This window comes from Actinokineospora sp. UV203 (assembly GCF_056323665.1).
In genome coordinates this window covers 4,803,441-4,916,993 of record NZ_CM150484.1, presented here as the reverse complement: position 1 = coordinate 4,916,993, position 113,553 = coordinate 4,803,441, and the positions used below count along the sequence as shown (strand labels likewise).

Annotated in this window: 111 protein-coding genes and 1 pseudogene (2 of these 112 running past the window's edge); 31 read left to right on the top strand and 81 right to left on the bottom strand. The window is 69.7% G+C overall.

Going from position 1 to position 113,553, the window contains the following annotated elements:
- The 11 genes from ACUZ2Y_RS23655 to ACUZ2Y_RS23605 form a co-directional block, all read right to left on the bottom strand.
- Positions 1-1,509: the beginning of an error-prone DNA polymerase gene (locus tag ACUZ2Y_RS23655; protein WP_476322450.1), read on the bottom strand. 1,806 nt of this gene lie to the left of the window's left edge; the window shows 1,509 of its 3,315 coding nt (coding positions 1-1,509); it begins with the start codon at positions 1,507-1,509; its stop codon lies off the left edge, out of view.
- 120 nt (positions 1,510-1,629) lie between these two features.
- Positions 1,630-3,186: a DNA polymerase Y family protein gene (locus ACUZ2Y_RS23650; protein ID WP_476322447.1), complete on the bottom strand. Its 1,557-nt coding sequence runs from the start codon at positions 3,184-3,186 to the stop codon at positions 1,630-1,632.
- Positions 3,187-3,269: 83 nt separating this feature from the next.
- Positions 3,270-4,046, bottom strand: coding sequence for a hypothetical protein (locus ACUZ2Y_RS23645; RefSeq protein ID WP_476322445.1), 777 nt, complete (start codon positions 4,044-4,046; stop codon positions 3,270-3,272).
- A gap of 382 nt (positions 4,047-4,428) precedes the next feature.
- Positions 4,429-6,009 (bottom strand): bifunctional phosphoribosylaminoimidazolecarboxamide formyltransferase/IMP cyclohydrolase, encoded by a 1,581-nt coding sequence (gene purH / locus ACUZ2Y_RS23640; protein WP_476322442.1) that lies wholly within the window; start codon positions 6,007-6,009, stop codon positions 4,429-4,431.
- Positions 6,006-6,602, bottom strand: a complete 597-nt coding sequence (purN, locus tag ACUZ2Y_RS23635; RefSeq protein WP_476322439.1) for a phosphoribosylglycinamide formyltransferase — start codon at positions 6,600-6,602, stop codon at positions 6,006-6,008. The genes purH and purN overlap by 4 nt, the downstream gene beginning before the upstream one ends.
- Before the next feature lie 87 nt (positions 6,603-6,689).
- A complete protein-coding gene (locus ACUZ2Y_RS23630) occupies positions 6,690-7,997 on the bottom strand; it encodes a cell division protein PerM (protein ID WP_476322436.1) in 1,308 nt (435 codons plus the stop codon).
- Positions 7,998-8,127: 130 nt separating this feature from the next.
- The gene (locus ACUZ2Y_RS23625) at positions 8,128-8,790 is read right to left on the bottom strand and encodes a DUF5336 domain-containing protein (RefSeq protein WP_476322433.1); all 663 of its coding nucleotides are present in this window, start codon (positions 8,788-8,790) and stop codon (positions 8,128-8,130) included.
- A gap of 185 nt (positions 8,791-8,975) precedes the next feature.
- On the bottom strand, positions 8,976-9,866 hold the full coding sequence (sucD, locus tag ACUZ2Y_RS23620; protein ID WP_476322430.1) for a succinate--CoA ligase subunit alpha: 891 nt from the start codon (positions 9,864-9,866) through the stop codon (positions 8,976-8,978).
- 2 nt (positions 9,867-9,868) lie between these two features.
- Positions 9,869-11,038: an ADP-forming succinate--CoA ligase subunit beta gene (sucC, locus tag ACUZ2Y_RS23615; RefSeq protein WP_476322427.1), complete on the bottom strand. Its 1,170-nt coding sequence runs from the start codon at positions 11,036-11,038 to the stop codon at positions 9,869-9,871.
- A gap of 134 nt (positions 11,039-11,172) precedes the next feature.
- Positions 11,173-11,445, bottom strand: a complete 273-nt coding sequence (locus ACUZ2Y_RS23610; protein WP_476322424.1) for a hypothetical protein — start codon at positions 11,443-11,445, stop codon at positions 11,173-11,175.
- Positions 11,442-13,220 (bottom strand): hypothetical protein, encoded by a 1,779-nt coding sequence (locus ACUZ2Y_RS23605; protein WP_476322421.1) that lies wholly within the window; start codon positions 13,218-13,220, stop codon positions 11,442-11,444. Before ACUZ2Y_RS23605 ends, ACUZ2Y_RS23610 begins: the two co-directional genes overlap by 4 nt.
- A gap of 819 nt (positions 13,221-14,039) precedes the next feature.
- On the opposite strand from ACUZ2Y_RS23605, the gene ACUZ2Y_RS23600 reads away from it, so the two are divergent.
- A complete protein-coding gene (locus ACUZ2Y_RS23600; protein ID WP_476322418.1) occupies positions 14,040-14,738 on the top strand; it encodes a M23 family metallopeptidase in 699 nt (232 codons plus the stop codon).
- A 6-nt stretch (positions 14,739-14,744) separates the two neighbouring features.
- On the opposite strand, the gene ACUZ2Y_RS23595 is transcribed toward ACUZ2Y_RS23600, so the two are convergent.
- Both ACUZ2Y_RS23595 and pcrA read right to left on the bottom strand, forming a co-directional pair.
- Complete coding sequence (locus ACUZ2Y_RS23595) at positions 14,745-15,044, bottom strand: hypothetical protein (protein WP_476322415.1); 300 nt, start codon at positions 15,042-15,044, stop codon at positions 14,745-14,747.
- A 100-nt stretch (positions 15,045-15,144) separates the two neighbouring features.
- Positions 15,145-17,499, bottom strand: coding sequence for a DNA helicase PcrA (pcrA, locus tag ACUZ2Y_RS23590; protein WP_476322412.1), 2,355 nt, complete (start codon positions 17,497-17,499; stop codon positions 15,145-15,147).
- Between the two features lie 259 nt (positions 17,500-17,758).
- Between pcrA and ACUZ2Y_RS23585 the strand changes: the two genes are divergently transcribed.
- The 6 genes from ACUZ2Y_RS23585 to ACUZ2Y_RS23560 all read left to right on the top strand — a co-directional run bounded on the left by ACUZ2Y_RS23585 (position 17,759) and on the right by ACUZ2Y_RS23560 (position 23,793).
- Complete coding sequence (locus tag ACUZ2Y_RS23585) at positions 17,759-18,043, top strand: chorismate mutase (RefSeq protein ID WP_476322409.1); 285 nt, start codon at positions 17,759-17,761, stop codon at positions 18,041-18,043.
- Positions 18,044-18,109: 66 nt separating this feature from the next.
- Positions 18,110-18,418, top strand: a complete 309-nt coding sequence (locus tag ACUZ2Y_RS23580; RefSeq protein ID WP_431425635.1) for a hypothetical protein — start codon at positions 18,110-18,112, stop codon at positions 18,416-18,418.
- Between the two features lie 324 nt (positions 18,419-18,742).
- Positions 18,743-19,594: a hypothetical protein gene (locus ACUZ2Y_RS23575; protein ID WP_476322406.1), complete on the top strand. Its 852-nt coding sequence runs from the start codon at positions 18,743-18,745 to the stop codon at positions 19,592-19,594.
- 137 nt (positions 19,595-19,731) lie between these two features.
- Complete coding sequence (locus ACUZ2Y_RS23570; protein ID WP_476322403.1) at positions 19,732-20,559, top strand: hypothetical protein; 828 nt, start codon at positions 19,732-19,734, stop codon at positions 20,557-20,559.
- Positions 20,560-20,801: 242 nt separating this feature from the next.
- A complete protein-coding gene (locus ACUZ2Y_RS23565; RefSeq protein ID WP_476322400.1) occupies positions 20,802-22,109 on the top strand; it encodes a serine/threonine-protein kinase in 1,308 nt (435 codons plus the stop codon).
- Positions 22,110-22,122: 13 nt separating this feature from the next.
- Positions 22,123-23,793, top strand: coding sequence for a serine/threonine-protein kinase (locus ACUZ2Y_RS23560; RefSeq protein ID WP_476322397.1), 1,671 nt, complete (start codon positions 22,123-22,125; stop codon positions 23,791-23,793).
- Here ACUZ2Y_RS23560 and ACUZ2Y_RS23555 read toward each other — a convergent pair whose 3' ends face one another.
- Positions 23,794-24,693, bottom strand: coding sequence for a LysR family transcriptional regulator (locus ACUZ2Y_RS23555; RefSeq protein WP_476322394.1), 900 nt, complete (start codon positions 24,691-24,693; stop codon positions 23,794-23,796). It lies immediately after the preceding gene.
- Positions 24,694-24,822: 129 nt separating this feature from the next.
- Here ACUZ2Y_RS23555 and ACUZ2Y_RS23550 point away from each other — a divergent pair, with 129 nt between their 5' ends.
- The gene (locus ACUZ2Y_RS23550; protein ID WP_476332032.1) at positions 24,823-25,719 is read left to right on the top strand and encodes a DMT family transporter; all 897 of its coding nucleotides are present in this window, start codon (positions 24,823-24,825) and stop codon (positions 25,717-25,719) included.
- On the opposite strand, the gene ACUZ2Y_RS23545 is transcribed toward ACUZ2Y_RS23550, so the two are convergent.
- From ACUZ2Y_RS23545 to ACUZ2Y_RS23535, 3 genes are read right to left on the bottom strand one after another with little or no spacing between them, the layout of a single operon-like run.
- Entirely contained in the window at positions 25,716-26,591 is an 876-nt protein-coding gene (locus tag ACUZ2Y_RS23545) for an XRE family transcriptional regulator (protein ID WP_476322392.1), read from the bottom strand. The two genes, ACUZ2Y_RS23550 and ACUZ2Y_RS23545, sit on opposite strands and share 4 nt — an antisense overlap.
- A 39-nt stretch (positions 26,592-26,630) precedes the next feature.
- Entirely contained in the window at positions 26,631-27,305 is a 675-nt protein-coding gene (locus ACUZ2Y_RS23540; protein ID WP_091384129.1) for a response regulator, read from the bottom strand.
- Positions 27,302-28,582: a PspC domain-containing protein gene (locus ACUZ2Y_RS23535; RefSeq protein WP_476322389.1), complete on the bottom strand. Its 1,281-nt coding sequence runs from the start codon at positions 28,580-28,582 to the stop codon at positions 27,302-27,304. Before ACUZ2Y_RS23535 ends, ACUZ2Y_RS23540 begins: the two co-directional genes overlap by 4 nt.
- A gap of 98 nt (positions 28,583-28,680) precedes the next feature.
- Here ACUZ2Y_RS23535 and ACUZ2Y_RS23530 point away from each other — a divergent pair, with 98 nt between their 5' ends.
- Together ACUZ2Y_RS23530 and ACUZ2Y_RS23525 are read left to right on the top strand one after the other, a co-directional pair.
- The gene (locus tag ACUZ2Y_RS23530; RefSeq protein ID WP_476322386.1) at positions 28,681-29,922 is read left to right on the top strand and encodes a PspC domain-containing protein; all 1,242 of its coding nucleotides are present in this window, start codon (positions 28,681-28,683) and stop codon (positions 29,920-29,922) included.
- Positions 29,915-30,118: a hypothetical protein gene (locus ACUZ2Y_RS23525; RefSeq protein ID WP_476322383.1), complete on the top strand. Its 204-nt coding sequence runs from the start codon at positions 29,915-29,917 to the stop codon at positions 30,116-30,118. Before ACUZ2Y_RS23530 ends, ACUZ2Y_RS23525 begins: the two co-directional genes overlap by 8 nt.
- A gap of 74 nt (positions 30,119-30,192) precedes the next feature.
- On the opposite strand, the gene guaA is transcribed toward ACUZ2Y_RS23525, so the two are convergent.
- Positions 30,193-31,749 carry a glutamine-hydrolyzing GMP synthase gene (guaA, locus tag ACUZ2Y_RS23520; RefSeq protein ID WP_476322380.1) on the bottom strand — a complete coding sequence of 519 codons (1,557 nt, stop codon included), beginning with the start codon at positions 31,747-31,749 and terminating at the stop codon, positions 30,193-30,195.
- Between the two features lie 269 nt (positions 31,750-32,018).
- On the opposite strand from guaA, the gene ACUZ2Y_RS23515 reads away from it, so the two are divergent.
- Positions 32,019-33,497 carry an aldehyde dehydrogenase family protein gene (locus ACUZ2Y_RS23515; RefSeq protein WP_476322377.1) on the top strand — a complete coding sequence of 493 codons (1,479 nt, stop codon included), beginning with the start codon at positions 32,019-32,021 and terminating at the stop codon, positions 33,495-33,497.
- Here the strand turns inward: ACUZ2Y_RS23515 and ACUZ2Y_RS23510 are convergent.
- The 4 genes from ACUZ2Y_RS23510 to ACUZ2Y_RS23495 all read right to left on the bottom strand — a co-directional run bounded on the left by ACUZ2Y_RS23510 (position 33,494) and on the right by ACUZ2Y_RS23495 (position 39,106).
- Positions 33,494-34,978 carry an FAD-binding oxidoreductase gene (locus ACUZ2Y_RS23510; protein WP_476322374.1) on the bottom strand — a complete coding sequence of 495 codons (1,485 nt, stop codon included), beginning with the start codon at positions 34,976-34,978 and terminating at the stop codon, positions 33,494-33,496. The genes ACUZ2Y_RS23515 and ACUZ2Y_RS23510 overlap by 4 nt on opposite strands.
- Positions 34,979-35,023: 45 nt before the next feature.
- A complete protein-coding gene (locus tag ACUZ2Y_RS23505; protein WP_476322371.1) occupies positions 35,024-36,604 on the bottom strand; it encodes an FAD-dependent monooxygenase in 1,581 nt (526 codons plus the stop codon).
- On the bottom strand, positions 36,601-37,566 hold the full coding sequence (locus tag ACUZ2Y_RS23500) for an MBL fold metallo-hydrolase (RefSeq protein WP_476322368.1): 966 nt from the start codon (positions 37,564-37,566) through the stop codon (positions 36,601-36,603). The genes ACUZ2Y_RS23505 and ACUZ2Y_RS23500 overlap by 4 nt, the downstream gene beginning before the upstream one ends.
- Positions 37,567-37,633: 67 nt before the next feature.
- Positions 37,634-39,106, bottom strand: coding sequence for a plasmid pRiA4b ORF-3 family protein (locus ACUZ2Y_RS23495; protein ID WP_476322365.1), 1,473 nt, complete (start codon positions 39,104-39,106; stop codon positions 37,634-37,636).
- A 155-nt stretch (positions 39,107-39,261) separates the two neighbouring features.
- Here ACUZ2Y_RS23495 and ACUZ2Y_RS23490 point away from each other — a divergent pair, with 155 nt between their 5' ends.
- Positions 39,262-40,518: an HNH endonuclease signature motif containing protein gene (locus tag ACUZ2Y_RS23490; protein WP_476322362.1), complete on the top strand. Its 1,257-nt coding sequence runs from the start codon at positions 39,262-39,264 to the stop codon at positions 40,516-40,518.
- 110 nt (positions 40,519-40,628) lie between these two features.
- Here ACUZ2Y_RS23490 and ACUZ2Y_RS23485 read toward each other — a convergent pair whose 3' ends face one another.
- From ACUZ2Y_RS23485 to guaB, 4 genes are all read right to left on the bottom strand, one after another.
- A complete protein-coding gene (locus ACUZ2Y_RS23485) occupies positions 40,629-42,347 on the bottom strand; it encodes an FAD-dependent oxidoreductase (RefSeq protein WP_476322359.1) in 1,719 nt (572 codons plus the stop codon).
- A gap of 73 nt (positions 42,348-42,420) precedes the next feature.
- Positions 42,421-42,927, bottom strand: a complete 507-nt coding sequence (locus ACUZ2Y_RS23480; RefSeq protein ID WP_476322356.1) for a GNAT family N-acetyltransferase — start codon at positions 42,925-42,927, stop codon at positions 42,421-42,423.
- Complete coding sequence (locus tag ACUZ2Y_RS23475) at positions 42,924-44,069, bottom strand: GuaB3 family IMP dehydrogenase-related protein (protein WP_476322353.1); 1,146 nt, start codon at positions 44,067-44,069, stop codon at positions 42,924-42,926. The genes ACUZ2Y_RS23480 and ACUZ2Y_RS23475 overlap by 4 nt, the downstream gene beginning before the upstream one ends.
- Positions 44,070-44,094: 25 nt before the next feature.
- Positions 44,095-45,606 (bottom strand): IMP dehydrogenase, encoded by a 1,512-nt coding sequence (gene guaB, locus ACUZ2Y_RS23470; protein WP_476322350.1) that lies wholly within the window; start codon positions 45,604-45,606, stop codon positions 44,095-44,097.
- A 158-nt stretch (positions 45,607-45,764) separates the two neighbouring features.
- Here guaB and ACUZ2Y_RS23465 point away from each other — a divergent pair, with 158 nt between their 5' ends.
- Entirely contained in the window at positions 45,765-46,178 is a 414-nt protein-coding gene (locus ACUZ2Y_RS23465) for a DUF5319 domain-containing protein (RefSeq protein WP_476322347.1), read from the top strand.
- 18 nt (positions 46,179-46,196) lie between these two features.
- Here the strand turns inward: ACUZ2Y_RS23465 and ACUZ2Y_RS23460 are convergent, their stop codons facing one another.
- The 5 genes from ACUZ2Y_RS23460 to ACUZ2Y_RS23440 form a co-directional block, all read right to left on the bottom strand.
- Positions 46,197-47,231: an anti-sigma-D factor RsdA gene (locus ACUZ2Y_RS23460; protein WP_476322344.1), complete on the bottom strand. Its 1,035-nt coding sequence runs from the start codon at positions 47,229-47,231 to the stop codon at positions 46,197-46,199.
- Entirely contained in the window at positions 47,232-47,804 is a 573-nt protein-coding gene (locus ACUZ2Y_RS23455; RefSeq protein ID WP_187218371.1) for a sigma-70 family RNA polymerase sigma factor, read from the bottom strand.
- Positions 47,805-48,002: 198 nt separating this feature from the next.
- A complete protein-coding gene (locus ACUZ2Y_RS23450; RefSeq protein ID WP_018682728.1) occupies positions 48,003-48,599 on the bottom strand; it encodes a response regulator transcription factor in 597 nt (198 codons plus the stop codon).
- 126 nt (positions 48,600-48,725) lie between these two features.
- A complete protein-coding gene (locus ACUZ2Y_RS23445; protein ID WP_476322339.1) occupies positions 48,726-49,628 on the bottom strand; it encodes a hypothetical protein in 903 nt (300 codons plus the stop codon).
- Positions 49,625-50,713: a MerR family transcriptional regulator gene (locus tag ACUZ2Y_RS23440; protein ID WP_476322336.1), complete on the bottom strand. Its 1,089-nt coding sequence runs from the start codon at positions 50,711-50,713 to the stop codon at positions 49,625-49,627. Before ACUZ2Y_RS23440 ends, ACUZ2Y_RS23445 begins: the two co-directional genes overlap by 4 nt.
- 202 nt (positions 50,714-50,915) lie before the next feature.
- On the opposite strand from ACUZ2Y_RS23440, the gene ACUZ2Y_RS23435 reads away from it, so the two are divergent.
- On the top strand, positions 50,916-51,215 hold the full coding sequence (locus ACUZ2Y_RS23435; RefSeq protein WP_091384209.1) for a WhiB family transcriptional regulator: 300 nt from the start codon (positions 50,916-50,918) through the stop codon (positions 51,213-51,215).
- 57 nt (positions 51,216-51,272) lie between these two features.
- Here the strand turns inward: ACUZ2Y_RS23435 and groL are convergent, their stop codons facing one another.
- Both groL and groES read right to left on the bottom strand, forming a co-directional pair.
- Positions 51,273-52,895, bottom strand: a complete 1,623-nt coding sequence (gene groL, locus ACUZ2Y_RS23430) for a chaperonin GroEL (protein ID WP_476322332.1) — start codon at positions 52,893-52,895, stop codon at positions 51,273-51,275.
- A 94-nt stretch (positions 52,896-52,989) separates the two neighbouring features.
- Complete coding sequence (gene groES / locus ACUZ2Y_RS23425; RefSeq protein WP_091384212.1) at positions 52,990-53,283, bottom strand: co-chaperone GroES; 294 nt, start codon at positions 53,281-53,283, stop codon at positions 52,990-52,992.
- Positions 53,284-53,496: 213 nt separating this feature from the next.
- Between groES and ACUZ2Y_RS23420 the strand changes: the two genes are divergently transcribed.
- Positions 53,497-53,982, top strand: coding sequence for a GNAT family N-acetyltransferase (locus ACUZ2Y_RS23420; RefSeq protein ID WP_476322327.1), 486 nt, complete (start codon positions 53,497-53,499; stop codon positions 53,980-53,982).
- Positions 53,983-54,292: 310 nt separating this feature from the next.
- On the opposite strand, the gene tsaD is transcribed toward ACUZ2Y_RS23420, so the two are convergent.
- Genes tsaD through tsaB form a run of 3 tightly spaced genes read right to left on the bottom strand, consistent with a single transcriptional unit; the run spans position 54,293 to position 56,468 of the window.
- Complete coding sequence (gene tsaD / locus ACUZ2Y_RS23415) at positions 54,293-55,336, bottom strand: tRNA (adenosine(37)-N6)-threonylcarbamoyltransferase complex transferase subunit TsaD (protein WP_476322324.1); 1,044 nt, start codon at positions 55,334-55,336, stop codon at positions 54,293-54,295.
- Positions 55,333-55,809, bottom strand: a complete 477-nt coding sequence (rimI, locus tag ACUZ2Y_RS23410; RefSeq protein ID WP_476332030.1) for a ribosomal protein S18-alanine N-acetyltransferase — start codon at positions 55,807-55,809, stop codon at positions 55,333-55,335. Before rimI ends, tsaD begins: the two co-directional genes overlap by 4 nt.
- Positions 55,810-55,811: 2 nt before the next feature.
- Positions 55,812-56,468, bottom strand: a complete 657-nt coding sequence (tsaB, locus tag ACUZ2Y_RS23405; protein WP_476322321.1) for a tRNA (adenosine(37)-N6)-threonylcarbamoyltransferase complex dimerization subunit type 1 TsaB — start codon at positions 56,466-56,468, stop codon at positions 55,812-55,814.
- Between the two features lie 116 nt (positions 56,469-56,584).
- On the opposite strand from tsaB, the gene ACUZ2Y_RS23400 reads away from it, so the two are divergent.
- A complete protein-coding gene (locus tag ACUZ2Y_RS23400) occupies positions 56,585-57,964 on the top strand; it encodes an acyl-CoA synthetase (RefSeq protein ID WP_476332028.1) in 1,380 nt (459 codons plus the stop codon).
- Entirely contained in the window at positions 57,957-59,273 is a 1,317-nt protein-coding gene (locus tag ACUZ2Y_RS23395; protein ID WP_476322318.1) for a carboxyl transferase domain-containing protein, read from the top strand. Before ACUZ2Y_RS23400 ends, ACUZ2Y_RS23395 begins: the two co-directional genes overlap by 8 nt.
- Here ACUZ2Y_RS23395 and ACUZ2Y_RS23390 read toward each other — a convergent pair.
- The 8 genes from ACUZ2Y_RS23390 to glmS all read right to left on the bottom strand — a co-directional run bounded on the left by ACUZ2Y_RS23390 (position 59,270) and on the right by glmS (position 66,430).
- Positions 59,270-59,533 carry a type II toxin-antitoxin system RelE family toxin gene (locus ACUZ2Y_RS23390; RefSeq protein WP_476322315.1) on the bottom strand — a complete coding sequence of 88 codons (264 nt, stop codon included), beginning with the start codon at positions 59,531-59,533 and terminating at the stop codon, positions 59,270-59,272. The two genes, ACUZ2Y_RS23395 and ACUZ2Y_RS23390, sit on opposite strands and share 4 nt — an antisense overlap.
- Positions 59,530-59,778, bottom strand: a complete 249-nt coding sequence (locus ACUZ2Y_RS23385) for a type II toxin-antitoxin system prevent-host-death family antitoxin (RefSeq protein ID WP_476322312.1) — start codon at positions 59,776-59,778, stop codon at positions 59,530-59,532. The genes ACUZ2Y_RS23390 and ACUZ2Y_RS23385 overlap by 4 nt, the downstream gene beginning before the upstream one ends.
- Before the next feature lie 62 nt (positions 59,779-59,840).
- On the bottom strand, positions 59,841-60,539 hold the full coding sequence (locus ACUZ2Y_RS23380; RefSeq protein ID WP_476322309.1) for an HAD family hydrolase: 699 nt from the start codon (positions 60,537-60,539) through the stop codon (positions 59,841-59,843).
- Between the two features lie 5 nt (positions 60,540-60,544).
- On the bottom strand, positions 60,545-61,000 hold the full coding sequence (gene tsaE, locus ACUZ2Y_RS23375) for a tRNA (adenosine(37)-N6)-threonylcarbamoyltransferase complex ATPase subunit type 1 TsaE (protein ID WP_091382552.1): 456 nt from the start codon (positions 60,998-61,000) through the stop codon (positions 60,545-60,547).
- A complete protein-coding gene (locus ACUZ2Y_RS23370) occupies positions 60,993-62,066 on the bottom strand; it encodes an alpha/beta fold hydrolase (RefSeq protein ID WP_476322306.1) in 1,074 nt (357 codons plus the stop codon). The genes tsaE and ACUZ2Y_RS23370 overlap by 8 nt, the downstream gene beginning before the upstream one ends.
- A complete protein-coding gene (gene alr, locus ACUZ2Y_RS23365) occupies positions 62,063-63,139 on the bottom strand; it encodes an alanine racemase (RefSeq protein ID WP_476322303.1) in 1,077 nt (358 codons plus the stop codon). The genes ACUZ2Y_RS23370 and alr overlap by 4 nt, the downstream gene beginning before the upstream one ends.
- A complete protein-coding gene (locus tag ACUZ2Y_RS23360; protein WP_476322300.1) occupies positions 63,132-64,568 on the bottom strand; it encodes an NAD(P)H-hydrate dehydratase in 1,437 nt (478 codons plus the stop codon). The genes alr and ACUZ2Y_RS23360 overlap by 8 nt, the downstream gene beginning before the upstream one ends.
- Positions 64,569-64,570: 2 nt before the next feature.
- A complete protein-coding gene (gene glmS / locus ACUZ2Y_RS23355) occupies positions 64,571-66,430 on the bottom strand; it encodes a glutamine--fructose-6-phosphate transaminase (isomerizing) (RefSeq protein WP_476322297.1) in 1,860 nt (619 codons plus the stop codon).
- Positions 66,431-66,490: 60 nt separating this feature from the next.
- Here glmS and ACUZ2Y_RS23350 point away from each other — a divergent pair, with 60 nt between their 5' ends.
- Both ACUZ2Y_RS23350 and ACUZ2Y_RS23345 read left to right on the top strand, forming a co-directional pair.
- Positions 66,491-67,309 carry a dienelactone hydrolase family protein gene (locus ACUZ2Y_RS23350; RefSeq protein WP_476322294.1) on the top strand — a complete coding sequence of 273 codons (819 nt, stop codon included), beginning with the start codon at positions 66,491-66,493 and terminating at the stop codon, positions 67,307-67,309.
- A gap of 208 nt (positions 67,310-67,517) precedes the next feature.
- Positions 67,518-68,006, top strand: coding sequence for a hypothetical protein (locus ACUZ2Y_RS23345; RefSeq protein WP_476322291.1), 489 nt, complete (start codon positions 67,518-67,520; stop codon positions 68,004-68,006).
- Here ACUZ2Y_RS23345 and ACUZ2Y_RS23340 read toward each other — a convergent pair.
- The 10 genes from ACUZ2Y_RS23340 to rplM form a co-directional block, all read right to left on the bottom strand.
- Positions 68,003-68,299 (bottom strand): hypothetical protein, encoded by a 297-nt coding sequence (locus tag ACUZ2Y_RS23340; RefSeq protein WP_476322288.1) that lies wholly within the window; start codon positions 68,297-68,299, stop codon positions 68,003-68,005. The two genes, ACUZ2Y_RS23345 and ACUZ2Y_RS23340, sit on opposite strands and share 4 nt — an antisense overlap.
- A gap of 10 nt (positions 68,300-68,309) precedes the next feature.
- Positions 68,310-69,695 carry a hypothetical protein gene (locus tag ACUZ2Y_RS23335; RefSeq protein WP_476322286.1) on the bottom strand — a complete coding sequence of 462 codons (1,386 nt, stop codon included), beginning with the start codon at positions 69,693-69,695 and terminating at the stop codon, positions 68,310-68,312.
- A complete protein-coding gene (locus ACUZ2Y_RS23330) occupies positions 69,692-70,018 on the bottom strand; it encodes a hypothetical protein (RefSeq protein WP_476322283.1) in 327 nt (108 codons plus the stop codon). The genes ACUZ2Y_RS23335 and ACUZ2Y_RS23330 overlap by 4 nt, the downstream gene beginning before the upstream one ends.
- A 26-nt stretch (positions 70,019-70,044) precedes the next feature.
- The gene (locus tag ACUZ2Y_RS23325; protein ID WP_476322280.1) at positions 70,045-70,599 is read right to left on the bottom strand and encodes a hypothetical protein; all 555 of its coding nucleotides are present in this window, start codon (positions 70,597-70,599) and stop codon (positions 70,045-70,047) included.
- An 11-nt stretch (positions 70,600-70,610) separates the two neighbouring features.
- Positions 70,611-72,944 (bottom strand): hypothetical protein, encoded by a 2,334-nt coding sequence (locus tag ACUZ2Y_RS23320; RefSeq protein WP_476322277.1) that lies wholly within the window; start codon positions 72,942-72,944, stop codon positions 70,611-70,613.
- 2 nt (positions 72,945-72,946) lie between these two features.
- Positions 72,947-73,270, bottom strand: a complete 324-nt coding sequence (locus ACUZ2Y_RS23315; protein WP_476322274.1) for a hypothetical protein — start codon at positions 73,268-73,270, stop codon at positions 72,947-72,949.
- 146 nt (positions 73,271-73,416) lie between these two features.
- A complete protein-coding gene (locus ACUZ2Y_RS23310) occupies positions 73,417-73,671 on the bottom strand; it encodes a hypothetical protein (RefSeq protein ID WP_476322271.1) in 255 nt (84 codons plus the stop codon).
- 120 nt (positions 73,672-73,791) lie between these two features.
- Complete coding sequence (gene glmM, locus ACUZ2Y_RS23305; RefSeq protein ID WP_476322268.1) at positions 73,792-75,126, bottom strand: phosphoglucosamine mutase; 1,335 nt, start codon at positions 75,124-75,126, stop codon at positions 73,792-73,794.
- Positions 75,127-75,238: 112 nt separating this feature from the next.
- Positions 75,239-75,868 (bottom strand): 30S ribosomal protein S9, encoded by a 630-nt coding sequence (gene rpsI / locus ACUZ2Y_RS23300; protein ID WP_476332026.1) that lies wholly within the window; start codon positions 75,866-75,868, stop codon positions 75,239-75,241.
- Between the two features lie 11 nt (positions 75,869-75,879).
- Positions 75,880-76,323, bottom strand: coding sequence for a 50S ribosomal protein L13 (gene rplM, locus ACUZ2Y_RS23295; protein WP_091382579.1), 444 nt, complete (start codon positions 76,321-76,323; stop codon positions 75,880-75,882).
- Between rplM and ACUZ2Y_RS23290 the strand changes: the two are divergent.
- Positions 76,231-76,614 (top strand): annotated as a pseudogene (locus ACUZ2Y_RS23290) (hypothetical protein); the annotation flags it as partial. The gene rplM and the pseudogene ACUZ2Y_RS23290 overlap by 93 nt on opposite strands.
- Before the next feature lie 497 nt (positions 76,615-77,111).
- Positions 77,112-77,525, top strand: coding sequence for a hypothetical protein (locus ACUZ2Y_RS23285; RefSeq protein WP_476332152.1), 414 nt, complete (start codon positions 77,112-77,114; stop codon positions 77,523-77,525).
- A 204-nt stretch (positions 77,526-77,729) separates the two neighbouring features.
- On the opposite strand, the gene ACUZ2Y_RS23280 is transcribed toward ACUZ2Y_RS23285, so the two are convergent.
- The 5 genes from ACUZ2Y_RS23280 to eccCa all read right to left on the bottom strand — a co-directional run bounded on the left by ACUZ2Y_RS23280 (position 77,730) and on the right by eccCa (position 84,907).
- The gene (locus ACUZ2Y_RS23280) at positions 77,730-78,023 is read right to left on the bottom strand and encodes a WXG100 family type VII secretion target (RefSeq protein ID WP_476322264.1); all 294 of its coding nucleotides are present in this window, start codon (positions 78,021-78,023) and stop codon (positions 77,730-77,732) included.
- 68 nt (positions 78,024-78,091) lie between these two features.
- Complete coding sequence (locus ACUZ2Y_RS23275) at positions 78,092-78,403, bottom strand: WXG100 family type VII secretion target (protein WP_476322261.1); 312 nt, start codon at positions 78,401-78,403, stop codon at positions 78,092-78,094.
- A 259-nt stretch (positions 78,404-78,662) separates the two neighbouring features.
- Positions 78,663-79,034, bottom strand: coding sequence for a hypothetical protein (locus ACUZ2Y_RS23270; RefSeq protein ID WP_476322258.1), 372 nt, complete (start codon positions 79,032-79,034; stop codon positions 78,663-78,665).
- A 7-nt stretch (positions 79,035-79,041) separates the two neighbouring features.
- On the bottom strand, positions 79,042-80,844 hold the full coding sequence (locus ACUZ2Y_RS23265; protein ID WP_476322255.1) for a type VII secretion-associated protein: 1,803 nt from the start codon (positions 80,842-80,844) through the stop codon (positions 79,042-79,044).
- A 70-nt stretch (positions 80,845-80,914) separates the two neighbouring features.
- Positions 80,915-84,907: a type VII secretion protein EccCa gene (gene eccCa / locus ACUZ2Y_RS23260; protein ID WP_476322252.1), complete on the bottom strand. Its 3,993-nt coding sequence runs from the start codon at positions 84,905-84,907 to the stop codon at positions 80,915-80,917.
- Between the two features lie 232 nt (positions 84,908-85,139).
- On the opposite strand from eccCa, the gene eccD reads away from it, so the two are divergent.
- A complete protein-coding gene (gene eccD, locus ACUZ2Y_RS23255) occupies positions 85,140-86,531 on the top strand; it encodes a type VII secretion integral membrane protein EccD (protein WP_476322249.1) in 1,392 nt (463 codons plus the stop codon).
- A gap of 8 nt (positions 86,532-86,539) precedes the next feature.
- A complete protein-coding gene (gene mycP / locus ACUZ2Y_RS23250; RefSeq protein WP_476322246.1) occupies positions 86,540-87,964 on the top strand; it encodes a type VII secretion-associated serine protease mycosin in 1,425 nt (474 codons plus the stop codon).
- A gap of 126 nt (positions 87,965-88,090) precedes the next feature.
- Here the strand turns inward: mycP and ACUZ2Y_RS23245 are convergent, their stop codons facing one another.
- The 3 genes from ACUZ2Y_RS23245 to eccB all read right to left on the bottom strand — a co-directional run bounded on the left by ACUZ2Y_RS23245 (position 88,091) and on the right by eccB (position 91,210).
- Complete coding sequence (locus tag ACUZ2Y_RS23245; RefSeq protein ID WP_476322243.1) at positions 88,091-89,248, bottom strand: WXG100 family type VII secretion target; 1,158 nt, start codon at positions 89,246-89,248, stop codon at positions 88,091-88,093.
- 10 nt (positions 89,249-89,258) lie between these two features.
- Positions 89,259-89,573 carry a hypothetical protein gene (locus ACUZ2Y_RS23240; protein ID WP_476322240.1) on the bottom strand — a complete coding sequence of 105 codons (315 nt, stop codon included), beginning with the start codon at positions 89,571-89,573 and terminating at the stop codon, positions 89,259-89,261.
- A 71-nt stretch (positions 89,574-89,644) separates the two neighbouring features.
- A complete protein-coding gene (eccB, locus tag ACUZ2Y_RS23235) occupies positions 89,645-91,210 on the bottom strand; it encodes a type VII secretion protein EccB (RefSeq protein ID WP_476322237.1) in 1,566 nt (521 codons plus the stop codon).
- A 405-nt stretch (positions 91,211-91,615) separates the two neighbouring features.
- Between eccB and eccE the strand changes: the two genes are divergently transcribed.
- From eccE to ACUZ2Y_RS23215, 4 genes are all read left to right on the top strand, one after another.
- On the top strand, positions 91,616-92,800 hold the full coding sequence (gene eccE, locus ACUZ2Y_RS23230; RefSeq protein ID WP_476332024.1) for a type VII secretion protein EccE: 1,185 nt from the start codon (positions 91,616-91,618) through the stop codon (positions 92,798-92,800).
- Positions 92,801-92,859: 59 nt separating this feature from the next.
- The gene (locus tag ACUZ2Y_RS23225) at positions 92,860-93,528 is read left to right on the top strand and encodes a hypothetical protein (RefSeq protein WP_476332022.1); all 669 of its coding nucleotides are present in this window, start codon (positions 92,860-92,862) and stop codon (positions 93,526-93,528) included.
- Between the two features lie 666 nt (positions 93,529-94,194).
- Entirely contained in the window at positions 94,195-95,766 is a 1,572-nt protein-coding gene (locus ACUZ2Y_RS23220) for a S8 family peptidase (protein ID WP_476322234.1), read from the top strand.
- Between the two features lie 264 nt (positions 95,767-96,030).
- A complete protein-coding gene (locus ACUZ2Y_RS23215; protein WP_476322231.1) occupies positions 96,031-97,551 on the top strand; it encodes a S8 family peptidase in 1,521 nt (506 codons plus the stop codon).
- A gap of 1 nt (position 97,552) precedes the next feature.
- Here ACUZ2Y_RS23215 and truA read toward each other — a convergent pair whose 3' ends face one another.
- The 13 genes from truA to ACUZ2Y_RS23150 form a co-directional block, all read right to left on the bottom strand.
- A complete protein-coding gene (gene truA, locus ACUZ2Y_RS23210) occupies positions 97,553-98,338 on the bottom strand; it encodes a tRNA pseudouridine(38-40) synthase TruA (protein ID WP_476332021.1) in 786 nt (261 codons plus the stop codon).
- Positions 98,339-98,397: 59 nt separating this feature from the next.
- Positions 98,398-99,096 (bottom strand): 50S ribosomal protein L17, sunset domain variant, encoded by a 699-nt coding sequence (gene rplQ, locus ACUZ2Y_RS23205; protein WP_476322228.1) that lies wholly within the window; start codon positions 99,094-99,096, stop codon positions 98,398-98,400.
- A 50-nt stretch (positions 99,097-99,146) separates the two neighbouring features.
- A complete protein-coding gene (locus ACUZ2Y_RS23200; RefSeq protein ID WP_091382607.1) occupies positions 99,147-100,196 on the bottom strand; it encodes a DNA-directed RNA polymerase subunit alpha in 1,050 nt (349 codons plus the stop codon).
- A 92-nt stretch (positions 100,197-100,288) separates the two neighbouring features.
- Positions 100,289-100,894, bottom strand: a complete 606-nt coding sequence (gene rpsD / locus ACUZ2Y_RS23195; protein WP_476322224.1) for a 30S ribosomal protein S4 — start codon at positions 100,892-100,894, stop codon at positions 100,289-100,291.
- A 23-nt stretch (positions 100,895-100,917) separates the two neighbouring features.
- On the bottom strand, positions 100,918-101,325 hold the full coding sequence (gene rpsK, locus ACUZ2Y_RS23190; RefSeq protein WP_476322221.1) for a 30S ribosomal protein S11: 408 nt from the start codon (positions 101,323-101,325) through the stop codon (positions 100,918-100,920).
- 194 nt (positions 101,326-101,519) lie between these two features.
- Entirely contained in the window at positions 101,520-101,900 is a 381-nt protein-coding gene (gene rpsM, locus ACUZ2Y_RS23185) for a 30S ribosomal protein S13 (RefSeq protein WP_091382611.1), read from the bottom strand.
- A 176-nt stretch (positions 101,901-102,076) separates the two neighbouring features.
- A complete protein-coding gene (rpmJ, locus tag ACUZ2Y_RS23180) occupies positions 102,077-102,190 on the bottom strand; it encodes a 50S ribosomal protein L36 (protein ID WP_018682809.1) in 114 nt (37 codons plus the stop codon).
- Positions 102,191-102,273: 83 nt separating this feature from the next.
- Complete coding sequence (gene infA, locus ACUZ2Y_RS23175; RefSeq protein WP_005166804.1) at positions 102,274-102,495, bottom strand: translation initiation factor IF-1; 222 nt, start codon at positions 102,493-102,495, stop codon at positions 102,274-102,276.
- A gap of 169 nt (positions 102,496-102,664) precedes the next feature.
- Positions 102,665-103,435: a type I methionyl aminopeptidase gene (gene map / locus ACUZ2Y_RS23170; protein ID WP_476332019.1), complete on the bottom strand. Its 771-nt coding sequence runs from the start codon at positions 103,433-103,435 to the stop codon at positions 102,665-102,667.
- Positions 103,436-103,491: 56 nt separating this feature from the next.
- Positions 103,492-104,046: an adenylate kinase gene (locus ACUZ2Y_RS23165; protein ID WP_476322209.1), complete on the bottom strand. Its 555-nt coding sequence runs from the start codon at positions 104,044-104,046 to the stop codon at positions 103,492-103,494.
- On the bottom strand, positions 104,043-105,347 hold the full coding sequence (gene secY / locus ACUZ2Y_RS23160) for a preprotein translocase subunit SecY (RefSeq protein WP_476322206.1): 1,305 nt from the start codon (positions 105,345-105,347) through the stop codon (positions 104,043-104,045). Before secY ends, ACUZ2Y_RS23165 begins: the two co-directional genes overlap by 4 nt.
- Positions 105,348-105,555: 208 nt before the next feature.
- Positions 105,556-106,179: a LysE family translocator gene (locus ACUZ2Y_RS23155; RefSeq protein WP_476322203.1), complete on the bottom strand. Its 624-nt coding sequence runs from the start codon at positions 106,177-106,179 to the stop codon at positions 105,556-105,558.
- A 52-nt stretch (positions 106,180-106,231) separates the two neighbouring features.
- The gene (locus ACUZ2Y_RS23150) at positions 106,232-106,720 is read right to left on the bottom strand and encodes a GNAT family N-acetyltransferase (protein WP_476322200.1); all 489 of its coding nucleotides are present in this window, start codon (positions 106,718-106,720) and stop codon (positions 106,232-106,234) included.
- Between the two features lie 275 nt (positions 106,721-106,995).
- On the opposite strand from ACUZ2Y_RS23150, the gene ACUZ2Y_RS23145 reads away from it, so the two are divergent.
- Together ACUZ2Y_RS23145 and ACUZ2Y_RS23140 are read left to right on the top strand one after the other, a co-directional pair.
- Positions 106,996-109,053 (top strand): RICIN domain-containing protein, encoded by a 2,058-nt coding sequence (locus ACUZ2Y_RS23145; RefSeq protein ID WP_476322197.1) that lies wholly within the window; start codon positions 106,996-106,998, stop codon positions 109,051-109,053.
- The gene (locus ACUZ2Y_RS23140; RefSeq protein WP_476322194.1) at positions 109,053-109,598 is read left to right on the top strand and encodes a hypothetical protein; all 546 of its coding nucleotides are present in this window, start codon (positions 109,053-109,055) and stop codon (positions 109,596-109,598) included. Before ACUZ2Y_RS23145 ends, ACUZ2Y_RS23140 begins: the two co-directional genes overlap by 1 nt.
- A 297-nt stretch (positions 109,599-109,895) precedes the next feature.
- Here the strand turns inward: ACUZ2Y_RS23140 and ACUZ2Y_RS23135 are convergent, their stop codons facing one another.
- From ACUZ2Y_RS23135 to ACUZ2Y_RS23125, 3 genes are read right to left on the bottom strand one after another with little or no spacing between them, the layout of a single operon-like run.
- The gene (locus ACUZ2Y_RS23135; RefSeq protein WP_476322191.1) at positions 109,896-110,441 is read right to left on the bottom strand and encodes a flavoprotein; all 546 of its coding nucleotides are present in this window, start codon (positions 110,439-110,441) and stop codon (positions 109,896-109,898) included.
- On the bottom strand, positions 110,438-111,220 hold the full coding sequence (locus ACUZ2Y_RS23130; RefSeq protein WP_476322188.1) for a hypothetical protein: 783 nt from the start codon (positions 111,218-111,220) through the stop codon (positions 110,438-110,440). Before ACUZ2Y_RS23130 ends, ACUZ2Y_RS23135 begins: the two co-directional genes overlap by 4 nt.
- Before the next feature lie 20 nt (positions 111,221-111,240).
- Positions 111,241-111,651 (bottom strand): helix-turn-helix domain-containing protein, encoded by a 411-nt coding sequence (locus tag ACUZ2Y_RS23125; protein WP_476322185.1) that lies wholly within the window; start codon positions 111,649-111,651, stop codon positions 111,241-111,243.
- A 158-nt stretch (positions 111,652-111,809) separates the two neighbouring features.
- Here ACUZ2Y_RS23125 and ACUZ2Y_RS23120 point away from each other — a divergent pair, with 158 nt between their 5' ends.
- Entirely contained in the window at positions 111,810-112,424 is a 615-nt protein-coding gene (locus ACUZ2Y_RS23120) for a hypothetical protein (protein ID WP_476322183.1), read from the top strand.
- The gene (locus tag ACUZ2Y_RS23115) at positions 112,421-112,651 is read left to right on the top strand and encodes a hypothetical protein (protein WP_476322180.1); all 231 of its coding nucleotides are present in this window, start codon (positions 112,421-112,423) and stop codon (positions 112,649-112,651) included. The genes ACUZ2Y_RS23120 and ACUZ2Y_RS23115 overlap by 4 nt, the downstream gene beginning before the upstream one ends.
- A gap of 58 nt (positions 112,652-112,709) precedes the next feature.
- On the opposite strand, the gene rplO is transcribed toward ACUZ2Y_RS23115, so the two are convergent.
- The 3 genes in view from rplO to rpsE are tightly spaced (at most 1 nt apart) and all read right to left on the bottom strand, a layout consistent with a single transcriptional unit that may run on beyond the window.
- Complete coding sequence (rplO, locus tag ACUZ2Y_RS23110) at positions 112,710-113,159, bottom strand: 50S ribosomal protein L15 (protein ID WP_091382624.1); 450 nt, start codon at positions 113,157-113,159, stop codon at positions 112,710-112,712.
- Entirely contained in the window at positions 113,156-113,341 is a 186-nt protein-coding gene (rpmD, locus tag ACUZ2Y_RS23105; protein WP_091382626.1) for a 50S ribosomal protein L30, read from the bottom strand. Before rpmD ends, rplO begins: the two co-directional genes overlap by 4 nt.
- 1 nt (position 113,342) lies before the next feature.
- Positions 113,343-113,553: the final stretch of a 30S ribosomal protein S5 gene (rpsE, locus tag ACUZ2Y_RS23100; RefSeq protein WP_431419679.1), read on the bottom strand. The gene runs 461 nt beyond the window's last position; 211 of the gene's 672 nt are visible here — the last part of the coding sequence; its start codon lies beyond the right edge, outside the window; the stop codon is at positions 113,343-113,345.

Genomic DNA, 113,553 nt, shown 5'->3' with positions numbered 1-113,553 from the left:
CTTGGCCATGTCGCGCACCGTCGACTTCGCGCGGTAGGTGATCACGTTCGCCACCTGCGCGGCGTGGCGCCGGTCGTACTTGTCGTAGACGAACTGGATGACCTCCTCGCGGCGGTCGGACTCGATGTCGAGGTCGATGTCGGGCGGGCCGTCGCGGGCCGGGGCCAGGAACCGCTCGAAGAGCAGCTCCCAGCGCACGGCGTCGACATTGGTGATCCCGAGCGCGTAGCAGACCGCCGAGTTCGCCGCCGAGCCGCGACCCTGGCAGTAGATGTCGTTGTCGCGGCAGAACTTCACGATGTCCCAGACGACGAGGAAGTAGCCCGGGAAGCCGAGTTCCTCGATGACCTGGAGTTCGTGGGCGAGCTGCGCGTAGGCCCGGGGACGTTCGGCCGACGAGCCGTATTTGACCGCGGCGCCCTCGTAGGTCAGCTTCCGCAGGAAGGTGACCTCGGTGTGGCCGTCGAGCACGTCGAACGGCGGCAGCTTCGGCGCGACCAGGTGCAGGTCGAACGCGAGCTGCACGCCGAGCAGGGCGGCGCGCTGCACGGCGCCCGGGTAGCGGGCGAACCGGTCGGCCATCTCCTGCCCGGTCCGCAGGTGGGCGGTGGGCGATGGCGGCAGCCAGCCCGCCAGCTCGTCGAGGCTGCGCCGCGCCCGCACCGCGGCCATCGCCGCCGCGAGGTGCCCCCGCGACGGGTGCGCGTAGTGCACGGCGTTCGTCGCGACGGTCGGCAGGCCGAGCTCGGCCGCCATGTCCGCGAGCAGGTCGTTGCGGTCGGTGTCGTCGGGCATGCCGTGGTCGACGAGCTCGACGTAGACGCGGTCGGGACCGTACGCCGCGGACAGGAGCCTGAGCTGCTCGTACGCGGCCCGTGGCCCACCGCTGGCGAGCGCCAGCCGGACACCGCCCTTGCGGCAGCCGGTGAGCACGACACAGTCGTCGCGGGTCTCCTCGACGACCTCGAGCAGGTCGTAGACCGGTTTGCCCTTCTCCTCACCGCGCAGGTGCGCGGCGGTGAGGACGCGGCACAGGCTGTGGTAGCCGGCCTGTTTGTCGGCGAGCAACAGCAGATGCTCGCCTTCGGGGTCGGCGACACCGTTCTGCGGGCCGGTGAGGCCGAGGCTCAGCTCCGTGCCGAAGACCGTGCGCATACCCAGCTCTTTGGCGGCCTCGGCGAACCGGACCACGCCGTACATCCCGTCGTGGTCGGTCAGCGCGATGGCGTCGAGACCGAGGAGCGAGGCCGCCTCCACCAGTTCCTCCGGGTGGCTCGCGCCGTCGAGGAAGCTGAAGTTGGAATGGCAGTGCAGCTCCGCGTACGGCACCCGCGAATCCCCGTCGGCCTGGTCGGTGACGCCGGGCGGCCCGACCCCCATCGGCGGCACGTAGCGGTCGCGGCGGCGGGTCCAGCCCGGGCTGTCACCACCGTCGCCGACCTCCGGCGGCCTGCCGGAGAGGATGCGCTCGAGCTCCGACCACCGAACCGGCGGGTTGTTCCATCCCATTCGCCGCGGCCGGTCAGGGAGACAGGGATTCGGGCGAACGGCGCGGCAGCGGGATCAGGTCGGTCAAGTCGATCCAGTCGGCCCTGTCGACGGCGGTGAGCGGGTCTTCGTCGTATCGCATCAGGCGTATATCCCTTCTACGGACCATCTTTTGTTCTCACGCACCAGAAGGAGCGCCTCCTGGCTGTCCTCTTCGGACTGTTCGGCCAACAGCACTTGCAGGCGGGCGCGCCTGCGGGCGGAATCCGGGTCCCACCAGCGTTCGTCGGCGGGCCATGGCCCGGCCCAACCGGCGACCGCGCGGGGGCATCCGCCGCCGTAGGCCACGCGGGCGGGCTCGCCGGTGAGGCGGAACCGGCCGGTCACCCCGATTTCGGCGCCTGCCTCGTCGAGCACCGACGCGGGCAGCGGGCGCACGGGGATGGCGGCGGGCGAGGGCGCGGGTAATCGGCCGGGCCATGGGCGGTCGGGAGGTGTGGGCGGGACACGTTCGTCGCCCCACGGGACGAGGTGGACCTGATCGGCGGGGCCCCGGCCGCCGCTGAGGACCGGGGTGAGGACAGCGTCCGGGCCGAGCAGGCCTTGGACATGGACCATGGCGCGGGCGGCGCGTTCGGCTTGTTCGTCGTGGCCGCCCTGCCAGAGGCCGAGTTGGAGGGTTCGGCCGTCGACCGTCTCCTCCGGTTCGAGGCGCAGGACCGTGATGCCCGCAGAGGGACGGCCCGCGCCACCGCGCAGCCAGCCGTCGAGCTGCCAGCGGACACGGTCGGCGATGCCGGACGCGGTGAGCGGGTCGGCGCAGCGCCACACGCGGTCGCGAGTCTCGCCGTTGGCTGTGCTCGCGTGGATGCCCAGGCGGGTGCAGGCGAGACCGTGCGCGGCCAGGCCCGTGTGGAGGCGCTCGCCGAGCGTGCGGGCGACGAACGCGGCGGCGTCGACCCGGTCGATGGGCGGGTCGGGGTTGTGGGTGACGGACAGGTCGACCGGGGGGCGTCTGCGGGAGGGCGGCCGTTCTTGCAGGCCGCTCGCCAGGCGGTGGGCGAGCTTGGCGTCGGCGCCGAACCGGGTGGAGACATCGCCGGGGTCCAGGGCGGCGAACGCGCCGAGGGTGCGGATGCCGAGTCTGCGCAGCAGGTCGACCAGGTCCGGCCTGCCTGATTCGAGTTCGCGGATGGTCAGCGGGGCAAGGAATTCGGGGCTGCCGCCAGGCGGGACGAGTCGGTTTCGGTGGGCGGCGAGGGTGGCGGCGAAGAGGCCGTCGGCGATGCCGATCTGGCACTCGGCGCCGGTCCGGGCGGCGACCTGATCGATGAGGCGTTCGGCGGCGGCCTCCTCGGAACCGAAGTAGCCGACCGGCCCGCGCGCGGGGACGGCGACGACGCCGGGCCGGATCACCTCGACGCCGACGGCCAACTCCTCGACGGCCATGGCCACCGGCTCGAACATCCGGGCGTCGCGGTCGACGTCGTCCAGGAAGACGACCAGGTCCGGGCAGCGGCTCTGCGCCTCCCGGCGGCGCATCGCCCGCTGGACACCGTCGGCGCGGGCGCGGGCGTTGGCGGCGACGACGCGGTTGGCGGCGAAGACGGCGGCGGGGGTGTCGAGCGGCAGACCGGCAACCGTGCTCGCGGCGACGACTGGCCAGTCGGGGCACCAGACGACGAGCAGGCGGGACATGGCTCTCCCCAGGGTTGATCGGATGTGCTCATCGTGGGGAGACGATTCGCTTGACTCGAACATACGTTCGAACAAGTGGGGTGTCAACCGGTCTTGCTCAGCTGTGGACAAGGGCCGCGAGGCGGCGTGAACGGGGTGCCCTGGAGGGCGAGGCGGGCGCGGACCGGCCGGGCGGCGGACCCTCGGCCTTGGGCGTGGACCTCGACCAGGCGGGCGCGGAGGTGGCCGTGCCCGTCACCGAGGCCGGACCAGCGGGCGCGGGTGCAGCGCAGTTCCAGATCGGCGCCCGGCCACGGCCCGAACGCGACGAGCGCGGCGCCACGGCTGCGCGCCCGCGCGGAGAGTCTGCGGGCCTGCGCGTCGGTGATCTTGGAGGTGGCCAGGGCGACCATGTCGAAGCCGTCGAGGAGGGCGGCGGCGATGGTGACGATGTCGTTGCCGGGGTCGGGCACCAGGGCGAGCCGGTCCACCGCGACGCCGAGTTCGGCGGCGGCGAGGACACCGAGGTCGGGGATGCCGATGACCGCGGCCCAGGAACCGTTCGCGGTGGGCTCGGCGAGCAGAGTGAGCAGTAAGGCGGCGGAGTCGCGGACGGCCACGGTGCCGCCGCGGCGGAGACCGCCCCAGGGGAAGAGGGGCGCCAGGTCTTCGCGGATGGGGAGGATGCGCGCGGGGTGGACGGCGGGCGCGTGATCGGACCACGCGAGACGAACGGAGGAGTCGAGGGCGACGGCGCCTTCGCCGGAGAAGGTGCGCAGACCGGTGGCCGACCGAAGGTCGCCGAAGTCGAGGGTGCCCTCTGTTGGATCGACCAGAGAGGAGTCGAAGGTGACGCCCTCGACGCGGACAGTCCGCCGCACGGATCGAGGATCCAAGGCGGCCAAGGCGGCACGAAGGTCATCGGGGGTGAAGAGACCGGGATGGCCGCCTGGATCAAGGACAGAGTGATCAAGGTGTTCAAGAGCAGGGTCGCCGGCTGCTTCCGGGTTCTTCCCCGCGCCGAAAGCAGCCAGCGACCGCACCGCTCACACCTCCCCGCGCCTGCTGCGCGTACCGCTCAGTTACGCGAGCGCCGTGGGGAGACGGCGGCGGGGCGAGTGGCCTCGACTCCGCCCACCCCGTTCGAACACATGTTCGACACGGCAAACCATACGAGCCCCTCGCCACCTTGTCAACCGCTCCGCACACATGCGTGTGGCCTGGCCAAAAGGCCAGGCCACACGGTCAGTTGCGGTGAACTACTCAGTGCGCGAAGTGGCGCGTCCCGGTCAGGTACACCGGCACCCCGGCCGCCTCCGCGACCGCGATGACCTCGGGGTCGCGGACCGAACCGCCGGGCTGCACGATCGCGCGGGCGCCTGCTTCGAGCAGGACCTCCAGGCCATCGGGGAACGGGAAGAACGCGTCCGACGCGGCCACCGAACCCGCCGCTCGCTCGCCCGCGCGGGCCACCGCGAGCCGGGCCGCGTCCACTCGGTTGACCTGGCCCATGCCCACTCCCACCGTGGCGCCGTCGTTCGCCAGCAGGATGGCGTTGGACTTCACCGCGCGGCAGGCTCGCCAGGCGAAGGCGAGATCGGCCAACGTGGCGTCGTCGACCGCGGTGCCGGTGGCGAGGGTCCACTTGGCCGGGTCGTCGCCGTCGGCCTCGATGGTGTCGACAGTCTGCAAAAGCAACCCACCAGACACCGGGCGCATCTCGGCACCCCGGCGAACCGGCTGGGCGATCAGGATGCGGACGTTCTTCTTCCTGGTGAGCACCTCGACGGCACCGTCGGCGTAGGCCGGGGCCACCACGACCTCGGTGAAGACCTCGGCGATCTGCTCGGCCATGTCCACGCTGACCTCACGATTGGCCGCGATGACACCGCCGAACGCGCTCGACGGGTCGCAGGCGTGGGCCTTGCGGTGCGCCTCGGCGATGTCGATCTCGGCGACCGCGATGCCGCACGGGTTGGCGTGCTTGATGATCGCCACGCACGGGGCCTCATGGTCGTAGGCCGCACGCCACGCCGCGTCGGCGTCGACGTAGTTGTTGTACGACATCTCTTTGCCGTGCAGCTGCGTGGCCGTCGCGAGGCCGCTCGAACCGTCGCCCTGGGTGTAGAGCGCGGCCCGCTGGTGCGGGTTCTCGCCGTAGCGCAGGACGTTGGAGCGCTGCCAGGTGGCGCCGACCCAGCCGGGGAAACCCGAGCCCTCGTCGTCCGGCGACAGGACGCCGCCCATCCAGGACGCGACCGCGACGTCGTAGGACGCCGTGTGCCGGAAGGCCTCCAGCGCGAGCTTCTGCCGGTCGGCCAGGGTGAAGCCGCCCGCGTTGACCTCCGCGAGCACCCACTCGTACCGCGACGGGTCGACCACGACGGCCACGCTGCCGTGGTTCTTCGCCGACGCGCGGACCATGGCCGGGCCGCCGATGTCGATCTGCTCGACGCACTCGTCGACCGACGCGCCCGAGGCGACCGTCTTGGCGAACGGGTAGAGGTTGACCACCAGCAGGTCGAACGCGGCGATGCCGAGCTCGGCGAGCTGCGCGACGTGCGCCGGGTTGCGGGTGTCGGCGAGCAGGCCCGCGTGCACGCGCGGGTGCAGTGTCTTGACCCGGCCGTCGAGCGACTCGGGGAAGCCGGTGACCTCCTCGACCCGGGTGACCGGCACGCCCGCGTCGGCGAGGGTCTTCGCGGTGCCGCCGGTCGAGACGATCTCCACGCCCGCCGCGTGCAGACCGGTGGCCAGCTCCAGCAGGCCCGCCTTGTCCGACACGCCGATCAGCGCCCGGCGAACCGGCTTCCGCTGCTGCCCAGTCTCGGGATGCCCAGTCACGGGATGCTCACCTTTCGTCCGTCCACGGTGTATCCGTCGCGCGCCATCCTGGTGACCACGTCGACCAGGAGCCGTCGCTCCACCGTCTTGATCCGTTCATGCAGGGTGGCCGCGTCGTCGCCGGGCGCCACGGGGACGGGCTCCTGGGCGATGATCGGGCCGGTGTCCACGCCGCCGTCGACCAGGTGGACCGTGCTTCCGGTTACCTGGACGCCGTAGGCGAGCGCGTCGTCGACCGCGTGCGCGCCGGGGAACGACGGCAGCAGCGCGGGATGGGTGTTGATGACCCGGTGGGCGAAGCGGGTGAGGAACTCGGGCCCGAGGATCTTCATGAACCCGGCGGAGACGACCAGATCCGGCGCATAAGCGGCTACGGCCTCGGTCAGGGCGAGGTCCCAGGCCGCGCGGTCGGCGTGGTCGGCGACGCGGACGGTGAAGGTGGGGACGTTCGCGCGGTCGGCGCGGGCCAGTCCCTCGATGCGTTTGCGGTCGGCGCCGACGGCGACGATGCGGGCGGGTATCCCGGCGTCATCGAGCAGGGCCTGCAACAGGGTGCCCGAACCCGACACCAGGACGACGATCCTGGCAGGCACTGCCGGCTGGAACTGGGAACTCAGCGTGGTCTCCTGCGGCGCCGGAACGGGATAGGCCCAGCGTAGGCGGTCCGCGGTCGATCTTGTTCAGCGGCCCGCGTCCGGTTCGGCGTCGGTCGACTCGGTTGTGTCGGCGGTCTCCTCCGCCGCGTCGTCGTCGGTGTCGGTGTCCTCGTCGACGTCTTCAGAGTCCTCGGGGTCTTCTTCGTCCTCCGGGTCCTCCGGGTCCTCAGGATTGATGAGACCCACCGGACCTTCGACGACCGGCCGCTCCCCCGCGAACCAGGCCACCAAGCCGCCGGGCACCGCGACCCAGCAGGCCAGGGCGAACGACACCAGGGCCGCCCGCAGGTCGAGCGGGTGGAACGGGCCGCCGCCGAGCGCGCCGCCCGCGCTGCCCGCGAGCACCGCGAAGCTCAGCGCCACCACGACCGAGGCGACAGCGACCGAACGCAGCCGGTCTTTAGGCGACTCCGCGACCGACCGCAGCACCCAGCCGACCAGCGCACCGACGGCGGCGGGCAGCAGGAACAGTGCGATCCACCACGCCGCCGCCTGCTCGGGCAGCGCGCTGAGCAACGGCAGCGCGGGCACCGGGCCGCCGTCGAAGTCGAGCGGGGCGATCGACACCGAGCCCATCGAGAACCCCGGGCCCGCGATGAACGCGGTCCCCGCGATCACAGCGTTGGGCAGGTATCCGGCGGAGAGCAACAGCATGCCGAGCGCACTGCCGGGACCGTCCAAGGCGAACATCGTGTTCGCCGCGCCATAGGACGTGACCAGCCCGAACGTCACCACCAGCGAGCCCGCGGCGAGCAGCGCGGCCACCGCCGACAGCCCGGCCCGCAGCCCGGCCCAGGCGAAGTCGTCGACGCGCTCGGCGCACCAGTCCAGGGTCCCGGACCGGCGCAGGAGGCCGACGTACGCGGCGAGCCCGGCGAGCAGCGCCGGGTAGTAGAACCCGGCCAGTGGGTCGACGACGACCGGGCCGTCGCCCAGAACCAGGGCGATGGTGAGGCCGAACGCGGCGTGGGCCGCGACGATGACGAAGACGACGTGACCGGTCTCGCGCGGCCCGACGGCGTCGACGCGCTCGGCGGCACCCGCGGCGGTGCGGGACACCAGCAGCATCAGCAGCAGCGTCGGCAGCAGGGGCAGCACACCCAGCTCATGGCCTCGCACGATCAGCGGGACCTGGTGGGCGGCGAGCCACCCGGGCAGCGCGGCGATGAGCACGCCGACCGTGGAGAAGTGGGATCTGGAGGCGATCGCCGTGACCAGCGCCATCACCGCGGCGACGGCGGCGTACCCGGTGAGCAGCGGACCCAGCGCGGCGACGACCAACACCCGGGCGCGCGCCACCGGTGCGATCCGGTCGGTCTCCAGCAGCGCCATGGCCTCACTCTGGCATTCGGGTGATGACACCCTCGGGTGCCACGCCGCCATCAGCCGATCCGGTGAATACCTTGACACACGAACGGGGCGGCACCGTCGATGACGGTGCCGCCCCGTGAAGAACCTGTGCTCAGCCCTGCTGCGGGTATCCGCCCGGCGGGGTGCCCGGTGCCTGGCCGAACTGTCCCGGCGGCGGCGCGAAGGTCTGCTGCGGCTGCTGGGCCTGCGGCTGCTGCGGCTGGCCGAACGGCGCCTGCTGCTGGTGCTGCTGCTGCTGGAACGGCGCGGACGGCGGGTTGTAGCCACCGGGCTGGCCGTACGGGTTGGCCGGAGCGGGCTGCGGCGGCTTGATGATGCCGTTGTCGAAGAGGAACGCGGCCACGGCGGCACCGGCCTGCAGGATGCCGAAGATCAGCACCATGACGCCACCCGCCTTGAGCGAGCCGTCGATCGAGAAGATCATGAACAGGTAGGCCAGCACGACCGACAGGATGATCGCGGGCGGGGTGAGACCGACCTTCTTGTCCCCCGGCAGGATCACCGGCAGCGACAGCAGACCGCCGAGCAGGAGCAGACCCGGGACCCAGCCGGTGAACACCTCGTAGAAGTTCACACCCGTGCTGAGCGGAGCGAACCCGAGGAACAGGTTGAGCACACCGAGACCCGCGACCGCGAGGTGCAGGATCTGTGCCAGCTCGAGCTTCGGGCCGGCAGGCGTGGGCGCGTAGCCCATCGTGGGCTGCTGCGGACCTTGACCCGGGTAACCACCCGGTGCCCCGCCTGGATAGGTCATCGCGTGCTCTCCTCAGCTAGCTCGACGCACAGAAACAATCTTTCAGCCAGCGAAACGCTAGCCCATTGCGGTGATCCGACGGACACCGGCAGGCCTCGGTTCCCCATCCTGGAAACAAGTGGAAACAACTTGAAAACAACAAAGGCCGGACGCGCGAACGCGTCCGGCCTTTCGCTGTGTCTGGATCAGACCTTCGCCTGGAACAGCTCGCGAGCCAGGGCGGCGGTCTCGGACGGCGTCTTGCCGACCTTGACCCCGGCGGCCTCGAGGGCCTCCTTCTTCGCCTGCGCGGTGCCTGCCGAACCGGATACGATCGCGCCCGCGTGACCCATGGTCTTGCCCTCGGGCGCGGTGAAGCCCGCCACGTAGCCGACGACCGGCTTGGTGACGTTCTCCTTGATGTAGGCCGCGGCCCGCTCTTCGGCGTCGCCACCGATCTCGCCGATCATGACGATCAGCTCGGTCTCCGGGTCCTGCTCGAACGCCTCGAGGGCGTCGATGTGGGTGGTGCCGATGATCGGGTCGCCACCGATGCCGACCGCGGACGAGAAACCGATGTCGCGCAGCTCGTACATCATCTGGTAGGTCAGGGTGCCGGACTTCGACACCAGACCGATCTTGCCCGGGCCGGTGATGTCGGCTGGGATGATGCCCGCGTTCGACTTTCCGGGGCTGATGAGGCCGGGGCAGTTCGGACCGATGATCCGGGTCTTGTTGCCCTTGGCCACCGCGTGCGCCCAGAAGTAGGCGCTGTCGTGCACCGGGATGCCCTCGGTGATGACGACGGCGAGGTCGATGCCCGCGTCGATCGCCTCGATGACGGCGTCCTTGGCGAACTTCGGCGGAACGAAGATCACCGACACGTCGGCGCCGGTGGCCTCCATCGCCTCGGCGACGGTGGCGAAGACCGGCAGGGACACGCCCTCGATCTCGACCTTGGTGCCCGCCTTGCGCGGGTTCACCCCGCCGACGATGTTGGTGCCGGACTTGAGCATGCGGCCCGTGTGCTTGGTGCCCTCGGAGCCGGTCATGCCCTGGACGATGACCTTGCTCTGGTCAGTCAGGAAGATTGCCATTGTCAGACCCCCGCAGCCGCGAGTTCGGCGGCCTTGTCGGCAGCGTTGTCCATAGTGTCCACCACGGTCACGAGCGGGTGGTTGGCCTCGGCCAGAATGCGGCGGCCCTCTTCGACGTTGTTGCCGTCGAGGCGCACGACCAGCGGCTTGGTGGCCTCGTCACCGAGGATCTCCAGCGCCGCGACGATGCCGTTGGCGACCGCGTCACAGGCGGTGATGCCGCCGAAGACGTTGACGAACACCGACTTGACCGCCGGGTCGTTCAGGATGATGTGCAGACCGTTGGCCATCACCTCGGCCGACGCGCCGCCACCGATGTCGAGGAAGTTCGCCGGCTTCACGCCATTGTGCTTCTCGCCCGCGTAGGCCACGACGTCCAGAGTGGACATGACCAGGCCCGCGCCGTTGCCGATGATGCCGACCTCGCCGTCGAGCTTGACGTAGTTGAGGTCCTTGGCCTTGGCCGCTGCCTCCAGCGGGTCCTCGGCCTCCTGGTCCACCAGGTCGGCGTGCGCCGGGTGGCGGAAGCCCGCGTTCTCGTCGAGGGTGACCTTGCCGTCGAGGGCGATGATCTTGTCCTGCGGGTCGCGGACCAGCGGGTTGACCTCGACCAGCGTGGCGTCCTCGCCGACGAAGGCTTCCCACAGCTTCACGATGACGTCCGCGGCCTGGTCGGCCACGACGGCCGGGATCTTGGCGGCGGCGACGATTTCCTGCGCCTTGGCCAGGTCGACGCCGTCGATGGCGTTGACCGGGATCTTGGCGAGGGCGTCGGGACGCTCGACGGCGAGCTGCTCGATGTCCATGCCGCCCTCGGCCGACGCCATCGCGAGGAAGGTGCGGTTGGCGCGGTCGAGCAGGAACGAGAAGTAGTACTCCTCGGCGATGTCGGACGCGACCGTCACCAGCACCTTGCGGGTGATGTGGCCCTTGATGTCCAGACCGAGGATGCCCTCGGCCTTGGCCTGGGCGTCGTCGGCGTTGTCGGCGAGCTTGACGCCGCCCGCCTTGCCCCGGCCGCCGGTCTTGACCTGGGCCTTGATGACCACGGTCGAACCAAGCTCTTCCGCGATGGCGCGGGCCTTCTCGGCTGTGTCAGCCACGTCGCCCGGCAGCACCGGGACCCCGTGGGCGGCGAAAAGATCCTTCGCCTGGTACTCGTACAGGTCCACTCGACAGTCTCCTGACTACGGTGTCTTCGACGCGATGCTGTCAGACGTGAAGACCCTAGCGACCTGCGGATTGACCCGAAACTTCACACCCGGTGAAGTCTGTCACCAGAGGGTCACTATCACGGTGAGGTCTGTCACCACTTCGCCTTCGCGGCCCAGGTGAGCACGTCGATGTAGTCGTAAACCTCGATGTCGGCGGCGTCTTGTTCCCTGAGCCGCGCGGTGACCATGCCCACGTGCTCATCGACCGCGATCGCATCGGCGTCCTCCTGGATCGCGATGGTCACCACCTGATCGGGGCTGCCGTGTCCGGCGAAGACGACCTCGATCCCGCTGTCGCGCAGCAGCCTCGCCACGGCGTGCATGTCGGCTTCGCCGAACTCGGCCAGGACCACGCGGGCGGTCATCGGCGCGGCTTCGCGGCGGGTCGCGCGATGGCGGCGACGAGGGCGCCGACGAGCAGCGCGGCCACGCAGGCCAGTGACAGCCAGGTGCCGGGGCCCGCGGTCGCTCCTTCGGCGCGGTCGGACGTCAGGACGAACTCCAGCGCGTGGACCGCCACCAGCGCCGCGGCACCCGCGAGGAGCGCGCCGCCGCGGGGTGGGCGCGAGAACGCGGCAATGGCGATGACCGCGAGAACCGCCACCACGCCTAGGAGCAAACCCCAGGACGCGGGGCGGAAGTGGGACCAGATGCCGGGGGCGACGAATCCGGGGGCCTTGAGGACTGGCAGGCCGAAGGCGCCGATGGCGAACAGGGCGGCCGCGGCGAGGGGCGCGGCGAGGGTGAGGTTGGCCTGGCGCTGGGTGAGGTCGACGTCGTCGCGCTCGGCCACCCCGGCGAGCGCGGCGACGCAGCCCGCGGCGACGGCGAGCACGGCCGCGATCCCACCGAACCAGGCGCCGGGGCCCGCGCTGACGGCGTCGCTGGCGCTGACGGCGGTGAAGACGGCATCACTCGAACTGGCCGCGACCAGCGGGATCGCGATCACGGCGACGGCGAACGCGGGGCGGGTCGCGGCGGCGGCGCGCGCGAACAGGAGGGAAACGGCCAGGGCGAGCACGATGATCGCGGCGGGGACGAACAGCCTGCTGGAGTAGGCGACGGGACGGTCGAGGCCGCCGGTGACCACGAGCTGCACGGAGGTCGCGGCGGCCAACGCGGCGGCGGCGGCTGCCAGGCCGAGGATTCCGGCGGTCAGGTGCAGGCGGCCGGTGTCGAGTTCGGTCGCGCGGTCCTCGGCGGGGTTCTCCTGGCGGTTGAGCAGCCAGACCGCGACGGTCAGGGCGATCAGCGCGGACAGGGCGATGACCGGGCCGGGGGCGGGGTGCAGGCGGTCGACCGCGGTGGCGGCCGCGAGCTGCGGGACGGTGACGCCCGCGACGGCGGCCGTCACCCCGAGGACCACACCCCGGGCGACGGGCGGGCGGGCCGACCCGGCGCCGAAGACCGCGCCTGCCGCGGCGGCACCGGCGAGGAGAAGGACACCGAAGCAGGCCAGCGGCGGGGCGTCGATCACGCTGCTGGCCAGGACGAAGGCGTTGTCCGAGCGGAACGGGGCGAGCAGCAGGCCGACGGCGGCGAGCAGGGCGGCGATGAGGGCCAGCACCAGGGAGGTGCCTTGGGCCTTGGTCGAGCGGTCGGCGGAGTGGTCGTCGAACTCGGCGGCGTAGAGCGTGCCGGAGATGGCGCCTGCCCGGCCGACCGCCAGGAGGCCCGCCAGCGCGACCGCGCCGTGTCCGGCGAGCAGCAGCCACAGGCCGGTGGCGGCGTCGAGGGGCGCGAGGACCGTCGGAACCAGGATCTCGGGGCGCGAGGTGAGCAGCGGGTCGACGGCGAACTGCGCGTCGACCAGGGCGCGGCCGGGGGCCAGCACGGCGGACCCGACCAGCACGGCGGCGCCGGTGGCGGGGGCTTTGGCGATCACGAAGCCGATCGCGAGCAGCGGCGGGACGGCGGCGAGGAACGCCAGGAGCGGCAGCGCGCCAAAACCGGCGTCGGGGCCGTTTGCCACAAGGCCGCTCGCAGGCCCGGCGACCAGGAGAACAGCGCCCGCGACCCCGAGGAACAGTGCGACCCGGAGCCTGCCCGGCACATCGGCCCAGTCGATGCGAACAACGGGAAGTGCGCCGTCGGCCTGGTCCGCGTGGCGGAGGAGCGACGTTCGAATCCGCGAGGTCATCGCGGGCAACGCTAGCAAGACCGGCGGGGTCGGACCGCTTCCGCGATGTGGGATGCACCTGATGGGCGGGGTGCGGTGGATCGGAATGTCTGAGGGCGGCGTGGACGGAGGGGGTTTCGAGGCCGGGCAGGCGGGGCACAACTGTGGTGGAGCTTGAGGGGCGGCCGGCTCGATGGGCGGACTGGGCCGGGTCGGCAGGCAGCGGGATTCGGGGACGGATTGAGAGATGGGTGACGGTCGGCCGGAGCCTGATGTTGGGGCGCGTGATGGCTGGGTTGGGGCACGTCGGTTGAGGTGAGCCCCAAGTCGCTGGGGCCGGTGGGGCTTGTGGGGTTGGCGCGGTTTGTGTCGGTTTGTCGCGGTTGGCGTGAGCGATCAACTCAGGCTGGACCACCTAAATGGCCTATTGAAACGAGACCCAGGTCACACTAAAGGGTGTGAGGTGGGGTTAACTTTGGGTAGTAACCGCTGTACAGGAACTTCCACCCTTCGCCACGGTTGGCAGATAACACGTGTAGATGTTGCCCATCCCGGTATCTCCCCGTTACTGTCGCCCAGTCCGTTGTCACAGTCCGATCACGAATGGACTGGGGCTGGCAACCTGCTCCACCGCCGCCCCATCCGGGTCCCCCGCCCGGCGTCCTCACCGAGAGCTCGTCCCCGCGAGCCGGTGTCCGGATCTGACTCCCCGAAGGCGGAAGGCTAGCTTTGTCTCGACATCGCTCCACCGGCGGTGAACGCGAGTTCACCGTGCTCGACGAAGCGCTCGATCGCGCCCCTCAAGTTCGCGGTGCGCACCGAATCGCTCCACCCTCGTCCGTGCTGCGTGGCCGGGTGGTCGTGGCCGCTGTGGCCGTCGGCGCCTTCGCCGCGGCCGCCGCGGGGCAGACCCTCCAATCCGCCGCCGGCTCGTCGAGCGACGACATCGTTCCGCTGGCAGGCACCCGCGACGCCTCCTCCCACATGGGCGGCATGGGTGGTGACGGGCCGATCGCGCCCGAGCTGCTCACGCTCGCCAAGACCTCCGACGGCACGCTCGAGGCCCAGAAGATGGCCTCCTCCGAGCGCGTCGCGCAGGCCCGCAACGCCCGTGCCGCCGAGGTACAGAAGCAGCAGGAAGAAGCGGCACGACCGAAGGCCTTCAAGCCCGCCAGCGGCAGCCTGACCTCCGGCTTCGGTGCCCGCTGGGGCACCACCCACTACGGCATCGACATCGCCAACCGCATCGGCACGCCGATCGTCTCGGTCGCCGACGGCACCGTGATCGAGGCGGGCAGCGCCAGCGGCTTCGGCCTCTGGGTCCGCGTCCAGCACGCGGACGGCACCGTCACGGTCTACGGCCACGTCAACGACTACGTCGTACGCGAAGGCCAGCGGGTCAAGGCCGGTCAGCTGATCGCCCACATGGGCAACCGCGGCCAGTCCACCGGTCCGCACCTGCACTTCGAGGTGTGGGACGCCAGCGGCCGCAAGATGAACCCGCTGCCCTGGCTGATCGCCCGCGGCATCAGCCTCTGAGTCGCGTCACCGCTTGAGCATCACCCCGCCCTCCGGGTCGGCCCGCACGAAATAGGCGCTCGCGACACGCCATACCGTGCACAGGGAGCCACGCCGCCCAGGCGCCGGAAGGTGGGCCCGCCCGCACCCCGCACAGCGGGTGCGGGCCCCCGAGGGCCGATGGAGCCCCAGCACACTGCGCCACGCCGCCGTGAGCCTGCGCATCTCGCCGCCGACGACCGCCTGCTGCCCGGCCGCGAGCCGGTCGACCGCGTCGAGGTAGCGGCCCACCGCCTCGGCGAGGAGCCGGTGCAGCAACTCGTCCATTCCCTGTTCCCCCCTGCTTGCGCCATGGGGTCAGTCAACCGCAGGGGACCGACAATTTTCGAACATCAGTTCGAATGTGACTCGATCGTGTGATGCGCGGCTAGAGCTTCACCATGGGGACGCTGCCGATCAGCATGAGGCGGATCGTGCCCGCGGTGCCGAAGTCGATCGTCGCCGTCGCACGCGGGCCGGTGCCGTCGGTGGCGACGACAGTGCCCAGCCCGTACTTGTCGTGGTTGACCCGGTCGCCCACTTCCAGCGTCAGGGCCGCGGTGTCCTGCCAGCCCTTGGACGGCGCCGGACGCAGCCCGGCGCGGCCCGTTCCGGTGGCCCGAGAGCCCCACGTGGTGGCCCGGCTGGGGCTGGAGCGGTCGGGGCCCATCCGCCGCCAGTCGATCAAGTCGGCGGGGATCTCGTCGAAGAACCGCGACGCCGGGTTGGTCATCGGCTGACCCCATGCCGACCGGACGATCGCGCGGGACAGGTAGAGGCGCTCGCGGGCGCGGGTGATGCCCACGTACGCGAGGCGGCGCTCTTCGGCGAGTTCCGTGGGATCACTCAACGCGCGCATGTGCGGGAAGATCCCGTCCTCCCACCCCGTGGAGAAAACCACCGGGTATTCCAAGCCCTTGGCCGTATGCAGGGTCATCAGCGTGACCATGCCGCCGGACTCATCGTCGGGGTCCGGCACCTGGTCGGCGTCGGCCACGAGGGACACGCGCTCCAGGAAGGCGGCCAGCGAGCCCGCCTCCGGGCCGACCGTGGCGGAGTCGACCGCGTCCGGCGGCGGCTCGTCGGCGGGGGCCTCCGTGAACTCGCGGGCGACCGTCACCAACTCGGTGAGGTTCTCCAGCCGCGAGGCGTCCTGCGGGTCGTCGCTGGCTTCGAGTTCGGCGCGGTAGCCGGTCTGGTCGAGGACCGCGTCGAGGATCTCGGCGACGTCCTGGCCGTCGTCGACGAAGCGGCGAAGGCCGTCGATCAGCTCGACGAAGCCCGCGATCGCGCGCTGGGAGCGCGGGTTCAGCAGTGCCACCTTGCCCACGGCGGCGTCGTTCAGCGCGGCGGCGAAGGAGATCCGCTCGCGGTCGGCGTGAGTGGAGACGCAGGCTTCCGCGCGGTCGCCGATGCCCCGGCGGGGGACGTTGAGGATGCGGCGGAGGCTGACCGTGTCCTCCGGGTTCGCGAGAACCCTCAAGTACGCCAAGGCATCCCGGACTTCGCGCCGCTCGTAGAAGCGGACACCGCCGACGACCTTGTACGGCAGTCCCATCCGGATGAAGATCTCCTCGAACACCCGGGACTGGTTGTTCGTCCGGTAGAACACCGCCACATCGCAGTTGTTCGCGATGCCCGCGTCGACCAGCTGGTCGATCTCACGCGCGACGAACGACGCCTCGTCGTGCTCGTTGTCGCCGACGTAGGCGACGATCTTCTCGCCGTCGCCGAGCGCGGTCCACAGGCGCTTGTCGCGCCGGTCCGGGTTGCGCGAGATGACCGCGTTGGCGGCGTTGAGGATGGTCTGCGTTGAGCGGTAGTTCTGCTCCAGCATGACCGTCGTCGCGTTCGGGTAGTCGCGCTCGAACTCGACGATGTTGCGGATGGTGGCGCCGCGGAAGGCGTAGATCGACTGGTCGGCGTCGCCGACGACGCAGAGTTCGGCGGGCGCCAAGCCCTCGGTGCCGCGGCCGACCAGCTCACGCACCAGCGTGTACTGGGCGTGGTTGGTGTCCTGGTACTCGTCGACAAGGACGTGCCGGAAGCGCCGGTGGTAGTACTCGGCGACGTCCGGGAACCCCTGCAGCAGCTCGACCGTGCGCATGATCAGGTCGTCGAAGTCCATCGCGTTGGCCTGGCGCAGCCTGCTTTGGTACTCCACGTAGACCTCGGCGACGCGGCGCTCCAGGTCGTTGGCGGCGGCCGACGACGCCTGCTCGGGGCCGATCAGCTCGTTCTTGAGGTTCGAGATGTGGATCGACAGCGTGCGCGCCGGGTAGCGCTTGGGGTCGAGGTCGATGTCGCGTGCGACCAGCGTGATGAGGCGACGCGAGTCGTCGGCGTCGTAGATGGAGAAGCTCGACGTCATCCCCAGCGTCTTGGCCTCGCGGCGCAGCACCCGCACGCACATCGAGTGGAACGTCGACACCCACATCGCGTTGGCCCGCCTGCCGACGAGGTCGGCGACGCGCTCCTTCATCTCGGCCGCGGCCTTGTTCGTGAAGGTGATCGCCATGACCTGGCCGGGATGGACGTCGCGCTCCGCGAGCAAGTACGCGATACGCCGGGTCAGCACCCTGGTCTTGCCGGAGCCCGCGCCCGCGACCACGAGCAGCGGGCTGCCGATGTGCTCGACGGCACGCCGCTGCTGGTCGTTGAGGTCGTCGAGGAGCGCTGCGGAGCCGGACTGGCGGCGGGGCGCGGCGGGCTCGGTGGTGGGGAGGTCGAAGAGTGCTTCCATCGTGCGGGCAACGGTACCGGGGGCCACCGACGAAGACGAAAAGTGCCGATCCCACAGGCCGGACTCCCGGTCGACCTCGCGGCCACGGTGTGTCACACTCGATCCGTGCAGCGCCACTACGAGTTTTTTTACGGGATCCGGACTCCGGCTCCCGTTGTGGCATAGCACCAAAAACCACCACGAAGCCCCGGAGTCCTCGGACCCCGGGGCTTTGTGCGCTCGGGAGCTGAGAATCTCCGCCCAACCGCTGAGGATCACGATGTCCGAGAACACGGTCAAACCCAGCATCGAGCTTCCCGCCCCCGAGGAAGTCGCCGAGCTGCGCAAAGAAATCGACGAGTTGGACCGCGAGATCCTGCGCCTGGTGAAACGCCGGGCCGAGGTCTCGCAGACGATCGGCGCCGCGCGCATGGCCGCGGGCGGACCGCGCATCGTGGTCAACCGCGAGATGGACGTCGTGGCGCGCTACCGCGAACTCGGTCCCGCGGGCCGCACGCTGGCGATGGTGCTGCTCGACCTCGGCCGCGGCCGACTCGGAAGGTAGAAGATCAGGGGGTGCCTCCGGGCGATCCCCGAGTCGATCCGGCGCGCGCTCGGGCAGACTGGGCACATGCTCGATCTCATCGCTGTCATCGTGGCCATCGTCGCCTTCGTCGCGGCACTCGGTTTCGCGGGTTACCTGGCGCTGCTCAATTCCGCGGCGCGCAAACGCGGGGTGAGCGGCGCGCCGGTCGCCCAGTACGTGCGGGGCCGGTGGCCGATCGCGGGCGTCACCACCGCGGGCGCGCTGCTCGGCTGGCTGCTCACCAGCGGCGGCGGCTTCGCCGACGTGCTGGCCATCCTCGTGGCGGGCGGGTCCGGCGCGGTCGCGGGCAGTTCGCTGTCGACGACGATGGCGAAGTACCGCAGCGGCGAGTGACTCGAACGGGTCGATTCCCACGCACGGCAGAGAAATAAGCCCGCGTTCACCCGAATGTGTGAGGTTGCGACGAGTGGCGCGCCCTGACTCACGAACGCTGTGCAACGGCTTACTCTTTGCTGAGTGAGTACGGCTACGCCATCCACTGAGGTGCGCACCGGACACTTGGCCGAGGAGTTCCAGGTCGTCGACACGAGCTGACCGGCAATCGGTCGGCGACTCCGCGTCACGACCGGCTAGGACAGGAGTCTCCACCACATGGCGAGCGGGCGGGTCACCGCGCAGGACGGACCAGGCCGAGGGCGACACCGGCGGGGCGCGAGTGTGACCTCGTGGACGCCGCGGACGCCACCCGTCCACCCAGCCGGTCCCGAGGAGGAGACCGACGTCCTGCCGGTGATCGCCGGACTGTTCCCGGACGCGCCCGCGACCGGCCTGGCCAAGTTCGACCTGGGCAGCATCCCGGCCTCGGTGACACCGCCACGCAGCTGGCGGCACGCGGCGTGGTTCGCCGTCGCCGCCACGCTCCTGGTGATGGTCGGCTTGACCTACGCCGCGGTCACGCTGGTCACCAACCCCCGCAAGCCCGAAATGGTGGACGCGCTGCCGGGTCTGCCCAGCTACCCGGGGCTGCCCCTGGAGCTGCCGGGTGACGCCGTGATGTCGGAGCGCCCGTCCGCGCCCGCCCCGAGCAGCGCGCCGCCCACGACAGCGTCGGCCAAGCCGTCGGACCGCCAGCAGCTCACCGCGCCGCCTCCCGGCCGGAACACGCAGCCCGCACCGGCTCCGACCACGGCGGCCCCGACGACAACGGCCGCTCCCTCCCCGACCCGCACGACGGTGCAGACACCCGTGCTGGTCGGTCCGGTGGCCGACCCGGAGAAGATCGGCGACCGGACGGAGACCTACTTCGCGCAGGTCACGCAGGACCCGGACGCGGCGTACTTGATGACCACCGGCCAGGCCCGCTACGACGGCCAGGAGGAGCTGGAGCGGCGCTACGCCGATGTCGCCCGGATCGAGGTGCAGCGGATGACCATCGACGCCAACCGGTCGAAGACGCTCTCGACGCTGCGGCTGATCCGCAAGGACGGCAGTGTCATCACGGAAGAACGTGAGCTTGTTTTCACCTATAGCAGTGAACCGAAGATCACCAGTGACACTCGCATGGGGTGACCGGTTACTCCTATTGAGTGAATCTCGGCGCCGCCTATCGCCTCGATCGGGTGATCAGCCGAGAAAGAGTGGTGTAGGGCAGCAGCGGCACGGTACGAGTTGCCCCGAACAGCGAAACTCAGGCGGAGGAAGCGTCAGTGGATCGTCCGACGACCGGCAAGCGGCACGTCCGCTCCGGTTCCGTTCACGTCACCGAGTTGATCGGCAAGCGGATCGAGCTGCCCGCCGACATCGATGACCTCGTGCCGCACGAGCCGACCTCGCATCGGCCACCCCAGTCGCGCGCCGCGACGATGGCGAAGATCGCCGTGCTGAGCGTGGCCACGGCGACGCTGTGCGGGGCCGTGGCCGCCGCCACCGTGATCACCCGTGACCGCGAGGCGGCCGACGCGGGCGCCCGGCCCAGCAATCAGATCACCGGCGAGCGAGCCCTCCTGCCCGACGAGCTCAACCGCGCGGTCGCCGGAGCTCGCCTGCCCGACCCGAAGACCGGCAGCGCGTCCGCGACCCTGAACAAAGGTCAGGACACGGGCCCCGCGATTCCGCCCGCGGGCACGGGCGGGACCCAGAGCGGCGCTCACAGTGGCGCTCAGGGCGCGGACCGGGCCGCGACCGGCGACACGCCACAGCAGGTGCCGACACCGGAGCAGGTGCGGCCCAAGACGTCGAACCGCGAACTGGTCATCGAGTACTACCGGCTCATCGAAAGCGACCCGAGCCGGGCCTACTCCCTGCTGTCGGGCGACGTCTTCTCCACGACACTCGGCCAGTTCCTCGGCTCGTGGTCCAGGGTGAGGAAGGTGGAGGTGCTCGAGGTCGTCGAGCAGGCCGACGGCGTCGTCGCGGTCGTCCGGATGCACCTGATCGGCGGCTCCCAGCTGCGGATCAAGCAGCTGCTGACGGTGGCCGACGCCGTGCCGCAGCGGATCATCGGAGCCGAGCTGCTGTCGGCTCAACTCAACTAGTTCGCCACGAACGGCCCAATTCGACGCCCTCCTGTGACAATATGTAGCCGCTGCATCGGGGCTCCGGGGGGACAGGGCTGTGCTTGTGCGCGCAGCGTGAACGCCTAGCCTTGAATGGTCGGGCGCTTGGGACCCCCACCGCGTTGTCCGCGCTGGTTCCCTGGTCAGGCCGATGGCGCGCACCTGCGCGCGCGACGTGAACCCCACGAGGCGCTTCGTGGGCGAGGGAGGTTCCGGTCGGGATGAGCGACGAGGGCCGGCTGGTCGCCGGGCGCTACCGGCTGGTCGAACGCATCGGCAGCGGCGCCATGGGCGTGGTCTGGCGGGCCGTCGACGAACGGCTGAGCCGCTCGGTCGCGGTCAAGAAGCTGCTGCTGCCGCCCGGCCTGCCACCCGAAGAAGCCGATGAGGCCGTCGCGCGCTGTCTGCGTGAGGGACGCATCGCCGCGCGCCTGCACCACCCGAACGCCATCGCGGTGTTCGACGTGGTCGACGAGGACGGCGTGCCCTGTCTGATCATGGAGTACCTGCCGTCGGTCAGCCTGGCCATCGCGCTGTCCGACGACGGGCCGATGGACCCGGTCGAGGTCGCCCGGATCGGCAGCCAGGTCGCGGCCGCGCTCGCCGCCGCGCACGCCGCGGGCATCGTGCACCGCGACATCAAGCCTGGAAACATCCTGCTCGGCGACGACGGCTCGGTGAAGATCACCGACTTCGGCATCTCCCGGGCCACCGACGACGTCACCGTCACCAAGACCGGCCTGATCGCGGGCACGCCCGCGTACCTGGCCCCCGAGGTGGCGATCGGCCGCGAGCCGTCGGCCGCCTCCGATGTCTTCTCCCTCGGCTCGACGCTCTACGCCGCCACCGAGGGCGAGCCCCCGTTCGGGCTCTCCGAGAACACGCTGGGGCTGTTGCACTCCGTCGCGTCCGGCAAGGTGAACGCGCCGAAGCAGTCCGGCGCGCTTACCGGCGTGCTGATGGCGCTGCTGGCCACCGAGGTCGACGACCGGCCCAGCGCGGGTCGCGCGCGGGACCTGCTGGCGACGGTGGCGCGGGGCGCGGAGCCCAACCTGCCCAAGATCGTCGCGGCTGAGCCCGACGTGGCCACCCGGCTGGTGGTCGCCACCGGCCCCACCGGTGTGCGCGAGCGGCCCGAGCCGACCGGCAAGTCGGCCAAGCCGCTGGTGTTCGCCAGCGCCGCGGTCACGGTCGCGCTGGCCCTGGGCGCGTGGATGGTGTTCAACAACCGCGGCGCCGCCGACCAGATCAACGACGGCCCGACCCGGCTCAGCAACGTCCCGACTTCGACGGTCACGGTGACGTCGGTCGCGGAACCGGAGCTGACCTCGGTTAAGCCGCCGGTGAAGGTGAATCCGACGTCGGCTTCCGCACCCGCCAAGAACTCCAGCTCGGTGACGCCGACCACAACGACCACGACTGCGCCGAGCAGCCCGACGCCGACCTCGGATACGGTCAGTCCGTCCTCGACCCCGACGACGCCGCCGACGACGTCCTCGGAACCCGTCGCGGTCCCGACGACCCGCTGATTCAGGAGCCCCGATGACCGACGAGCAGGTCATGGTCGCCGGGCGCTACCGGCTTGGTTCCCGCATCGGCAGCGGGGCCATGGGAGTGGTCTGGCAGGCGCACGACGACCGGCTGCACCGCACCGTCGCGGTGAAGCAGCTGCTCTCCCAGCCCGGCCTGACGGCCGAGCAGGCTGAAGAGGCGCGGCAGCGGGCGATGCGGGAGGGCCGGATCGCGGCCCGGCTCGCCCATCCGAACGCGATCACCGTCTACGACGTCGCCGAACACGACGGCGAGCCGTGGCTGATCATGGAGTACCTGCCGTCGAAGAGCCTGGCGACGGTGCTCAACGAGCGCGAGTACCTCGCGCCGACGGAGGCGGCACGGATCGGTTCGCAGGTCGCCGCGGCCCTCGTGGCCGCGCACGCGGCCGGGATCGTGCACCGCGACGTCAAGCCCGCCAACGTCCTGCTCGGCGAGGACGGCACGGTCAAGATCACCGACTTCGGCATCTCCCGGGCGACCGGCGACATCACCGTCACCGCGACCGGGATGCTCGCGGGCACCCCCGCTTACCTCGCGCCGGAAGTGGCCAAGGGCGAGAACCCGACGTCCGCCGCCGACGTGTTCTCCCTGGGTTCGACGCTGTACACGGCGGTCGAGGGGCACTCGCCGTTCGGGCTGAGCGAGAACACTCTGGCGCTGCTGTACGCCGTCGCGGCGGGCAAGGTGCAGCCGCCGCGGCAGGCCGGTGTGCTTACCGCGCTGCTGATGCAACTGCTGCGCGCCGACCCGAACGAGCGGCCGACTATGACGGTGGCCCGGGACGCGCTGGCGGCGGTCGCCGCGGGCAAGCCGCTGCCGTCGATCGCCTTGGCGAACCAGCGGACGGACCCGTACCCCAAGCCCCAGCAGCAACAGCAGCCCCCGCCGCAGCGCCCGATGGGCCCGCCGCCGACGCCCGCGGGCGGGTTCCCGCCCGGCACCCGGCTCGACGTCCACCCGTTCGCCGAGCCGCACCCGTCGGGACCGATGAACCGGGCCGACCCGCAGCGGATGTCCGCGATGTCGTCGGGTCCGCGCACGCCTCCCGGCGGTTCCGCGCCCCGCCCGCAAAGTCCGCGCACGCCCCCCGGTGGGGCGCGGCCCCGGCGGCCGGAGCCTGCGCGCAAGACCGACGCCCGGTCGATCATCCTGACCGTCCTGGCGATCATCGGCGCAGCGCTGATCGGGATCCTGGTGGCCAGCCTGCTGACCAACAAAAATGCCCCCAAGGCGTCTCCCACGTCGACGCTCGCGCCGGTGACGACGACCAAGGCCACCACCACGAAGCCGACCACCACGACGGCTGAGCCGACCACCACCACGACCACGACGCCTGCCAAGCCGACCGCGGCCCAGTACGAGCAGGCCTTGCGGGCCTACTACGCGCTGCTGCCCGACAACCCGGAGGCGGCGTGGGCGCTGCTCACCGAGCGCGCTCGGTCCGCGTCCAGGGGGTACGAGAGCTTCAAGAAGTTCTACGACGAGGTCGACAAGGTGGAGCTGTTATCGGCGAAGGCCGAGGACAACAAGATCGAGGGCGACATCCGGTTCGGCAAGGACGGCAAGGGGGCGACCGAGCGGTACACGTGGGTCATGACCGAGGTCAACGGCACCATCATGATCGACAACTTCGCCCGCCGCGGCCGCTCCGACGGCTGATCAGCGCGACTCGGCGGCTTCCCGCAGCGCCTCGATCAGGTCGCGCAGGGCAGGCTGGTTCATCGAGGACTCGCGCACGGCGGCGTGGATCGCCCGGACCGGCTCCGGTCGGCGCAGCTTGCGCACCACCACCCCGGGGTGCCTGCTGCCCAGTCCCATCTGCGGGATCACGCTGATGCCCAGACCGGCGGCGACGAAGCCTTGGGCGGTCGCGTAGTCCTCGCTCTCGACCACGAGGTTCGGGCTGAACCCCGCCGCGGCGCAGGCGTCGATCATCACCTGCAGGCACGGGCCCGCGGGCCACTCGTTGCCGATCCACGGTTCGTCGGCGAGGTCGACGAGGTCCAGGACGCGTTTGCTCGCGAGCCGGTGCCCACGTGGGAGGACGGCCCGGTATGGGTCGTCGAGCAGGTGGATGAGCCGAACGCCGCCGCGCAGCGGGCCTTGGCGCGGATGCACGACGATCGCCAGGTCCGCGCGTCCGGTCTCGACCTCGGGCAGCGGGCTCTCCGGGTCGATCAGCTTGAGGTCGACCTGCACGCCGGGATGGTCTCGGCGCAGCTTGGCCAGGGCGGGCGGCACGAGCGCGGCACCCGCGGTGGCGAAGTAGCGGATCGCCAGCCGCCCGGTGCGGCCGTCGCGCAGGTCGGCCAGGGCCGTCTCGGCTTCGGCCAGGTTCTGGCTGATGGTCGCCGCGTGCTCGGTGAGCAGCCTGCCCGCGGCGGTGGGCTGCACGCCGCGGCCGACCCGTTCGAGCAGGGCCAGCCCGGCCTGCTTCTCCAGCGCGGCGATCTGCTGGCTGATCGCCGAGGGTGTGTAGCCGAGGTTCGTGGCGGCCGCGGTGACCGAGCCGCTGGTGACCACCGCGCGCAGGACCTGCATCCGTCGGACATCAAGCATGTAGCTCAGCTTAACGGTCGATGCATAACATTTCACTTGTTCTGCCAAGTTGTCTCAGGCAACGTAATCGCTGTCGAGCAAGGGGAAGGAAGCCAAGTGATCAGCGGTGGCCGGGCGACGTTGGTGCGGATGGGCCTGTTGGCCCTGCTCTGGGGATCGAGCTTCCTGTGGATCAAGCTCGCGCTGACCGGCCTGTCACCCATGCAGATCGCGGTGACGCGGTGCGCCTTGGGCGCCATCGTGGTGCTGGTCCTCTGCTACTCGCAGCGGCACCGGCTGCCCACCGACCGCACGGTGTGGGCGCACCTGGTGTTCGCGGCGTTCTTCGGCAACGCGCTGCCGTTCGTGCTGTTCGCGGTGGGTGAGCGGACCGTCGACACCGGTATCGCGGGGGTGCTGAACGCGACGACCCCGCTGTGGGCGCTGCTGATCGGCATCGTCATCGGCTCCGAACGCGGCAACCTGGGCCCGGTGCGCCTCGGCGGCCTGCTGCTCGGCTTCCTCGGGACGCTGCTGATCTTCGCGCCGTGGGAGAAGGCGGGCGTGGCGAGCTGGGACGCCCTGGCGATCCTGGGCGCCGCCCTGAGCTATGCGGTCAGCTACGCCTACATCGGCCGCAAGATCTCCGGGCGGGGCACGGCTCCGATCGCGCTGTCGGCGGCTCAACTGCTCACCGCGACCGGTCTGACCGCCGTCGCCGTGCCGGTCGGCGGACTGCAGCCGGTCCACCTCAACACCACGGCCTTGATCGCGGTGGCCATTCTCGGGGTCTTCGGCACCGGCTTCGCGTTCGCGCTCAACTACCGGCTGATCGCCGACGAGGGCGCGACCAACGCCACCACGGTCGGCTATCTGCTGCCGGTCGTCTCGGTGCTGCTGGGCGCGGTCGCGCTCGGCGAGGAAATCACGCTGCGGGTGATCGCGGGGATGGTCGTGGTGCTGATCGGCGTCGGGATGACCCGCTGGCAGAAGAAGCCGGTGCTGGTGGCGGTCGAACCTGTGCCCGCGCTCGCGGCCAAGATCTAGTCCCACTCCCAGCGGATGCCGAAGCGGCCCGGGCCGAAGTCGTTGGCCAGGGCATGCACGGAACCCTCGGCATCCAGGGTCAGCACCCGAGGCCGTTCGTGGCCGTCGATCACCGTGTAGTGCACGCACTTGCTGGGCAGCGCCGACGGATCGAAGCGGATCTCCAACAGCAGTTCCTTCACCGGCAGCCTGCACCGGCGCTCGTACATGACCGACTGCGGCTGCGGCGGCGGATTGTCGAGCGCGTGTTCGGTGAGGATCGTCTCCCCGCGCGCGAGCGGTTTGGGGAAGACCAGTTCGGTGACGCTCAGGCCTGCTTCAAGATCGACGCTGACCGTGCCGATCCGGCAGTTCCACACCGCGCGCGTCACCGGCAGCGGGGTGCCAGGCTCGTCGACCTCGAAGATCCCCACCCACCGGTCGACGCCGTCCTCCTCGGCGCGCAGCACCTGGCGGATCGACTGGGAGCGTTCGGCGCGGTCCGGGCCGATCACGATGCGGTCGTGCAGGCTGATCCGGCTCAGCCGGGTGTCCCAGCTCGTGTCGACATCGGTGAGCACGTTGTTCAGCGGCTCGGGCCACAGATCGCCGAAGCCGATCGCCTCGCGGGTGACCCCGCGGCCGCGAGGCCGGGGCGCCCCCAACAGGCCGATAAGCGCGCCGGCGTCCAGCTCCAAGACCTGCTCAAGGTGCCCGACAGCGGCGAGGGACGACTGGCGTTCGGGCTGGCTGCGGCCGGACTGCCAGTAGCTCAGGGTGGCGACGCTGACCGGCGTGCCCCGCTCACGCAGCCGGTCGCGGATCCGCTCCATGCTGATTCCGCGTGCCCGGATCGCCGCACGGAGGGCGGTGGCGAAGGCGGAGTCACTCACGGGCACACGTTAACCGTCGCGTCCATGCCGGGAAAGCGGTCAGACGAGCCTGCGGTCGGACGCCCAGCGGGACAGCTCGTAGCGGTTCGACAGCTGGGTCTTGCGCAGGACGCTGGACACGTGGGTCTCCACCGTCTTCACCGAGATGAACAGCTCCGCGGCGATCTCCTTGTAGGCGTAGCCGCGGGCCAGAAGGCGCAGCACGTCGCGTTCGCGTGGGGTCAGCAGGTCGAGTTCCGGGTCGCTGATCGGCGCCGCGCCCGGGCGGTCGGCGAAGGCGTCGAGGACGAAACCGGCCAGTCGCGGGGAGAACACGGCGTCTCCGTCGGCGACGCGCACGACCGCCTTGGCGAGTTCCTGGCTGGAGATCGTCTTGGTGACGTAGCCGCGGGCGCCCGCGCGGATCACCGCGATGACGTCCTCGGCCGCGTCGGACACCGACAGCGCGAGGAACACCACGTCGGGGGTGGCCTTGCGGGACTGGCGCAGCACCTCGGCGCCGCCGCCGTCGGGCATGTGCACGTCGAGCAGAACCACGTCGGGCTTGAGGTGGCCGATCCCGGCGACGGCCTCGCCGACCGTGCCCGCCTCGCCGACCACCTCGATGTCGTCGGTGATCGTGTCGAGTTCGGCGCGCACACCGGCGCGGAACATGCTGTGGTCGTCCACCAGGAACACGCGCACGGGCTGGCGGGACTGGGTCTCTTCGGTCATGTGGTCACCTTCGCGCGCGGCATGTTGAGCTGGACCTCGGTGCCGTCCCCGGGCGCGGTTCGCAGCCGGATCTCACCACCGTTGCGCTCCATCCTGCCCCTGATCGAGTCGGCGAGCCCATGCCGGTCGTCCGGAACGGTGCCCGGGTCGAATCCGTTGCCCCGGTCGCGGACGAACACGGTGACCGTCTCGGGTTCGACCTCGGCGTAGACCGACACCTCGGCCACCCCGGCGTGCTTGGCCGCGTTGACCATCGCCTCCCGGGCCGCCATGACCACGGCCACCAGGCGCTCGTCGAGTTCGCAGTCGCCGACGACGACGTGGCTGACCTTGATCGCGAAGGTGTCCTCGACCTCGCCCGCCGCGCGCGCGACGGCGTCGGAGAGCGTGCCGTGGGCCAGGCCGTCGACCGCGCGGCCGTACCCGGACGGGCCGTAGAGCCAGCTGCGCAGTTGCCGCTCCTGGCCGCGGGCCAGCCGCAGGACCTCGCGCGGGGCCTCCGCCTGCTTCTGGATCAGGGCGAGGGTCTGCAGCACGGAGTCGTGCAGGTGCGCGGCGATCTCGGCGCGCTCCTCGGTGCGGATGCGGGCCCGCCGCTCCTCGCCGAGGTCGCGGACCAGCTTGAGCCACCACGGGACGGTCAGCACACCGACGCCGATCAGGGCGGCGAGCACCGCGAGCAGGGTGAACTGCACCTGGTTGAGGCCGATGCTGCTGATCAGGAACAAGACGATGCCGGTGATCACCAGGGTCGCGCCGGTCAGCACCCGGAACAGTGCGGGCCTGCCACCAGCGCCGAGCAGCGCGCCCTTGGCCCGGCGGCGCTGCGACTGGTCGGCTTCCCGCCAGACGACGGCGGCGCCGACGAGGGCGACCCCGAGGCCGCCCGCGACCCAGCCGCTGACGACACCGGACAGCGTGCCCGCGCCGACAGTGAGGCCCGCGCCGAGCGCGATCAGGCCGTAGGCCTGCTGGCGTTCCCTGGTCGAGATGGACCGCGCGTCGTCAGGCTGCTGCGGCGCGAAGATCCACAGCAGGCCGTACGCGAGCACGCCCGCGCCGCCGAGCGAGGCAAGCAGGGCGAAGGCGATTCGCACCCACAGCACGTCGACGCCGAGGTGGTCGGCGACGCCGCCCGCCACGCCCGCGACCGCGCGACCGGACCGGCGGCGATGCAGCCGGACCGGGTCCGGCACCGCCACCGTGTTCGACTGAGCCCGCTGCTGGTCCGCGTCGACCTCCTCGAGGATCTGTGCTTCCACACCAAGAATGCTCACACGCGCAAGCCAGGGCCACATCGGGGATCCACCCTGAAGCCGATGTCAGGGTCGTTCCCGGATGTGCGGGCCCCCGCCCGGCGGCCATGCTTTCCCTCGTGAGTGGCGAATCAACTAAAGCGCACAGCGCACCCAGCGTGGAGGACACGCTCAAAGACTTCTGGGCGACCCGCCCGAGACGGCCCCGCCAGGGCCGCAAGGTCGCGGGCGTCGCCGCGGGCATAGGCGCCCGATACGGCATCGATCCGGTCATCGTCCGCGTGGCCTTCGTGGTCGCGACCTTCTATGGCGGCGCCGGCGTGCTCGCCTACCTGCTCGGCTGGCTGTTCCTGGCCGAGGAGGACGACGAGGCCTCCCCAATGGAGGCGCTCGCGGGGCACGGCCGCAGCTCCAGTTCGACGGCGTTCACCGTGGCGCTCTGCGTGGCGATGTTCCCGGCGTTCTGGTGGTTCTTCGACCGCGACTTCGGCGGGTTCATCGCCGTCGCGCTCATCGGCGGCTCGCTGTTCCTGCTGCACCGGCACCGGTCGCACCTGGGCGTCACCCAGCCCGCGACCGCCGCGCAGACCTCGGAGATGGAGACGGGACCGACCGTGGTCTGGGACCCGATTGACCCCGGCTACGAAGCGCAGCGGCCGCCGGCCTGGGACCCGCTGGGTGCCGCGCCGTTCGCCTGGGACCTGCCGGAGCCGAGCCCGCGCGAGCCCGACCCGGAGCCGCCGACGCCGCGCAGGCGGTCCAAGGTCGGCTTGGTGACCATGGCGTTCGTGTTCCTCGCGGTCGGCGTCGGCGTGCTGGTCGGACCGAACACCGGTGGCTGGCTGACGCTCCAACACGGGATCGGCGTGGTGCTCGGGATCATCGGCCTCGGCTTGGTGGCGGGCGCCTTCAGCGGCGGCGGACGGGGTCTGATCGGGCTGGCGATCCCGCTGGCCGCGGTGGGCATCGCGATGACCGTGGTGTGGCCCACCGGGATCACGGCGGACGGGGTCGGCGAGGTGGACGAGAAGCCGCTGACCGTCGAGCAGGTGCAGAACAGCTACCAGCGCAACCTGGGCTCGGTGACCCTGGACCTGACGGCGCTGCCGACCACGGGGGATGTCTCGACGAAGGTGAAGGTCGACGTCGGGGACATCACGGTGATCGTGCCGGAGACAGCGGACGTCACGCTGCGGTGCTCCGCCGGGGCGGGCTCGGTGACCTGCCTGGGCTCCGAGGAGAACGGGCCGGACCCGAAGGTCTCGAAGATTGATTTGGGATCCGACGGCACGGGCGGCTTGGTCATAGACCTCGACGCCAAGGTGAGCGCGGCGGGAAGCGTGGAGGTGCGTCGTGGCTGAGCAGACGAGCAAGAAGCGGTTCGACCCGCTCGCGCTGATCGCCGGGATCGCGACGCTGCTGGTGTCGGCGTTCGTACTGACCGACGGCGCGATCTGGAACGCGCTGCCCGACGCGCGGTGGCTCATCGCAGGCGTCGCGGTCTTCGGCGGGCTGATGCTGCTGCTCGGATCCACCATGCGGGGCAAGAACAAGTAAGCGGACAGCCACTCACCACGCGAACGGCCCGGTCATGACGACCGGGCCGTTCGGCGTTCAGGTCTTGTCTGGCCTTACTCCCACTCGATGGTGCCCGGCGGCTTGCTCGTCACGTCGAGCACGACCCGGTTGACCTCGGCGACCTCGTTGGTGATGCGGGTCGACACGCGTTCCAGGACGTCGTAGGGCAGGCGCGTCCAGTCGGCGGTCATCGCGTCCTCGCTCGACACCGGGCGCAGCACGACCGGGTGGCCGTAGGTGCGGCCGTCGCCCTGGACGCCGACGCTGCGAACGTCGGCGAGCAGCACGACCGGGCACTGCCAGATGTCGCGGTCGAGACCGGCGGCGGTGAGTTCCTCGCGGGCGATCGCGTCGGCCGACCGCAGGATTTCCAGGTTCGTCGCGGTGACCTCGCCGATGATCCGGATGCCCAGACCCGGCCCGGGGAACGGCTGGCGGTGCACGATCGTCTCCGGCAGGCCCAGCTCCAGACCGACCCGGCGGACCTCGTCCTTGAACAGTGCGCGCAGCGGCTCGACCAGCTCGAAGTCGAGGTCGTCGGGCAGGCCGCCCACGTTGTGGTGGCTCTTGATGTTGGCCGCGCCCGCGCCGCCGCCGGACTCGACGACGTCGGGGTAGAGGGTGCCCTGGACCAGGAAGCGGTACTTGTCGCCGCCCGCCTCGGCCTGCAGGTCCAGCTCGGCCTGCTCGAAGACCCGGATGAACTCGCGGCCGATGATCTTGCGCTTCTCCTCGGGGTCGGTGACCCCGGCCAGCGCGTCGAGGAAGCGCTCGCGGGCGTCGACCGTGACCAGCCGGACGCCGGTCGCGGTGACGTAGTCGCGCTCGACCTGGGCGCGCTCTCCCGCGCGAAGCAGGCCGTGGTCGACGAAGACGCAGGTCAGGCGGTCACCGATGGCGCGGTGAACCAGGGCCGCGGCGACCGCGGAGTCCACGCCACCGGACAGGCCGCAGATCGCCTTGCCGTCGCCGACCTGCCCGCGGATGCGCGCGACCTGCTCCTCGACGATCGACGACGTCGTCCACTGTGGACGGACACCGGCGATGTCGTGCAGGAAGCGGCGCAGGACCTCCTGGCCGTGCGGGGAGTGCGCGACCTCGGGGTGGTACTGCACGCCGGCGAAGCGGCGCTCGACGTTCTCGAACGCGGCCACGGGTGCGCCCTCGGAGGACGCGGTGACGGTGAAGCCCTCGGGCGCCTTGGTCACGCAGTCGCCGTGGCTCATCCAGACCGGGTGCCGCGCGGGCAGGTCGTCATGCAGCTCGCCGCCGGTGGCGTGCAGGTCGGTGCGGCCGAACTCGCGGGTGCCGGTGTGCTCGACGGTGCCGCCGAGTGCGCCCGCCATGGCCTGGAAGCCGTAGCAGATGCCGAAGACGGGGACGCCCGCCTCGAACAGGGCGGGGTCGACCTTCGGTGCGCCCTCGGCGTAGACGCTCGACGGGCCGCCGGACAGGACGATGGCGGCGGGGTTCTTGGCGAGCATCTCGTCGACGGTCGCGGTGTGCGGGACGACCTCGGAGTACACCTGGGCCTCGCGGACCCGGCGGGCGATCAGCTGCGCGTACTGCGCGCCGAAGTCGACCACCAGAACGGGTCGGGTGTCAGTCATTGGCTACCTTCCGTCAGTTGCCGGAAGCCGGGAAGGGGTGGGAGAACCTTCTCGGCACACAGCAAGCAGCACTGTGTGCCGACCGGTCCCTCCCTGGGTTTCTCTCCCGGAGATGCCTGCCTGCGCACCGTGCCGCACAGGTTTTCCGTGGCGCTCGAACCAGACCCGCCCCTGGTGGGAGCGGCGGAACCCTAGCCACCATCGTCGGTCAGCCACCGCCATCGTAGCTTGGCGAGCCTCGGGCAGGGCCCGGGCCTACGGTTAGTGACATGACCACGCGCGACAACACAGACGACGATGACGGGGATGTCATCGCGGCCAAGCCGCGCCCGTTCTGGGTGGCGGGCAGGCCGGAGGGCAGCGGACAGACCCTCGATGTGCACCACCCGTACGACGGCACTGACGTGGCGACGGTGTCCGTGCCGGAAGCCGATCACGTCGAGCGCGCGATCGCGGCGGCGGCGGCCGTGGCGAAGGAATTTCGGTCCACACCGGCACATGTGCGTGCCGCCGCGCTGGACCACGTGTCGCGGACACTGGCCGAGCGGTCGGAGGAGATCGCGGAGACGATCACCGCGGAGAACGGCAAACCGCTGAAGTGGGCGGAGATCGAGGTCGCGCGGGCGGTGTCGACGTTCCGCTTCGCCGCCGAGGAAGCGCGCCGTTTCATCGGCGACTTGCAGCGACTCGACACCGACGCGAACGGCGAGGGCAGGCTGGGCCTGATCCGGCGACGGCCGCGCGGACCGGTGCTGGCGGTGGCGCCGTTCAACTTCCCGCTGAACCTGGTCGCGCACAAGGTCGCTCCCGCGTTGGCCGTCGGCGCCCCGGTGATCATCAAGCCGGCTTCGGCGACGCCGCTGTCGGCCCTGCTGCTCGGGGAGATCCTGGCGGAGACGAACCTGCCCGCCGGAGCGTTCTCCGTGCTTCCGGTTCGCGGGTCGGAGATGTCGGCACTGGTGGAGGACCCGCGGCTGCCGGTGATCTCGTTCACCGGATCGACGAAGGTCGGCTGGGGGATCATGCGGTCGGCGCCGCGCAAGCACGTGGTGATGGAGTTGGGGAGCAACAGCGCGGCGATCATCTGCCCGGACTGGACCGACCTCGACCACGCGGCGAAGCGAATCGCGCTGTTCGGCAACTACCAGGGCGGGCAGTCGTGCATCGCGGTGCAGCGGGTGATCGTGCACCGGGACCTGGCCGACGCCTTCGTTCCCGCGCTCGTCGCCGCCGTGTCCGGGCTGCGCACCGGGGACCCGCACGACCCTGAGGTCGAGGTAGGGCCGGTCATCGACGAGGACAACGCGGCGCGGGTCACCGACTGGATCGCCGAGGCCGTCTCGGCGGGCGGCCGGGTGCTGACCGGCGGCAACCGCAAGGGGACGACGATCGAGCCGACGGTGCTGATCGATGTGCCCGCCACAGCCAAGGTGAGCTGCGAAGAGGTGTTCGGGCCGGTGCTGGTGGTGTCGGTCGTGGACTCGGTGGACGAGGCGTTCGAGCTGGCCAACGGCACGGAGTACGGGCTGCAGGCCGGGGTGTTCACGACCGACCTGCGGGTGGCGTTCCGGGCGGCGGCGGAGCTGGAGGTGGGCGGCGTGGTCATCGGCGACGTGCCGTCGTACCGGGCCGACCAGATGCCGTACGGCGGGGTAAAGGGCTCCGGCACCGGGCGCGAAGGGGTGCGGTCGGCGATGGACGACTACACCGAGGACCAGACGATGGTGCTGTCCGGGATTGATCTTTAGGCCCGGTGGATCGACTGGGCGAAGGTGAAGATCCGGTCAGGGTCGTAGCGGCGGGCGACGGCACGCAGGCGGCTGAGGTTGGCGCCGTAGTAGAGAACGCCCCAGTCGGGCATGGCCGCCTCGATGTAGTTGACGTACCCGCCGCGCGCGCCGAGCTTGCCCACGCCGTCGCGCACCTCGGCGACGGCGCGGGCGGCCGCTTCCTGTCCGTCGGGGGTGGCTTTCTGGTAGATCTGCACGGTCGCCAGGGCGTCGCGGTGCGGGAAGGCGGTGTCGGCGGGTTTGACCGCGTTCACGGCGCCGCCGAGCGAGTCGAGCAGGATGTCCAGGTCGACGCGGCCGTCCAGCAGGTTGGTCAGCCCGGCGGGGTCGCTGACGGGCTTGGTGAGGATGCGGGAGGACGCGACGAACGCCTCGCGCGGCTGGGCTTCGGGGGCGCAAGAGCGGTTGGCGCAGCCACCGAAGTAGCGCATCGCGTCGAGGTAGCGGCGCTGGCCGACCATGCGGTTCGTCTGCCGGGTTCCGACCGCCTTGACCAGGGTGTCGAGCAGTCGGTTGAGGGTCGCCTGGGAGCCAACGAAAGCCCCGCCGACCCGAGCGTGCGGCGGGGAGCCCGCGGCGATGACGCAGTTGGACCACAGGTCGACCGGTGCCCGCGCCACCCAGTTCTGCCACGCCCCGACGACCGCGGGGGCGGCCCCGGCGGGGAAGGTGAGCTCGAAGACGACCAGGTCGGGGGCCGGGTCGGTGGCGAAGGTGAACGACGTGACGATGCCGAAGTTGCCGCCACCGCCGCCGCGCAGGGCCCAGAACAGGTCCGGGTCGGCGTCCGCGGTGACGTCGCGGAGCATGCCGTCGGCCGTGACGATCTGGATCGCGGTCAGCTTGTCGCAGGTCAGACCGTATTTGCGGGACAACACCCCGATGCCGCCGCCGAGGGTGAGACCGGCGATGCCGACGGAGGGACACGACCCGGCCGGGATGCAACGGCCCACCTGGGCGAGGGCGGTGTAGACGTCGAACAGGCGGGCACCGGCACCGATCGTGGCCGTCGTGCCTTGGATGTCGACCTTGTTCATGCCTTTGAGGTCGACGACGAGACCGGAATCGGGGACGGAGTAGCCGGCGTAGCTGTGGCCGCCGCCGCGGGCGGCGATGGGGAGGTAGGACTGGCGGGCCGACTCCACGCAGGCCTGGACTTGCTCGGGGGTCTGCACGGTGGCGACCGCGGCGGGCTGCCTGCGGTCGAAGAAGGTGTTGTAGGAGCGGCGGGCCGTGTCGTAGTCGGGGGAACCGGGTTGGGTGAGGGCCGCGACTTTTGCTCTCAGCGCTTCCCAATCGGGCGCGACCGCGGTGGGACGGGGTGGGGAGGCGGTTGTCGTGGGTGTAATGGAGGGCTGTTGTGCGGTGGGCTTGGAGCAGGCGGCCGTCGCCGCCCCGACTCCGGCAGCCCAGAGCAACGTGCGCCTGTTGATCCCCAAACCGGCACCTCCCGGTGCGATTGCACCATTCGGCGGGGGGTGGTGCTAGTCGGTCGCGTTCCCAGTGGACTGTTGGGCAGCCCTCTGGCTGACCCATCCACAGGCGCGGCGGAGGGCGCTGGGTAACTCGGCGGCGGTGGTTTCGGTGAGGGTGGCGGCCAGGTAGCCGTCGGGGCGGACCACCGCCAGGTCGGTCGGGGCGAGGTCGAGCGCCTCCGCTGCTTCCCGGGATAGACGGACCACCTTGGTCTCCGGGACCGAGTCGGGGATGTTCGGGGTGGCGGCTTCCGGGCCGAGGAGCACCGTGAAGGTGGTGCCGAAGGTGTCGCGCAGGCGGATTCCACCGAGTTGGAAGTCGGGGCAGAGGACGCCCGGGATGGATGGGCGGGGAGTGCTTGGTTCCGTGGGGAAGGTCGTGGTGTCGGCACCGGGGGTGGTCAGTGGGGAATCCAGGTACCAGAAGGGTTCCGAGAGTTTGCCGGAGTTGATCTCGGCTCGGGCCGCCGGGTCGTGGATGCTTCGTTCCAGGACGTCTCGGCGGCGGGCCCGCTCGGTGTCGTCGGCGGGGACCAGGAAGCGCATGGTGGTGGCGGTGACTTTGAGGTTCTCGTCGGCCGCGGCACCGCGTTCGGTGTCGTAGGTGGCCAGCAGGTCGGGGCCCGCCCAGCCGGACCGGACGGCGGCGATCTTCCATGCCGCGTTCTCGGCGTCGGCGAGGCCGGAGTTCATGCCGCGGGCCCCGAACGGGCTCATGACATGGGCCGCGTCGCCTGCCATGAACACCCGGTCGACCCGCATCCGGGGGACGCGGCGCTGGTGGAAGCGGTAGACGGACGCCCAGAGCAGGTCGTAGGCCGTGGTCTCACCGATGATCTGGCGGACCCGAGCGTGCAGGCCGCCGTTCTCTTGTTCGGTCTCGAGATCGAAGTCTTCGGGGACCTGCCAGTCGATCCGCCATACCGAGTCGGGCTGCGGGTGCAGCAGCACCTGCCTGCCCGGGTTCCACTCCGGGTCGAAGTAGAAGCGGCGCTCAGGGACCGGGAAATCGAGCTTGGCGCGGATATCGGTGATCAGGAACTTGTCGTTGAACGAGCGGCCTTCGAAGGGGAGTCCCAGCATGGTGCGCACCGTGGAGCGGGAGCCGTCGGCGGCGATGCAGTGGGTGCCGCGGACGTCGTGGCCGCCGGTCGCGGTGTCGACTGAGAGGCTCACACCGTCGTCATCCTGGGTGAGCGCGACGACGGTGTTGCCGTAGCGCACGTCGATCAGGGGGTCCTGCGCGGCTCGGTCTTCGAGGAGTTGCTCGACGATGTTCTGCGGGGTGTTCACGAACGGCGGGAACAGGCCGGGCGGCGTCTCGGGGAACGCCATGGCGACGACCTCGTGCTCGCGGTAGAACATCCGGCCCGAGTACCAAGTGACCCCGGCGTCGATGACCTTCCTGCCGACGCCGGCGCGCTCCAGGATGTCGAGGATGTCGCGCTGGACGCAGATGGCTCGGCTGCCGATGAGGGTCCGGGTGGGCCTGGACTCCAGGACGATGCTTGGAACCCCTTGGCGGGCAAGGAGAATCGCGCCCGTCAGGCCGACCGGTCCGGCGCCGACGATGACGACCGGGTCGCTCACTTCTCCCCCTGCAGGCTCGCCCAGACCTCACGGTCGCGCTCGGCGGTCCACACGATCGGCCAGTCGACGCCGTCGAGTTCGTCCCAGTAGCGCTGGACGTCGAAGGGCAGGCAGTGCTCGAAGATCGGCCACCGGCCGTACTCGGGTTCGAGCGCGGCGTGGGTGGCGGTGAACGCCTCGGCGACGGTTCCCTTGCGGCGGTGGACTTCGCCGACGATGCGGCGCAGTTCGTCGAGGAAGTGCCTGCTCTGCGCGATGGCGGCATCGACAGCGGCCCGCCCTTGCGCGACCTCGCCGCGACCACCGACCACGGTCTCGGCACCGAAGGCGGCCACATTGTCCAAAGTGGACGTCGCCCAGTCGTCGTGGAAGGCGTCGCCGGTGTAGAGGGCGGCGTGGGACTCGACCAGGTCGCCGGCGAACAGGATCTTGTGCTTCGGCAGCCAGGCGACGATGTCGCCCGCGGTGTGGCCGCGGCCGCAGTAGGCGAGGACGAGATCACCCCGATCGCCGCCGAGCGGGATGGTCAGCCGGTCGGTGAAGGTGATCGTCGGCCAGGTGAGCCCCGGGATGCTCTCGGGCTCCTCGAACAGCCGCGGCATCCGGCCGAACTCACTGGCCCAGTCGGCTTCCCCACGCTCGGCGATCAACTGCCGCGTGACCTCGTGCGCGACGATCTCCTGCGCGCCGAACGCGCCGGCACCGAGCGTGCGGACCGCGTGGTAGTGGCTCAGGATCAGGTACCGCACCGGTTTGTCGGTGCGTTCCCGCAGCTGGTCGAGCCACCGACGGGCCGCCACGGGGGTCGCCCTGGCCTCGAAGCACACCAGGAAGTCTTCGCCCTCGACGGCGCAGACGTTCGGGTCTCCCTCGGCCGTGAGCGCGTAGACGCCGTCGGCGAGATCGGTGAACGTCTCGACTTTACGTTGCAGGTCCGCACTGGACGCGAATGCCTTTGTCACTCCTCCACAGTGCCACTCGCAGGCGTCCAGCAAAAGATCCTCTGCCGCGCCTGTGGACAACTCCGCGTCAGCGCAGGTCGGACAGGTCCTCGGTTATCTCGGAGGCGCTGAACGCCACCGGATCGAAGTCGGCGGCATTATCGAGCCCGAGCCATTCGAGCAGCTCCGCGTGGTCCTCATGGGCCGGATCGGCGAGGACTTCGACCAAGTCGGCGTATCCGTCGATCCCGCCACAGTCCTCGGGCGGCGCGGCTCGGCGGCCTCCCGTGCACCGAGGCAAGGTGCCTGCCTTGCCGGGTTCGAGCACCTTCTCGACCACGATCTCGTGGTCCCAGGCGTCGCCGAAGTCGTACATGTAGTCGAGCTTGCTGCCCACTCCGGGTGCTACCTGTTCCAGCGTCACCGAACGCGGCGACTGGTGGCCGATCTCGGGGCCGGCGTTCCCGAAGTCGCCGAACGGCGTCTCAAAGACGTGCAGATGGGAGTCGGCCCAGTCGAACGCGACCTGGATCACCTGGTGCAGTCGAGGCAGACGGATGTCCGCGGGCACTTCGAGCCGTCGCCAAATGGGCGGCTTGGCCCCGCGCAACCCGACCTTGATCTGGTACACCGGCGCGGGGCCTGCCGCCTTGGTCCGCTTCTTCGGCAGCTTCGGCGGCTTCGGCCGCGGCAACACCGGCCCGACCGCACCCTCGCGGTGCGGCGGTTTCGGCTTGTCCGGCGCGGGCATGGCACTCATCCGCGCCCGAACGATGGCGGCCAGCACCGCGTACGGCGGGCCGTCCTCGTCGATCTCCACGGGGTCGTTGCCCGCGGCGGCGTCTTCGTCGTCGTGGACGGCACGCGCGTCCAAGGCCGCCTCCACCCGCCACCGGAACTCGGCCGCGTCCACCCGCTCGCGCGAGCCCTCGGACTCGATCATGGCCCGCATCTGGGGAATGTTTTCGTCGTCTACCAGGAAGACCTCGGACGCCTCGCCGCAATCGAACTCGTCCACGGCGATGACAACCCCGTGCGAACGGCCCGCGCGCTGGAACGACGCGGCGAGCACGGTGCCGCCTTCCTCAGGCTTGGACACCACCCAGCACTCCGTCGCGGTAACCGGCGTCCGTAGTTCGTCGGCCCAGCCCGGTCTCGGCGAACCCGATTCGACCAATCGGTCTGCGGCCGTCCACGCGGCCCGCGCGACCCGCTCATCGGCGACCGATCCGAGCGCGACGAGCAACGCGACCGTGCCGTCACCCGGCTGGCTCTCGAGGTCCGGGATCAGACCTTCCACCAACGCTTCGCCGAACGCGACGGGGTCCTCGACTCCGACGGTCATCATCCCCGCGCCGAACAGCTCGGCCTCGATCGGATCTTCGGCGCCGAACAGGTCGGCGCCGCCCGCGATCAAGCTGTCCAGCACAGCCTGCTGATCGATGTCCGGGTTCGTACACGCGGGACAGTCACAGGGTTCAGGCTCACCGGACCAGAGCACGGCGGGTCGGGTGCCCTTGCTCTTGTTCCTGCGCTTGCGTCCACGGCTGACGGGGCTCATGGCCCTTGATTGTTCCCCATGGCTCAAGTCCCGCCCGAGCCACCCGAACTCTCTTGCCGCAAGCAATTCCGCCAGATCCACACCATCGGATGACTCCGGCCCGCGAGACACTCTCGCGGGCCGGAATTGTCGGTGGTCGTCGGGATGATCGTGGTGTGTCCGAATTGGAGATCCACCACAACGACCCCGGTCGGTTCTGGGCCTCGCGCGGCCCGGAACTCGCCGAGGCGATGGTCGCCGTGGTGGCGCGCATTCGGGCCGAATACGCGACTTTGCTGGAGTTGGTCGGCGAGGTGGATCGCGGCGATATCCACCGACTCGCCGGGTACGGTTCGCCCGCGATGCTGATCTCCGCGTTGACGAGGGTCAGCCCCAAACAGGCGAAGCGGCTCTTGGCGCAGGCCGAACTGGTGTGCCCGACGCTGACGCCGACGGGCCACGAAGCCCCGCCGCCCCTTCCCGCCACCCATGCCGCCCTGTCCGACGCGGCGATCGACGGCGAGCACATCGAAGTGATCGCCCACGCGATGCGGGATATGCCGGGCTGGGTCGACGAACCGGCACGGGTGGAGTTCGAGCGGGCGCTTGCCGAGCAGGCCCGCACAGCCGACCCCGCGCAGCTGCGGGCGAGCGCGGACCGGATGCTCGCGGTGCTCGACCAGGACGGCCCGGAACCCGCCGCCGCGCCCGCACCGCAGCCGTGCAACCACCTGTCCTGGCGCAAGCGCCGCGACGGTCGGGTACGAGGTGCGTTCGAGTTGTGCCCGGCCGACGCCGCGACGTTCACGGCGCTGATCGAACCGCTCAGCAAGCCCGACCCGACTTCGGCACTAGCGGACACCCGTACCCAGGCCGAACGCAACGGCGACGCCTTCGCCCAGATCTGCGACCTCGCCATCGCCGACCCGAACCTGCCGACCGAGGCAGGCGAACGTCCGCACGTGAACGTCACGATTCCGCTGGCCGCCCTGGAATCCCGCGTCGGGCACGCGCTGCTCGACGGCGCGGGCCTGCTCAGCGCGGGCGCGGCCCGAGTGATCGCGTGCGACGCCAAGCTCCTGCCGCACGTGCTCGGCGGTTCGAGCCAGCCGCTCGACGTCGGCCGGGCCCGCTACACCGTCCCGGCACACCTCCGGCGCGCGCTGATCCTGCGGGATCGCGGCTGCTCGTTCCCGCGCTGCGACCGCAGACCTCGTGCCTGCGCCCCCCACCACGTCGTCCACTGGGCTGACGGCGGGTCCACCGCCCTGAACAACCTGGCCCTGCTGTGCGTCCGCCATCACCGCCTGGTCCACAACAGCGATTGGGCGATCCGCATCGGCACGGACGGGATGCCGGAATTCACCCCGCCCGCATACCTCGACCCGTTACGAAGTCCGCTCCGCAACACCCTGCACCTGAGGGCCGCGTAGCGGCGGCGTTCTGGGAGTCCCGGACACCGGTGACCTGCGCGACGGAAGGGGGTCCGCGGTTCGCGTGCCGGTGGACGATCAAGGCCGAAATCCAGCAAGCCCTCGCCTGATCAGCGAACGTCGACGATCTTCAGCCGCAGCGCGCCCGGGGCCTCGGCGGGGACGGCCGGGTTGACGGGGGCCACGGGCTTGATCCGCTGGTAGCCCTCCGCCTGCACCGGACGCGGGTCGGGTTCGCCCTTGTTGGGCCAGAAGGAGAACGCGCGCTCGGACTGGGCGGCGATCGTCAACGACGGGTTCACACCCAGGTTGGCCGTGATGGCGGCCCCATCGACAACCGAGATTCCGGGGTAGTTGAAAACCCGGTGGTACGGGTCGATGACGCCGCGGGACTCGTCGTCGGCGATGGCGCAGCCGCCGATGAAGTGGGCGGTCAGCGGGATGTTGAAGACCTCGCCCCAGGTTCCGCCCGCGGTGCCGCCGATGTGCTTGGCGGTCAGCTCGTTGGCGACCTGGCCTGCCGGGATGTAGGTCGGGTTGGGCTCGCCGTGGCCCTGCTTCGACGTGTACTTGCGCCTGCCGAACAAGCCGGGCTTGGTATAGGTGGTGATCGAGTTGTCGAGGCTCTGCATCACCAGCAGGATCACCGTCCGCTCGCTCCAGCGGTACCCCTGCAGCAGGCCCATCGACTTGATCGGGTGCCGCACGAGGAAGCGGGCGGCCTGGCGCCAGCGGGGCACGGTCGAGCCGCCGTCGGTGGCGATGGTCTGCATCAGGCTCATCGCGTTGCTGCCCTTGCCGTACCGCACGGGCTCGATGTGGGTGATCTCGTCCGGGTGGATCGACGACGTGATCGCGACGCCGGAGCTGTAGTTGTTCGCCGGGTCGACCTTGTTCCGGGCGGCGCCGATGATGGACTCGGAGTTGGTCCTGGTCAGCTCGCCCAGCTTGGTCGAGAGCTTCGGCAGGACGCCCTTGTCGCGCATGGTGTGGAGCAGGTTCTGGGTGCCCCAGGTGCCCGCGGCGAGCACGACCCGGCCCGCCGTGATGGTCCGGCGACCCTTCCTGACGCGTTTGCCGGTCGCGCGCACGTCGACCTCGTAGGTGCCGTCCTCGCGCTCACGCAAAGCGGTGACAGTGGTCAGCGGCAGGACCTCGGCGCCGCCCTGCTCCGCCAGGTACAGGTAGTTCTTGACCAGCGTGTTCTTCGCGCCGACGCGGCAGCCGGTCATGCAGGAGCCGCACTCGGTGCAGCCGGTGCGCTCGGGGCCCACTCCGCCGAAGTACGGGTCGGCGGCCTTCTCCCCCGCCTCGCCGAAGTACACGCCGACCGGTGTCGGGTGGTAGCTGTCGGCAACGCCCATGTCGGCGGCGACCTTCTGCATGACCTCGTCCGACGGCGTCACCGTCGGGTTGGTGACCACGCCGAGCATCCGCGACGCCTGGTCATAGTGCGGCGCCAGCTCCGACTCCCAGTCGGTGATGTCAGCCCACTGGCGGTCCTTGTAGAACGGCTTGAGCGGCTTGTACAGCGTGTTCGCGTACACCAGCGACCCACCGCCGACACCCGACCCGGCCAGCACGACGACGTCCTTGAGCAGGTGGATCCGCTGGATGCCGTAGCACCCGACCGCGGGCGCCCAGAGGTATTTGCGCACGTCCCACGAGGTCTTGGCGAACTCGTCGTCGGCGAAGCGGCGGCCCGCCTCGATCACCGCGACCCGATAGCCCTTCTCAGTGAGCCGCAGCGCGGCCACGCTGCCGCCGAAGCCCGAACCGACGACAACGACATCGAAGTCCGGGTTGTTACCGGTGAGTTGCGTAGCCATAGGCAGAGATTAAGGGGCTGAACTGCAAGTGACCAGAGTCTGACCCAAGATTTCCTGTGACTATGAGTAACAGTCAGCTTTCCTTGAGGTCAGAGCGCAAAATTCCGTACAGGACCACGTCCCTGCGGACTCCCCCGCGAAGCTGCGCGCCGCGCACGACGCCCTCGCGGAGGAACCCCGCCCGCTCCAGCACCGCACAGGCGGCCACGTTCTCGACATCGGTCGCCGCCTCGACCCGGTCGAGGTCGGTCGTGGCGAACAGGTGCCGGACCAGCAGCCGCGCCGAGGCCGCGCCCACCCCTCGACCTCGGGCGGCGGGCAGCAACATGATGCCCAGATTCCAGGCGCCGCACGCGCGGGTGCGGCCCCAACCGGTCTCGTGCCAGCTCAACACCCCGAGGAGCTCGCCGGTCTCGGCGTCGAGCACCGAGACCCGCGACAGCCCCACGGGCGGCGCCTTCGGCCGGTCGTCCGGGTCGACGTCGAAAGCGCCGTCGCTCGCCGCGACCATCGCGGCCATGTCGGACTCGAGCTGGTCGGCTAGGACGACCCGGCCGACCGCCGCGACGACCTTCCTCACGATCGGACCGTCAAACCGACCTTCTGGAATTCCTTGAGGTCGGAGTACCCGGTCTTCGCCATCGCGCGACGCAGCGCGCCGAACAGGTTGACCACGCCCTCCGGGTCCGACGACGGCCCGAACAGCAGGGTCTTCAGGTCCACCGGCTCGCGGTAATTGACCTGCTCCACGCTGCTGCGTGGCAGTGACGGGTGGGCGGCAGCCGGGGTCCAGTACAGGCCCTTGGCGGGCGCCTCGCTCGCCATGGCCAGCGGCGCGCCCAGCATGACCGCGTCCGCGCCGCAGCCGATCGCCTTGGCGATGTCGCCGCTGGTGTAGATCCCGCCGTCGGCGATGACGTGCACGTAGCGGCCGCCGGTCTCGTCGAGGTAGTCGCGGCGCGCGGCCGCGGCGTCGACGATCGCGGTCGCCATCGGCACCCCGATGCCCAGCGCCCGGTCGGTCGTGGTGACACCGCCGGAGTCGCCGTAGCCGACGATCACACCGGCCGCGCCGGTTCGCATCAGGTGCATCGCGGTGCGGTAGTCGTGCACACCGCCCGCGATGACCGGGATGTCGAGATCGGCGATGAAGTCCTTGAGGTTGAGCGGCTTCTCGGTCTCCTCACGGGCCACGTGCTCGGCCGAGATGATCGTGCCCTGCACGATGAGGATCTCGACACCGGCCGCGACCAGGTGCGGGGTCAGCTCCGCGGCGTGCTGCGGGCTGACCCGCGCCGCGACCGTCACACCCGAGTCGCGGACCTGCTTGATCGCCTCGGTGATCAGGTCGATCCGCAGCGGGGCCGCGTGCAGCTCCTGGAGCATGCCGACCAGGCCCGGGTCGCCGTCGTCGTCGGAGTCGGCGGCCTCGACCAGGTTCGCCAGCACCTTCTCCGCGCCCGCGTGCCGGGCCCACAGACCCTCGGCGTTGATCACGCCGAGCCCGCCCTGCTGACCGACCGCCACCGCCATGGCGGGCGAGACGACCGCGTCCGTCGGGTGGGTCATCAGCGGGATGTCGAACCGGTAGGCATCGATCTGCCACGCGGTGGAGACGTCCTTGGACGACCGTGTGCGCCGCGACGGCACGATCTCGACCTCATCGAGCCCGTAGGCCCGCCGGGCGGTCCGACCCATGCCGATGTCGACAAGATCCCGCACTTGGGTGTTCCTCTCAGTGCACTGACTAGCGAGTGGTGTAGTTCGGCGCTTCGACGGTCATGGTGACGTCGTGCGGGTGGCTCTCCTTGAGGCCCGCGGCGGTGATCCGGATGAGCTGCGCCTGCTGCAGTTCGGTGATGGTGCGCGAGCCGGTGTAGCCCATGCCCGCGCGCAGCCCGCCGATCAGCTGGTGCACGACGCTCGACAGCGGCCCGCGGAACGGGATGCGGCCCTCGATGCCCTCGGGGACCAGCTTGTCCTCGGCGAGCACGTCGTCCTGCGCGTAGCGGTCCTTGGAGTAGGACCGGGCCTCGCCACGGGACTGCATGGCGGCCAGCGAGCCCATGCCTCGGTAGCTCTTGAACTGCTTGCCGTTGACGAGGATCAGCTCGCCCGGCGACTCGGCGGTGCCCGCGAGCAGGCTGCCGAGCATGACGGCGCTGGCGCCCGCGGCGATCGCCTTGGCGATGTCGCCGGAGTGCTGGATGCCGCCGTCGCCGATCACCGGGACCTTGACCGGAGCACACGCCAGCGCGGCCTCGTAGATGGCCGTGATCTGCGGGACGCCGACACCGGCGACCACGCGGGTGGTGCAGATGGAGCCGGGGCCGACGCCGACCTTGACGCCGTCGGCGCCCGCGTCGATGAGCGCCTGCGCGCCCGCGCGGGTCGCCACGTTGCCGCCGACCACGTCGACCGCGTCGCCGAGTTCCTTCTTCAGCCGGGTCACGATGTCGAGGACCGCGCGGGAGTGGCCGTGCGCGGTGTCGACCATCAGGACGTCGACACCGGCGTCGAACAGGGTCATCGCGCGCTTGTAGCCGTCGTCGCCGACGCCCACGGCCGCGCCGCAGATGAGCCTGCCGTCCGGGTCCTTCGTGGCGTTGGGGTACTGCTCGGTCTTGACGAAGTCCTTGACGGTGATCAGGCCGCGGAGCTTGCCCTCGCCGTCGATGATCGGCAGCTTCTCCACCTTGTGCCTGCGCAGCAGGCCCAGCGCGGCCTCCGCCGACACCCCTACCTGGGCACTGACCAGCGGGCCCTTGGTCATGACCTCGCTCACCAGGCGGGTGTGGTCGACCTCGAAGCGCATGTCGCGGTTGGTGATGATGCCGACGAGGGTGCCCTCCGCGTCGGTCACCGGCAGGCCGGAGATCCGGTAGCGCGCGCACATCGAGTCGACCTCGGCGAGCGTGTCGTTCGGGGAGCAGGTGACCGGGTCGGTGACCATGCCCGCCTCGGACCGCTTGACCGTTTCCGCCGCGCGCGCCTGCTCCTCGATCGACAGGTTGCGCTGCAGGATGCCGATGCCGCCCTGCCGGGCCATCGCGATCGCCATGCGGGCCTCGGTGACGGTGTCCATCGCGGCCGAGGCGAGCGGGATGCGCAGCGTGACATTGCGCGAAATCCGGGTCCCCGTGTCGACCGTGCTCGGGATCACATCCGACTGTGCGGGCTGGAGCAGGACATCGTCGAAGGTGAGGCCCAGGGTGGCGAACTTGTGGGGGACTCCGTCAGCGTTGAGCTCGCTGGTCATGATGGGTGGCGGACCTTCCTGCATGGCTGGCGGACCCGGTGGCCGGACCGGGGGTTCGGGGGTGGCCTGCGGCCGCGCGGCGGGGTCGCTCGGGGTCGCGAAGTGCACGGTTCCACCATGGTATCCGGGCGCGTTCGCGGGTCGGCCCGGTACCGTGCGTGGTCGTGCCGCATGACTCAGTCCCCCCGGGCTCCGGGGCGCTCCCGCCGGACCCGTTCGCGGGCGACCCCGACGACCCCGCCCGCGCGCTGGACGAGCCGCAGGAGGAGTCGGGGGCGCCGATGTCCGGTGAAGAGCGGGTCGAGCTACTCGACGACCTGGCCGACCTCGCGGTCTACCAGGCGCTCCTGCAGCCGCGTGGCGTGCGCGGGATCGTCGTGGACTGCGGCGAGTGCCAGGAGCCGCACTTCCACGACTGGGCGCTGCTCGCGGCCAGCCTCGAACAGCTGCTCAACGACGGCCAGATGCGGCCGCACGAGCCCGCGTTCGACCCGGACCCCGACGCGTACGTGAGCTGGGAGTACTGCCGCGGCTACGCCGACGGCGTCACCGCTTCGGAGACCGCGCACTGAGCTGACCCGCGCAGCTGCTTACGAGGTGGTCACCGCACCCGGGCTTGCCTCGGTGAGGCCGCCCTGACCGGTGTTCGGCGCGGCTCCGCCGTCCGAGGTCGCGGGATCCGAGCGGGGCTCGGTCTGCGGCTCGGTGGGCGATGTCGTCGGCACCTCGGTGGTGCTCGACGGCGCGCTCGGGGTCGTGGACGGCGGCGAACTCGGTGAGGAGGGCTCAGGCGTGGTCGGCTCGGTGGTCGGCATGGCACTCGACGGCGCGACGGTGGTCGGGTTGGCCGACGGCGGCGGCGCGGCCTCGTTGGCCGGGCTGCCGGGCAGCTGGGAGACCAGGTCGCTGTGCAGCGCCGCGAGGACGGCCTGGCCGTCCTCCGACGACACCGACGGCAGGCCCTTCTGGGCCTCGTCGAGCTTGTCCTTGGCTTCGGCCAGCTTGCCCTCGGCCAGCGCGGTCTGGGCGATGCTCAGGTCCTGGCGAACCGACGCGGCGGCTTCGACCGAGCGGGCGTGGTCGGCATAGAGGACGCGGGTCAGACCCCAGAGGGTGTCGCCCGGCTGGGCGTCCTTGGCGGCGAGACCGGCGCCGGTGAAGGCGATGGCGAGGACCGCGGCGGCCGCGGCGAACGGCACGAGCAGGCGCGGCCTGCGGCGGTTGCGGGCCTTGGCGGCGATGACGGTGGCGACGGCGTACTTGGTGTCGACGAGCTCCTTGATCGGCTCGGCGTCGACGTCGTCGCGCCAAGACGACAGCAGCGCGGCGAGTTCGTCGTCGCGCACGCCTGCCTCGTCCGGGATCTCGCCGCGGATCGCGGCGCCGAGTGCGTCAAGGAACGCGTCGTCGGCGTGCACGAGCGAGAAGTCGACGGCGTCATCGAGTTCGGACGCGTCGAGCCTGCCGAACGGGTCGCGATCCGGCCCGTTCAGGTCGAAGTCGTCGCCGAACCGCAGGCCGAAGTCGACCGGAACGACGGTGCCGTGCTCTGGGTTCTCGGAGCGGGGCAGGGTGAGTTCTGCCTCGTCGTCACGACGTCTGTCGTGTTTGCCCTGGTCGGACACTCAGACCACCTCCTCCGCTGACAATGTCTTGCGCAGCCGGGCCAGCGCCCGGTGTTGGGCCACCCGGACCGCGCCCGGGGTGGAGCCCACGGCCTCGGCGGTCTCTTCCGCCGAGAGGCCGACCACGACGCGCAGCACTACGATCTCACGCTGCTTGTCGGGCAGGACACGCAGTAGATCACTCATCCGCCTGCTGAGTTCTCCCTGCATGGCTCGCTGTTCGGGGCCCGCGTCCAGCTCTGGCTCGTCGGGCACGTCGGCGACGGGCTCGGCACGGTTTCGTGCGGAGGCCCGATGGGCGTCGGCCACCTTGTGCGCCGCGATCCCGTAGACGAACGCCAGGAATGGTCGACCTTGATCGCGGTAGCCAGGCAGTGCCGTCAACACCGCGAGACACACCTCCTGGGCCACGTCGTCCGCCGAGGCGAACGAGCGTTCCTGCCTTCCGACACGGGCACGGCAATAGCGCACTACGAGGGGCCGAACGGACGCGAGGACTCGTCCGATCGCCTGAGGGTCGCCCTCGACGGCAGCGCTTACCGAAGCGTCCAGTCCGTCCCCCAATGTGGTCATCGCAGGTTGCAGCCTTGGCGTTACTAGTGCGGTCGATTGATGGACACGGTCCAAGGCGCTCACCTCAGTGCGTCGGCACCCACGGTACCGCCCGTCGCCGGGGGTCCCCGGAGTGGGCAGAGTCACGGTCGCGGAAACACGGCGAGCCGTGCGTGCCCGTATTGCCACGGGCACGCACGGCTCGCCGCCGACTCTGGCTTACGACACCAGGCCGCGCCTGAATCCGTGGGCGACCGCCTGAGCACGGTCACGGACACCCAGCTTGCGGAACAACCGCCTGGCATGGGTCTTCACGGTGTCTTCGGACAGGTACAGCTCACGGCCGATCTGTCCGTTGCTCTTGCCCTGGCTCATGCCGCGAAGAACCTGCAGTTCGCGGTCGGTGAGCTGGACGCCCGGGTCGGAAGGCTGCCGCGGGGCGGGCACCGACGTGCTGGCGAGCGTGTGGGCAAGGGCGGCCACAAGCTCCGGACGCGAGGCGTCCCAGCGGAGGTATCCGCGGGCGCCACCCGCGATGGCGGCGGCGATGCTTCCCGCGTCGTCAGGCGCGCCGAAGACGATGACGTTGGCCTGCGGGTTCGCGGAGACGAGGCGTCGCGTTGCTTCCACACCGGTGGGCACGGCGCGCTGGGTACCGACGAGGACAACGTCCACCGGTTGCCTAGAGAAGCGGGCGAGCAACTCGTCACCGTGCGCTACGCAGTCGATGCGACTGACCCCTGGTACAGCGGACATGACACGGGTCAAACCCTCCCGCACGCTGCGTCGGTCATCGCAGATCAAGACCGTCGTCACGGGGACTCCTTCCTGCAGCCGAGTGACGTTCCAATTCCCCTATCGGACGCTGCGCGCCGAACCTTGACACGATCCGGTGGTAAATCTGTCAATAAATCCGCCGGATGCCCGCCTCGGCGCGTTCACCTAATCGGACCAACTCGAGAACAGCCAGGTCGGAACCCATGGCGACGCCATCGCGAGGCTCCGCGCGGTCGGGTCGCAGTTTCGTAACACACAGTGCAGGACGTGCGCTGCCGTGCGCCGGTGCGCCCGCGCCTCCTCCGGGTCGATGTCGGCGAGCACCATGGCGCAGGGCCAGACGAGCGGCAGCAGCCCGTGCCGGGTGGCGTCCGCGAGCGCGTCGAAGATCAGGACGCGAGCCCGTTCGCGATCTCCGACGGCGGCCAGGGCGGCCCCCAGGACGAGCGCTGACTTGACCTGGTGGCGGACCGATCCGGAGTTCGCCGCGGCGGCCGCGGCTGCCTCGGCGGGCGCCACAGCGGCCCCCGCGAACCCGGCGCCGAGCTCCGTTTCCGCCGCCACCCAGCCCCGCCGGATCTCCGTGCGCCAGCCCCCGTCCCCCAAGGTGGACTCGATTCCGAACAGGCGCCGAGCCTGCGCCGTGCGGCCCAGGCCGATGGCGTCCGCGGCGAGGCCGAGGAGGACGTCGGAGCGCGCCGCGCGAACGTCCGCGCCGGGCGGTCCGGGCAGGTGGGGATGATCACCGTCGATGCCTCGGGGCCCGATCAGGTTCGCCTGGGCGAGCCGGTTCAGACCCGCCGCGTCGAACGACCGGGCGAGGGCGTGTCCACCTACCTGGCGAAGATGCGACGCGCGGGTCGCGGCGGCCAGCGCGGCGATCACCGGATCCGGGCTGGAGATCAACCTCCGCAGCAGGTCAGCGGCTCGGGCGTACTGACCTCGGCCACCGAGAGCGACCGCCGTCAGCCAGCCGTCGAACGGCTCGCGCGGCGGTTCCGGCGTTGACGCGATCGGGTTTTCACCGAATGCGGCGGTCCACCGGGCCGCCCGATCGGGGTCACTCACCTGGACGAGTCTGCCTCGCCGAGCACCACGGATTCGATCCGGTCCACCGCGCCCGCGAGATCGTCGAGGTGCTCGACCCGGCCCGCCATGTCGGTGTCGAACCATCCAGGCCCGCACGCGAAGATCCGCATGTGCTGCCTCGTGCGCGGAATCTGCTCGATCACGTCCGCGCCGCCGTTCGCCGCGACCTGAGCCCAGAGCGCCACGGCGGCCGGGGCGGTGCGCCGGACGGCGGCGGCGAGGGACGCGGCGGGCAGCGCGGCGCCCAGCATGCGGGTGCCGAGGCCCCGGCGGGCCAGCGCGGCGCGCAGGACGTAGAGGGGCAGCGAGTGCCGTTCGCCGGGCGCGCAGCAGAGCAGGATCGGCCGGGTGTTGCGCGGCGCGGGCACCAGTGGGGTGGCCCGGATCATGGCGGCCAGCACGCATTCGTCGACGAGGTGTTCGAGCTCCACGCAGTCCCCCGCGTGCACCCAGCGGTTGGACACGGCGGACAGGACGGGACGGATCATCGAGTCCCAGGTGGCGGCCACGCCGTAGTCGACGATCGCCTCGGCGATCATCACCTGCATCGACTCGTCGTCCATCGCCAGCGCCGCCCGGCCCAGCCCACGCGGGTCCGGCGACCCCTGTGACCTGCTCTGAGTGGCGATGTCCGAGAGCCAGTCGCCGTCCTGGTCGGCCGGGGCGGCGGGCTCGACCGTGCGCTCCGGCTGGGTGCGGCCCGCGACTGTCTCCGCGGAGACCCGGCGGGCGTAGTCGGCGGCCTCGGAGGGTGCCGCCCCCTTGAGCAGGGCCCGCTGCATCAGCTCCAGGCGGGCTATGTCGGACGGGGCGTAACGGCGGTGGCTGCCCGTCGTGTGCCCGCTCGGACCGACCCCGTAGCGGCGGTCCCAGGTGCGCAGGGTCGACGGCGCGATGCCGAGCCTGCGGGCCACGGCGGCGACGGAGAGGGTCGGTTCGCCGGATTCGTCGGCCTCGTCGGCCTCGTCGGCCTCGTCGGTCTCGTCGGTCTCGTCGGCCTCGCTGTCAGCCGGCGGCCCACTGTCCGTGGAACCGCTCGGTGTCGCCTGCTCGGATTTGGTCACCACAGCACCATCGTCGGGTGACGCCGAGTGTCCGGCAACTGGATACATGACCACGCTGCGTCGACTGGGTGATGCCGATCGGCTGAATCGCGGTACGAATGAGTCGATCACCCTTGAACAAGTATTGACGCGGTTCTAGCGTGTAAGCCGCTGCACCGAATGGAGTATTGACTCCCTTCCCACAGACATGGAGGCGGCCATCATGGCGGACACTCGCAGGCTCCCCGGTCCGAACGCCGATGTGTGGGACTGGCAGCTCGACGGCTCGTGCAGAGGCATGGACAGCGCGTTCTTCTTCCATCCGGATGGGGAGCGCGGACCCGCCCGCGCGCGTCGCGAGTCCAAGGCCAAGGCGATCTGCCAGGCATGCCCGGTCCTGTCCCTCTGCCGGACCCACGCGCTCGCCGTGCACGAGCCCTACGGGATCTGGGGCGGGCTTTCGGAGTCCGAGCGGGAGGCGATCATCAAAACCGAGAAACGCACCCTGGCCGTCGCCAACTAGCGCACACGCGTAAGGCCCGTTCGCCGAGGCGAACGGGCCTTACGTGTGCGGGAAAACTCAGTGGCCGTGACCATGGCCGTGGCCATGTCCCTGACCGGCGGGCTCTTCCGCCTTCTTCTCCACGACGGAGACCTCGGTGGTCAGCACCATCCGGGCGATCGACGCCGCGTTGGCCACCGCGGAGCGGGTGACCTTCACCGGGTCGACAACGCCGTCGGCGAGCAGGTCGCCGTAGGTCAGCTTGGCCGCGTTGAAGCCCTGGCCCCACGGCAGCTCGGCGACCTTGTTGACGACGACCGCGCCTTCCTGGCCGCCGTTCGTGGCGATCCAGAACAGCGGCGCGGCGAGCGCCTCGCGGACGATCGCGACACCGGTCGCCTCGTCGCCGGTGAGGCCGAGGTTGCCCTCGAGCTCCTTGGCGACGTGCACCAGCGCGGAACCGCCGCCGGGGACGATGCCCTCTTCGACAGCCGCCTTGGTGGCCGCGACCGCGTCCTCGATGCGGTGCTTGCGCTCCGACAGCTCGGTCTCGGTCGGTGCGCCGACCTTGATGACCGCGACGCCGCCGGAGAGCTTCGCGAGCCGCTCCTGCAGCTTCTCGCGGTCCCAGTCGGAGTCGGAGGCCTCGATCTCCTTGCGGAGCTGCTCGGCCCGACCGGCGATGTCGGCCTTGGAGCCGCCACCCTCGACCAGCGTGGTCTCGTCCTTGGTGATCACGACGCGGCGGGCGGTGCCCAGCGAGTCGAGGGTCGCCTCGGACAGCTTGAGGCCGACCTCGGCGGCGATGACCTGGCCGCCGGTGACGACGGCGAGGTCGTCGAGGAACGCCTTGCGGCGGTCGCCGAAGAACGGCGCCTTGACCGCGACGGCCTTGATCGTCTTGCGCAGGGCGTTGACGACCAGCGTCGACAGTGCCTCACCCTCGACGTCCTCGGCGACGATCAGGACGGACTTGCCGGACTCGGCGACCTTCTCCAGGATCGGGAGCAGGTCGGCGAGCGCCGAGATCTTGTCGCGGTGCAGCAGGACGTAGCAGTCCTCCAGCACGGCTTCCTGCGACTCCAAGTCCGTGGCGAAGTGCGCCGACACGTACCCCTTGTCGAACTGGACGCCCTCGGTGATGACGAGCTCGGTGGCCAGCGTGGAGGACTCCTCCACGGTGATCACACCGTCCTCGCCGACCTTCTCGATGGCCTCGCCGAGCAGCGCGCCAATCGACGCGTCGCGCGAGGCGACGGTGCCGACCTGGGCGATGTTGTCGCGGCCCTTGACCGGCGTGGCCTTCGCGAGCAGCGAGGCGACAACGGCGTCCGAGGCGGCCTGGATGCCCCGGCCGATGCTGGTCGGGTTGGCGCCCGCGGCCACGTTGCGCAGGCCGACGCGCACGAGCGCCTGGGCCAGCACGGTGGCGGTGGTGGTGCCGTCGCCTGCGACATCGTTGGTCTTGGTGGCGACGTTCTTGGCGAGCTGCGCGCCCAGGTTCTCGAACGAGTCTTCCAACTCGATCTCGCGGGCGATGGTGACACCGTCGTTGGTGACCGTCGGCCCACCGAACTTCTTGGCGAGCACGACGTGCCGCCCACGCGGGCCGAGGGTGACCTTGACCGCGTCGGCGAGCTTGTTCACCCCGCGCTCAAGGGCCCGACGAGCGTCCTCGTCGAAACTGATCTGCTTGGGCATTGATTACCTCTCGATATACGCGGGCACTCGAATGAAGAACGCCCCGGTGCCCCGAACGGGGCCGCCGGGGCGTTCGACTAGGTCAGCCGGGTGTCTAGTTGACGACAGCCAGCACGTCGCGAGCGGAGAGGATGAGGTACTCCTCGCCGTTGTACTTGACCTCGGTGCCGCCGTACTTGGAGTAGATGACGACGTCGCCGACAGCCACGTCCACGGGGACGCGGTTGCCCTTGTCGTCGATCCGGCCCGGACCCACAGCCAGGACCTTGCCCTCCTGGGGCTTCTCCTTGGCGGTGTCCGGGATGACCAGACCAGACGCGGTCGTGGCCTCGGCTTCGCTCGCCTGGACAACAATCTTGTCCTCGAGCGGCTTGATGTTGACGCTCACCGCTGTGACCTCCACGGGTCGTCGAAAGCGTTGGCAGGTTCCTATGACTGACGGCTCCTGCCACCCCGCCGTCGCGGGAGCCGGGGCGTCTGGTGCCGTACATTTGGCACTCTACCCACGCGACTGCTAACCGTGCAACGCACCCCTCGTGTGGTGTGGGTCAACGGCCTAAACCCGTGGCGGGCGACCGCCGTGTTGTGGGTCAATCCGCGGATGATTCGGGAAGCGGACGAGGGCGACTTCGAGCGGCTGCGGGAGATCGAGGTCCTCGCGGGCGAGGTGTTCCGGACGGTCGGGATGGGCTTCATCGCCGACATGCCGCCGCCACCCGTGGAGGTGCTCGCGGAGTTCGCCGAGGCCGGGCGGTGCTGGGTGGTCGTCGAGGACGGGGTCGTCGGTGGGTATCTGCTCGCCGAGGTGGTCGACGGGTGTGCGCACGTCGCGCAGGTGAGTGTTGATCCGCGGTTTCGGGGGCGGCGGCTTGGGGCGCGGCTGATCGACCACCTGGACCAGTGGGCGCGCGAGCGAGGGCTGGCGGGGCTGACCCTGACGACCTACCGGGACCTGCCGTGGAACGGGGTCTACTACGCGAAGATCGGGTTTGAGGTCGTGGAGCCGACGCCGGGGTTGGCCGTGTTGGTGGCGCGTGAGGCCGGGCTCGGGCTCGATCCGGCGCTTCGGGTGTGTATGCGGCGGTGAGCGGTTCGGGCGGAAGTGCTCGCACGGAAGCACTTCCGCCCGGTGCACCGGACCGAATGGTTGATGGGATGGGACCGCCCGTGCGCGGGACGCCCCCGACTCCCCCAGGAAGCCGGGCGCTGACAACAAAAAAACCGCCATTCCAGACTGCGGACGGCGGCTCCTCACGATCAGGTGATCATGGGGAACCCCGGCGGCGGGCGCACTCCAGCGGCCTGTCGGCTTCGGACTTGCTGTGCACGGTCACCTCCGGGTTTCGTTGCTGTCGAACGGAACTATGTCCGACAGCAGCCTCCGGAAGCAACGCGATTTAGACCGAGATCGTCGAGACCGGCAGGGCCGGGTTCGCTGAGAGGTCCAAAGAGGACGGCTGGACGCCCGCCGCCACGAGGTGGGCGCCGAGGGCGGCCATCATCGCGCCGTTGTCGGTGCACAGGCGGGGGCGGGGGACGCGCAGCTCGATGCCCGCGGCGGCGCAGCGTTCGGCGGCCAGGACCTTGAGCCGGGAGTTCGCGGCGACGCCACCGGAGATGACCATGGTGCCGATACCGAGATCCGTGGCGGCGCGCACGGCCTTCGCGGTCAGGACGTCGGCGACGGCTTCCTGGAAGGACGCGCAGACGTCGTCGACCGGGATTTCCTCGCCGTCGCGCTCACGGGCCTCGACCCAGCGAGCGACGGAGGTCTTCAACCCCGAGAAGGAGAAGTCGTACTTCGCGTCGCGGGGGCCGGTGAGGCCGCGGGGGAAGGCGATCGCCTTGGGGTTGCCGCGTTGGGCGGCCTTGTCGATGGGCGGGCCGCCGGGGTACGGCAGGCCGATGACCCTGGCGACCTTGTCGTAGGCCTCGCCCGCGGCGTCGTCGATGGTCGAGCCGATCTCGGTGATCTTGCCGGACAGGTCGTCCACCCGCAGGAGCTGGCTGTGGCCGCCGGAGACCAGCAGGGCCAGGCACGGCGAGGGCAGCGGACCGTGGTCGAGCGTGTCGGCGGCGACGTGGCCTGCGAGGTGGTTGGCGCCGTAGAGGGGCACGCCCAGCGACATCGCGTACGCCTTGGCGGCCGAGACGCCCACCAGCAGGGCGCCGGAGAGCCCGGGGCCGCAGGTGACCGTGATCGCGTCCACATCGGACAGACCAAGACCCGCGACCTCGAACGCGCGGCGCATGGTCGGGACCATCGCCTCCAGGTGCGCGCGGCTGGCGATCTCCGGCACCACGCCACCGAACCGGACGTGCTGGTCGACGCTGGACGCGACCTCGTCGGCGAGCAGCTCGATGCCGCCGTCGCGGTCGAGGCGGACGATGCCGACGCCCGTCTCGTCGCAGGAGCTCTCGATGCCCAGGATGATCGTCACGTGGTCTCCTCCACGGGGACTCCGGCGTTCTCGGGCCGCGCCATGGTGAAGGCGTCGGCGCCCGAGGGCTGGTAGTAGCGGCGGCGCAGGCCGATGGTGGCGAAGCCGTGCTTCTCGTAGAGCGCGATGGCGGACTTGTTGTCCGTGCGCACTTCGAGGAACACGGCGGCGGACTCCTCGTCGGCCCGGTCGAGCAGGGCACGCAGCAGCAGCTCGCCGATACCCTGGCGCTGGAAGGCCGGGTCGACGCCGAGGGTGTGCACGCTGGCTTCCATGTCGCCGGGCGCGCCCGCCAGGGACAGTCCGGCGTAGCCGACGAATTTGTCGTCGATGTAGGCGCCGAGGTAGTAGTGGCCCCAATCCAGCTCCGAGGCGAACGCGGACTCGCTCCACGGGTCTTCGCCGGAGAACAGGATCTTCTCCAGTTCGGCGCAGCGGCGCAGGTCCTCGCGCCGCAGCGGTTCGAGGCGCACGGTCACCTCGGGCTCACCCGCTTGCGCGCGCCGGGCTCGACCGCGTCGGGCCTGCGCAGGTAGAGCGGGGTGAGCGGGCCAGGGTCGGCGGCGAAGTCGGCGGCGGCGACCAGGCCGAGCGGGCTCGGGTGGTCCGGGTCGACGACGGGCAGGCCCAGGATCTCGGCGTAGAGCTTGGCGCCGTAGCCGGCGGCGCGGACCACGCCGAGTTCGGCGATTCGCTCGGCGAGTTCGGCGGGCGGGGTGACGGCGGGCTCGGTGATCCGGGCACCGTCGTAGGCGGCCCAGTAGACCTCGCGGCGGCGCGCGTCGGTGACCACCAGCAGCGGCTCCCCGGGGGCGTCCGCGGCGATTGCGTCGAGCGAGCAGACCGGGTAGACGGGGCGGTCGAGGCTGTGGCCGAGGGCGGCGGCGGTGACCATGCCCGCGCGCAGACCGGTGAACGGGCCCGGGCCGATGCCACAGACGATCGCGTCGAGGTCGGCGAGTGTTCGTCCGGCCGCGGCGAGGGCGTCGCGCACGTGCGGGGTGAGCAGTTCCCCGTGGGCCTTGGCGTCGACCGTGACGCACTCGGACAGCACGCGGGGGCGTCCGTCGGTCAGTTCGACGACACCGGCGGTGACCGCGGGCGTGGCGGTGTCCACAGCGAGTACCAGCACGGTTGTCAAGGGTACGAGGCGTGCCTTCGGGCACGTGGGGCGCGGTCGCAAACGCTTGCGGGGGTGATCGCCATAACTCCCTGTGAGCACTCGGCGGCACTAGAGTTGGCCTCGTGCTGCTGCCCACCCTGGCTGTTCCGGACGAGCGTGAAGCGCTCCGATTCGGGTCCGACGTCCTCACCCACGCCGAACTCGCCGCGGCGGCCAAGGCGGTCGCGGCCCAGGTGGGCGAGGCCCGCCGGGTCGCCGTGTGGGCCACCCCGACCTTGGAGACCTGCGTCGCAGTCGTCGGCGTCCTGCTCGCGGGGGCGGCGGTGGTGCCGATCAACCCGAGGATCGGCGAGCGGGAGCTGGCCCACATCCTGGGCGACAGCTCACCCGACCTGGTGATCGGCGGCCCCGATGGGGTGACGGTCGACGTGTCGGCCCGCCTCGACGGGCCGCTGCCTGCCGAGGCCGACCCGGAGTCGCCGGCGTTCGTCGTCTACACGTCGGGCACCACCGGGCCGCCGAAGGGCGTGCTGCTGCCCCGCCGGGCCATCGCGTCGAATCTGGACGCGCTCGCCGAGGCGTGGGAGTGGACGGCGGCGGACACGGTGGTGCACGCGCTGCCGCTGTTCCATGTGCACGGCTTGATCCTCGGGGTGCTCGGCCCCCTGCGGCTTGGCGGCGCGGTGCACCACATCGGCAAGTTCGACACGCACGCGATCGCGGCGGCCCTGTCCGGCTCGGCGACGGTCATGTTCGGCGTCCCGACGATGTATCACCGGCTCGCCGCGGACTGCGAGGCCGACGCCGACCTGGCCGCGGCCGTCGGGCGGGCGCGGCTGCTGGTATCCGGTTCGGCGGCGCTGCCCGCGACGGACCACGCGCGGATCACGAAGGCCACGGGTCAGGAGGTCGTCGAGCGCTATGGGATGACCGAGACCCTGATGAACTGCGCCGTGCGCGCGTCCGGGGACCGGCGGCCCGGTTTCGTGGGCCCAGCGGTCGACGGGGTGGACGTGCGGCTGGTCGACTCCGGCGCCTTGGTGCCCGACGGCGAGATCGGCGAGATCGAGGTGCGCGGGCCGAACCTGTTCCTGGGCTACCTGAACCGCCCGGACGCGACGGCGGAAGCGTTGCGGGACGGGTGGTTCCGGACCGGGGACATGGCGGTGCGGTCGGCGGACGGGTATGTGCGGATCGTCGGGCGGCGGGCCACGGACCTGATCAAGAGCGGCGGCTACAAGATCGGCGCGGGCGAGATCGAGAACGCGCTTCTGGAACACCCGGGAGTCGCGGAGGTCGCGGTGACGGGTGAGCCGGACGAGGACTTGGGCGAGCGGATCGTGGCCTGGGTGGTGCCTTCGGGTGAGCCGCCGTCAGTCCAGGAACTGGCCGACCACGTGGCCGCGCTGCTGTCACCGCACAAGCGCCCACGGGTCGTGCACTATCTGGACGCGTTGCCGCGCAACGAAATGGGCAAGGTCACCAAGCGAGCCCTGCATGCCTGACGAGGGATCGCGGCACCTGATCGCCGCCATCACCACCGACTTCACCGAGTTCCCCACGAAAGCACTGGCGCCTGGAGACGGACCGCTGGGATGGGCTGGGTACGGGGAAGCACGGGAACGGGCTTCGCGGGCATCAGGTGAGACCGAGTCCGTGGTGTGCGGCGAAGGGCGCGTGGGCGGCATCGCGGCCGTGCTTATCGTGTTCGACTTTCGGTTTCTTGGTGGATCGGTCGGGAGTGAGACCGGGGATCGGATCGAGTACGCGTTCACTCGGGCCCGGGAGATTCGTGCGCCGCTGGTCTCGCTGATCGCCACCGGTGGCAGTCGGATGCATGAGGGAATGCTTTCCCTGCACCAACTTCAGCGAGTGGCGCGGCAGTCGGCGCTGTTGCGTCAGGCCGGGGTTCCGCAGATCTCGGTGCTCCGCGACCCGACGACGGGCGGGCTCTGGGCTTCGCTCGGGGCGGGTGCGGATGTGGTGATCGGGGTCGAGGCGGCACAGGTCGGGTTCGCCGGACGGCGGGTGCGGCCGGTCGCTGATGACCCTGCCTACACCGCTGAGGGACAGCTTGCCAACGGGCATGTCGACGAGGTCTGCGCCCTTGACGACGTCGGTTCTGTTTTGGCCGACTGGTTGCTGCTGCTGAGTTCTGGGACGCCTGAGCCTGCCGAGGTGCCGAGGGCGCTTGGGTCGACTGAGCCTGCTTCCGATGCTTGGTCGGCGGTTCAGCGCACTCGGTCGGCGGCCCGGCCGCACGCCGAGACCTATTTGGACGAGTACTTCGATCTGCGGCGCTCGATTTCCGGGGATCGGGCGGGCGGTGTGGATTCTGGGATGTTGTGCGGGATCGGGATGCGGGGGCGGCATTCCGTCGCCTATGCCGCACAGACTGGGACCGCTACCACGCCTGCCGGGTTTCGGACAGCGGCTCGGCTGGTTCGGTTGGCCGAGCGGTTGGGCATCTCGGTGCTGACCTTGGTCGACACACCCGGGGCGGCGAATGACGCCGCTGCTGAGCGGGCGGGAGTCGGGCCTGCTATCGCGGAGTTGTTCGCGACGGTGGCGGCGGCTCGGGTGCCGGTGACGACGTTGGTCATCGGGGAAGGTGGGTCTGGTGGGGCATTGGCGCTGGCTGCGCCGGATCGGACTTGGATTACGCCCGATGCCTACTTCTCCGTGATCGCCCCGGAGCTGTGTGCTGCGATTTTGAAGCGGTCGCCTGAGGAGGTTCCGGCTACCGCTGAGCAGTTGCGGTTGCGGCCGGTGGATCTTGTTGAGCTTGGGGTGGTTCGGGGGATCGCGGACTAGAGGTTTCGGTAGATCTCACGGCGGTGACCGAGATCGACGACCAAGACCACGAGTCGACCATCGTCGACGGTGTACACCACACGGTAGTCGCCGACACGGACGCGATACGCGCCGCTCAAGCCCTGAAGGGCGATTGCGCCATGTGGGCGAGGATCGTCGCCCAGTTTGACGATCGCGGTCTGCAGCCGACGGCGAATCGGCTTGTCGAGCTTTGCGAGCGCTCGGATCGCCTCTCGGGCGATCTCGATCCGATACGTCACCGGTCGAGGTCCCCGGCTTCCAGCAGCGCCACAGCCTCATCCCACGGAACGGTCGTCTCACCCTTGGCCAGCACATCCGCGGCACGCTGCGACCAGTACGCGTCCTCAAGCTCTTCGAGTCGTTCCGCGACATCGGCGGGCACGACCGCGCCGACCCGCCTGCCGTACCTGGTCAGATAGACGACATCGCCATCGCGGACATACGTCTCCAGCAGCTCAGGAAGCTGAGCGCGTGCGTCGGTCACGCTTACTTCATGATCCCGGGCAGCCGTCATGTATCAAATGTACATGTTGTACGTCTTGCTGACTAGCTCCAGCTGTCGAGGATCTTCGGGAGGTCCGACAGGCGGTGCAGGATGGCGTCCGGTTCGACGTCCACCGGGACCTGCTGGTCCGCCGGAATGTCGCTGTGCGGGATCAAGATCGCCTTCATCCCCGCCGATTTCGCGCCGTTGATGTCGTCGTGGGGGCGATCGCCTACGTAGACGCAGTCCGCCGGGTCGTCGATGCCGATGGCGTGCATGGCGGCCTCGAAGGACTTCGGGTGCGGCTTGGTGTATTCGAGGTCGCTGCTCCACACGCACGCGTCGAAGAGGTGGCGGACGTTGTCGCGGATCAGGATCTCTTCGTGCCAGGTGCCGGGCCAGGACGTGGACGACAGGACGCCGGTGCGCAGGCCGCGCGCGCGGAGTTCAGTCATCAAAGGAGTGACCTCGGGGTCGGTGTACGTGGCCTGGTCCCAGAAAGCCCGGTACGCCGCCCAGGCCGCCTCATGCTCCGGCACGCCCACCTCGGTCAGCACGTGGCTCAGCGAGAACGCCGTGGCCTCCGCGCGGCAGCGCGTCCAGGCCGCGTTGTCGGCGGTGAGGAGGGCCTCGGCGATGGCCTTGGCCTGTTCCGGGTCGTCGGCGTGGACGATGTCGGCGTAGATCTGCCAGCCTGCGCGCATGTCCATGGTCACCCAAGGGGTGAGGGTGCCGCCCCAGTCGAAGATCACCGCTCGCATGCGAGTCAGCCTATCCGGCGGTCGGTCCAGTTTCCATGAGGTTCAAGGGTGGCCACCCGGCTGTCGTCAGGGCGGCGATCCAGGCGGATGAGGAGGTGGTCCTCCGACAGGCGCTCGGCGGCGCCTTCGCCCCATTCGATGACGACGACGGCGTCGACCAGCTCGGTGTCCAGGTCCAGATCGTCCAACTCGGTGAGGTCGCCGCCGAGGCGGTAGGCGTCGACGTGGACCAGCGGAATGCCTCGGTCGCCTGCCTGGTGTTCGCGGGCGATGATGAAGGTCGGGCTGCTGACCCGGCCGTGCACGCCGAGCCCGGCGGCTATCCCTTTGGCGACAACGGTTTTGCCCGCGCCCAACGGACCGGCGAGCAGGATCAGGTCGCCCGGGCGCACCATCTCGCCAAGTTTGCGGCCGAAGTCGAGGGTGTCCTCGACCTGGGGCAGTTCAATCGTCTCAGCCACGACGCCACCACTTCTTCCGCCCGCACGCACCACGCGCGCAGTCGCGCAACAGGTCGGCCAGGTGTTCGTTCACGAAATCGGGTTGTTCCAACATGACCATGTGCCCAGCGCCGCGGGCTCGGACCAGCACGGCGTCGGGCAGTTCTAACGCGATGCGTTCGGTGTGCTCGAACGGCGTCATCCGGTCCTCGTCGGCGCCGATCACCAACACCCGAGTGTGCTTCAACCCCGCCAAAGCCGCATACCTGTTGTGGCTGCCCAAAGTCTCGATGAAGTCGGCCAGCACCCGCACCGGCGTCACATTGAGCATGTCCATCAGGAAGTCGACCAGGCTGGGACTCACGCTGCGCGACCCGAAGGCGAGTCGGCGCACCGCCTGCCGGGTGAGCTGACCACCGCTCGCGCGCACGAGTTCGACCAGACCTGGCTGCCAGTCGGCGAAGCGGCCGACGTAGCGGGCCACCGGGTTGTGCTTCGACAGCAGCGGACGGGAGAGACCACTCTTGCCGACCTCGCCCGCGGACGTGCCGATGAGCGCGACGCCTTCGACCCGGTCGGCGAACAACTCCGGGTTCTGCTCGGCCAGCTCCATGATGGCCATGCCGCCCATCGAATGCCCCACGAGCACCAGCGGGCCGTCCGGCGCCATGGAACGGATGACGTCGTCGAGGTCGCGGCCGAGCCTCTCGATGGTGCTCGACGCCTCATCGGTCAGCGCGGAGCGGCCGTGGCTTCGGTGGTCGTAGAGCACTTGCCGCACACGGGGTTCGGTCATGGCGGCCAAGCCCTGGCGCTGGAAGTGCCAGCAGCGGCGGGAAAGGGCGAACCCGTGCACGAGGATGACTGTCAGTTCAGGCTTCCCGCCGTCGTCCGGGTCGACCTCTTCGACGGACAGCGCGCCGCCATCAGCGGCGGCGACGGTGCTGATCCGGTTGGGCGGCAGCGCCCCCAGCGCTTCACCCGCGTGCAGTTCCTCCGGCCTGCGGGCCCGGATGACGCCCGCCACGACGGCGCCGCCCGCGATGGCCATGCCGACCCCCGCGAGAACCCGATTTGTAACGCTCACGAGGACTCGCCCAGGTACGTGCGGGCCACGCGCGAGCGGTACATGCCGGTCACGATCTCGTAGTCGATCGTCCCGATGATGTCGGCCCACTCGCGGGCGGTGGGCTCGCCGCGGTCGCCGGTGCCGAACAGCACGACTTCGTCCCCCACAAGGACTTCGTCGTCGCCGCAGTCGACGATGATCTGGTCCATGCAGACCCGGCCGCGCACCGGACGACGCCTGCCGCCGAGGAACACGTCGAACCGGCCGGACAAGGACCGGGAGACGCCGTCGGCGTAGCCCACCGGAACCAGGGCCAGATTCGTTGCCCGGTCAGCGGTCCACGTGTGTCCATAGGAGACGGACTCGCCCGCGTCGATCCGTTTGGCGAGCACGACCGACGAGCGGAACGACATCGCCGGACGCAGGTCTTCGTGGTACGGCAACGGGTTGAGCCCGTACATGGCGATGCCCACGCGCACCATGTCGAAGTGCAGGTCCTTGCGGTCGAGGGTGGCCGCGGAGTTCGCCAGGTGCCTGCGCGGCGTCAGCCCGGCGTCGAGCGCGACCTGGTACGCCTCGGCGAACCGCTCCGCCTGGCGGTCGACCGAAGGGTGACCGGGTTCGTCGGCACACGCGAGGTGCGACCACACGGCGTACACCTCGTTGTCCGACGCGGCCGCGGCGGCGACCAGCTCGGGCCACGCCGAGCGCGGGCATCCGTTGCGGCTCAAGCCAGTGTCGATCTTGAGGTGGATCCGCCTGCCGGACAGACCGGACAACTGGTCCACAGAGGACACCGACAGGTCGACGTCGGGTGGAGCCTCGGCGCTCGGAACGTCGAGCCAGGCCAAGATCGGCTCGGTGATCCCGGCCGCGCGCAGCACCGCGGCCTCGTGCACGGACGCCACACCCAGCCAGGTCGCACCCGCCGAAAGGGCGGCGCGGGCGACCGGCACGGCGCCGTGGCCATAGCCGTCGGCCTTCACCACGGCCATGGTCTCCGCGCCCGCGGCGCGCGCGGAGAGCAGCGCGACGTTGTGCCGGATGTGGTCGAGATCGACCGTCACCTCGGCGCGCGGCTGGTCAGGCATGACGGAATCGTGACACACCGCGGATCGCGTCGGGCAGCGCGTCCACGATGGCCGACGCGGACGTGGGCGCCCCGGACGCGGCCAGCTCCCCCGCGCGCACGTGCACGAAGGCCGCGCACGCACCGGCGAGCCACGGTTGCAGGCCCGCCGCGAGCAAGGCGCCGCTGATTCCGGAAAGGACATCACCGGATCCGGCGGTGGCCAGCCAGTGCGACCGGGCGGCGTTCACCGCGACCCGCCCGTCGGGCGCGGCGATGACGGTGGCGTGCCCCTTGAGCAGCACAGTGGCGTTCAGCTTCGCCGCCAGCGCGCGGGCGGCGGCGGCCCGGTCGGCGCCGAGGTCGACACCGAGCGGTTCGGCGATGCGCGCGAACTCGCGGTCGTGCGGGGTGAGCAGCACCGGGACGTCCGGATCGCGGGCGTCCCAGAGCGAGGAGTGTTCGGCGAGCAAGGTGATGCCGTCGGCGTCCACGACGGTCGGCACCCCAGCGCCCAGGACCGTGGCCACGACATCACGCGAGGCTTTGCCGGTGCCCAGGCCCGGTCCGACGACCCACGCCTGCACCCGGCCCGCGTCCTCGACCGAGCCTGTCGCGACGACCTCGGGCCAGCGCTGCCGGACTTCGTCGGCGGCGGACCCGGCGTAGCGGGTCATGCCCGAGGTGGCCCGCACCGCGGCGCCGACCGACAGCACAGCCGCGCCCGGATAGGTCGCCGACCCAGCGGCGATCCCGACCACGCCCTGGGTGAACTTGTCGTCCGCCGGACCCGGCAGCGGCCACGCCCGGCCCACGTCCTGCGCGTCGAACACCTCGAAATCCGGGTCGGCCAGGTCGAGCCCGAGGTCGACGAAGTGCACCTCGCCGCAGCGCGGGCTCAGGAAGTGGACCGGCTTGAGCGCACCGAAAGTGACCGTGACCTGGGCGTCGACCGCAGGGCCGTCGACCGCGCCGGTGTCCGGGTCGACCCCGCTCGGGAGGTCCACCGCGAGGATCGGCGCCCGCACCCGCGACACCAGGGCGGCGGCGTCCGGCCGCAGCGAGCCGCGCGCGGACAGCCCGACGATCCCGTCGACCACCACGTGGGCGGAGTCGAGGTCCTCGGCGGTGCCGATCCGACCACCTGCCCACAGCAGCGCTTCCAGACCTTCGGCGTGCGCCCGCTCTGGCGCGAGGAGCACCGCCGTGACGCCCACGGAACGCTTGCGCAGGAACGCGCCCGCCCACAGCGCGTCGCCACCGTTGTTGCCCGCGCCGACCAGCAGCACGACCCGCCGACCGGCCACCCCGCCGGTCGTCGAGCGCAGCAGCCGAGTCGTGTGGAGCGCCACGCCATGGGCGGCGCGGCGCATGAGGGCGCCCTCCAGCGTCCGGGCGAGGACCTTGTCCTCAGCCTCCCGGACGCGCGCGGTGGTCCAGACGCCCCGCACGGCTATTCGACCGTCACGGACTTCGCCAGGTTGCGCGGCTTGTCGACGTCGTACCCGCGCGAGCGGGCGATCTCGGCGGCCAGCACCTGCAGCGGGACGGTCGACACCAGCGGCTGCAGCAGCGTCGGCACCGCGGGGATCTCGATCAGCTCGTCGGCGAACGGGCGGACCGTCTCGTCGCCCTCCTCGGCGATGACGATCGTGCGCGCGCCGCGGGCCTGGATCTCGCTGATGTTGGACACCAGCTTCGAGTGCAGCACCGCGCGGCCCTTGGGCGACGGCATGACCACGACGACCGGCAGGCCCTCCTCGATCAGCGCGATCGGGCCGTGCTTGAGCTCACCGGCGGCGAAGCCCTCGGCGTGCATGTACGCGAGTTCCTTGAGCTTGAGCGCGCCTTCGAGGGCCACCGGGTAGCCGACGTGGCGGCCGAGGAACAGCACCGCCTTGGCGTCCGACAGGTCCCGGCCGAGGGCACGGACCTGGTCGATCGTGCCGAGGACCCGGCGGACGGCCTCGGGCATCGCCTCCAGCTCGTGGAACTCGCGGGCGATCTCGTCGGGGTACTTGGTGCCGCGGGCCTGCGCCAAGGCCAAGCCGACCAGGTAGTTCGCCGCGATCTGGGCGAGGAACGCCTTGGTCGACGCGACCCCGATCTCTGGGCCCGCGTGGGTGTAGAGGACCGCGTCGGACTCGCGCGGGATCTGCGCGCCGTTGGTGTTGCACACCGCGAGCACGCGAGCCTTCTGCTCGCGCGCGTGGCGCACGGCCTCAAGGGTGTCGGCCGTCTCACCGGACTGGGAGACCGCCACGACCAGCGTGTCGCGGTCGAGCACCGGGTCGCGGTAGCGGAACTCCGAGGCCAGCTCGACCTCGACGGGCAGCCGGGTCCAGTGCTCGATGGCGTACTTGGCGACCAGGCCGGAGTGGTACGCCGAGCCGCAGGCCACGACGAAGACCTTGTCGACGTCGCGGAGGTCCTGCTCGGCGAGGCGCTGCTCGTCGAGCACGATCCGGCCGTCGACGAAGTGCCCGCGCAGCGTGTTCGCCAGCGCCTCGGGCTGCTCTTCGATCTCCTTGAGCATGAAGTACTCGTGGCCGCCCTTCTCGGCGGCGGAGAGGTCCCAGTCGACGGTGAACGGCTTGGCCGGGGCGGGCTCGCCGTGGAAGTCGAGGACCTCGTAGCCGTCGCGGGTGATCACCACGAGCTGGTCCTGGCCCAGCTCGACGGCCTCGCGGGTGTACTCGATGAACGCGGCGACGTCGGATGCGACAAACGTCTCACCGTCGCCGATGCCGACCACGAGCGGCGAGGACCGGCGCGCGGCGACGATCAGGTCCGGCTCGTCGACGTGGGTCACGACCAGCGTGAACGCACCCTCCAGGCGGGCGCAGACGGCCCGGACGCTGGCGGGCAGGTCACCGGCGGTCTCGCCCTCGGCGTACGCGCGGGCGACCAGGTGCGCGGCGGTCTCGGAGTCGGTGTCGCTGCTGAGCTCGACGCCTGCCGATTCCAGCTCACCGCGCAGGGCGACGAAGTTCTCGATGATGCCGTTGTGCACGACCGCGACCCGGCCGGTGGTGTCGCGGTGCGGGTGGGAGTTGCGGTCGATCGGGGCGCCGTGGGTGGCCCAGCGGGTGTGGCCCATGCCCGCGGTGCCCGCGAAGCCATCGCGGCCGACCTCGTCGAGCCGGGCCTCCAGGTTCGCGAGCCTGCCCGCCTTGCGCTCCACGGCCAGGTCAGCGCCGGTCAGGACGGCAATCCCGGCCGAGTCGTACCCGCGGTACTCCAGCCTGCGCAGCCCGCCGATGACGACGTCGAGTGCCTGCCGATGACCCACATATCCCACGATTCCGCACACGCGCACCAGGGTAGCCGGCACCGCCACACCCCGATGCCCGGCCACCGATAGGCTGCGCACATGGCACGCAAGGCCAAGCACCTGCTCGACGAGCTGTCGCGTCCCGGTCCCAACGAGGTCCTTCGCGGCGACCTCGCGCTGATCGGGATGCCCGGGCTGGTCTTCACGCCGAAATCGGGCCTTGGGCTGCCCGCCGTCGCGTTCGGCCACGGCTGGCTGCAGCCGCCCGACCGGTACCGCGGGCTGTTCCGCCACCTGGCGTCGTGGGGCATCGTCGTGGCCGCGCCCGGCACCCACACCGGACCGCTGGGCTCGCACCGGCTGCTCGCCTCCGATCTGCGCACCGCCCTCGACGTCTGCGTCGGCGTCCGACTGGGCGAGGGCGCGATCAGCGTCGACGGCGACAAGCTCGGCCTGGCAGGGCACTCGACCGGCGGCGGCTGCGCGGTCCTCGCCGCCGCGGACGACAACCGCGTGCGCGCGGTGGCCACCATGGCCGCGTCCCAGACCAAGCCGTTCGCCTCCGAGTCGGCCCGTTCCTGCGGCATGCCCGGTCTGCACCTGGCCGCGGGCTCCGACCGGGTCGCGCCGCCGGTGGGCAACTCCGAGCTGATCGCCCGGGCGTGGTCCGGTCCGGTACAGGTGCGGACACTGCCCAAGGCGACCCACCTCGGGTTCACCGAAGGCAGGCACTGGAGCGGCCTGCTCATCGACGGCAAGGCCCAGCACGCCACCCAGCGCCTGACCCGCGCGCTGCTCACCGCGTTCTTCCTCGTCCACCTCACCGGTGAGGCCGAGTACCTGCCGCTGGTCGAGGAAGACATCAAGGGCGCCGAGATCACCTTCGACGGTGATGACGATCTGGCCACCACCGCCTAGGTCCGGCCGCGACGGTCATCGGCGTGCTCTCGATCGCGATCGGGTTCGCCTGGCTGTTCTCGGTGTACCTGCGGCTCACCGGAATCGTGACGCTGCGGCGAACGACTGACCGCCTCAGATACGGGCAGCAGGGCTGGATAGGCTTCAGGACATGTCTTTCGGGCCAGGTCACCCGTCTCATCCTCAGCAGCAATATCCACCGCAAGGGATGCCGCCGGGCGCTCCGGTCCAGCCGCACTGGCGGCCGCCGCCCGGGGGCCTGCGTCGGCCGGGTCCGCCGCCGGTCCCCGGGCACGGCCTCGTCGTCGCCGCGGGTGTTCTGCTGATCCTGCAAACGGTGACGCATCTCGCCCTGGCCGTTTTCCTTGTCACCAATTACAAATCGGGCGTTGACGACGAGCGCTTCAGGGCATTCCTAGGCCTGGACTGGCGGTACGCGCTGCCCATCGCGGTGTGGATCATCCTGGGGATCGTGACCGCTTTCGCCTCGATGGCCGTCCTGCGGTTCCGCGGCAGGGCGTTCGGCATCGTGATGGGCATGTTCGGGTTGGCCACCGCCTTCCTCGGCGTGTTCGGCGTGGCCGCGGTGGTGTTGTTGGCGATGCCGACGGCGGCCGGAGCGATGCGGGCCCGCCGCCCCAACCCGGGACCTGGCACCGGGTTCGCACCGCGGGCGCCAGGTCAGCCCTGGCACTAGTTCTTGGTCATCCAGCTCACGGAGAACACCCCGGTGTCCGAGGAGTCGACCGGCTCGGGCCGAGCCTGCTTCGGCGGAACGGCGCGAACGGGCTTCTCCTGGACCTGCGGTTTGACCTGCTCGGCCCGCTGAACCTCTTCCTTCGCCGCGCGCTCGGCGACGTACTTCTCGTGCGCCGCCAGCTTCGCCTGGTAGGCGGCGCGGGAGGCGTCGAGGCGGTCGCCCAGGTCGGCGCGGATCTGCTGGAACGCCGCGCGGGCCGCGCGGACCGCCGGGTCCGTCTCGTCGATCACGGTCGCCTCCCTACTTCGCGCGTGCTGCCGGGTCTTCGCCGACGACGCCGTCGAAGCTCGCCATCGGGTCGCGGTCGTCGAACAGGGTGCCCGCCAACCGCCACTTGCTCGCCTTGCGCTCGTTGTCGCCGCCGCCCTGGCCACCACCCCCACCCATACCGCCGCCCATCGGCGCCCCGCCTGCGGGCGGAGCCCCACCCGCGGCGACGGCGCCGGCGGGAGCGCCTGCCTGCCGAGACTTCTCGGCGTCGTCGTCCGCCGGAGCCTGCGCGCCGGCGGAGATGCCCTCAGCAGGCGGTGTCGATGCCCCACCAGCCCCGCCGCCACCTCCACCGGAACCCGCGCTCCCGGTGCCCGGCTCGCCCGCAGGCCCTCCACCTTTGACCGCATCGGGCGCAGGCTGTGCGGCGGGCTCGGGTTGCATGCCCAGCACGTACTGCTTGCCATCGACATTGAGCCCGACGCGGCCTTCGCCATCCGGCTCGGTCACCTTGATCGCATGGCCCGCCTGGCGGATCGTCACGCTCTCCCCGGTGGACCCGCTTGCCCCGCTTCCCAAGCGGGCGAACGGATCGGCGTCCACCGCCCGCGCCAGGTCCCCCAACGTCAACCACGCCCGCGCGGTGGCTTCGTGCACATCGCGAAGGTTGCGCCGGAACTTGCCGACTATCGCGTCGTAGCGTGCGCAGAAGTCGTCGAGGTAGTTGATGACCTCGTTGCTGGGCCACGCCTCACCGACCTGCCCGGGAACGAGATTCAAGTCGCACACCCCCGGCGTCCGCAGCGCGTCGACGGGAAACGTTGTGCCCCAGAGCATTCCATTGTTCATGGCGTCGTCGAGACGCGCGATCTGCAGGGTGCGCTTGGCCGGGTCGTCGACCGTGATGTCCTTGGGCGAGACCGACTTCAGCTCATCGACCCACGCCCGTAGTCCCACCGCGGCAACACGCTGAGCGCCATCGAGCGCTGTGGCCAACCGCGTCAGGCCGTCCTGCCAGACCCGTACCGCGGCCAAGAACTTGTCGAGCCTCCCGCGAGCCATCTCGGCCGGACCGCCATGCAAATCATCGGACAGGCAGACGTCGCCGATCGCCGACGCGGCAGCGACGAGCCCGATCAGCCGCTGCCTGCCCGCATCGAGCCGACCGAAGTCAGCGCCACGCAAGTCTTGCAGCGCGCGCTCGTCGACCTGCGTGCCCCATGGGTGCTCATCCCACCCACCCCGTGCGGCCGGATGCGCACGCCAGCGGCCGAAGAGCGCACCACTGTTCCGAGTGGACAGCTGCGTGCACCACTCCAGGAGGCTGTCGTCGATCAACCTGGTCGAGTGGTCATCCGGATCCGGCGATTCCGGCGGCGTCAGCGCGGCGAGAATCGCGTCGGAAGTCGCGCTCACCGCAGATCACCGCCCGCACGGTTGAGAAGTGCGGCGGCCTCTTCGTCGGCTGCGACCACGTCTTTCACCGAGTCCTCCACCGCGCGCGCGATGTGTTCCACCATCGGGATCACACGCTGGAATGACGCGCGCAGTCCATCGCGGATTTGCGCGAATGCCGAGCCGGCACCCACTTGTTCGCCCAGCACGCCGAACATCGCGGGCGTGATGTCGTCCTCGTCCGCATACTGGCGCACAGCGTCCAAGGCGGCCTTGACCTCCACCAATTCCCTGGCGGCCGCCGCCACCGCCTCATGATCGACGCGGAGTTCACCTGACGACATGGCTCCCCCTGCTTGTCAGCGCCTGGTCAGCGAACCCAACTGTGTCCGGAGAAGTCATCGTCTTCGGGTACTTCGACCGGCGCCCGCCGCGGCGGCGCTGCGCGCACCGCTCGCGGCGCGACGGCGGGTGTCGACTCGACTTCGTCGTCTTCTACCCCGAAGGACAAGTACCGCTGCGGCGCGGGCTCTGGCTGCTGAACCGCGGGCGAGACCTGCTCGGATGGGGTGAACGCGGTCGGTGCGGTGGCCACCGGAGTGGGCGTGTTGCGCTTCTCGTGCTCCTGCGGGTCTTCCTCGCCGAAAGACAACACGGTCGGCTTGGACTCCCGTGTCCAGACGCTCGCCTTCGGCTCAGCCTGCTGAGCCTGCGCGAACTCCTGCTTAGCCGCCTCAATCGCGGCTTCGATCGCGGGCAGTTGCTCGGCCGCGATCCGATCGCGCTCAGCGGCTGCCGCGTCGTACTTGGTCAGGTCCTGCGCGAATTCCTCACCGATGTTGTTGACGCGGGCCGTGTACTGCGCGGTGATGTCTTCGTACTTGGAGAGGATCTCCCGTGTCTCCATGGTCATTTCGTCACTCATGGCATGCCCCCTTACCGTCCGCCATCAATAGCGCCGTCAACCCTGCCCTCAAGGATGGCGAAGTCGTCATCGAACAGCTGACCGGCGGTACGCCACTGAGAAGCACCGCGCTCCTGGTCGCCGGATCCTCCTCCGCCGCCACCCGCGCCGCCGCCACCCATTGGCATCCCGGCGCCCATCGCGCCGCCGGCACCAGCCTGCTGACCGTGGCCCGAATCCGACTGAGCGCTGGAGAGGCCTGCCTCTCCTCTTGCCGGGACGGACGCGGCTTCCGCGGGCGTCGACCCGGAGTGTGATTCAACGGGCTGATCGGCGCCGAATGCGCTGCCCGGTGCGCCCCATGTGTGCGATTCGCTGACGCTGGCGGCATGCGTGGCCTGCACCGGTTCACTGACCGGCCCGTTCGCGGGCACCGCCTGATCGGCCGGACCACCCGCGCCGAAGCCACCAACCCCCGCAGAGGATCCCGCGGACGACTGGTTCGCGGGAGCCGGGTCCGTGGGCGACGAGTTCGACGTAGTCGGGTCCGCCGAGAATTGAGCGCCCACACCAGCGGCAGGCTGCCCGACGGCAGGTGTCCCCTGACCTGGCGGCGCAGCGGCTCCGCCACTGGCACCGGGGCTTACCGCGGCACCGGCCACCGACCCAGTGCCGTCGGCAGCAGATGCTGTCGGGTCCTGATAGTCGATCGTGTAGGTGGTGGGGTTGCCGGTCCCGTCGTCGACGGTGACAAGGACAGTGTCCGGTGATCCGGCGGGGCGTTCGGCGGTGATCGTCACTGGACCGTCTTGGATGACGGCCTTGCCGTCAGGTCCAGCCTTCACATACTCGGCATCCGGTGTGCCACCGGGAACCTGGCCGTCCGGCCCGAATGCGGGAGTCCCGTCGACGGAGCCGGTGGCGGGATCGACGGTCGTACCGTCGCTGGGAAGTCCGACGCCCGCACCGAAGTCCAAATCGTAAGTCTTCGGGGTGCCTGATCCATCGTCGACGGAGACCTTCACATGGCCCTTGCCGTCCGGGCTGTCGACGGCGATGGTTCGCTCGCCGTCCTTGATCGTCACGGTCTCCGGACTGCCCGCTTCAGGGGCGGCGACCGAGGGATCGTCAGGTATGCCGTCCCCGTTAAGATCGGTGGGAGTGGTGGCATCCGGCAGCACCGGAGGCTCGGGCAGCTTAGGCGGCTCGGGGGGCTCCGGCATGACTGCCTGAGGAGGTTGCTGCGACCCGCTGCCACCCTGGTAACCGCCACCCTGGTTCCCGGTGCCGCCGGTGTCAGTACCACCGCTGTCCGTCGATTCGGGTTTCGCGGGACCGGCCAGCGCGAGCTTCCCGAACGGGTCGACCGTCATGGGCGTGCCCTTGTCGAGGTTGAACCACGCCTCTTTGACGGTGTTGATCGTCTCCTCGATCCGGCGCCGGAGATTGCCGATCGTGAGGTAGTAGCACTCGCAGAAATCGTCGAGTTCATTGCAGATCTCGTTCGACCACCGGTTGTTGCCGTCCGTGAGTTGGACCTCACCTGCCCATCGCATTGATTCGGGGTTTTGCATCACCTTTCCGAAGGTGACAGCCTCAGCGAGGTTTCCAGCGACATTCCAGCCGTGTTGGTCACACTCTTCATGGACATAGGGGCCGCCGCGATAGGTGCCCTTTCCCTCACCACCGAACTCCGAGCCGACGATGCGTTTCATTTCGTCCATGTAGGTGCTGTAGTCGCCGCGCGTCTCAGCACCATTCCCCTCGCCGCCGCCCAGCGAAGCGTGGCGGTCGATGATCGGCTTTCCGCCTACGTCGCTCTGCTCATAGAAGTGGCTTAGCTTCTCGATCGCCGTGCGGGTCGCGTTGCGTGCGCCGTCCATGTGATCGCGTAGCTGGCCCGCGACTGTGCCGAACTCGGCCGCGGCGCTCTTGAGCTCGCCGATCTTGTCGCCGGCGGCCAATCCTGCCTTGCTGTCCCACGCGGCATGCAGCTTGGTGACGACGTCGTCCGTGGCACTGGCGATGGCTGTGGCGGCTTGGGCCAAGTGGTCCATCCGACCTCGGGCGCCCCACATCATGCCCCAGTTGATGATCTTCAACTGATACAGACCGCCGGACGCGTCGGTCTTCTCCTGCCAACCGTCGCCATAGACGGGCTGGGACCCCCACTTGCTCTTGTTCGCGGGCAGGCAGGCCGGGTGGTTGCGCCACTTGTCATACAGGAAGCCGAGGTTCTGCTTCCCCATCATGGTGGCCTGCTCGTCCAACCGACGCAGCATCGCTTCGGAATGGTCGTCCGGGTGCACGTCCGAAGGAATCCGGAGCGAACGACGGATCTCGGAGATGAACGGATTTTCGACCATGATCAGGCTCCCCCAGCCTTGTTGAGGCCCCACGTGTTCTCGACGTCGGTGTTCTTAGTGGCCTTCGCGGAGGAGGTAAGCCGCTGGGATGCCTCGCCGCAGAATTGCTGAGCTTTGGTGACCGAGGCGCCAAGCTCTTGGGCCAGGCGGTTGAACGTGGCAAATGCCTGCGCTCCATCCGGGGTCCCGCCGAAGTGTTCGGCCTTGAGCCCGTCGCCGACCGCGTAGCGCTGCACTTCCTGCAAGGCTAAGGCGAGATTCGACATATCAACGGCCAGAGCCTCCACGGCCTCGTGGTCCATCTGCATTTTCTCGTCCCGCGCCACTGCTCCCCCTTGCTTTCCCCACGATGCTTCACGATTTCGACGCACGAGCCCGGCTTGTGGTGCCGTCGCGTACGCAAAGAGAATGTACCGAGTCCGTCGGACAGGCACTGTGGACATGGTGATACCGGCCGATCAGGCCACGAAGATCACCTATGCGGTGGCGAGCCCCACTGGTCTGGAGGCGGTGGCTGATACCGCTGTCCCGGGAATTGCTGCGGGTATCCCTGCTGCTGCTGCTGCTGCTGCTGCGGATAACCCGGCTGGGGATATGGCGGCTTCGGCGGGTAGCCGGGGGTCTGCCTGGTCTTGGTCTTGCTGTTCGAGGTGATGACGATCGGCACCACGATCGGTGAGACGGTCAGGATGACGGTCAGGATGATGAGCAGGGTGATCGCGGACATGTGCCCAGTGTCGCAGTGGGTCAGCGGCGTGCGGCGCGACGGGCGGCAATTATCCCGCCCACGATGAAGATCGCGAGCACGATCAGGATCAGCGCTTCGCTCAGGCCCAGGCTCATGGGCTCAGACTACGTCGGCGACGACCTTGGACAGGCGCTCGGCCGCGGACTGGGCGGACTCGTGGGTGGGGGCTTCCACCATCACCCGGACGAGCTGCTCGGTGCCCGACGGGCGCAGGAGGACTCGGCCGGTGTCGCCGAGTTCGGCTTCCACCGCCGCGACTGCCTCGCTGACCTGTGCGGACGCGGCGACCGTTGCCCTGTCGGCGACCTTGACGTTGATCAGGACCTGGGGTAGCTGGGTCATCACGCCCGCCAGTTCGGCGAGTGACTTACCGGTGGCGGCGACCCTGGCCATGAGGCGCATGGCGGTCAGGAGGCCGTCGCCGGTGGTGGCGTAGCCGGGAAGGAGGACGTGGCCGGACTGCTCGCCGCCGAGGGAGTAGCCGCCGTTGCGGATCTCCTCTAGGACGTAGCGGTCGCCGACCGCCGTGGTGCGCAGGGCGATGCCCGCGTCGCGCATCGCCAGGTGGAGGCCGAGGTTGCTCATGACCGTGATTACAAGGGTGTCCTCGACCAGTTCGCCCGCGTCCTTCATGGCCAAGGCGAGGACGGCCATGATGTGGTCGCCGTCGATGACGTTGCCCGCGCTGTCCACGGCGAGGCAGCGGTCGGCGTCGCCGTCGTGGGCGATGCCCAGGTCGGCGCCTTCGGCTAGGACGGCCTCGCGGAGCTGGTCTAGGTGGGTGGAGCCGCAGCCGTCGTTGATGTTCTCGCCGTCGGGCAAGGCGTGGATGGCGATGACCTCGGCGCCCGCCTCACGGTAGGCCTGCGGGGCCGCGGCCCAGGCCGCGCCGTTCGCGCAGTCGACGACGACCCGCAGGCCGTCGAGGCGGTTCGGGATGGACTTGAGCAGGTGGGCGACGTAGCGGTCGTGCGCGTCGGCGATGTCGTAGACGCGGCCGACGCCCGCGCCGGTCGGGCGGGGAGCGGTGCTGTTCAGGCCCGCTTCGATCTCGTCCTCGATGGCGTCGGCGAGCTTGTGCCCGCCCGCGGCGAAGAGCTTGATGCCGTTGTCCGGCATCGGGTTGTGCGAGGCGGAGATCATCACGCCCAGGTCGGCCCCGAGTTCGGCGACCAGGTGGGCCACGCCGGGGGTGGGCAGCACGCCGACCTGCATGACGTCGGCGCCCGCCGAAGCGAGGCCCGCGCATACGGCGGCCTGCAGCATCTCACCGCTGGCGCGCGGATCGCGGCCGACGACGGCCACCGGTCGGTGGGAGCGGTCGCGCTCCGCGAGGACCCGGGCGGCGGACGCGGCGATGGCGAGCGCCAGCTCCGGGGTCAGGTCGGAGTTCGCGAGCCCACGCACCCCATCGGTACCGAACAGCCGTGCCATGTCGGAGAACCTCCGCTGCGCTGGGGAGAGGAAGAAAGCGGTGAAAAGACCGGCGGGAGCAGCATCGAACGTGCTGCTCCCGCCGGGTCGTGCGTGTGGCTGACGCGCAGGGTCAGCGCTTGCTGTACTGAGGCGCCTTGCGGGCCTTCTTCAGACCGTACTTCTTACGCTCCTTGGCCCGCGGGTCACGGGTCAGGAAGCCGGCCTTCTTCAGGGGCGGGCGGTCCTCGCTGTCCAGCTCGATCAGCGCGCGCGCGATCGCGAGGCGCAGCGCACCGGCCTGGCCGGTGATGCCGCCGCCGTGCAGGTTGGCGCGGATGTCGAAGGACTCGGGCTTCTCGACAAGCACCAGGGGCTCGCGGATGAGCTGCTGGTGGACCTTGTTCGGGAAATACTCCTCAAGGGTCTTGCCGTTGAGGAGGAACTTGCCGGTGCCCGGGGTGAACCGGACGCGGACGATGGCCTGCTTGCGGCGGCCGACCGTCTGCGCGGTCTCCGAGGTCAGGTGCGGGATCGCCGGAGCGTCCGCGGCCTCATCGGTGGCCTCTTCAGCGACAGGAGCCTCTTCGGCGACGGGGGCCTCGTCGGCGACAACGGGGGCTTCCTCGTCAGCGACGGTCTCGTCAGCAGGGGCCTCGTCAGCGGGGGCCTCGGCCTCGACGGCCTCGGTCTCCGCTGCCTCGGTCTCGACGGCCGCGGGGGCTTCGTCGGTCTCGACGGCCTCGTCGGTCTCGGGGGTCACGGCGTCCTCACTCACTTGACGACCTTCGCAATCTCAAACGGCTTGGGCAGCTGGGCGGCGTGCGGGTGATCAGGGCCTGCGTAGACCTTGAGCTTCTTACCCTGGGCGCGGCCGAGCTTGGTCTTCGGCAGCATGCCCTTGACGACCTTTTCCAGCAGCCGGTCGGGGCGAGTGTCGATCAGTTCACCGAACGACTGCTTGCGCAGACCGCCCGGGTAACCGCTGTGTCGGTAAGCGAACGCCTGGTCCCGCTTGTTGCCGGTCAGGAGGACCTTCTCGGCGTTCACGATGACGACGAAGTCGCCAGTGTCCATGTGGGGGGCGAACGTGGGCTTGTGCTTGCCTCGCAGGAGCGTGGCAACATGCGTCGCGAGACGGCCGAGCACCACGTCCTCGGCATCGATCACGTGCCAGGCGCGGTCGACCTCGCCGGGCTTAGGGCTGTACGTGGGCACGGGTCTACCTCATCGTCAACTTGCGTCATGGGTGTGCGTGCGGGCCTCACCTCTGGATGGGGTCACCCAGAGGCGCGCAACGCGGCTCGACTCGCGTTCGACCAGTCGAGCAATGCGCCCCGCGCCGCACAACAAAGTAAGAAGATACCGGGTGGCCCACCGAAGGGTCAAAACGGGTCCCCCGACCAGGCTCCGACATGGCGATTGCCACGGATTGTGACCAGACTGCGACCCGGGTTTCGCCCTGACGCGCTGACCCATTTCGACCGGCTCCGGCGTCGGCTTGCCCAAGAGTTGGGCATCGACCCGGGTAAACCGCTGCGCGACCTCCACCAGCGGATCCTTCTGGACAACGCGGCCGACTCGACGCAGGTCCGGCCGCTGCTGCCGGGACCGGGCAGCGTCGTGATCGTCACCAGCCGGGCCCGGCTGCGCGGGCTCGTGGTCCGGGAGGGCGCCCGCCAGTTGCGACTGGACCGGATGCCGGCCGGGTCGCCGAGGCGCCGACCGAGGCCAGGGAAATTCTCGAGGTCTGCGCGCGGTTGCCGCTCGCGATCCGTTCGACTTGGAGGACGACGACGACAGCGACCTTCGCTCGGTGTTCCTGCACTCGTACAAGGCACTGGGCGAGTTGGCGGCCAGGCACCTGATCGAACAACCCGATCCCGGCAGATACCAATTCCACGACCTCATGCGGGATTTCGCGCGCACTCTGGCCCGGGAAACCGATTCACCGGACGCGATCCAGGTATCCACGCGACGCCTGCTCGGGTATTATCTGCGACGCCTTGCTCGACTATGTCATGCGTTTCCCGATGGCGGTGTTCGATTACATGGTCGCCAGGGCGCACGAATCCGCGGAGTGGATCAAGCTGCATGAGCACGCGCGGCTCGCCGCCGTCAAAGTCGGTGTGGCGAAGCATGACAAAGCAATCCTCTGTCTCGAGGACATGCTGCGGACCGCACGCGCGGAAAACCCAGACGTTCCGGGAATCGCTCGCGCTGAACAACCTCGCGGTGGCACACCTTCGCGCGGGCGACACCGACCGCTGCCTCGACTACAGCACCGCACTGCTGACCAAATGGACTACGCCAACGCGCTGGAACAAGCGCGCGCCGCCTTTCCGCTCGCTGTCGAGACCGGAAGCTCAAGGCAAGCGTGGCCGCGTACGAACGCGCTCTCGCGGCTTACCGTGAACTAGACATCACGTACCTGTTAGGCGCCATGCTGCTCGAACTTGGCGATGTCCACGAACGCCTTGGGGACAGCGGGCGGGCGGGCGCATGCCGGCAGGACGCGCTGACCATCTTCGACCGACACTTCTGACAGAAGAAACCCGAGTGGGGCCCAGGAGTTGCCTCCGGGCCCCACTCGGGTGGTGTAGCACTAACTCAGCGAAGCGGGATCAGCCCCACTTGGCGGCGTTGGCCTTCTCGGTGGCCTCGTAGTTGTCACCGGACTGCTGCACGGCCGAACCGATCGAGGCGAGGACCTGACGCAGGTCGTCCTGCGCGCGGTTCCACTCCTGCTGCTTGGCGTGCCAGGCCTCCTTGGCGGCACCTTCGTAGCCTGCCTCAAGCGGCGCGAGGCGCTGCTTCAGTTCGCCGAGCAGGGTCTCGAGCTTCCCGGCGGACGAGGACAGGGCCTGGGAGGCGTTGGCCACCTCCGCGAAGTTGACCTTGATGATGTCGTTAGGCATTGCGATGCTCCCTTGGAATCAAGTCTTGGTTAAGCGGAACGAAGCTGAGAAACGAAGAGCGGAGCAGGTCAGCCGCCGAGGACGTTCGAGATGTTGGACATCGACTGCGCGGCCTCTTCTTCCTGGCGGACGTAGGCCTCGTTCGACGACTTGAGCTGCTCGGAGATGCCCTGCAGGGCGTCCGACAGCTTCGCGGCGTCGTCGTCGAAGCGCTGCATCAGCGTCTGGAACGCGGTGGCGGCGGTGCCGGACCAGTTGTCGCGCAGCGGGTCGAGGGCGCTGCGGAGGCTGGACAGCACGCCGCGCGACTCCTCGTTCACGTTGTCGACGTCGACCGCGGCCTTGGCCATCTCTTCGGGCGAAATTCCGTAACCGGCCATTGGGAAGTACCCCCTGGTTAGTAGTTGGTCGTACATGTTCTTCGTTCGTACAACCCTTACGACGGAACCCTGCCAGGTTCGGTTCCGACTCGGTGCCGGGATCAGTCAGGTAGTTGCTCTAGTGAACGCTGTTTCCAGAAACCCACAGGTCACAGCGGGTTTCACCATCGCGAACGCACCCGAACGTGGTTCACAATGGCGAATTCGGGCCTGATTCGAGACCCCACGGAGCTTTCAGCGAAGGTTTTCCGAGGCGAACTCAGCCGCGGAAAAGCACGGAGTGCTGGGAGAAGTCATCGTCATCGTCATCGTCGCCGCCCGGGCGGTCCGGGCGCTTGGCGGGCTCGGCCGGTTCCGCGACGAGGTCGGCGGTGGGCGGGAACTCCGTGACCGGGAGTCCTTGTGCGCGGCGCCATTCCTCGGCAGCCGCGCGGCGGTCCTCGTCGGTCAGTTCGGCCGGGTCCACCTTGGACTTGCCGATCCGCTTCGCCAGTTCGTCGTTCTCGGCGCGGAAGGTCGCGGACTGGTCGCGGGCCTCGGCGGCGGCGCGCCGGGAGCGGGTGACCGCGGCGGCGAGGTCGGCCCGGTAGCGGGCGACCGCCTCGGCGAATCCCTGGTTCTGACCGGTCATCTCCACCTCATCCCTCGATGGCCATCGTGCGGACCACCGATTCGCACGCCTCACGCACCTTGTCGCGGCCGCTCTCGGTGTACTGGCAGCCGACGCTCACTTGCGACTTGCCCTGGAACAGTACGTACCAGTCGACAGTCGCCTCTTTCCGGTCGAGCCGCTCGCGGTAGCTGACGACCTCCCGGCCGCCGAAAGTGACCTTCTCGGTGAAGTCCGAGAACTCGTCGCCGCCGGACTCGAAGTCGCTGCGGAGCTTGTCGACGGCTCGCGCGCGGTCGGTGTCGCTGTCGAAGACGAGCCGCTTCTCCTCGACGAGCACGAGGTCGTCGCCCTTCTCGGCGCCCACCGGTTTGATCTCGGTGCGCAGCAGGCCGGGGTTGCCGCCGGTCTGGGTCCAGCCGTCCGGCCGGGTGAAGCGGTATTCGTACTGCGCGATGACCGGGCCTGCTTCGGCGGGCGGGGTCTCGCGGCCGAGGAGCACCACCATGGTCACCGCGACGGCGGCGACCACGACGACCGCGGCACCGACGAGCAGGGCGGTGCGTCGCGGCTTCGGCGGCGGAGGCGCGGGCAGCGGCAGCGGTCCGGAGGGCGGGCCCATCGGCCGGGGCGGAAGCGGCGGGCGGTGCGCGATCGGCATCGTCGGCTCGGCGGCGAGGACGCCGCCCGCGGACACGGTTCGGCCCGGATGCGCGGCCATGGCGCCGGTGTGGTCCGGTTCGACGGCCACCGCCCGCAGCGCGCCGCGGGCGACCACGGTCTCGGGCTGGTCGAGCGTCACCGGGACCATGCCGGTCCGCTCGGCGACAAGGCGGGCGACCAGCGGGATCCGGCTGGAACCGCCGACCAGGAAGATGCCCGAGAGCTGTTGCGGCGCCAGACCCGCCTCGCGGATGGTGGTCAGCGTCAGGTCGACCGCCCGGCCGACCGGGACGCCGATCAGCCGTTCGAGGTCGTTCCTGGTGACGTGCGCGTCGGGGAACGGCGACGGCAGCGGAACGTCGGTGTACGGGTGGCGGGACAAGGTTTCCTTAGCGCCGCGGATGTCCTGGCGCAGCACGCGCCTGCGCCTGCGGTCGGCCAGGTCGCGGCCTTCCACGAGCGCCCGCCAGGCGTCCGGGTCGCCCGTGGAGACCATGTCGCCGACGTAGCCGAGGAGTAGTTCGTCGATGTCGGCGCCGCCGAAGTGCGGGTCGCCCCTGGTCGCGAGGACCGTGTACGCGGGCGGCAGCCCCGGGCGGGCGGCCCGGCTGGTGCGCACGACGCTGACGTCGACCGTGCCGCCACCGAGGTCGAGGACGGCGAGGGTGCGGCCCTGCGGACCGGTTGGCGCCGGATAGCTCGCCGAGTGGAAGACCGCGGCCGCGACCGGTTCGGGCACCAGCACGGTCCGCTCGGCTAGACCGGCGGCGGCCTGGCGGAGAACCTGGGTGCGGACGCCGCCCCAGTCGGCGGGGTGGGTGAGGACCAACTGCGCGACCTGCACGCCACCGGCGACCCGGCGGGCCTCGCTGACCGCCCGGCCGAGCACGGCCCGAAACACCGAGCCGACAGGCAGCACGGTGTCGCCGAGCAGCAGTTCCTTCTCGTCGATCCGCCGCTTGGGATGCGGCTCGTAGCGCGAGGGGTCGAGCGCGGCTTGGCGGTCGGCTTCCTGACCGACGAAAAGAGTTCCGTCCGGCGCGGCGTAGACCGACGACGACAGCAGCGGCTGCCCGTCGACCACGACGACCTGGGGCTCCCGACCGTGCACGGACACCGCGACACACGTGCTCGACGTCCCAAAGTCGACCGCGACGCGCAGTGCCACTTCTTCGCCCCTCGACCCGCCTGATGCTGCCCTGAGTCACCCTACGTGATCGGCGACAAAGACAATCCGATCACTCCGGCGGGATCCAAGCCACGTGCATCAACGCCTGGCCGACCTTGCGGCTGACCAGCGTGCCGCGGCCCGGCGGCATCGCCGACGGCTTGACCGTGCCGAGGAGCGCGCCCTCGTCCTTGCTGCCGCTCATCACGATGCCGGGGCTCGCGATCTCACGCAGCTTGCCGAGGATCGGGTCGAACATCGCCCGGCTGGCACCGCCGGAACGGCGGGCGGCGATCACGTGCAGGCCGACGTCCTTGGCCTGCGGCAGGAACTCCGCGATCGGCTGCAGCGGGTTGTTGCCCTGTGGGGCCACGAGGTCGTAGTCGTCGACGATGACGAACAGCTCGGGGCCCTTCCACCACGACCGGTTTCGGAGCTGATCCTGCGTGACATCCGGTCCCGGCAGACGCTTGAGCATCGACCCGCGGACATCCTTGACCATGTCGCCGAGCTGGTTGGACGAGACCGCGTAGCCCAGCAGGTGGTTGGTGTCGATGAACCCCAGCATCGTGCGCCGGTAGTCCACCAGCAGGATGACCGCTTCCTGCGGGGTGTAGCGGTCCATGATGCCGCGCACGATCGTGCGGATCAGGTTCGTCTTGCCCGACTCGCCTTCGGCGAAGGCCATGAAGTGCGGCTCGGCGTCGAAGTCGAGGTACACCGGGGCCAGGTCGTTCTCGTCGATGCCGATCGGCACCAGCTTCGAGTCGCGGCGGGTGTCCTGGGTGAGCAGGTCCTCGTAGCTGATGACCTCGGGCAGCAGCCGCACCTTGGGGGCGCCGCGGCCGCGCCAGGCGCCCTTGATCTTGGCGACCGCGTCCTGGACGCCGGTCGCGACGTCGTCGGCGTTGCTTGAGCCGTCGATGCGGGGCAAGCCGGTCAGGAAGTGCAGCTTGTCGCGGGAGAGGCCGCGGCCCGGTCGCCCGGCGGGGATGTTGACCGCCACCCGACGGTCCACATCGGACTCACTCGGGTCACCGAGGCGCAGTTCGAACCGGGTGCCGAGCAGGTCCTTGAGCGCGGGCCGGATCTCGGCCCACCGGTTGGCCGCCACGATGACGTGGATGCCGAAGGACAGACCCTGCGCGGCGAGGTTGACGACCTGCGACTCCAGCGACTCGAACTCCTGGCGGAAGTTGAGCCAGCCGTCGACGATCAGGAACACGTCGCCGAACAAGTCTTCCTGGATCTCCCCACGCCGCTTGCGGTTGCGGAAGTCGGTCATCGAGTCGATGCCGAGGTCGCGGAAGCGCTGCTCCCGCTCGCCGATCAGGCTGCTGACCTCGGCGACCATCCGGCGCGCCTTGTCCGGGTCGATACGGCCCGCGACACCACCGACGTGCGGCAGCCCGTCGAGCGTGCCCATCGTGCCGCCACCGAGGTCGAGCACGTAGAACTGGACTTCCTCGGCGGTGTGCGTCAGCGCCATCGACATGATGAGCGTTCGCAGCATCATCGACTTGCCGGACTGCGGGCCGCCCGCGATCGCCGCGTGGCCCGCGGCGCCGGAGAAGTCGGCCCAGAGCAGGTCGCGCCGCTGCTCGAACGGCTTGTCGATGATGCCCAGCGGAACCTGGAGCCTGCCGTTGCCGTAGAAGCCGACCGGGGACAGACCGCGGTCCTCGGTGGGCTGCAGCGGCGGGAAAAGCGTGTCGAGCGAGTTGGGCTCGTTGAGCGGGGGCAGCCACACCTCGTGCGCGGGCGGGCCCTGCCCGACGAGCCTGCCGACGATGACGTCGAGCTCGCTGGCCTCGGTGCCGCCCTCGGGCTTCTTCTCCTCGACGACCGGAACCAGCGGCTTCTCGGGCTCCTTGGGGATTTCGACGTAGTCGGGCACGAAGAGCTTCGCGCGCCGGTCGCCGGACACGGCGGCCGCGGGACCCGCGACCTGCATGCCCGCCGGGCGGTACGGCCCGGAGACATAGGCGGCCTTGAACCGGACCATCGTGCTGGTGTCGAACTTCAGGTAGCCGGAGCCCGGGATCGACGGGAGTTCGAACGCGTCCGGCACACCGATCGCGGCGCGCGACTCGGCGGCGGAGAACGTCTTGAGACCGATCCGGTAGGACAGGTGCGAGTCGAGCCCGCGCAGCTTGCCCTCTTCGAGCCGCTGCGAGGCGAGCAGCATGTGCATCTGCAGCGACCGGCCCAGGCGGCCGACGGCGACGAACAGGTCGATGAAGTCCGGCTTGGCGGCGAGGAGTTCGGAGAACTCGTCGACGACGATGAACAGCGCGGGCAGCGGGTCGAGGTCGGCGCCGTTCTCCCGGGCCTTCTCGTACTCCCACACGTTCTTGAAGTTGCCGCCGTTCTTGAGCGCCTCTTGGCGGCGGTTCATCTCGCCCGCGAGGGCGTCCTTCATGCGGTCGACCAGCGTCAGGTCACCCTGCAGGTTGGTGATCGTCGCGGCGACGTGCGGCGCGGCGTCGAGGCCGAGGAAGGTCGCGCCACCCTTGAAGTCGACGAGGATGAAGTTCAGTGTCGTCGACGAGTGCGTGGCCAGCATGCCGAGCACCAGGGTGCGGAGGAACTCGGACTTGCCGGAACCGGTGGCGCCGATGCACAGGCCGTGCGGGCCCATGCCCTCCATGGCCGATTCCTTGATGTCGAGTTCGACGAACTGGCCGAACTCGCCGATGCCGAACGGCACCCGGTAGCGGTCGCGGACCGGCCGCGGCCGCCACGCCTGCTGGACGTCGAACGTCATCGGGTCGCCTGGGATGCCGAGCAGTTCGAGCAGCGTCGGGTTGGCGTTGAGCGGCTCGTCGTCGCCGGAGTCGGACGCGCCCACACCGAGCCGGTAGGGCGAGAGCTTGCGGGCCAGAGCCTCGGCCTCGGCCGCGCTGAGCGTGTCGGGGTTGGCGAACCACTCGACGCCGCTGGCGCTGCGCGCGCCGAGCCGCTCTTCCTCCACGACCAGGCGCAGACCACGCCGCGCGGTCAGGTTGCCGAGGCTGTCGGAGAGGTCCATCAGCGTGACGCCGACCAGCCCCTCCTCGAGGATGATCTGCTCTTCGCGGGTGACCTCGCCGTCGTCGATGACGATCACGATGTGCGGCTGGTCGGGCTGCGGCGGGGCGTTGCGGGTGAACCGCTGCCGGTCGCGCAGCTCCTCGTCGAGCCACTCCTCGATCTGGGCGAGCGACCCGGCCATCATCCGCAGCTGGCCGATGCCGTCGGCCATGGTGGGGTGCTGCACGTGGGGCAGCCACTTCGCCCATTCCCACTCCTGCTTGGCCTTGCCCGCGGTGACGACCGCGACGAGCACGTCCTCAGGGGTGTGGAAGGTGACCAGCTGGGCGATCAGCGCCCGGGCCAGGCCGCGGGTGAGCTCGCGGTCGCCGGTCAGGCCGACGGCGGCGAACCCGCGGATGGCGACCTGGATGGGCAGCTCGGGGACGATCGAGTGCGCGCGCACGAACCGGCGCAGCGCGAGCGTGGCGATCGGCTCCAGTTCGTCGACCGGACCGGTCTGCGGCGGGACGAGCCGGGTGGCCAGGCGCTGCGAGCCGCGGCCCGCACGCAAGTGGCAGAAGTCGGGGTCGGCCTGGCGGCGCTCCCACATCCGCCTGCTGGTCGCGATCGACCACAGGGCCTGCGGGTCGGGGTGGGTCCACTCCAGGGAGGCGCGCTGGTCGAGCGAGGCCTCGCGGGCCCGGTCGCGCATCTGGCCGAGGTAGCGCAGGTAGTCCTTGCGGTCCTCGTTCATCTCGGCCTTCTTCTGGCCGCCGCCCTTGCCCCCCATGCCGCCTGCCATCATGCCCACGGTCGACATCAGGAACATGCCGCCGAACAGCAATGAGCTGGGATTCCTCCCGCCCATCGTGAACATGAAGACCATCATTCCGACGGACGCCACGATCATGACCGCCGGCAGCATCTTCATGACGATGCTGCCGGGAATGACCCTGGGCACCTCGGGTGGCGGCTCCAGGTGAACCTCACCGCCCGGCTGGCGGGGCGCGGCAAGGCGGGGCGAACGCTTGAACTGCAGCGTGCTCACCGGTCGGACACCTCTTTTATCTCGACAGCTGCTGGGGAGAACCTACCGAACCGCATGGTCACCGACGGCCGGATCGATCGATTGCCGTGCCTTGCCCACGGTGAGCGCCACTGCTCGACACGCTTTCTCGGAACCGCCGTACTCGCCGATCCCGGTGCGGCCATACTAGGGGCGGTCCCGGCACGGCCGGGACCCTTCGCGCATACCTGTGGATAACTCAAAGGGGGCAGGCGTGGCAACCGGGACGACCGTGTTCAGCCGGGTGACGGTGGTGGCGCCCAGAACACGCATCGACGTGGCGCTGCCGGCGGACGTGTCCGTCGCGGACCTGCTGCCCATGTTGTTGGAGATGGCCAAAGAGACCACTCCCGACGGCGGCGCGCGCCACGGCGGCTGGTGTCTGGCCAAGCTCGGCGACAACCCGCTCGACCCGAGCCGCACGCTCGGCTCGCTCGGCATCGTCGACGGCGACATGCTGCAGCTGCGCAAACGCGCCGAGAACCCGCCGCCCGCGCTCTACGACGATGTCGTCGACGCGATCGCGGAGTCCACGCCGGACAGCTACCGGCCGTGGACCAAGGAGACCGCCAACCGGATCGGGCACATCGCGGGCTCGCTCGCGCTGATCGCCGGTGCGCTGGCGGTGTTCATGGCGGGCCCGATGTGGGGCGGCGGCAACGTCGGCCCGGCGATCACCGCCGGTGTGGCCGCGGTCGTCGCGGTCGCGCTCGGCGCGACCATCGCGCGGGCATACCAGGCGCAGTCGACCGGTGTGCTGATCGCGGCGGCGGGCGGGCTGCCGATGGCGTTCGCGAGCGGCCTGTCGATCGTGCCGGGCCAGCCCGGGCGGGCCAGTCTGCTGCTCGCCTGCGCCCTGGTGCTGATCGTCGCGTCGGCCTCGATCATGCTGATCGGCGCGGGCATCACGACGTTCGTGGCCGCGGGCACCGCCGCCACCCTCGGGGTGGTCGCGTTCGGCGTCGCGACGCTCATCGCCCACCCGGCGCACGGCATCGCCGCGGGCGCCGTCGCGGTCGCGCTCGGCGCGCTGTCGGTGCTGCCCCGGCTGACGATCCAACTCGCCCGGCTGCCGCTGCCGAACGTTCCGGGCAGTGCCGAGGACCTCAAGGAAGACACCGGGTTCCCCGACTACCGCTCGATCGAGCGGCGCGCGGGCCTGGCGCACGAGTACATGACCGGCATGATCATCGGCTGCGGTCTCACCGCGGCCATCGGCGCCGTGGTGGCGGCCGCTTCCCCGGGCATCTGGGGTGTGATCCTCGGCGTCGTGGCGACCGTGGTGCTGCTGCTGCGTGCCCGCACGTACGCCAACGGCAGCCAGGCGGTGGCGCTGCTGGCGTCGGGCCTGATCAGCGCGTCGGGCATCCTGCTGGGCTGGATGCTCACCGCGGACCCGTTCTCCCGGCTGCTGTGGGTCTTCGGCGTCCTGGCGATCCTCGGCGCCGCGGCGCTGGTGCTCGGCGTGGTCTTCCCGAACCAGCGCTTCTCGCCGCCGCTGCGGCGCACCGTCGAGATCGTCGAGGCCATCTGCATCGCGTCGGTGCTGCCCATCGCCCTGGCCGTGATGGACCTGTACAGCACGCTGCGCCAGGTCTCGTTCTAGGGGGAAACATGCGAGTGGGAAAGATGCGGGGCACAGCCGCGCTCACGGTCGCCCTGCTGGTGACCGTGGCCGCCGCCCCGGGTGCGGCGGCGCGGCAGGAGAAGCAGGAGCCGACGTCGATGGCGACCCCGCCGCCGCTGGAGCCGAACTTCCCCGTTCCCAAAGGGATCGCACCGGACACGAACTACGAGCTCAAGACTCAGTGCATCTCCTCGCTCGACAAGGGCGTCGACCTGAAGAACAAGCCGTGGGGCCAGCAGCAGCTCCGGTTCGACGAGTTGCACAAGTTCTCCACGGGCAAGGACATCCTCGTCGGCGTCATCGACACGGGGGTGAAGGCGCACCCGTACTTCCAGGACCGGATCAAGGGCGGCGGCGACCTCGTCAAAGGCGGTGACGGCCTGGAGGACTGCGACGGGCACGGCACGGAGGTCGCGGGCATCATCGCGGCCAAACCGCCCGTGGAGACCGGCATCGGGTTCAAGGGAATCGCCCCGGACTCGCGAATCCTGTCGATCCGACAGTCGAGCACCAACTATCAGGGCAGGCGCCCGGGTGCGACCCAAGACCACGGAGCCGGGTCGATCGAGTCCCTCGCCCAAGCCGTCGTCCACGCGGCCGACCAGGGTGTCCGCGTCCTGAACATGTCGGTGGACAGCTGCAGGCCGGTGTCAGCCGGGGGCATCACGCCTGCGGAGAAGAACCTTCAGGCCGCTCTGCGGTATGCCTTCAAGGACAAGGACGTCGTGCTGGTCGCGTCGGCGGGCAACTCGGGCGAGAACTTCTGCCCGGACGCGACGAACGGGCTCGACCCGAACAACCCGACGCATCTGGTGACGCCGCCGTGGTTCTCCGAGTACGTGCTTTCGGTCGCCGCGACGGACCGCCACGGCGATCCGGCCAAGTTCTCGGTGCAGGGCCCATGGGTCTCGGTCGCCGCGCCCGGCACGGAGATCATCTCGCTCGACCCCGCCGCGGGCAGCAACGGACTGGCCAACCTGCAGGTCCTCAAGGACGGCAACAAGGTCGCGATCCAGGGCACCAGCTTCGCCGCGCCCTATGTGGCCGGGCTGGCGGCGCTGATCCGCCACCGCCACAAGCACCTGACGGCCCAGCAGGTGATGGACCGGATCAAGATCACGGCGTCGCACCCGGCGGCGCCGGGCGGGCGGGACAACCTCGTCGGACACGGCGTGATCAACCCGATCGGCGCGCTGACCGCGACCATCCCCAGCGAGCACGGCATCACCGCCGACTCGCCGCTGGACATGCGGCTCGACCTGCCGCCCGCGGTGGAGACGAACTGGCTGCCGATGCGGGTGGCGCTGATCGGGTCGAGCGCGGGCCTGGTGGCGTTGCTCCTGACCCTGTTCATCGTCCGCACCGTGCGCCGCAACAACGGCGACACGGCGGAACCCCGCGGCTCGGCATAACTAGCCCGCCTCCCCGGAATTTTATGTGTGGTCCTGATCGTGGATACCTGGCGGTTCAGGGGGCACCGTGGTCGGATTCCGTCACGGTCCCCTTAGGTGCCGGTATGCGGTGCCTTCAGTTCACAGCTAATCCTCGCCGATGACGGACGGGGAGGTCTTGGTGGGCTTGCCGAAGATGTCGACCGGGTCGGCCATCACCCGGTTGCGGGTCTTGTGTTCGGAGTCGCCGCCCTGTTGGCCGCCCATTCCGCCCATTCCGCCCATCGGCATGCCGCCCATCATGCCGCCGCCCGTGCGACCGTCACCGCCGCCCGCGCTCGCCGCCGCGGCAGGCGGGGCGGCCGCCGCGGGAGAGGGAAGGGCCTCGCCCGCCATGACGTAGCCGCCTGGCTGTGGGGTTGGGGGGTTCGCGGCGCCACCGCCACCGCCACCGCCGCCGCCACTGATTGCGGCGCCACCGCCACCACCACCACCGCCGACCGAACCGCCGCCGCCCTTGATCGCGTCCACCTGATCGGGGGAGGGCTCCTCGGCCGCGCCGACCTTCGCCGGGATGGCAGGCAGTTCCTGGGTGAACGCCCAGTTGTCGGCGGGCATCGGGTGCGCCATGGTGATCTTGTCGAAGACCTGGGAGCCGTCGATCCCCTCGCACAGCCGCACGAGCGCCTCGAGGACCTGGCGGACCGACTCGAACAGCTCCTTGGTGGGCCGCTTCATGTGGTCGAGGTAGAGCCGGGTGCGGTCCTCGCCCTGCAGCGGCATCGCCATGGCCGAGGACGCGGTCTCGGCCGCGTCGGCGAGCAGGCCCGCCATGTCCGTGACGATCTCGCGCAGGCCGTCGGCCGTGTCGTCGAGGACTTCGGACATCGCGACCATCGCGTCGGACATGTCGTGGCCTGCCAGGCCGATGCCGTTCATGTAGTCGATGAAGGAATCCGCGTCGGCGCCCTCCCAGGCGGCGTCGAGCCCGCCCAGGGGTTTGGTGAGGTTGTCGGCGACCTTGTCCGCCCGGAGGCCGACCGTGCGCCAGCGCACCGCCTCGTCGTGCATGTCGCTCCAGCGGCCGACGACCGGGCCGAAGTACTCCTCGACCGGGTCGGGCACGCCGAGTTCGCCGCAGAGCCTGCTGAGGTAGTCGAGGTAGCCGCTGACGTCGGCCTCGATGTCGGCGCCGTTCGGCCCGCCCCGCTCGGGACCGGCCGGGGCCACCAGGTGGTCCGGCTCGGCCACCGGCCTGCCGGGGCGGTCCTGGTCAAACCGCTCGGCCACGCTGCGCTTGTCCATTCCGAGCCCCCTACGCCTGGCCGCTGCGGTTGATCTCGCGCACGCTGTCGTCCTCGGAGACGGTGTAGCGCTCGGCGACCTGGCCGAGGCTGTCCGCCGCCGACTCCAACGCCTCCACGGCCCGCGTGAGCTGACCGCGCAACACCTCCGCGGCACGCCCGTACGACTCGGCGATGCGCACCGTCCGGCCCAGCGACCCGAAGGCCTCCGCGGTCAGCGGCGCGGTGTTGAGCACGTCGGCTCCCGCGCCGAGCGCTTCCGCGTTCTCGGCGACCTTCTTCGCGTAACCACTGACCCAGTCGGGATCGACCTTGATGGCAGTCATCGACTACCGACCTCCTCGCACGCCCATGTCACCTTCTGACGGTAATGCGCGCGAGCCGGTTCCCGAAGTGCTCAGCCGCCTGGAGCTTTAGGGGTCGAGGACGGGAACTGCCCCGGTTCCACGGCCACCGAGTCGAAGGTCTGCCGGACGTCGCGGGTGTTGAGCGACGCGCCGTTGGGCAGCAGGCGCATGATCGCGTCCGGCGCCGGGCGCTGGTTCGCCAGGCCGAGTGCCGCCGCGGTCTTCGCGTCCGGCACGCCGAACTTCACGCCCCGGTCGGAAACCAGGTAGATCGGCCCGGTCGCGAAGTCCACTTTGGACGTCGCGCCGCGGACGACCGCGGCTTTGCCCGGCGGCATGTAGAAGTGGTCGAGGCGCTGGCCGTCGGCGCTCGGGGTGCTGATCGGCACGGTGGCGGGCTCGCCGCGCGGGGTGCGGGGCAGCGGCAGTTGCGTGCCCACGTGGACCTGCGTGTGCTCGTCGGCGTCCTGGCCTTCGCCGACCACAAACCAGCGCAGGCAGGCGACCGGGAAGTTCACCGGATCGAGTGCCTCTGGCACGACCTTCGGGAAGGTGCTCTCATCGATCTCGTTCGACGGCGACGCGCCAGGGATCTGGTCCGGGCGCACCTCCGTGATCTTGTCGCCGCCCGCGGTCGACTTGAACCGGATGAGGTCGGCCGTAGTTTTCTTGATCTTCTGCACGCCGTCGCGCAGGATCACGTAGTAGTCGTTTTCGATCGCCGAGGTACCCGCGCGCTGGATGGACACGATCGAGCCCACCGGCAGGCCCTCGATGTCGACCTGGCCCGCGCTGCCGTGGCCCGGGATCTCCGGCGACGCGAGCTTCGGCGCCTCGGGGATCGCGTTGAGCAGTCCCGTGGTGATCTGCCGGATGTTCTCGGTCCGCAGGTTCAGCGCGGTCGTCACCCGGTTGTCGCCCATGTCGACCTCGGCGCGCACCGTGTTGGCGTTCTTCTTGACCGCCGTCTCAGGCGTGCGGTAGACGAGGTAGACCTTCTTGTTCTCGGCCTGGACCAGCAGCGCCTCGTTGACCGCGAGTTCCGGTCCGAAGTCGGTGTGGCCCGCCGCGACGGTGGTCTCGATCTTGTTCTCGCTCGCCGGCTTGTTCAGGCTGCGGTCGAGCTGGTACTCGTCGCACACCGCCCAGTCGCTGCTGATCCGCTGGTCGTCCCCGGGCAGCATCTGCGGCCCGTCCGGGATACCGGTCAGCCGCTCGCGCGTGATGTTGAGGAGCTTCGAGTCCGGGATCACTTTAGGAGGTTCAAGTTTGCCCGCGGGGGCGCCGCCCGTATCGGTCTGGCTGCCCGGCTGCTCCGCCCCGCCGTTGCTGCCGCGGGCGAGAAGCAGCAGCCGCGCGGAGGCGAGATTGAACGTCGGGACGAGCACCTTGCCCCGCTCGGTGTTCGTCAACAGCACATAGATCGCCCCCGAAGGCTGGGCGATGACGATGCCGTCTTGGTCCGGGGCCTTCGGCGCGGGCTTGAGCAGCCCGAAGATCAACACGCCGATCATGCCGATGGCGGCGATGCACACACCCACGATCGTGGCTCTGGAATGTGTGCGCATCGGGTCGTGGAGCATCACCGCGTCCTTGCGGACCAACGCCGACTGCATCCTGCGCAGTACGAAGCGGTATGCCTGAACCTGAGACTTGGTAGTCGGTGTTGATGGCATTCTCGGCCTGCTGCTCTCCCCGTCGCGGTACGGTTCCGGAGGATAGCCGTACGGCCGTCGCCGTATGTGGGGTTCTCCACCAACCGAGGGGAAGAGATCTACCGGATGTCCGTGACCACTCCTCCGCGACAGGGCCGGACGCCACCTCCCGGTGGCCCGGGTCGACCTCCCGGCCCTGGCGGTCCCGGCAGACCAGGCGGACCCGGTGGACCCGGCGGACCTCCCGGACCAGGGGGTCCTCCTCCCGCGGGTCCCGGCCCCGCCGCCGCGCAGCCGCCTGCCGGACCGCGGGTCCGCGTGTCGGCGCGCAGGCGCCACCGCGGGTCGAGCCTCGGCAGCCTGCCGGTGTCGAACCTTGTCGTGCTCGAAGTCGGCCTGGCCGTCGGGCTGGTCCTGCTCGCCATCGACCTCACACTCGTCTACGTGTCGATCGGCATCGCCGTCGCCGCACTGGTTCTCGCGTTCCTGCGCTGGCGCGGCCGCTGGTTCACCCAGTGGATCGGCCTGACCGCGCGCTATTCCGTGCGGTCGCACGCTCGCGTCACCAGTCCGCCGAGCCCGGTGACCATGGAGGCCGTCGCGGCGCAGGAGGAAGCCGCGGTGACCGGGCCGGACGACCCGCGGGTCAACCTGCTGCGGCTGGCCGTGCCCGACCTGGTCGTGGCGCACGCGGTCGACCACGAGCAGCGCCCGCTGGGCCTGGCCTGGCATGAGGGCACGTGGACCGCGGTCCTGCTGGTCGACCCGGCGCCCGCGCTGGTCAGCCAGGTCGGGTCCACGCCGAGCCTGCCGCTGGGCGCGCTGGCGCCCTGCCTGGAAGACCGCGGTGTGGTGCTCGACGCCATCCAGGTCATCTGGCACTGCTACCCCGGAAGTGTCGCGCTGCCACCGAGTTCGCCCGCGCTGGCGTCCTACCTGGAGGTGCTCGGCCCGCTGCCCGCGGCCGCCCGTCGCACCACGTGGGTCGCGGTCCGGCTCGACCCGCGCCGCTGCCCGGCCGCGGTCCGCGAGCGTGGCGGCGGCGTCGTCGGCGCCCACCGCGCGCTCATCGGCGCGCTCTCGCGCGTGCGCAACGCGCTCGAGTCCCGTGGCGTCCCGACGCGGCCGCTGGACCCGGACGAGCTGCTCAAGGCAGGCATCTCCGCGGCCGAGCTCACCTCGGTCGCGGGCTCCAACACCCGGGTGTCGCTGCGCGAGCGGTGGACCGGGGTCACGGCGGCGGGCATCGGCCACGCCAGCTACGCGATCACCGGCTGGCCGCAGGGCAAGCTGGCGACAAGCCTGAACTCGCTCACCGGTGTGCGCGCGATGTCGGCGACGGTCGCGATGTCGATCTCGCCCGGCAGCGACGAGGGCAAGGTGGGCCTGCGCGGCCTGGTCCGGGTCAGCGCCCGCAACCCCGACGAGCTCAGCGACGCCGACGACCGGCTCTCGGCGATCTCCGACCGGCTCGGCATCACCCTGACCCCGCTGCGCGGGCTCCAAGTCGCCGGGCTGGCCGCCACACTGCCGCTGGGAGGACAGGCGTGAGTGGGTCCAGCAGGCTTCTCGACACGCAAGGCGGCAACGGCGGGATCGCGCCGGAGTTCATGGTCTCGCCCGAGATGCTCGACGCGATCAGCCCGTCCGGCGACCGCGGCGGCATGGTCCTGGGCTCCGGCCTGCAGGGCGAGCCGCTGACCATCTCGGCGCTGCGTCCGGCGCCGACCAGGATCGTGCTCGTCGGCGGGCTCTACCTGGCCCGCCAGGTTGCGCTGCGAGCGATGGCCGTCGGCGCGTGGGTGGTCGTGGCCACCGGTCGTCCCGGCGCGTGGCAGGTGCTGCAGAAGGCCGCGGGCAACGGTCCCGACGGGCGGCCCGCCCCGCTGGTCCAGATCCGCAGGCTCAGCCCGGTCGAGCTGCCGCGGCCGTCCGAGGACGGGCCGCTGCTCGTCGTGCACGACGGCGGCCCGACTCCGCAGGAGCTCTTCCCCCCACGCTCACCGTGGCAGACCACGGTGTACGTGCTGCCCTATATGCACCCGCAGGCCGGGGCGACGGCCAACGCCGCCGACCTCGTGCTCCTGCAGCGGCTCCCCGTGGGCCAGGCGCAGCTCGCGGCCCGGATCTGGCGGCTGCCGCCGCCGATGGTCCAGCAGCTCACCACGCTGGCCGACGACCAGGTCGTGGCGCTGGGCCGCAACCTGTGGCGGCCGCTGCGGCTGGTCACCACGCAGAAGGAACAACAGATCCTGGGTCCGGTCCGCCGAGGCGACTGACCAGGCTCGATCCGGCTCGATCTCCTCCCCGGCACCCCCGTGGTGCCGGGGAGGAGCCATCTGGGTGAGCGTTGTCCAGTTTGGGCGTTCGACCGTTCCGGCGATACTGGGCCGTTCAGCGGTCCCAAGTCGCCGCGCATCGGCGCAATGGACGCACCCGAACAGCCCATCGACGCTCCAAACGCGATATCTACTCAGAAGTCACATCGACCAGGTGTTGAACATTTCCCGGTGACGCCTCCCGGCCGCGGTCAGCCTTGCTACCAACAGGTTCGGCCGCCCGGTCGATTTCCCGCGATTCCCCGAATAATGTCACACACCATTTCCAAAGAATGGCCGAAATGGCCCTGTGAATGGAATGTGGCACTGAATGGACACCGGCGCGATCGACGAGCCGAACCGGACTAACCGGACAACTCCCGGGCAAACTGTAGCTTTGACCAGGACTGTTCGGCGGCGGTAAATCCGCCGAACGGCCCAACTCGTTACCAAGACCGGTCAACTGGCGAAAAGAAGACTCCTTAAACACGCCAATTCCCTTGCGCGTCCAAGTGTCGCTGTCTCAATGTTATCCGCGTTCGCGCGAACACCTTCAGCACCCTCTCAAGCAGCACACGGCCTGTTGTGAGGCAGGCCGGCGTGCCCCTGCCCGAAGGAGAACGTGCAATGGGTATGTCTCGCGCCAAAGCGCTGCGGCGGTTCGCCGCCGCGGGCATCACGACCGCCGCGTGCGTGGCGTCCGTGATCACGCTGGCGACCCCCGCGACAGCGGCCGAGGCCCAGATCCTGGGCGCCGACGCGGCAAACGTGGTCAAAGACAGCTACATCGTCGTGTTAAAAGATGGCGCCCATGCTCAAGGCGCCAACGCCGACAGCCTCGCCGCCAGGTACGGCGGCAAGGTCAACCACCGGTACTCCGCCACGGTGACCGGCTACGCGGCGACGATGACCGAGCAGCAGGCCAAGCGAGTCGCGGCCGACCCGCAGGTCGCCTATGTCGAGGCCGACCAGACCATGAGCATCGCGGTGGACCAGCTCAACCCGCCGTCGTGGGGCCTGGACCGGGTTGACCAGCAGTCCCTGCCGCTGAACCAGAAGTACTCGTACGCGACGACCGCGTCGAACGTGAACGCGTACATCATCGACACCGGCATCAACCTGACGCACACCGACTTCGGCGGGCGCGCGGTCAGCGGCCGCGACACGGTCGACAACGACGCGGACGCCACCGACTGCCAGGGCCACGGCACGCACGTGGCGGGCACCGTGGGCGGCAGCGCGCACGGCCTCGCCAAGGGCGTCAAGCTGATCGCCGTGCGGGTGCTGAACTGCCAGGGCTCCGGCACCAACGCCGGTGTCATCGCGGGCATCGACTGGGTGACGGCCAACCACGTCAAGCCCGCTGTCGCCAACATGAGCCTCGGCGGCGGCGCCTCCACCACCCTCGACGACGCGGTGCGCCGCTCGGTCGCCGCGGGCGTCAGCTACGCGGTCGCGTCGGGCAACTCCAACGCCGACGCGTGCAACTACTCGCCCGCCCGGGTCGCCGAGGCCCTGTCGGTCAACGCGAGCGACATCAACGACGCGCGCGCCTCGTTCTCCAACTACGGCACCTGCACGGACCTGTTCGCGCCCGGCGTGAACATCAAGTCGGCGTGGATCGGCGGCACCACGGCCACCAACACGATCAGCGGCACCTCGATGGCCTCCCCGCACGTCGCGGGCGCCATCGCGCTGTACCTGGCGGCCAACCCGTCGGCCAGCCCGGCGACCGTGCACAGCGCCATCGTGAACGCGGCGACGGCCAACAAGATCACCAACCCGGGCACCGGATCGGCGAACAAGCTGCTCTACACCGGCTCCGGCGGCACCGAGCCCCCGCCGCCCACCGGCTGCGCGGCCGTCACCAACGGCACCGACGTCAACATCCCCGACAACTCGACGGTGAGCAGCCCGATCACCATCTCCGGCTGCAGCAGCACCCCGTCGACGGCCTCCACCATCGCGGTGGACATCCGCCACACCTGGCGCGGTGACCTGGTCATCGACCTCGTCGCCCCGGACGGCACCGCGTACCGGCTGAAGAACTCGAGCTCGAGCGACTCCGCCGACAACGTGATCACGACCTACACCGCCAACCTGTCGTCGGAGGTGGCGAACGGCACCTGGAAGCTGCAGGTCCGGGACGCCTACACCTACGACACCGGCTACATCAACAGCTGGACGCTCGACCTGTAGGCCATGAGCTTCGGTCGGCCCCTCCCTGCTGGGGGCCGACCGGGGAGGTCGCAGAGCCCATTCCAGCCCATTCCACACGCCGGGCGCGGCAATCAGCCGCGCCCGGTTTTTACCCTTTCCCAGCTCGACGTCATCCGTCCAGGTCACGCCGGTGTACCCGGATGGCCCAGGACGATTGTCGGTTACCCCCCGCTCAGCGCGGCTCTAGCGTCCGCGCTCGACGCCTGTCCCCTGCAAAGCAGGCGCACCAGCGAGGGAGCTTTCATGAACGTGCTTGTGAAGATGGGCGCGGTGGCGGCCTGCGCCGCCATCGCCGCCTCGGCGGCCGCGATAACCGCGCAAGCCGAACCGGCCGTCGACGGCCACTACATCGTCGTCCTCAAGTCCGAGGGCGCCCGCCAGTCGTCCGCCGACGCCGCCGCGGCGCTGACCGCGCGGCACGGCGGAAAGGTCGAACGCACCTACTCCGCGGCCCTGCGCGGGTTCGCCGCGGCGATGACCGACCAGCAGGCCCGGCGGCTCGCCGCCGATCCGGCGGTCGCCTACGTCGAGGCTGACCAGATCGTGCGCACGACGACCGACCAGCTCAACCCGCCATCGTGGGGCACCGACCGGGTCGACCAGCGGGCCCTGCCGCTGGACTCGAAGTACACCTACTCGGCCACCGCGTCGAACGTGACCGCGTATGTGATCGACACCGGCATCACCATCACCCACGAGGACTTCGGCGGCCGGGCGGTGCACGGCCGCGACACCGTGGACAACGACAACGACTCCAGCGACTGCAACGGCCACGGCACGCATGTCGCGGGAACCGTCGGCGGCGCCAAGTACGGCATCGCCAAGGGCGTGAAGCTGGTCGGGGTGAAGGTGTTCGGCTGCGACTCGGGGAGTTCGAACTCCATCATCCTCGCGGGCGTCGACTGGGTGACGGCGAACGCGGTCAAGCCCGCGGTGGCGAACCTGAGCCTGGGCGGCGCCAAGTCGCAGGCCATGAACGACGCGGTGCAGCGGCTGATCGACTCCGGAGTGACGGCGGTCGTGTCCGCGGGCAACTCGAACCAGGACGCCTGCGGAAACTCCCCCGCGAGCCTGCCCACGGCCATCACCGTCGGCGCGTCGAACATCAACGACGCCCGGTGGCAGTACTCGAACTGGGGGACGTGCCTGGACTTGTTCGCTCCTGGGCAGGACATCTTGTCGGCGAAGTGGGGCACGACCAGCGGCTCGTTCTCGACCAGCGGCACATCGATGGCCGCCCCGCAGGTCGCGGGCGCGGCTGCGCTGCACCTGAGCGCGAATCCTTCGGCGACGAATCAGCAGGTTCGGGATGCTCTTGTCGGGGCCACGACGCCGAACGCGCTGACCTCGATCGGGACCGGGTCGCCGAACAAGCTGCTCTACATCGGGTCCGGCGGGACCACCCCGCCGCCGACCGGGTGTGCGACCGTCACCAACTCTGACGATCTCGCCATCCCGGACGCCGGTGCTGCCGTGACCAGCCCGATCACTGTGTCTGGGTGCTCGGGGACGGCGTCGTCGACCAGCAAGGTCGCCGTGGACATCACTCACCCGTACCGGGGTGACTTGGTCGTCGACCTCGTGGCGCCGGATGGCAGCAGCTACCGGCTCAAGGCCGCGAGCAACGACGCCGGGGGCAACGTGGTGGAGACGTTCACCGCGAACCTCTCGTCTGAAGCCCGCAACGGCACCTGGAAGCTCAAGGTGCAGGACATCTACCGCGCCGACACCGGCACGTTGAACAGTTGGAGCCTCACGCTGTAGGTCAGAGGGTGCGGACGTTGCGGGTGACGTTCGCGCGCGTGGCCAGGTCCTCGTCGGCGGGGTAGTCCACGCCGATGAGGGCCAGGCCGTGTGCGGGGGCCACCGTGATCGCGCTGGGGCGTTCGGTGGCGCTGAGCATGGAGGCGGGCCAGTCCGCGGACTTTCGGCCCTCACCGACGGCCAGGAGCGCGCCGACCAGGCTGCGGACCATCGAGTGGCAGAAGGCGTCCGCCGAGACCCAGGCCGCCAGCAGGCCGTCGGATTCCCGTGTCCATTCCAACCGCTGCAACTCGCGGATCGTTGTGGCGCCCTCGCGGCGTTTGCAGAAGGCGACGAAGTTGTGTTCGCCCACGAGTCCGCGGGAGGCCTCGTTCAGGGCGTCCAGATCCAGCTTGCGCGGCCACGCCACGACATGACCGCGGCGCAGGGGGTCGGCTGACCAGGCCGTGTCGCAGATTCGGTAGACGTAGTGCCTGCGGAGGGCGCCGAAGCGGGCGTCGAACTCCGGTGGGACACGGCGCATCGCGGTGACTCGGACGTCGGCGGGCAAGGCGCGGGCCAGTCTCAGGACCAACGCGTCCGGGTCGGTTTCCGCCGGTAGGTCCGCGTGGGCGACCTGGCGGGTGGCGTGGACCCCGGCGTCAGTGCGGCCCGCGACCGTGAGACGGACGTCGTGGCGGAGCACCAGGGACAGGGTGTCCTCCAGGACACCGCACACCGTGCGCCGCTCGGGCTGGCGGGCCCAGCCAGAGAAATCAGTGCCGTCGTAGGCGATGTCCAGGCGAATGCGGACGAGCCCGCCGCCCCCAGCGGGGGTGACGGGCTCGTCCGAGGTGTTCTGCGGTGTCAGGACTCGTCCTTGGCGGACTCGTCCGACTCCTCTTCCCGCTGCGACGGGGGCAGCTGGAACCCAGCGGCCTCCGCGGCCTCGGCGGTGGCGAACCACACCTCGGCGACCGTGCGGTCGTAGAAGGCGCTGTCCGGCACGTGGTACAGCATCGAGTCGGCGTTGCCCTTGATCGGGAAACCCTCCGGCTGCGAGCCATCCTCCAGCGGGAGGTGGCTGCCTTCGCCGTAGGACTTCTCGTCAGCGGTCTCGGTCGCCTCGACGTCAGCAGCCTTGTCGGCCTTCTTCGGCTTCTCGGCGAACTTGGTCTTGCGGGCGGCCTCGGCCTCCGCGGTGACCGTCTTCTCGCTGATCAGCTCGATGACCGCCATGCTGGCGTTGTCGCCCTTGCGCGGCATGGTCTTCGTGATGCGCAGGTAGCCACCCGCGCGGTCGCTGAAGAACGGGCCGATCTCGACGCAGAGACGCTGCACGACGTCCTTGTCGCGGATCACCTTCATGATCTCGCGACGGTTGTGCAGGTCACCGCGCTTGGCCTTGGTGATCAGCTTCTCCGCGAACGGACGCAGCCGACGAGCCTTGGCCTCAGTGGTCTTGATCCGCCCGTGCTGGAACAGCGCGGTGGCCAGGTTGGCCAGAATCAGCCGCTCGTGGGCCGGGCCCCCGCCGAGACGGGCGCCCTTGGTTGGGGTGGGCATTCCTTGCTCCTTGTGGAATTCCGCTGCTCAGCCAGTCCGGAATGGACTGATCAGAGCTGCTCCGTCTCTGCGTAGTCCTGGCCGTCGTCGTTGCCGGTGTCCGCGCCTTCCGACCAGCCGTCGGAGGCGTAGTCCGCCGCGGCAGCCGTCGGGTCGAACCCGGGCGGGCTGTCCTTGAGCGCGAGACCGAGGCCGACGAGCTTCATCTTGACCTCGTCGATCGACTTCGCACCGAAGTTGCGGATGTCCAGCAGGTCCGCCTCGCTGCGCGAGACAAGCTCACCCACGGTGTGGATGCCCTCGCGCTTGAGGCAGTTGTAGGAACGCACCGTCAGGTCGAGGTCCTCGATCGGCATCGCGTAGGCGGCGATGGTGTCGGCCTCCTGCGGCGACGGGCCGATCTCGATGCCCTCGGCGTCGATGTTCAGCTCGCGGGCGAGACCGAACAGTTCGACCAGCGTCTTGCCCGCGGACGCCACGGCGTCGCGCGGGGTGATCGACGGCTTGGTCTCGACGTCGAGAACGAGCTTGTCGAAGTCGGTCCGCTGCTCGACACGGGTGGCCTCGACCTTGTACGTCACCTTGAGGACCGGCGAGTAGATCGAGTCGACCGGGATCCGGCCGATCTCGGCGCCTGCCTGCTTGTTCTGCACGGCCGGGACGTAGCCGCGACCGCGCTCGACAACGAGCTCGATCTCCAGCTTGCCCTTGCCGTTCAGCGTGGCGATGTGCAGGTCGGGGTTGTGCACCGTGACACCGGCGGGAGGAACGATGTCCCCCGCGGTGACCTCACCGGGTCCCTGCTTGCGCAGGTACATCGTCACCGGCTCGTCCTCCTCCGAGGAGACGACAAGCTCCTTGAGGTTGAGGATGACGTCGGTGACGTCCTCTTTGACGCCCGGAACCGTGGTGAACTCGTGCAGCACACCGTCGATGCGGATGCTGGTCACCGAGGCGCCGGGAATCGAGGAGAGCAGCGTGCGCCGGATCGAGTTGCCGAGCGTGTAGCCGAAGCCGGGCTCGAGGGGCTCGATGACGAAGCGGGAGCGGGTCTCGTTGACCGGCTCCTCAGCCAGGGTGGGTCGCTGTGAGATGAGCACTTCTTGGTTCTTCCTTCCCGAGGACGCCCGCTATTTGACGTCACTGAAATGGGATAACGGGCCGGCGGCATTGGCCGCCGGCCCGGTCACGCTTACTTCGAGTAGTACTCGACGATGAGCTGTTCGGTCACCGGAACGTCGATCTGCGCGCGCTCGGGGAGCTGGTGCACCAGGATCCGGAGGTTGGACTGCACGACCTGCAGCCAACCCGGGATCGGGCGGTCACCGAAGGACTCCTTGGCGGCCACGAACGGGAGGGTGCCCAGCGACTTCGGCTTGACGTCGATGATGTCGAACTTCGACACCTGGTAGCTGGGGATGTTCACCTTCTTGCCGTTCACCAGGAAGTGAGCGTGGCTCACGAGCTGGCGGGCCTGGCGGCGCGTGCGGGCGAGGCCCGCACGGTAGACCACGTTGTCCAGACGCGTTTCAAGCAGCTGCAGCAGGACCTCGCCGGTCTTGCCTTCGCGGCGAGCCGCCTCCTGGTAGTACTTGCGGAACTGACGCTCGAGGACGCCGTAGGTGTAACGCGCCTTCTGCTTCTCCTGCAGCTGAAGCAGGTACTCGCTCTCCTTGATCCGACCGCGGCCGTGCTGGCCGGGCGGGTAAGGACGACGCTCGAATGCCTGGTCTCCGCCGACAAGGTCGACCTTGAGCCGACGCGAGATTCGGGTCGCGGGGCCGGTGTAGCGTGCCATCTCTTCTTACTCCTCCCCGTTCCTCAGACCCGGCGCCGCTTGGGCGGGCGGCAGCCGTTGTGAGGCTGCGGGGTCACGTCCTGAATGGTGCCGACCTCGAGGCCCGCCGCCTGCAGCGAGCGGATCGCGGTCTCCCGGCCGGAGCCGGGGCCCTTGACGAACACGTCGACCTTCTTGACGCCGTGCTCGGCGGCCTTGCGGGCCGCGCTCTCGGCGGCCATCTGGGCGGCGAACGGCGTCGACTTACGAGAGCCCTTGAAACCGACGTGGCCGGACGAGGCCCACGCGATGACAGCACCGGTCGGGTCCGTGATGGACACGATGGTGTTGTTGAAGGTGCTCTTGATGTGAGCGTGGCCGTGCGTGATGTTCTTCTTTTCCTTGCGCCGGACCTTTTTGACTCCGGCGCCGGTACGCGACTTCGGTGGCATGTCTCTGGGTTTCTCCTAGCTGCTTCGCGAGGTGGTGATGACTGGAGCTGCGTGCCGGATTCGAGTTCCGGCGTCCGTGTAGAGGTCGCGCAGTGCAGCCGGGCGGGCGCACTTGGGCGCGACCATGAGGGCCACGAATGGCCTGTTGCGTCGCCTCTGTGGAACAACGGCGACCACGGTCTCGCAGCTCTTGCTCACTTCTTTCCGGCCTTCTTCTTGCCGGCGACCGTCTTCTTCGGGCCCTTGCGGGTGCGGGCGTTGGTCTTCGTCCGCTGACCGCGGACGGGCAGACCGCGGCGCCAGCGCAGGCCCTCGTAGCAGCCGATTTCGATCTTCCGGCGGATGTCGGCCTGAACCTCACGGCGCAGGTCACCCTCGACCTTGAAGTTCTCTTCGATGTACTCACGAAGTTTGACGAGCTCGTCGTCGGACAAGTCCTTGACGCGCAGGTCCGGGCTGATCTCGGTGGCGACCAGGAGCTCCTTGGAGCGGGTCCGGCCGATACCGAAGATGTAGGTCAGCGCGATCTCCATCCGCTTTTCGCGGGGGAGGTCTACGCCGGCGAGTCGTGCCATGTCGGCGGTGTCTCCTCTGTTTCGTCTTCAGGTCTGCTCCCCTACCGCCCTGAGACCGACTCGATGGTCTCAAGACCCGGCCTGAAGTCCGGGCGTGAACCAGGTCCGTCTGACCTGGCAGGTGCGGGAAGTTCGTCTGTGTAGCTGTCGTCGTCCGAACTACGACGGGGAACTGCTCAGCCCTGGCGCTGCTTGTGGCGCAGGTTCTCGCAGATCACCATGACCCGGCCGTGACGGCGGATCACCTTGCACTTGTCGCAGATCTTCTTGACGCTCGGGTTGACCTTCACGTCTGCTTTCTCCTGCTTCGGCCGCGTGCCCCCGAGAAGCCGAGGGCACCGATAGTGGCATCCCAGTCAGAGCGACTGGGGAGTCACTTGTAGCGGTAGACGATGCGGCCGCGGGACAGGTCGTAGGGCGAAAGCTCTACGACGACCCGGTCCTCAGGCAGGATGCGGATGTAGTGCTGCCGCATCTTGCCGCTGATGTGCGCGAGAACCTTGTGGCCGTTCTCCAACTCGACGCGGAACATCGCGTTGGGGAGTGGCTCGACCACGCGGCCTTCGACCTCGATGGCCCCGTCCTTCTTGCCCATGTCCTCCGCGTTTCGTGACGTATTGACTTTGCAACGACGGGCATGACACACGGCGACGACCTGCACCACTGAGTGACACGCACGGCGAAACCGGCACTCGAATAGTGCCAGCGGTCAAGTGTACGCGCCGGTCACTTGGCGCCCAAATCGGGGTCCACCAGCGGGTGAGCTACTCCGGGGCGGTCAGGACCCAGGGGCCGTCGTCGGTCACCGCGACGGTGTGTTCCCAGTGGGCGGCGCGGGAGCCGTCGGCGGTGACGACAGTCCAGCCGTCCTCCAGCTCCATGGTCTCCTCGGCACCCAGGGTGAGCATGGGTTCGATGGCGATGGCCATGCCGACGCGCAGGCGCGGGCCCTTGCCGGGCTTGCCGTAGTTCGGCAGGAACGGGTCCATGTGCATGGAGCTGCCGATGCCGTGGCCGCCGTATTCGCGGACGATGCCGTACGTGCGGCCGTCGGCGCGCTCCGACGCGTGGACCGAGGTCTCCACGGCGTGGGAGATGTCGGTGAGGCGGTTGCCGGGGCGAATGGCCTCGATGCCCGCGAACATCGACGCCTTGGTGGCGTCGGACAGCGCCTGGTCCGCGTCGCTGATGGTGCCGACGAACAGGGTCACGGCCGAGTCGCCATGCCAGTCGTCGAGGATGGCGCCGCAGTCGACGGAGATGAGGTCTCCGTCGGCGAGCACCTGGGACTTGCTGGGGATGCCGTGGACGATCTGCTCGTTGACCGAGGCGCAGATGCTCGCCGGGAAGCCGTGGTAGCCCTTGAAGGACGGCACGGCCCCGGCGTCGCGGATGGTCTGCTCGGCGATCTCGTCGAGCTCGGCGGTGCTGACGCCGGCGCGCGCCGCGGCCGCGACGGCGGCCAATGACTTGGCCACCACCAGGCCCGCGGCGCGCATCGCGTCGAGCTCGCCCGGGGACTTGATCTCGATCACGCGGGAACGCCAGGTCGCGATGGCCATGCGGAGGCCGCCGAACATGCCACCGCCGCTCACGTCCGAGCGCGGATCGAGTCCAGCACGCGACCGGTGATCTGGTCGACGTCGCCGACCGCGTCGATCGTGATCAGCACGTCGGCGTAGTAGTCGAGCAGCGGGGCGGTCTCCGAGCGGTACACCTGCTGGCGGTGCCGGATGACCGACTCGTTGTCGTCGTCGCGGCCGCGGGCGAGCAGACGCCCGACCACGACCTCCTCGTCGATCCGGAACTCGACCACAGCGTCGATCTTGGTGTCCGAGGCGCTGAGGATCTCTCCCAGCACCGCGGCCTGACCGACATTGCGCGGGAAGCCGTCCAGCAGGAAGCCGTCGACGGCATCCGGCTGGGCGAGCCGCTCGCGGACCATCTCGTTGGTGACCTCGTCGGGCACGAGCTGCCCTGAGTCGAGGTACCGCTTGACGTCCTGGCCGAGTTCGGTGTTGTTCGCGATGTGCGCCCGGAAGAGGTCACCGGTGGAGATGTGCGGTACGCCGAGCTTGTGGCTCAAAGCGGTCGCCTGGGTGCCTTTTCCCGCTCCGGGCGGGCCAACGAGAACAACACGAGTCACTTGAGGAACCCTTCGTAGTTTCGCTGCATGAGCTGGCTCTCGATCTGCTTCACCGTGTCCAGACCGACGCCGACCATGATCAGCACCGCGGTGCCGCCGAACGGGAAGTTCTGGTTCTGCCCCTCAGCAGTGATGTCGAGGAAGAAGTTCGGCAGAACGGCGATGGTGCCGAGGTAGAGCGAACCGGGCAGGGTGATCCGGCTCAGCACGAAGCTCAGGTAGTCGGAGGTGGAGCGGCCCGGGCGGATGCCCGGAATGAAGCCGCCGAACTTCTTCATCTCGTCCGCACGCTCGGTCACGTTGAACGTGATCGTGATGTAGAAGTACGTGAAGAAGATGATCAAGCCGAAGTACACGGCGATGTGCACCCAGCTGGACTGCTTCGTCAGGTGGTTGGCGACGAACTGGTTCCACCAGGACCCGCTCTCGGTGCCGACCAGCTTGGTGATCAGGTCCGGCAGATAGAGCAGCGACGAGGCGAAGATGACCGGGATGACGCCCGCCTGGTTCACCTTGAGCGGCAGGTAGGTCGAGGTGCCGCCGTACATGCGGCGCCCGATCATGCGCTTGGCGTACTGGACCGGGATCCGGCGCTGGCCCTGCTCGACGAACACGACGCTGGCGATGATCAGCAGAGCGAAGACGCAGACGACCGCGAAAGTCACGCCGCCCTGGTTGTCGAGGATGGTCTTGCCCTCGAACGGGATGCGGGCCGCGATGTTGACGAACATCAGCAGGGACATGCCGTTGCCGATGCCGCGCTCGGTGATGAGCTCGCCGAACCACATGATCACCGCGGTGCCCGCGGTCATGGTCGTGACGATGACGATCAGGGTGAACGTGCTGCCGTTCGGGATGACGTCGTCCGGGCAGTTGCCGAAGAGCTGGTCACCGTTGGCCATGGCCACGATGCCGGTCGCCTGCAGGACGGCCAGGGCGATGGTCAGGTAACGCGTGTACTGCGTCAGCTTGCCCTGACCGGCCTGGCCTTCCTTCTTGAGCTGCTCGAACCGCGGGATGACCACGGTGAGCAACTGGATGATGATGCTCGCGGTGATGTAGGGCATGATCCCCAGCGCGAACACCGAAAGTTGGAGTAGGGCGCCGCCGCTGAACAGGTTCAGCAGCTGGGTGATGCCCTCGGTCTGGACGCCCTCGATGCACTTCTTGACGTTCGGATACGAGACTCCGGGCGACGGCAGAGCGGCGCCGACCCGGTAGACCGCGATGATGCCGAGCGTGAAAAGGATCTTGCGGCGCAGGTCCGGCGTCGCGAGAGCCGAGCGGAAGGCGCTGAGCACGCAGGAACCTCCATCGGCGTCACCGGCAACTCAGTGCCGGTGAACGGCTTAACCGGCTGGTCGCCGGCAGGGAACATGTCCCGACTGCCAGGTGCTGGCAAGCCAGGAACGCTTCGGGGTACCTACCCCGAAGCGTGCTGACGACTGTAACAGCACTACCGGGGCATCTATCACCCGTGGGGTGGCCAAACCTGCCACACGGATGGCCTCAGCGCGGTGATGAAGCTAACATCCCGGCCATTCCCAACAGAATCACACCTGTGCCCCGGTCCAGGTTGCGCTGGGCACGCTTGCTCATGCGGACCGCGCGCACGATCGCGCCGATGCAGACGTAGATGCTTCCGGCCGCCAACTCGGCCACCAGGTAGACCGCGCCCAAGGTGAGAACCTGGGCCGTGACCTGGCCGCGAGCGGGATCGATGAACTGCGGGACGAACGCGGTGAAGATCAAGACGGCCTTGGGGTTGGTGACCGCGGTGATGAACTCTTTCCTCGCCAGGGCGAACAGTGAGGGTTCGACCGCGATGTCGTCGGCCGCGGTGAAAGCGCCGGCGCGGAAGCTCGTGTAGAGGATTCGGCCGCCGATCCAGACGAGGTAGGCGACGCCGACCCATTTGATGACCGTGAGGGCGTGCTCGGAGGCGGCGAGCAGGCTGCCCAGGCCCGCGGCAACGGCGGCGATGAGGATGGCGAAGCCGGTGAGCCTGCCGAAGAGGCCGGTGACACCGCTGGCGGGGCCGTAGCGCATGCCGTGGTGCATGCCGAGCAGGTTGTTCGCCCCCGGGGTCATGGCGACCAGGAAGGCGGCGCCGAGGAAGACGAGCAGCCACATGGAGCATGCCTATCAGGGCAGGTCGGGGCGGCGCGCGTGAATTTCGGCTATCTCACGTCCCGGACCGGTGGGTCGGGATCTCGGCGGTCACCGAGGTCGGCGTCGTGGTCAGGACTGCGCCACAGCGGGTGAGGGCCCGGATCGCCGCCGAGTTGCCGGGCTTGGTGCCGGCGCGGACCTTTCGGATGCCCATCTCGGCGGCGATGTCCAGCAGGATGCGCAGGGCGTCGACACCGATGCCCTGGCTGCGCATGTGCCTGCCCAGCCACATGCCGGTCTCGGCCGTGCCGGGCTCGTCGAGGCGCCGCAGGCGGATCATCCCGACGGTCTCGCCGCGGAGCTGGATCGCGTACAGGACGGTGCCGCGGACGCCGTCGGCGTGCGAGCGGTGGAACGCACGGAAGGCCGTGCGCCGGGCGTCGGTCCACCCCGGCGGGCCCTCGACGGGCGGCATTACGTCGTCGGGCTCGGCGTAGGCCACCGCGACCGTCAGCAGGTCCTCGGTCAGGGCCTCGTCGAGCGGGGTCAGTCGGACAATCACAGTGAGGAGTGTGTCCCTCACTCGCCGCTGAGCCAACTCTTATCCGCAGATGCCTGGAGGTCGTGCCTCCGGGCACATCGCCCACCGGGGTAGTTCTGGTTACCGCCAGTCGAATTTTCCGCGAACCAGCGGTCTGACCGTAATGCGATCGAGTGCGAGAGCGTCCAGTCGGGTGAAGACCTTTCCCTGCTGGTTCGGAGGCATTTGCCGTGTTCTCGCATCGCGCGCGCCCCAGGCGTCGCGCTGTTCGCATACTTTTCGCCACGGTTATCGCCGTGGTGCTTATCGGTCTGGTCGCGGTGCCCACCGTCGGCAGCGGTTGGATGCCGTGGGTCGACACCGCTGACGAGACGGCTGCTGAGCCCACCGTCAGCGTCGAACCTGTCACCGCGGTCCCGGCCGACGAACCAGGCCGCGGCCTGGTCTACTCCGGCCTGACCGCCGCGCCGAAGGGTTCGCGCTGTGTCGGCGGCTACGAGGTCGCCGACCGCGACACCTGCTCGCACGGCCCCGACCCCGCGCCCGCCGGTCTCGACGTGAACAAGGCCGTGGCGCCGATCGCTCCCCCGGCCCAGAAGCCGATCGTCCCCGCGCCCGCCGCGGGCGCGGAACCCGTTGCCCCGGCGGACACCGAGATCGTCACCGACGAGGGCGCGATCACCGACGGAAACGGCACCGCCGCGATGTTGGCGGACTCCGCCCCGGCCGCCCAGGTCGCCGTTGGTCCGAACGGGGTCGTCTGCGAGGGCGACGGCCGCGCCGGAGACCGCGTCCAGGTCCTCTACGTCCACGGTGCGGGCACGCCCAGCCGGTACAGCGACTACCTGCCGTCGTTCCGTCTGTGGTCGGCGGGTGTCGACACCATCTTCAACGCCAGCGCGCAGGAGACCGGCGGTGTCCGGCACGTGCGGTTCGTGACCGGTGCCGACTGCCAGGTCACCGTCGACGAGGTCGAGGTGCCCGCCGACGCCCTGAAGAACTTCAGCGCGACGATGACCGCGCTGCGTGGCCTGGGCTTCACCCGCACCGACCGCAAGTACATGATCTTCGCTGACGCGAAGGTCTACTGTGGAATCGGCACCTTCGCAGGCGACGAGCGTCCCGGCGCAGACAACCGGAGCAACAAGGGTCCGTCGTTCGGGCGCACCGACACCGGCTGCTGGGGCGCGAGCGTGGCGGCCCACGAACTCGGGCACAACCTCGGCGCGGTCAACAACAGCGCGGAGCACTCCAGTAAGGCCGGTCACTGCGTCGACGACTACGACCTCATGTGCTACAAGGATTCACCCGACGCGCAGATGGTCACCAACTGCCCGGACGAGGCTCAGGAAGACCGGCTCGACTGCGGGCACGACGACTACTACCACACGAGTCCGAAGGCGGGCAGCTACCTCGCGACGCACTGGAACAGTGCCGACAACCACTTCCTGATCCGCGACGGGGGCGGACCCGCGCCGAACCCGACCACGACGGTGACCCCGCCGCCGACCACGACCACCACCAGCTCGCGGCCCCCGACCACGACGGCATCCCCGACGCCGTCCCCGACCGGGACCACGTCGGCGACCCCGTCGCCGACCAAGCCGAACCCGACCACGACGACCACGTCGGCGAGCCCGTCACCGACCAAGCCGAACCCGACCACGACGTCGACGACGCCGTCGCCGGTGCCGCCGGGCGGCAACGAGCTCACGGTCTCCGACACCACCACGACGTCCGTGCGGCTGTCCTGGCCCGCGGCCGTGGTCGGCACCCGGTACGGCGTCGTCGTCAACGAGCGGCTGCTGGGCACGACCAAGGCGACCGCGGTGCGGATCACGGGCCTGCTTCCCGCCACCGAGTACCAGGTCCAGATCCTCGTCGGGGACAAGCCGTACACCGACAAGGCCGGCGTGCGCACGAAGGCAGCTGAGCAGCCCCGCCCGGGCGGCGGGTTCCGCCTGACCAACGCGCTGACCGGCGGCTCGGCCGAGCTGTACGGCTCGCAGAGCGCCGACAACACCCCAGTGGTCTCCCGGGCGTCAACCGGCGCGGCGAACCAGTCGTGGGAGTTGGTCGCGGCAGGGGAGGGCTTCCAGCTGCGGTCGAAGGCCACCGGCAAGTGCGTCGCGGCCCGCGGCGAGGTTCGCCCGGGTGCCGCGCTGGTGCAGAGCGCCTGCGGTGCCGCCGCGGTGACGTGGACGCTCACGCCGACGGAGGACGGCGGGTTCGGCCTGACCACCGGCGGTTTGGTGGTCGGCCTCAGCAAATCCCGATTCGGCGAGGGCAAGCTGCTCACGCTGCAACGGCCGGGCGATGTCCGCCACCAGGCTTGGACGGCGGAGCCGATCTAGTGCGCACTTTGTTGCGCCGGATCCTCCGGGCGGGTGCCATCGCGATCGCGGTGGCACCCCTCGGGGTGCCCGCGTCGGCCGCGGCCCACAAAGGGCTCGTGCTGACGCTGCACGACAACGGCCGCGGCGGCGTCTCGGTCGACCTGGCTTGGGACGACGGCCACCCGATCCCCGGTGACAGCCCGGTCGCGGCGAGCCTCTTGGCGACGTCGGCCGAGCGGACCGTCGGCCCGGCCGCGCTGCGGCACCTTCCCGGTCAGCCGACCGCGGTCTACGACGCCACGCTGCCGCCCGGATCCTGGACGGTCTACGTCGACGCCGCCATGCCCAGCATCGGCCGGTGCGAGGCGACCGTCACCGTGGACGCCCAACCGCGGCAGCCGTCGGCGACCCGGTGTGGCGCACCACAAGCGACGGCAGCGGCTCCGCGGGACGAAGGACTGCCGCCCGCCGAGTTGTTCTTGGGTCTCGGTGCGGTCGCCGTCATCGGCGCGGTGGGCGCGGGTCTGCTGTTGTTCGGCAGGCGTCAGGAGGTTTCGAGCTAAGCAGGACCCGCCGGATGCCAACGGCGGGGTGGAACCGAGGGTCGGTTCGCGGAGCGCGCGGTCTGTGACGTCGCCAAGTGGTTGCGGCACATGGGGCGCGCGCTCGCGGATCGGCAGGCTGGATCTTCTCAAGCGAGTTCTCGCGGACGAGACGGCCCGTCAAACAATTACGCGCGTTCGCGGCACGGTCGCCGACTCGGGTCAGCGCTCGCGCCAGGCGAGCGGGGACAGGGTCACGGCCGCCTCCGCGATCCGGCGGGCAGTAACCGAAGGCAGCGAGTGCGGCAGCCTGCTCTGTCACGTTCCCTCGCCTCCTTGGCGCACTGCCTCCAGAGCGGCATGCCACGGGTAGCTTTCCATCACGCTGCCACCGGTGCGCGGCGGATGTGGGTCGAAGCCACCTTCGCCGAACAGCACGGTTATGCCGGATTCCCGTAGTTCAGCCACGCTGCGAAGGAAGACCCGGTTACCCGCCAGCGCCGTATTGACGAACGGCAACACCGCGATCGGCAGCCCGAGACCCGTCAACTCGGCGAGTTGGGTAAGCACATACGTGTCGGCGATACCGTGCGCCCATTTGTTGATCGTGTTGTACGTCGCCGGTGCCACGATTGCTGCCGTGGCGTTGGGCAGCGCCGGTTGACCGGAACGCTGATGACCGGTTCGGACCATGTGACCGGTAAGTTTCTGCAAGGTGTCCAGGTCGAGGAAATGCTCCATCGCTGACGCGGTGGCCAGACACCACACATCCCAACCGTCAGACTGCGCGAGCTTGATCATCCGATCAATGTGGTCTGCCGGACCCGCGCCGCAGATCATCAAATAGAGAACAGGCTTCCTCACGCGGTTACTCCTGCACGGTCAGCCATGCACTTGACCAACTTTGCCGATTCGCCTGCGGTGTTGCGCATCAGCGAACGCAACAACCCGTGCGCCAGTGGTCGGCAACGGACTTCTTCCGGGGCGACTTGTTCAGCTTGAGCGAGAAGTCCTACAGCATGGCGATGGTTGCCGACGCCGGCATGGGCTTCCGTCAGGTCGACCAAGAAATTTGAGCGCCGTTCGGCGGACAACGTGGCCACAGCCGAGGGGGCGATCGTGGCGGCGAACTCCAGGGCTCGTCCCCCCTCATGGAGGCGGACCAAAGCCGAAACTCGATGGATCAAGGTGTTCGTCAACCCAAAGAACGTGTGGTGGGTCGCGTCGTGCGGTTCACACCGCCCAGCGACCATCATCGCTTCGTCGTGCATTTCCTGCGCGAGCGACGCATCCTCTTGACCGGCGGCGGTCATCGAAGCGGCCAAATACAACATGCCATACAGCGACAACAAGTTTTCGGCATCACGGTCAACTTCATGACGCATGCGGTCAGCCATATCCAGCAAGGTGCCTATGGCCTGCGCTTGGTGCCCGATGCCAGTCATCGCGCGAGCCACACTTCGGGTAGCTCGCGCCAATGACCAAGTGTCGTCAATTGCCAAGGCGCTGTGCATCGCGCGATCCGCTGCCAGCCAAGCAATGTCGTTGGCCTCGAATTTCAACAGCATGGATGAAGCAAGTCTGCAGGTTGTGACCAGGACCCGGTAGGCCTCGACCTGATCAGCGGCCGAAGCGGTGATCACCGTAGCCCGCGCCTCGGCCATCAACTTGGGCAAATAGCGAGCAACGACCGTAAAACGTGAAGCCGACCACGCGTGATCGAGGTACCGAGCTTGGCGTTGAATATTTCCAGGCTGGTGGCTGGTGCACTTCGCAGCGACACACCCGGGTAATGAGCCAGCGCGTCTCGGATCGCTCGCACTTCACTGGCGTCAACACAGTGGCTTGCCCGTTCGGCACTAGCCGAGTCCGTCAGGGCAGCGGGATCAATCCCCAGGACTTCAGCGACACGCTCGATCATGGGCAAGCGCACGAGATCACGTTCGCCTTTTTCGATCTTGTCCACCCAGGACGTCGACCGACCCACCAAGTCTGCGAACTGCTTGCGGGACAGGTTGCGTCGATCGCGCCAGTAGCGCACGCGCCCACCAACCTGTCGGGCTTCGCGATCCATGCCTTCGGCCCCACCCTCCGGGGTTGAGGTAACTGCCTCCAGCGTAACGGTCGGGCAGTCACACATTTTGTCCAAGTCGCTACTGACTGTCGCCTTTAGCGTCACTGAACAGGCACCAAATGCTGTCAATCACCAATACCGCCCTTGGAGGCTATGCAGTGCGGCAGGACTTGAAGATCGGCAGTCGGGTGGTCCCGTACATCACGAAGTGGAGTTTGGAAGAGCCACTGCCCACCCAGGTGGCGGAGCACGCCAGTGGCGTTGGTATCGCGTATGTGGACGAAACCCTTGGCGACCGCGACAAAGGCGGGATCCTCTGGACCCGGATGCCATCGATTCCCGGACAAGGCAGCCCGGAGTTCGGCAACGTCAACTCCGGGCGGCAGCGACGCGCCATGCGCAAGCTCCTATGTCAGGTCTGCGCCCGATCGGCAGACCACAGTGCGGACGGGATCCTGTGGGTTCTCAAAGACCACCGCGGGGACTGGCCGGACTGGCCCAACCGAATGGGAGTCACAGAACCTCCGACCTGTTTGTCCTGCCTGCATGTCTCCGTGCGCGTCTGCCCGGCGCTGAAGAAAGGGCACGTATCCGTCCGCGCGCGTTGTTATCCAGTCGCCGGCGTGCACGGCATCCTCTATGAGCCCGGCCTGCCGGTTCCGGTACCGGTGGGAAGCGCGCTCGTTGCGTTCGGCGATCCATCCATCCGGTGGTTGCTTGCGTCGAAACTCGTGAGACAGCTGTCCGAATGCACCATCGAGGACCTCACGTGAGCACACCTCATGCGCTGTGTGTCAGCCTCGACCTGAACAGCGGCCCGGTCGACTATCGCGTGGTCGAGGACTACCTGGAAGTCACGGTCGGCAGCGAGCGCTCGGGGACGACGGTGATTCTCAACCTGTCGGAAGCGAGCGTGGCCATGCTCGCCTCAGTCTTCGCGCAGGTGACACCTGCCCTGCGTGCGAACGCGATGCTGATCAAAAGCGCCTCGGCTTACTAGCCGCGGACAGCACAAAGGCCGGGCACGCGAAGCGTGCCCGGCCTTTGTAAGTGCTGGATCAGACCAGCGCGATGGCTGAACCGCCACCGGCGTTGAGCTTCTCCACAGCGCTGCTGGAGAACTTGTCAGCAGTGATGTCCAGCTTGACGCCGTTCAGGTCCCCGTTGCCGAGGATCTTCACGAGCGAGTTCTTGCGGACGAGACCGGCCTGCACCAGGTCCGGGATACCGACGGCGCCGCCGTCGGGGAACGCCACAGCGACGTCTCCGACGTTGACGACCTGGTACTCGGTCCGGAAGCGGTTCTTGAAGCCCTTGAGCTTCGGGAGCCGCATCTGGATCGGCATCTGGCCACCCTCGAAGCGCGCGGGGACGTTCTTGCGCGCCTTGGTGCCCTTGGTACCGCGGCCAGCCGTCTTGCCCTTGGAGCCTTCACCGCGACCGACACGGATCTTGTCGCGCTTGGCGCCGGGGGCCGGACGCAGGTGGTGGATTTTGATCGACATCAGGCGTCGACCTCCTCAACGACTACGAGGTGGCGGACACAGTGGATCAGGCCACGCACCTCAGGGGTGTCCTCGCGCACCGTCGACTGGCGGATCTTGCGCAGGCCGAGAGTCCGGAGGGACTCGCGGTGGTTGCGCTTGGTGCCGATGGTGCTCTTGATCTGGGTCACCTTGAGCTGTGCCATGTCATCCCACCTGCCCAGCGGCCGCGGCCGCCGCACGAGCGCGAAGCATGCCTGCCGGAGCGACGTCCTCAAGGGGGAGGCCACGACGGGCCGCGACCTCTTCCGGACGCTGCAGACCCTTGAGGGCCGCAACGGTGGCGTGCACGATGTTGATGGCGTTGTCGCTACCCAGCGACTTCGACAGCACGTCGTGGACGCCCGCGCACTCCAGG

Excerpts from the sequence above, each read along its gene's own strand:
- ACUZ2Y_RS23650 (WP_476322447.1), bottom strand. The coding sequence starts at position 3,186 with ATGTCCCGCCTGCTCGTCGTCTGGTGCCCCGACTGGCCAGTCGTCGCC.
- ACUZ2Y_RS23630 (WP_476322436.1), bottom strand. The coding sequence starts at position 7,997 with ATGGCGCTGCTGGAGACCGACCGGATCGCACCGGTGGCGCGCGCCCGG.
- ACUZ2Y_RS23625 (WP_476322433.1), bottom strand. The coding sequence starts at position 8,790 with ATGACCTATCCAGGCGGGGCACCGGGTGGTTACCCGGGTCAAGGTCCG.
- sucD (WP_476322430.1), bottom strand. The coding sequence starts at position 9,866 with ATGGCAATCTTCCTGACTGACCAGAGCAAGGTCATCGTCCAGGGCATG.
- ACUZ2Y_RS23610 (WP_476322424.1), bottom strand. The coding sequence starts at position 11,445 with ATGACCGCCCGCGTGGTCCTGGCCGAGTTCGGCGAAGCCGACATGCAC.
- ACUZ2Y_RS23605 (WP_476322421.1), bottom strand. The coding sequence starts at position 13,220 with ATGACCTCGCGGATTCGAACGTCGCTCCTCCGCCACGCGGACCAGGCC.
- ACUZ2Y_RS23595 (WP_476322415.1), bottom strand. The coding sequence starts at position 15,044 with ATGGACGAGTTGCTGCACCGGCTCCTCGCCGAGGCGGTGGGCCGCTAC.
- pcrA (WP_476322412.1), bottom strand. The coding sequence starts at position 17,499 with ATGGAAGCACTCTTCGACCTCCCCACCACCGAGCCCGCCGCGCCCCGC.
- ACUZ2Y_RS23585 (WP_476322409.1), top strand. The coding sequence starts at position 17,759 with ATGTCCGAGAACACGGTCAAACCCAGCATCGAGCTTCCCGCCCCCGAG.
- ACUZ2Y_RS23580 (WP_431425635.1), top strand. The coding sequence starts at position 18,110 with ATGCTCGATCTCATCGCTGTCATCGTGGCCATCGTCGCCTTCGTCGCG.
- ACUZ2Y_RS23565 (WP_476322400.1), top strand. The coding sequence starts at position 20,802 with ATGAGCGACGAGGGCCGGCTGGTCGCCGGGCGCTACCGGCTGGTCGAA.
- ACUZ2Y_RS23560 (WP_476322397.1), top strand. The coding sequence starts at position 22,123 with ATGACCGACGAGCAGGTCATGGTCGCCGGGCGCTACCGGCTTGGTTCC.
- ACUZ2Y_RS23555 (WP_476322394.1), bottom strand. The coding sequence starts at position 24,693 with ATGCTTGATGTCCGACGGATGCAGGTCCTGCGCGCGGTGGTCACCAGC.
- ACUZ2Y_RS23550 (WP_476332032.1), top strand. The coding sequence starts at position 24,823 with ATGGGCCTGTTGGCCCTGCTCTGGGGATCGAGCTTCCTGTGGATCAAG.
- ACUZ2Y_RS23540 (WP_091384129.1), bottom strand. The coding sequence starts at position 27,305 with ATGACCGAAGAGACCCAGTCCCGCCAGCCCGTGCGCGTGTTCCTGGTG.
- guaA (WP_476322380.1), bottom strand. The coding sequence starts at position 31,749 with ATGACTGACACCCGACCCGTTCTGGTGGTCGACTTCGGCGCGCAGTAC.
- ACUZ2Y_RS23515 (WP_476322377.1), top strand. The coding sequence starts at position 32,019 with ATGACCACGCGCGACAACACAGACGACGATGACGGGGATGTCATCGCG.
- ACUZ2Y_RS23495 (WP_476322365.1), bottom strand. The coding sequence starts at position 39,106 with ATGAGCCCCGTCAGCCGTGGACGCAAGCGCAGGAACAAGAGCAAGGGC.
- ACUZ2Y_RS23485 (WP_476322359.1), bottom strand. The coding sequence starts at position 42,347 with ATGGCTACGCAACTCACCGGTAACAACCCGGACTTCGATGTCGTTGTC.
- guaB (WP_476322350.1), bottom strand. The coding sequence starts at position 45,606 with ATGACCAGCGAGCTCAACGCTGACGGAGTCCCCCACAAGTTCGCCACC.
- ACUZ2Y_RS23455 (WP_187218371.1), bottom strand. The coding sequence starts at position 47,804 with ATGACCACATTGGGGGACGGACTGGACGCTTCGGTAAGCGCTGCCGTC.
- ACUZ2Y_RS23435 (WP_091384209.1), top strand. The coding sequence starts at position 50,916 with ATGGCGGACACTCGCAGGCTCCCCGGTCCGAACGCCGATGTGTGGGAC.
- groL (WP_476322332.1), bottom strand. The coding sequence starts at position 52,895 with ATGCCCAAGCAGATCAGTTTCGACGAGGACGCTCGTCGGGCCCTTGAG.
- ACUZ2Y_RS23420 (WP_476322327.1), top strand. The coding sequence starts at position 53,497 with ATGATTCGGGAAGCGGACGAGGGCGACTTCGAGCGGCTGCGGGAGATC.
- ACUZ2Y_RS23395 (WP_476322318.1), top strand. The coding sequence starts at position 57,957 with ATGCCTGACGAGGGATCGCGGCACCTGATCGCCGCCATCACCACCGAC.
- ACUZ2Y_RS23380 (WP_476322309.1), bottom strand. The coding sequence starts at position 60,539 with ATGCGAGCGGTGATCTTCGACTGGGGCGGCACCCTCACCCCTTGGGTG.
- alr (WP_476322303.1), bottom strand. The coding sequence starts at position 63,139 with ATGCCTGACCAGCCGCGCGCCGAGGTGACGGTCGATCTCGACCACATC.
- ACUZ2Y_RS23350 (WP_476322294.1), top strand. The coding sequence starts at position 66,491 with ATGGCACGCAAGGCCAAGCACCTGCTCGACGAGCTGTCGCGTCCCGGT.
- ACUZ2Y_RS23345 (WP_476322291.1), top strand. The coding sequence starts at position 67,518 with ATGCCGCCGGGCGCTCCGGTCCAGCCGCACTGGCGGCCGCCGCCCGGG.
- ACUZ2Y_RS23330 (WP_476322283.1), bottom strand. The coding sequence starts at position 70,018 with ATGTCGTCAGGTGAACTCCGCGTCGATCATGAGGCGGTGGCGGCGGCC.
- ACUZ2Y_RS23325 (WP_476322280.1), bottom strand. The coding sequence starts at position 70,599 with ATGAGTGACGAAATGACCATGGAGACACGGGAGATCCTCTCCAAGTAC.
- ACUZ2Y_RS23320 (WP_476322277.1), bottom strand. The coding sequence starts at position 72,944 with ATGGTCGAAAATCCGTTCATCTCCGAGATCCGTCGTTCGCTCCGGATT.
- ACUZ2Y_RS23310 (WP_476322271.1), bottom strand. The coding sequence starts at position 73,671 with ATGTCCGCGATCACCCTGCTCATCATCCTGACCGTCATCCTGACCGTC.
- glmM (WP_476322268.1), bottom strand. The coding sequence starts at position 75,126 with ATGGCACGGCTGTTCGGTACCGATGGGGTGCGTGGGCTCGCGAACTCC.
- ACUZ2Y_RS23280 (WP_476322264.1), bottom strand. The coding sequence starts at position 78,023 with ATGCCTAACGACATCATCAAGGTCAACTTCGCGGAGGTGGCCAACGCC.
- ACUZ2Y_RS23275 (WP_476322261.1), bottom strand. The coding sequence starts at position 78,403 with ATGGCCGGTTACGGAATTTCGCCCGAAGAGATGGCCAAGGCCGCGGTC.
- ACUZ2Y_RS23270 (WP_476322258.1), bottom strand. The coding sequence starts at position 79,034 with ATGACCGGTCAGAACCAGGGATTCGCCGAGGCGGTCGCCCGCTACCGG.
- mycP (WP_476322246.1), top strand. The coding sequence starts at position 86,540 with ATGCGAGTGGGAAAGATGCGGGGCACAGCCGCGCTCACGGTCGCCCTG.
- ACUZ2Y_RS23245 (WP_476322243.1), bottom strand. The coding sequence starts at position 89,248 with ATGGACAAGCGCAGCGTGGCCGAGCGGTTTGACCAGGACCGCCCCGGC.
- ACUZ2Y_RS23240 (WP_476322240.1), bottom strand. The coding sequence starts at position 89,573 with ATGACTGCCATCAAGGTCGATCCCGACTGGGTCAGTGGTTACGCGAAG.
- eccB (WP_476322237.1), bottom strand. The coding sequence starts at position 91,210 with ATGCAGTCGGCGTTGGTCCGCAAGGACGCGGTGATGCTCCACGACCCG.
- ACUZ2Y_RS23225 (WP_476332022.1), top strand. The coding sequence starts at position 92,860 with ATGGTCTCGCCCGAGATGCTCGACGCGATCAGCCCGTCCGGCGACCGC.
- ACUZ2Y_RS23220 (WP_476322234.1), top strand. The coding sequence starts at position 94,195 with ATGGGTATGTCTCGCGCCAAAGCGCTGCGGCGGTTCGCCGCCGCGGGC.
- ACUZ2Y_RS23215 (WP_476322231.1), top strand. The coding sequence starts at position 96,031 with ATGAACGTGCTTGTGAAGATGGGCGCGGTGGCGGCCTGCGCCGCCATC.
- rplQ (WP_476322228.1), bottom strand. The coding sequence starts at position 99,096 with ATGCCCACCCCAACCAAGGGCGCCCGTCTCGGCGGGGGCCCGGCCCAC.
- rpsD (WP_476322224.1), bottom strand. The coding sequence starts at position 100,894 with ATGGCACGCTACACCGGCCCCGCGACCCGAATCTCGCGTCGGCTCAAG.
- rpsK (WP_476322221.1), bottom strand. The coding sequence starts at position 101,325 with ATGCCACCGAAGTCGCGTACCGGCGCCGGAGTCAAAAAGGTCCGGCGC.
- rpsM (WP_091382611.1), bottom strand. The coding sequence starts at position 101,900 with ATGGCACGACTCGCCGGCGTAGACCTCCCCCGCGAAAAGCGGATGGAG.
- infA (WP_005166804.1), bottom strand. The coding sequence starts at position 102,495 with ATGGGCAAGAAGGACGGGGCCATCGAGGTCGAAGGCCGCGTGGTCGAG.
- ACUZ2Y_RS23155 (WP_476322203.1), bottom strand. The coding sequence starts at position 106,179 with ATGTGGCTGCTCGTCTTCCTCGGCGCCGCCTTCCTGGTCGCCATGACC.
- ACUZ2Y_RS23125 (WP_476322185.1), bottom strand. The coding sequence starts at position 111,651 with ATGGATCGCGAAGCCCGACAGGTTGGTGGGCGCGTGCGCTACTGGCGC.
- rpmD (WP_091382626.1), bottom strand. The coding sequence starts at position 113,341 with ATGGCACAGCTCAAGGTGACCCAGATCAAGAGCACCATCGGCACCAAG.